101 protein-coding genes, 1 tRNA gene and 1 riboswitch (2 of these 103 only partly in view) are annotated in these 114,391 nt (G+C 65.2%); of the genes, 44 read left to right on the top strand and 58 right to left on the bottom strand.

Annotated features, from left to right (window positions below):
• A protein-coding gene (locus tag C7401_RS19725; RefSeq protein ID WP_112173076.1) for a hypothetical protein crosses the window boundary here: on the bottom strand, positions 1-3 show its 5' end (the start). It extends 411 nt beyond the left edge of the window; the window shows 3 of its 414 coding nt (coding positions 1-3); the start codon lies at positions 1-3; its stop codon lies beyond the left edge, outside the window.
• Between the two features lie 138 nt (positions 4-141).
• Here C7401_RS19725 and C7401_RS44420 point away from each other — a divergent pair, with 138 nt between their 5' ends.
• The 5 genes from C7401_RS44420 (at position 142) to C7401_RS19705 (ending at position 5,263) form a co-directional block, all read left to right on the top strand.
• Positions 142-462: a hypothetical protein gene (locus C7401_RS44420; RefSeq protein WP_146757953.1), complete on the top strand. Its 321-nt coding sequence runs from the start codon at positions 142-144 to the stop codon at positions 460-462.
• A gap of 127 nt (positions 463-589) precedes the next feature.
• On the top strand, positions 590-1,402 hold the full coding sequence (locus C7401_RS19720; protein ID WP_112173075.1) for an AraC family transcriptional regulator: 813 nt from the start codon (positions 590-592) through the stop codon (positions 1,400-1,402).
• Between the two features lie 143 nt (positions 1,403-1,545).
• Positions 1,546-2,472 carry a pyridoxal-phosphate dependent enzyme gene (locus C7401_RS19715; RefSeq protein WP_112173074.1) on the top strand — a complete coding sequence of 309 codons (927 nt, stop codon included), beginning with the start codon at positions 1,546-1,548 and terminating at the stop codon, positions 2,470-2,472.
• Between the two features lie 198 nt (positions 2,473-2,670).
• Positions 2,671-3,423 carry a pentapeptide repeat-containing protein gene (locus C7401_RS19710; protein ID WP_309251999.1) on the top strand — a complete coding sequence of 251 codons (753 nt, stop codon included), beginning with the start codon at positions 2,671-2,673 and terminating at the stop codon, positions 3,421-3,423.
• 199 nt (positions 3,424-3,622) lie between these two features.
• Positions 3,623-5,263, top strand: coding sequence for an ABC transporter substrate-binding protein (locus C7401_RS19705; RefSeq protein ID WP_373864446.1), 1,641 nt, complete (start codon positions 3,623-3,625; stop codon positions 5,261-5,263).
• A gap of 48 nt (positions 5,264-5,311) precedes the next feature.
• Here C7401_RS19705 and C7401_RS19700 read toward each other — a convergent pair whose 3' ends face one another.
• Entirely contained in the window at positions 5,312-6,424 is a 1,113-nt protein-coding gene (locus C7401_RS19700; protein WP_112173071.1) for an alkene reductase, read from the bottom strand.
• A 63-nt stretch (positions 6,425-6,487) separates the two neighbouring features.
• Positions 6,488-6,970, bottom strand: a complete 483-nt coding sequence (locus tag C7401_RS19695; protein WP_112173070.1) for a nuclear transport factor 2 family protein — start codon at positions 6,968-6,970, stop codon at positions 6,488-6,490.
• Between the two features lie 124 nt (positions 6,971-7,094).
• Here C7401_RS19695 and C7401_RS19690 point away from each other — a divergent pair, with 124 nt between their 5' ends.
• The gene (locus C7401_RS19690) at positions 7,095-8,018 is read left to right on the top strand and encodes a LysR family transcriptional regulator (RefSeq protein WP_112173069.1); all 924 of its coding nucleotides are present in this window, start codon (positions 7,095-7,097) and stop codon (positions 8,016-8,018) included.
• 61 nt (positions 8,019-8,079) lie between these two features.
• Positions 8,080-9,834 (top strand): serine hydrolase domain-containing protein, encoded by a 1,755-nt coding sequence (locus C7401_RS19685; protein ID WP_181565622.1) that lies wholly within the window; start codon positions 8,080-8,082, stop codon positions 9,832-9,834.
• 19 nt (positions 9,835-9,853) lie between these two features.
• On the opposite strand, the gene C7401_RS19680 is transcribed toward C7401_RS19685, so the two are convergent.
• The 8 genes from C7401_RS19680 to dapA form a co-directional block, all read right to left on the bottom strand.
• On the bottom strand, positions 9,854-10,684 hold the full coding sequence (locus tag C7401_RS19680) for an IclR family transcriptional regulator (protein ID WP_112173067.1): 831 nt from the start codon (positions 10,682-10,684) through the stop codon (positions 9,854-9,856).
• A gap of 60 nt (positions 10,685-10,744) precedes the next feature.
• Positions 10,745-11,497 (bottom strand): amino acid ABC transporter ATP-binding protein, encoded by a 753-nt coding sequence (locus tag C7401_RS19675; RefSeq protein ID WP_112173066.1) that lies wholly within the window; start codon positions 11,495-11,497, stop codon positions 10,745-10,747.
• Positions 11,494-12,192, bottom strand: a complete 699-nt coding sequence (locus tag C7401_RS19670) for an amino acid ABC transporter permease (protein WP_112173065.1) — start codon at positions 12,190-12,192, stop codon at positions 11,494-11,496. Before C7401_RS19670 ends, C7401_RS19675 begins: the two co-directional genes overlap by 4 nt.
• A 2-nt stretch (positions 12,193-12,194) precedes the next feature.
• On the bottom strand, positions 12,195-12,890 hold the full coding sequence (locus C7401_RS19665) for an amino acid ABC transporter permease (protein WP_112173064.1): 696 nt from the start codon (positions 12,888-12,890) through the stop codon (positions 12,195-12,197).
• A 43-nt stretch (positions 12,891-12,933) separates the two neighbouring features.
• Entirely contained in the window at positions 12,934-13,773 is an 840-nt protein-coding gene (locus C7401_RS19660) for an ABC transporter substrate-binding protein (protein ID WP_112173063.1), read from the bottom strand.
• Positions 13,774-14,306: 533 nt separating this feature from the next.
• Complete coding sequence (locus C7401_RS19655) at positions 14,307-15,125, bottom strand: IclR family transcriptional regulator (protein ID WP_112173062.1); 819 nt, start codon at positions 15,123-15,125, stop codon at positions 14,307-14,309.
• Between the two features lie 255 nt (positions 15,126-15,380).
• Positions 15,381-16,598, bottom strand: a complete 1,218-nt coding sequence (locus tag C7401_RS19650) for a pyridoxal phosphate-dependent aminotransferase (protein WP_112173061.1) — start codon at positions 16,596-16,598, stop codon at positions 15,381-15,383.
• Positions 16,599-16,917: 319 nt separating this feature from the next.
• Entirely contained in the window at positions 16,918-17,922 is a 1,005-nt protein-coding gene (gene dapA / locus C7401_RS19645; protein ID WP_146757952.1) for a 4-hydroxy-tetrahydrodipicolinate synthase, read from the bottom strand.
• 267 nt (positions 17,923-18,189) lie between these two features.
• Between dapA and C7401_RS19640 the strand changes: the two genes are divergently transcribed.
• Both C7401_RS19640 and C7401_RS19635 read left to right on the top strand, forming a co-directional pair.
• The gene (locus C7401_RS19640; RefSeq protein WP_258397160.1) at positions 18,190-19,140 is read left to right on the top strand and encodes a helix-turn-helix domain-containing protein; all 951 of its coding nucleotides are present in this window, start codon (positions 18,190-18,192) and stop codon (positions 19,138-19,140) included.
• A 196-nt stretch (positions 19,141-19,336) separates the two neighbouring features.
• Positions 19,337-21,112, top strand: coding sequence for an amidohydrolase family protein (locus C7401_RS19635; RefSeq protein ID WP_112173059.1), 1,776 nt, complete (start codon positions 19,337-19,339; stop codon positions 21,110-21,112).
• A gap of 2 nt (positions 21,113-21,114) precedes the next feature.
• On the opposite strand, the gene C7401_RS19630 is transcribed toward C7401_RS19635, so the two are convergent.
• Positions 21,115-21,414, bottom strand: coding sequence for an AzlD family protein (locus C7401_RS19630; RefSeq protein ID WP_112173058.1), 300 nt, complete (start codon positions 21,412-21,414; stop codon positions 21,115-21,117).
• Positions 21,407-22,138, bottom strand: a complete 732-nt coding sequence (locus tag C7401_RS19625) for an AzlC family ABC transporter permease (RefSeq protein ID WP_112173057.1) — start codon at positions 22,136-22,138, stop codon at positions 21,407-21,409. The genes C7401_RS19630 and C7401_RS19625 overlap by 8 nt, the downstream gene beginning before the upstream one ends.
• 327 nt (positions 22,139-22,465) lie before the next feature.
• On the opposite strand from C7401_RS19625, the gene C7401_RS19620 reads away from it, so the two are divergent.
• Positions 22,466-22,684, top strand: a complete 219-nt coding sequence (locus tag C7401_RS19620; RefSeq protein WP_112173056.1) for a hypothetical protein — start codon at positions 22,466-22,468, stop codon at positions 22,682-22,684.
• A 108-nt stretch (positions 22,685-22,792) separates the two neighbouring features.
• On the top strand, positions 22,793-23,101 hold the full coding sequence (locus C7401_RS19615) for a hypothetical protein (protein WP_112173055.1): 309 nt from the start codon (positions 22,793-22,795) through the stop codon (positions 23,099-23,101).
• A gap of 105 nt (positions 23,102-23,206) precedes the next feature.
• Here the strand turns inward: C7401_RS19615 and C7401_RS19610 are convergent, their stop codons facing one another.
• From C7401_RS19610 to C7401_RS19580, 7 genes are all read right to left on the bottom strand, one after another.
• Positions 23,207-24,460: a serine hydrolase domain-containing protein gene (locus C7401_RS19610; protein WP_112173054.1), complete on the bottom strand. Its 1,254-nt coding sequence runs from the start codon at positions 24,458-24,460 to the stop codon at positions 23,207-23,209.
• A gap of 221 nt (positions 24,461-24,681) precedes the next feature.
• A complete protein-coding gene (locus C7401_RS19605) occupies positions 24,682-25,911 on the bottom strand; it encodes a porin (RefSeq protein ID WP_112173053.1) in 1,230 nt (409 codons plus the stop codon).
• Between the two features lie 115 nt (positions 25,912-26,026).
• Positions 26,027-27,415 carry an MFS transporter gene (locus C7401_RS19600; RefSeq protein WP_112173052.1) on the bottom strand — a complete coding sequence of 463 codons (1,389 nt, stop codon included), beginning with the start codon at positions 27,413-27,415 and terminating at the stop codon, positions 26,027-26,029.
• Between the two features lie 151 nt (positions 27,416-27,566).
• Positions 27,567-29,312 carry an FAD-dependent oxidoreductase gene (locus C7401_RS19595; protein WP_112173051.1) on the bottom strand — a complete coding sequence of 582 codons (1,746 nt, stop codon included), beginning with the start codon at positions 29,310-29,312 and terminating at the stop codon, positions 27,567-27,569.
• A 25-nt stretch (positions 29,313-29,337) separates the two neighbouring features.
• Positions 29,338-30,492, bottom strand: coding sequence for an acyl-CoA dehydrogenase family protein (locus C7401_RS19590; RefSeq protein WP_112173050.1), 1,155 nt, complete (start codon positions 30,490-30,492; stop codon positions 29,338-29,340).
• Between the two features lie 11 nt (positions 30,493-30,503).
• Positions 30,504-31,001, bottom strand: coding sequence for a MaoC/PaaZ C-terminal domain-containing protein (locus C7401_RS19585; protein ID WP_112173049.1), 498 nt, complete (start codon positions 30,999-31,001; stop codon positions 30,504-30,506).
• 6 nt (positions 31,002-31,007) lie between these two features.
• Positions 31,008-33,176, bottom strand: coding sequence for an acetate--CoA ligase family protein (locus C7401_RS19580; RefSeq protein WP_181565621.1), 2,169 nt, complete (start codon positions 33,174-33,176; stop codon positions 31,008-31,010).
• A 210-nt stretch (positions 33,177-33,386) separates the two neighbouring features.
• Between C7401_RS19580 and C7401_RS19575 the strand changes: the two genes are divergently transcribed.
• Genes C7401_RS19575 through C7401_RS19565 form a run of 3 tightly spaced genes read left to right on the top strand, consistent with a single transcriptional unit; the run spans position 33,387 to position 36,454 of the window.
• A complete protein-coding gene (locus tag C7401_RS19575) occupies positions 33,387-34,580 on the top strand; it encodes a thiolase family protein (RefSeq protein WP_112173047.1) in 1,194 nt (397 codons plus the stop codon).
• Positions 34,580-35,005: a Zn-ribbon domain-containing OB-fold protein gene (locus C7401_RS19570; protein ID WP_258397156.1), complete on the top strand. Its 426-nt coding sequence runs from the start codon at positions 34,580-34,582 to the stop codon at positions 35,003-35,005. The genes C7401_RS19575 and C7401_RS19570 overlap by 1 nt, the downstream gene beginning before the upstream one ends.
• 60 nt (positions 35,006-35,065) lie before the next feature.
• Positions 35,066-36,454 (top strand): MmgE/PrpD family protein, encoded by a 1,389-nt coding sequence (locus C7401_RS19565; RefSeq protein ID WP_112173046.1) that lies wholly within the window; start codon positions 35,066-35,068, stop codon positions 36,452-36,454.
• Between the two features lie 16 nt (positions 36,455-36,470).
• Here C7401_RS19565 and C7401_RS19560 read toward each other — a convergent pair whose 3' ends face one another.
• The 3 genes from C7401_RS19560 to C7401_RS19550 all read right to left on the bottom strand — a co-directional run bounded on the left by C7401_RS19560 (position 36,471) and on the right by C7401_RS19550 (position 38,704).
• Positions 36,471-36,758, bottom strand: a complete 288-nt coding sequence (locus C7401_RS19560) for a DUF1330 domain-containing protein (protein ID WP_112173045.1) — start codon at positions 36,756-36,758, stop codon at positions 36,471-36,473.
• An 82-nt stretch (positions 36,759-36,840) separates the two neighbouring features.
• Entirely contained in the window at positions 36,841-37,941 is a 1,101-nt protein-coding gene (locus C7401_RS19555; RefSeq protein WP_112173044.1) for a CaiB/BaiF CoA transferase family protein, read from the bottom strand.
• 61 nt (positions 37,942-38,002) lie between these two features.
• On the bottom strand, positions 38,003-38,704 hold the full coding sequence (locus C7401_RS19550) for a nitroreductase family protein (RefSeq protein ID WP_112173043.1): 702 nt from the start codon (positions 38,702-38,704) through the stop codon (positions 38,003-38,005).
• Between the two features lie 251 nt (positions 38,705-38,955).
• Here C7401_RS19550 and C7401_RS19545 point away from each other — a divergent pair, with 251 nt between their 5' ends.
• Positions 38,956-39,840: a FadR/GntR family transcriptional regulator gene (locus C7401_RS19545; RefSeq protein ID WP_112173042.1), complete on the top strand. Its 885-nt coding sequence runs from the start codon at positions 38,956-38,958 to the stop codon at positions 39,838-39,840.
• A 53-nt stretch (positions 39,841-39,893) separates the two neighbouring features.
• A complete protein-coding gene (locus tag C7401_RS19540) occupies positions 39,894-41,120 on the top strand; it encodes a LysR family transcriptional regulator (protein WP_112173041.1) in 1,227 nt (408 codons plus the stop codon).
• Between the two features lie 5 nt (positions 41,121-41,125).
• Here C7401_RS19540 and C7401_RS19535 read toward each other — a convergent pair whose 3' ends face one another.
• The 3 genes from C7401_RS19535 to C7401_RS19525 form a co-directional block, all read right to left on the bottom strand.
• Positions 41,126-42,511, bottom strand: a complete 1,386-nt coding sequence (locus tag C7401_RS19535) for an MFS transporter (RefSeq protein WP_112173040.1) — start codon at positions 42,509-42,511, stop codon at positions 41,126-41,128.
• Between the two features lie 49 nt (positions 42,512-42,560).
• The gene (locus C7401_RS19530; protein WP_112173039.1) at positions 42,561-43,331 is read right to left on the bottom strand and encodes an SDR family NAD(P)-dependent oxidoreductase; all 771 of its coding nucleotides are present in this window, start codon (positions 43,329-43,331) and stop codon (positions 42,561-42,563) included.
• A 78-nt stretch (positions 43,332-43,409) separates the two neighbouring features.
• A complete protein-coding gene (locus C7401_RS19525; protein WP_258397154.1) occupies positions 43,410-44,699 on the bottom strand; it encodes a Rieske 2Fe-2S domain-containing protein in 1,290 nt (429 codons plus the stop codon).
• A 383-nt stretch (positions 44,700-45,082) separates the two neighbouring features.
• On the opposite strand from C7401_RS19525, the gene C7401_RS19520 reads away from it, so the two are divergent.
• Complete coding sequence (locus tag C7401_RS19520) at positions 45,083-46,312, top strand: porin (RefSeq protein ID WP_112173037.1); 1,230 nt, start codon at positions 45,083-45,085, stop codon at positions 46,310-46,312.
• A 91-nt stretch (positions 46,313-46,403) separates the two neighbouring features.
• Here the strand turns inward: C7401_RS19520 and C7401_RS19515 are convergent, their stop codons facing one another.
• The 4 genes from C7401_RS19515 to C7401_RS19500 all read right to left on the bottom strand — a co-directional run bounded on the left by C7401_RS19515 (position 46,404) and on the right by C7401_RS19500 (position 50,968).
• Positions 46,404-47,099, bottom strand: a complete 696-nt coding sequence (locus tag C7401_RS19515; protein WP_258397153.1) for a FadR/GntR family transcriptional regulator — start codon at positions 47,097-47,099, stop codon at positions 46,404-46,406.
• 177 nt (positions 47,100-47,276) lie between these two features.
• Positions 47,277-48,581: a CaiB/BaiF CoA transferase family protein gene (locus C7401_RS19510; protein ID WP_112173035.1), complete on the bottom strand. Its 1,305-nt coding sequence runs from the start codon at positions 48,579-48,581 to the stop codon at positions 47,277-47,279.
• A gap of 70 nt (positions 48,582-48,651) precedes the next feature.
• The gene (locus tag C7401_RS19505) at positions 48,652-49,614 is read right to left on the bottom strand and encodes a PDR/VanB family oxidoreductase (protein WP_112173034.1); all 963 of its coding nucleotides are present in this window, start codon (positions 49,612-49,614) and stop codon (positions 48,652-48,654) included.
• A 31-nt stretch (positions 49,615-49,645) separates the two neighbouring features.
• Positions 49,646-50,968, bottom strand: coding sequence for a Rieske 2Fe-2S domain-containing protein (locus C7401_RS19500; RefSeq protein WP_112173033.1), 1,323 nt, complete (start codon positions 50,966-50,968; stop codon positions 49,646-49,648).
• 445 nt (positions 50,969-51,413) lie between these two features.
• Here C7401_RS19500 and C7401_RS19495 point away from each other — a divergent pair, with 445 nt between their 5' ends.
• From C7401_RS19495 to C7401_RS19470, 6 genes are all read left to right on the top strand, one after another.
• Complete coding sequence (locus tag C7401_RS19495) at positions 51,414-52,643, top strand: MFS transporter (protein ID WP_258397151.1); 1,230 nt, start codon at positions 51,414-51,416, stop codon at positions 52,641-52,643.
• A 13-nt stretch (positions 52,644-52,656) separates the two neighbouring features.
• Positions 52,657-53,757 (top strand): CaiB/BaiF CoA transferase family protein, encoded by a 1,101-nt coding sequence (locus C7401_RS19490; RefSeq protein ID WP_112173031.1) that lies wholly within the window; start codon positions 52,657-52,659, stop codon positions 53,755-53,757.
• 129 nt (positions 53,758-53,886) lie between these two features.
• Positions 53,887-55,065: a thiolase C-terminal domain-containing protein gene (locus C7401_RS19485; protein WP_181565620.1), complete on the top strand. Its 1,179-nt coding sequence runs from the start codon at positions 53,887-53,889 to the stop codon at positions 55,063-55,065.
• Complete coding sequence (locus C7401_RS19480) at positions 55,062-55,532, top strand: Zn-ribbon domain-containing OB-fold protein (protein WP_112173030.1); 471 nt, start codon at positions 55,062-55,064, stop codon at positions 55,530-55,532. The genes C7401_RS19485 and C7401_RS19480 overlap by 4 nt, the downstream gene beginning before the upstream one ends.
• Positions 55,529-57,271 carry an FAD-dependent oxidoreductase gene (locus C7401_RS19475; protein WP_112173029.1) on the top strand — a complete coding sequence of 581 codons (1,743 nt, stop codon included), beginning with the start codon at positions 55,529-55,531 and terminating at the stop codon, positions 57,269-57,271. The genes C7401_RS19480 and C7401_RS19475 overlap by 4 nt, the downstream gene beginning before the upstream one ends.
• A gap of 40 nt (positions 57,272-57,311) precedes the next feature.
• Positions 57,312-58,106: an enoyl-CoA hydratase/isomerase family protein gene (locus tag C7401_RS19470; protein WP_112173028.1), complete on the top strand. Its 795-nt coding sequence runs from the start codon at positions 57,312-57,314 to the stop codon at positions 58,104-58,106.
• Positions 58,107-58,119: 13 nt separating this feature from the next.
• Here the strand turns inward: C7401_RS19470 and C7401_RS19465 are convergent, their stop codons facing one another.
• The 4 genes from C7401_RS19465 to C7401_RS19450 form a co-directional block, all read right to left on the bottom strand.
• The gene (locus tag C7401_RS19465) at positions 58,120-59,571 is read right to left on the bottom strand and encodes an aldehyde dehydrogenase family protein (RefSeq protein WP_112173027.1); all 1,452 of its coding nucleotides are present in this window, start codon (positions 59,569-59,571) and stop codon (positions 58,120-58,122) included.
• Positions 59,572-59,619: 48 nt separating this feature from the next.
• On the bottom strand, positions 59,620-60,675 hold the full coding sequence (locus C7401_RS19460; RefSeq protein WP_112173026.1) for an alcohol dehydrogenase catalytic domain-containing protein: 1,056 nt from the start codon (positions 60,673-60,675) through the stop codon (positions 59,620-59,622).
• Positions 60,672-61,736 carry a Rieske 2Fe-2S domain-containing protein gene (locus C7401_RS19455; protein WP_112173025.1) on the bottom strand — a complete coding sequence of 355 codons (1,065 nt, stop codon included), beginning with the start codon at positions 61,734-61,736 and terminating at the stop codon, positions 60,672-60,674. Before C7401_RS19455 ends, C7401_RS19460 begins: the two co-directional genes overlap by 4 nt.
• 186 nt (positions 61,737-61,922) lie before the next feature.
• On the bottom strand, positions 61,923-62,828 hold the full coding sequence (locus C7401_RS19450; protein WP_146757951.1) for a helix-turn-helix transcriptional regulator: 906 nt from the start codon (positions 62,826-62,828) through the stop codon (positions 61,923-61,925).
• Positions 62,829-63,232: 404 nt separating this feature from the next.
• Here C7401_RS19450 and C7401_RS19445 point away from each other — a divergent pair, with 404 nt between their 5' ends.
• Entirely contained in the window at positions 63,233-63,805 is a 573-nt protein-coding gene (locus C7401_RS19445) for a GNAT family N-acetyltransferase (RefSeq protein WP_112173023.1), read from the top strand.
• A gap of 277 nt (positions 63,806-64,082) precedes the next feature.
• On the opposite strand, the gene C7401_RS19440 is transcribed toward C7401_RS19445, so the two are convergent.
• The 8 genes from C7401_RS19440 to fdnG all read right to left on the bottom strand — a co-directional run bounded on the left by C7401_RS19440 (position 64,083) and on the right by fdnG (position 74,838).
• A complete protein-coding gene (locus C7401_RS19440; protein WP_112173022.1) occupies positions 64,083-64,550 on the bottom strand; it encodes a DUF4440 domain-containing protein in 468 nt (155 codons plus the stop codon).
• A 1,077-nt stretch (positions 64,551-65,627) separates the two neighbouring features.
• Positions 65,628-65,723 (bottom strand) — tRNA-Sec (locus tag C7401_RS19435).
• Between the two features lie 36 nt (positions 65,724-65,759).
• Positions 65,760-67,679 carry a selenocysteine-specific translation elongation factor gene (gene selB / locus C7401_RS19430; protein WP_112173021.1) on the bottom strand — a complete coding sequence of 640 codons (1,920 nt, stop codon included), beginning with the start codon at positions 67,677-67,679 and terminating at the stop codon, positions 65,760-65,762.
• Positions 67,676-69,142, bottom strand: coding sequence for an L-seryl-tRNA(Sec) selenium transferase (gene selA / locus C7401_RS19425; RefSeq protein WP_112173020.1), 1,467 nt, complete (start codon positions 69,140-69,142; stop codon positions 67,676-67,678). Before selA ends, selB begins: the two co-directional genes overlap by 4 nt.
• A gap of 15 nt (positions 69,143-69,157) precedes the next feature.
• Positions 69,158-70,090, bottom strand: coding sequence for a formate dehydrogenase accessory protein FdhE (gene fdhE / locus C7401_RS19420; RefSeq protein ID WP_112173019.1), 933 nt, complete (start codon positions 70,088-70,090; stop codon positions 69,158-69,160).
• A gap of 112 nt (positions 70,091-70,202) precedes the next feature.
• Entirely contained in the window at positions 70,203-70,829 is a 627-nt protein-coding gene (locus C7401_RS19415) for a formate dehydrogenase subunit gamma (protein WP_112173018.1), read from the bottom strand.
• Positions 70,816-71,754, bottom strand: coding sequence for a formate dehydrogenase subunit beta (gene fdxH, locus C7401_RS19410; protein ID WP_112173017.1), 939 nt, complete (start codon positions 71,752-71,754; stop codon positions 70,816-70,818). The genes C7401_RS19415 and fdxH overlap by 14 nt, the downstream gene beginning before the upstream one ends.
• Before the next feature lie 12 nt (positions 71,755-71,766).
• On the bottom strand, positions 71,767-74,838 hold the full coding sequence (gene fdnG, locus C7401_RS19405) for a formate dehydrogenase-N subunit alpha (RefSeq protein WP_146757950.1): 3,072 nt from the start codon (positions 74,836-74,838) through the stop codon (positions 71,767-71,769).
• Between the two features lie 183 nt (positions 74,839-75,021).
• On the opposite strand from fdnG, the gene C7401_RS19395 reads away from it, so the two are divergent.
• Together C7401_RS19395 and C7401_RS19390 are read left to right on the top strand one after the other, a co-directional pair.
• A complete protein-coding gene (locus C7401_RS19395; RefSeq protein ID WP_112173014.1) occupies positions 75,022-76,431 on the top strand; it encodes a YihY/virulence factor BrkB family protein in 1,410 nt (469 codons plus the stop codon).
• 219 nt (positions 76,432-76,650) lie between these two features.
• A complete protein-coding gene (locus C7401_RS19390; protein ID WP_112173013.1) occupies positions 76,651-77,841 on the top strand; it encodes a porin in 1,191 nt (396 codons plus the stop codon).
• A 221-nt stretch (positions 77,842-78,062) separates the two neighbouring features.
• On the opposite strand, the gene C7401_RS19385 is transcribed toward C7401_RS19390, so the two are convergent.
• From C7401_RS19385 to pdxR, 3 genes are all read right to left on the bottom strand, one after another.
• Positions 78,063-78,962, bottom strand: a complete 900-nt coding sequence (locus C7401_RS19385) for a LysR substrate-binding domain-containing protein (RefSeq protein WP_112173012.1) — start codon at positions 78,960-78,962, stop codon at positions 78,063-78,065.
• 252 nt (positions 78,963-79,214) lie between these two features.
• Positions 79,215-79,664 carry an HU family DNA-binding protein gene (locus tag C7401_RS19380; RefSeq protein WP_112173011.1) on the bottom strand — a complete coding sequence of 150 codons (450 nt, stop codon included), beginning with the start codon at positions 79,662-79,664 and terminating at the stop codon, positions 79,215-79,217.
• A gap of 301 nt (positions 79,665-79,965) precedes the next feature.
• Positions 79,966-81,486, bottom strand: coding sequence for a MocR-like pyridoxine biosynthesis transcription factor PdxR (gene pdxR / locus C7401_RS19375; protein WP_112173010.1), 1,521 nt, complete (start codon positions 81,484-81,486; stop codon positions 79,966-79,968).
• Positions 81,487-81,690: 204 nt separating this feature from the next.
• On the opposite strand from pdxR, the gene C7401_RS19370 reads away from it, so the two are divergent.
• Positions 81,691-82,128, top strand: a complete 438-nt coding sequence (locus C7401_RS19370) for a carboxymuconolactone decarboxylase family protein (protein ID WP_112173009.1) — start codon at positions 81,691-81,693, stop codon at positions 82,126-82,128.
• Between the two features lie 110 nt (positions 82,129-82,238).
• Here the strand turns inward: C7401_RS19370 and C7401_RS19365 are convergent, their stop codons facing one another.
• Positions 82,239-83,750 (bottom strand): peptide MFS transporter, encoded by a 1,512-nt coding sequence (locus tag C7401_RS19365; RefSeq protein WP_112173008.1) that lies wholly within the window; start codon positions 83,748-83,750, stop codon positions 82,239-82,241.
• Between the two features lie 199 nt (positions 83,751-83,949).
• Here C7401_RS19365 and C7401_RS19360 point away from each other — a divergent pair, with 199 nt between their 5' ends.
• The 4 genes from C7401_RS19360 to C7401_RS19345 all read left to right on the top strand — a co-directional run bounded on the left by C7401_RS19360 (position 83,950) and on the right by C7401_RS19345 (position 88,152).
• On the top strand, positions 83,950-84,627 hold the full coding sequence (locus tag C7401_RS19360) for a DJ-1/PfpI family protein (protein ID WP_112173007.1): 678 nt from the start codon (positions 83,950-83,952) through the stop codon (positions 84,625-84,627).
• A gap of 175 nt (positions 84,628-84,802) precedes the next feature.
• A complete protein-coding gene (locus C7401_RS19355) occupies positions 84,803-85,144 on the top strand; it encodes a DUF4148 domain-containing protein (protein WP_112173006.1) in 342 nt (113 codons plus the stop codon).
• 419 nt (positions 85,145-85,563) lie between these two features.
• Positions 85,564-87,060: a DASS family sodium-coupled anion symporter gene (locus tag C7401_RS19350; protein ID WP_112173005.1), complete on the top strand. Its 1,497-nt coding sequence runs from the start codon at positions 85,564-85,566 to the stop codon at positions 87,058-87,060.
• 39 nt (positions 87,061-87,099) lie between these two features.
• Positions 87,100-88,152, top strand: coding sequence for an Ldh family oxidoreductase (locus C7401_RS19345; RefSeq protein WP_112173004.1), 1,053 nt, complete (start codon positions 87,100-87,102; stop codon positions 88,150-88,152).
• Between the two features lie 76 nt (positions 88,153-88,228).
• On the opposite strand, the gene pobA is transcribed toward C7401_RS19345, so the two are convergent.
• Entirely contained in the window at positions 88,229-89,401 is a 1,173-nt protein-coding gene (gene pobA, locus C7401_RS19340) for a 4-hydroxybenzoate 3-monooxygenase (protein WP_112173003.1), read from the bottom strand.
• A 223-nt stretch (positions 89,402-89,624) separates the two neighbouring features.
• Here pobA and treF point away from each other — a divergent pair, with 223 nt between their 5' ends.
• The 4 genes from treF (at position 89,625) to C7401_RS19320 (ending at position 95,541) form a co-directional block, all read left to right on the top strand.
• A complete protein-coding gene (gene treF, locus C7401_RS19335; protein ID WP_112173184.1) occupies positions 89,625-91,568 on the top strand; it encodes an alpha,alpha-trehalase TreF in 1,944 nt (647 codons plus the stop codon).
• Positions 91,569-91,686: 118 nt separating this feature from the next.
• Positions 91,687-92,361, top strand: a complete 675-nt coding sequence (locus C7401_RS19330) for an HAD family hydrolase (protein ID WP_112173002.1) — start codon at positions 91,687-91,689, stop codon at positions 92,359-92,361.
• A gap of 219 nt (positions 92,362-92,580) precedes the next feature.
• Entirely contained in the window at positions 92,581-93,495 is a 915-nt protein-coding gene (locus tag C7401_RS19325) for a glycosyltransferase family 2 protein (protein ID WP_224038765.1), read from the top strand.
• Positions 93,496-93,555: 60 nt separating this feature from the next.
• Positions 93,556-95,541 carry a PAS domain-containing hybrid sensor histidine kinase/response regulator gene (locus tag C7401_RS19320; protein WP_112173000.1) on the top strand — a complete coding sequence of 662 codons (1,986 nt, stop codon included), beginning with the start codon at positions 93,556-93,558 and terminating at the stop codon, positions 95,539-95,541.
• A gap of 23 nt (positions 95,542-95,564) precedes the next feature.
• Here the strand turns inward: C7401_RS19320 and C7401_RS19315 are convergent, their stop codons facing one another.
• Positions 95,565-96,398: a class II glutamine amidotransferase gene (locus C7401_RS19315; protein ID WP_112172999.1), complete on the bottom strand. Its 834-nt coding sequence runs from the start codon at positions 96,396-96,398 to the stop codon at positions 95,565-95,567.
• A gap of 79 nt (positions 96,399-96,477) precedes the next feature.
• The gene (locus C7401_RS19310) at positions 96,478-97,155 is read right to left on the bottom strand and encodes a MarC family protein (protein WP_112172998.1); all 678 of its coding nucleotides are present in this window, start codon (positions 97,153-97,155) and stop codon (positions 96,478-96,480) included.
• 257 nt (positions 97,156-97,412) lie between these two features.
• On the opposite strand from C7401_RS19310, the gene C7401_RS19305 reads away from it, so the two are divergent.
• Positions 97,413-97,628, top strand: coding sequence for a DUF3311 domain-containing protein (locus C7401_RS19305; protein ID WP_112172997.1), 216 nt, complete (start codon positions 97,413-97,415; stop codon positions 97,626-97,628).
• The gene (locus tag C7401_RS19300; protein ID WP_112172996.1) at positions 97,625-99,100 is read left to right on the top strand and encodes a sodium:solute symporter family protein; all 1,476 of its coding nucleotides are present in this window, start codon (positions 97,625-97,627) and stop codon (positions 99,098-99,100) included. The genes C7401_RS19305 and C7401_RS19300 overlap by 4 nt, the downstream gene beginning before the upstream one ends.
• 57 nt (positions 99,101-99,157) lie before the next feature.
• Here the strand turns inward: C7401_RS19300 and C7401_RS19295 are convergent, their stop codons facing one another.
• Positions 99,158-99,775, bottom strand: coding sequence for a glutathione S-transferase family protein (locus tag C7401_RS19295; RefSeq protein WP_112172995.1), 618 nt, complete (start codon positions 99,773-99,775; stop codon positions 99,158-99,160).
• A gap of 13 nt (positions 99,776-99,788) precedes the next feature.
• Entirely contained in the window at positions 99,789-100,154 is a 366-nt protein-coding gene (locus tag C7401_RS19290; protein WP_112172994.1) for a YciI family protein, read from the bottom strand.
• A gap of 114 nt (positions 100,155-100,268) precedes the next feature.
• Between C7401_RS19290 and C7401_RS19285 the strand changes: the two genes are divergently transcribed.
• Positions 100,269-100,715, top strand: coding sequence for a MarR family winged helix-turn-helix transcriptional regulator (locus C7401_RS19285; protein WP_112172993.1), 447 nt, complete (start codon positions 100,269-100,271; stop codon positions 100,713-100,715).
• 3 nt (positions 100,716-100,718) lie between these two features.
• On the opposite strand, the gene cobM is transcribed toward C7401_RS19285, so the two are convergent.
• From cobM to cbiE, 3 genes are read right to left on the bottom strand one after another with little or no spacing between them, the layout of a single operon-like run.
• Positions 100,719-101,450: a precorrin-4 C(11)-methyltransferase gene (gene cobM, locus C7401_RS19280; RefSeq protein ID WP_112172992.1), complete on the bottom strand. Its 732-nt coding sequence runs from the start codon at positions 101,448-101,450 to the stop codon at positions 100,719-100,721.
• A complete protein-coding gene (locus tag C7401_RS19275; RefSeq protein WP_112172991.1) occupies positions 101,447-102,190 on the bottom strand; it encodes a cobalt-precorrin-6A reductase in 744 nt (247 codons plus the stop codon). The genes cobM and C7401_RS19275 overlap by 4 nt, the downstream gene beginning before the upstream one ends.
• Positions 102,187-103,410, bottom strand: a complete 1,224-nt coding sequence (cbiE, locus tag C7401_RS19270; RefSeq protein WP_258397147.1) for a precorrin-6y C5,15-methyltransferase (decarboxylating) subunit CbiE — start codon at positions 103,408-103,410, stop codon at positions 102,187-102,189. Before cbiE ends, C7401_RS19275 begins: the two co-directional genes overlap by 4 nt.
• Before the next feature lie 110 nt (positions 103,411-103,520).
• A riboswitch (cobalamin riboswitch) is annotated at positions 103,521-103,717 on the top strand.
• Between the two features lie 132 nt (positions 103,718-103,849).
• Between cbiE and cobG the strand changes: the two genes are divergently transcribed.
• Genes cobG through cobJ form a run of 4 tightly spaced genes read left to right on the top strand, consistent with a single transcriptional unit; the run spans position 103,850 to position 108,253 of the window.
• Positions 103,850-105,196 carry a precorrin-3B synthase gene (cobG, locus tag C7401_RS19265; protein ID WP_112172989.1) on the top strand — a complete coding sequence of 449 codons (1,347 nt, stop codon included), beginning with the start codon at positions 103,850-103,852 and terminating at the stop codon, positions 105,194-105,196.
• A complete protein-coding gene (locus C7401_RS19260; RefSeq protein WP_112172988.1) occupies positions 105,189-105,815 on the top strand; it encodes a precorrin-8X methylmutase in 627 nt (208 codons plus the stop codon). Before cobG ends, C7401_RS19260 begins: the two co-directional genes overlap by 8 nt.
• On the top strand, positions 105,816-106,547 hold the full coding sequence (locus C7401_RS19255) for a precorrin-2 C(20)-methyltransferase (RefSeq protein WP_112172987.1): 732 nt from the start codon (positions 105,816-105,818) through the stop codon (positions 106,545-106,547). It begins immediately after the preceding gene.
• A complete protein-coding gene (gene cobJ / locus C7401_RS19250) occupies positions 106,535-108,253 on the top strand; it encodes a precorrin-3B C(17)-methyltransferase (RefSeq protein ID WP_181565619.1) in 1,719 nt (572 codons plus the stop codon). The genes C7401_RS19255 and cobJ overlap by 13 nt, the downstream gene beginning before the upstream one ends.
• Positions 108,254-108,388: 135 nt before the next feature.
• Here the strand turns inward: cobJ and C7401_RS19245 are convergent, their stop codons facing one another.
• A complete protein-coding gene (locus tag C7401_RS19245) occupies positions 108,389-109,192 on the bottom strand; it encodes a DUF4189 domain-containing protein (RefSeq protein ID WP_112172986.1) in 804 nt (267 codons plus the stop codon).
• A 53-nt stretch (positions 109,193-109,245) separates the two neighbouring features.
• On the bottom strand, positions 109,246-109,737 hold the full coding sequence (locus C7401_RS19240; RefSeq protein WP_181565618.1) for a YcfL family putative periplasmic lipoprotein: 492 nt from the start codon (positions 109,735-109,737) through the stop codon (positions 109,246-109,248).
• A 244-nt stretch (positions 109,738-109,981) separates the two neighbouring features.
• Here C7401_RS19240 and C7401_RS19235 point away from each other — a divergent pair, with 244 nt between their 5' ends.
• Positions 109,982-110,764: an alpha/beta fold hydrolase gene (locus tag C7401_RS19235; RefSeq protein WP_112172984.1), complete on the top strand. Its 783-nt coding sequence runs from the start codon at positions 109,982-109,984 to the stop codon at positions 110,762-110,764.
• Here C7401_RS19235 and C7401_RS19230 read toward each other — a convergent pair.
• Together C7401_RS19230 and C7401_RS19225 are read right to left on the bottom strand one after the other, a co-directional pair.
• Positions 110,761-111,732, bottom strand: coding sequence for a helix-turn-helix transcriptional regulator (locus C7401_RS19230; RefSeq protein ID WP_181565617.1), 972 nt, complete (start codon positions 111,730-111,732; stop codon positions 110,761-110,763). The two genes, C7401_RS19235 and C7401_RS19230, sit on opposite strands and share 4 nt — an antisense overlap.
• Before the next feature lie 257 nt (positions 111,733-111,989).
• Positions 111,990-113,573, bottom strand: a complete 1,584-nt coding sequence (locus tag C7401_RS19225) for a sensor domain-containing diguanylate cyclase (protein ID WP_181565616.1) — start codon at positions 113,571-113,573, stop codon at positions 111,990-111,992.
• 170 nt (positions 113,574-113,743) lie between these two features.
• Between C7401_RS19225 and C7401_RS19220 the strand changes: the two genes are divergently transcribed.
• Positions 113,744-114,391, top strand: the 5' portion of a protein-coding gene (locus C7401_RS19220; protein WP_309251998.1) for a flagellar brake protein. 309 nt of this gene lie beyond the right edge of the window; only the first 648 of its 957 coding nucleotides appear in the window; its start codon is at positions 113,744-113,746; its stop codon lies beyond the right edge, outside the window.

Genomic DNA, 114,391 nt, shown 5'->3' with positions numbered 1-114,391 from the left:
CATGTCCCAACGTTCCAGGCGACGCAGTCTTTCACTGTAATATCGGACATTGAGATGGGCCGTGCGAAGCTTGTCGTACACGGCCCACACTGGATGGTTCTCGCGTCCCATATCTCCCCCGTACACGTGCGGAGCAAATCAATGATAGTCAAGAAACACGGCCGGGGCATGCTCGTCTTGTTGCCCGCGCTCTTGTGCTCGTCGACGCTCGCGTGGGCAGTGACGCCCCAAGCGGGTGCACCCGCATCGGGGACATCGGGGAGCGTGACGGCGAAGCCGAAGGCGAAGGCAAGCGCGAAACCGGGCACAAAGCCGTCTGCTGGAGCAAGCAGCGTCGCCGCGAATCCGGAGAAGGAGGACGCACAGCAAAGCACGCGCAGCCTCGTGCCGAATAGTCCTCACCCCAATGTCGATCCCACGCAACCCTGGCCGCGATCGGGGGGCGCCGAAGAATCGAAGTAGGCTTTCGAAGCATCCGGCCATTTCGCGTGCTGACCTATACTCGCGGTGCCCCGCCGGAAAAAGCTTCGATCGTTCGAGTATGGTGCGGCCCCTTATATCTGGCGCAAAAGCGATTGCGTGATTCGAAATGACCGATGGTGTGGAGTACAAACGGCTAGCCGGCCTGCCCGGACTGGTGCTCGGCGTGGGGCGCTTCAAGGAGTTCAGCTTCGAGCGGCATTACCATCTTGACTATCATGTCGGGCTCGTCACCGATGGCGTTCAGCGGCAATGCGTGAACGGCGAGGCCGTATTGCTCGGGCCCGGTCGCGTCTCCTTGATGCCGCCCGGCGAGATCCACGACGGCGCGGGCGAAAGCGGCAACGCCTATACGCTGAAGACCTTCAGGCTCTCCCGCGATCTGCTGCGGGACGTCGCGGCCGAGGTGACGGACTCCGACCACCGTGAGCCCGGATTGAACGGCATGATGCTCGAGGACAGGACGCTGGCCGCGCAACTGTTGCAGCTTCACGATGCGATGCGACTGTCGCCCGACGCGTCCTCGTTATGTGTGCAGTCGGAATGGCTGTCGTTGCTGCATTGCCTGTTCGCCCGGTCCGGCGCCATCAAACCGGTTGCGATTAAAGGCGCGCTCTCCCCGGTGCATTGGCAACGGCTCAAGGATTATTGCCTCTCCCATCTCGCCGAGAAAATCACGCTCGATGAACTGGCCACCTTGTGCGGTCTGGGGCGTTTTCATTTTCTGCGCCGGTTCAAGCAGACCATCGGCATGACGCCTCATGCCTGGCTGCTTCGTCTGCGCCTGGAGCGAGCTTGCAGCTTGCTCGCGCGCGGCAAGCCGACCATCGCCGAAGTCGCCCAGGGCGTGGGGTTTTACGATCAAAGCCATTTCAACCGGGCGTTCCGTCAAGCGTTTGGCGTGGCCCCGTCCGCCTACTGAGCCGATGGGCCTTTGATCGCCCGCCCTGCTCCAACGTCCTTCGGACCGGTCAATTTTTTACAAGCCAGCGCGCCCTTTGCACTTTAGGATCCGCACAAGTCCGGCCTCAGCCGGTCCGACTGCCAATCTGGAAGCTCAACGCCATGAATCTGCACTTCGACAGCCCTTTGATGGAATCGCGCGCCTTGAGCGTCCCTGGTGAACAATCCATCTGGCTCAAGCTCGACGCCTTGCAGCCGTGCGGATCGTTCAAGATCCGGGGTATCGGCCATGCTTGCGCGGTCCACCAGAGCCGTGGCGCACAGCGTTTCGTTTCCTCGTCGGGAGGCAATGCGGGGCTTGCCGTGGCGTACGCGGGGCGGCGCCTCGGCATTCCCGTCGTGGTCGTGGTGCCCGAAACCACGACGGCGCGCGCCAAAGAACTGCTCGGCCTGGAAGGCGCGGAGGTCGTGGTGCACGGCAGTTCCTGGCAAGAGGCCAACCAGTACGCACAAACGCTCCTGGGCGCGACGGACGCCTTCGTGCATCCGTTCGACGATCCGCTGCTGTGGCACGGCCATGCGTCGATGATCGACGAGGTTGCCGAGGCCGGGCTCAAGCCGGACGCCGTCGTGCTTTCCGTCGGCGGGGGCGGCCTGCTTTGCGGCGTGGTGGAAGGCTTGCAGCGCAATCATTGGCGCGATGTGCCGGTGCTGGCCGTCGAAACCGAAGGCGCCGCTTCATTCCACGCCGCTGTCGAGGCCGGCCGTACGGTGGAGTTGCCGCGTATCGCCAGCGTCGCCACGTCGCTTGGCGCGAAGCGGGTGTGCGAACAGGCGTTGCATTGCGCGCATGAGCACCCTGTGCGCAGCCTCGTGGTGTCGGACCGCAGCGCGCTCGCCGCCTGCGAGCGTTTTCTCGCGGATCACCGCATTCTGGTCGAGCCGGCTTGCGGTGCGGCGCTGTCCGTCGCCTACGACCGGCACCCGGCGTTGGCCGAATACAAAAAGGTCCTGGTTATCGTGTGCGGCGGCGCCACGGCGACCATCGATCAGATCCGCGCGTGGGCAGAGCAACCGGATTGCCGGTGAAACCTCGAACATCGGTCCCACGGCGCTGAGACCCATCCGTTGATCTTGTGCCGGTCAGGGTCGCGGCGATAAAATCCTCACCGCCGAAAATAGAGTGGCAGGTTGGTATCTCCTGCGCCCGACTCCTTTGTTGGGTTCTAGATTTGCCGCGGCGTCAACCTTACTTTGACCAAGTTGAGGGGACGCGCTGTGGACCGGATGCTGCGCGCCCCTTTGGATGAGGAGCCTGCACCGATGCGCAGCAACACACAAGAGCCGTCAGCCGAAGAAGGCACGCTGTTCAGCGGATTGACCTTCGAGCGCGAGGCGCTGACCCGCCTGCTTCGAGAATGCGGCGACCAGCCGACATTCGAGCACTGTAGTTTCAACGGCGAAGATCTTTCGAATCTGGATTTCCGCGCCGCGCGCTTCACGCAGTGCGACTTCGAGCACGCCATTCTGGAGCACTCCGAACTCGCCAGGAGCCGCTGGCTGGCGTGCAAGTGCGCGGCGGCGAGATTTCGTTACGCCAATATCAGCGATGCCCGTTTCTACCGCAGCGATCTGAACAACACCGACTGGACCGGCTCGAAACTCGGGTCAGCGGTTTTCACCGAGGTCAAGCTGACCGGAGCCCGCTTTGTCGACGCCCGCACGCTCGGCCTCAGCTTTCACGACTCCCTGCTGGTGGGCGCCGATCTGCGGGGCCTGTCGTTTCGCAAGCAAACGCTCGAAGCCCTGAACTTCTCCGACGCGGATCTCTCCGACTGCGACTTTCGCGACGCGGTATTCGAAGGCGGCAGTCTCAGCAACGCACAACTGCGCAACAGCCGCTTCGACGGCGCGGACCTACGCTCTGTAGACCTAAGTGGCTTGCGTCTGACCGACGTGCTGCAACACCTCAAAGGGACGATCCTTTCCGTCGATCAGGCCGTCACACTGATTGGAGACTGCGGAGTGCGGGTGGTGTAACGCCATGACCGACAGCAATTTGTCTGATCAATAACATTCCCCGGCTCCCGCCCTGACTGCGCTCGCGCGCAATGGGGGCGGACCGGGTTCTGTCCCGGTCATGGGGATGACCCGCGCTGCGCGCCAGCGGATATTGACTAAGCTATTCTTGTTGCACGCAGTGATCGAGCACCGCTTTGAATTAAAAATCTACCGGAGAGTGCCCATGTCATCCTGCCGCAGACTTTGGCTGAATCCCCTCGCGTTGCTTTTGTGTTCCTTCGGGGTCTTTAGTGCCATATCGAGCACGTCGGCGTCCGCCGCGACCTTGCCGGACAAAACGCTCGTGTTCTGCTCGGAGGGCAGCCCGGCGGGCTTCGACTCGGCGCAATACACAACCGGGCTCGAATTTTCGGCCGCGTCGTACACCGCCTACAACCGTCTGGTCGAATTCGAGCATGGCGGCACGAAAGTCGAACCGGGTCTTGCCGAGTCGTGGGAAATTTCACCGGACGGCCTGACCTATACGTTTCACCTGCGCCACGGCGTCAAGTTTCATACCACGTCGTTCTTCAAGCCCACGCGCGAATTCAACGCCGACGACGTCATGCTGACGTTCGAGCGCATGTTCGACCCGAACAACGCGTTTCGCACGGCGTATCCCGTCCAGTTTCCGTATTTCAAGGACATGGGGCTCGACAAGAGCATCGCGAAGATCGAAAAGCTCGATCCCTACACCGTGCGCTTTACCATGAAGACGGTGAACGCGCCGTTCCTCTCGGAACTGGCCATGCCGTTCGCGTCCATCCTCTCGGCCGAATACGTCGATCAGTTGATGAAGGCCGGCAAGGCGTCCGACATCAACCTCTACCCGGTCGGCACGGGCCCGTTCATTTTCGTCAGTTATACGAAGGATGCGACGATCCGCTTCGACGGCAACCCTGACTACTGGAAGCCGGGTGTCGTGCGGCTGGGCAAGCTCATCTTCTCCATCACACCCGACGCCGCCGTGCGCGAGCAGAAGCTCAAGAAGAACGAATGCCAGGTCATGAGTTACCCTCGCCCGCAAGCCATCGCCGGGCTGGAGAGCGATCCGGACATCCAGGTGCTCCACCAGGTCGGTTTCAATCTCGGGTTTCTCGGCTACAACACCACGCACAAGCCGCTCGACAAGGTCGAGGTGCGCCAGGCGCTCGACATGGCGATCAACAAGAAAGCCATTATCGAGTCGGTTTATGAAGGCTCGGGACAACCGGCGACAAACCCGATGCCGCCAACCCAGTGGTCCTATAACAAGACGCTCAAGGATGCGCCTTACGATCCGGCCAAGGCGAAGGACATGCTCGCCAAGGCGGGCTTTCCAGACGGCTTCGAAATCACCCTGTGGGCGATGCCGGTGCAACGCCCTTATAACCCCAATGCGCGCCTGATGGCCGAGATGATTCAGGCCGACTGGGAAAAGATCGGCGTGCACGCGAAGATCGTCACGTATGAGTGGGGCGAATACATCAAGCGCGCGCATGCGGGCGAGCACGACGCGATACTGATCGGCTGGACCGGAGACAACGGCGACCCGGACAACTGGCTCGGCGTGCTGCTGGGTTGCGCGTCGGTGAACGGCAGCAACTTTTCCAAGTGGTGCTATCAGCCGTTCGAGGATTTGATCCAGAAAGGCCGCACCACGACCGACATCGCCGCCCGCACGGACTTCTATATGCAGGCCCAGGTGATCTTCAAGCAGCAAGTGCCCTTCACGCCGATCGCCCATTCGACCGTTTATCAGCCGATGCGCAAGAACGTCACCGGCTTCAAGATCGACCCGTTCGGTCCGACCCAGTTCTGGAACGTCGGCTTCAAATGATGGCGCGCGAGCGCTCCTTCACGCCCCTTCATTCCCCTTCACGCCCTTTCATGCCGCGCCGGGCCGATACGCCGGATAGTCCGTGTAGCCCTTGCTGATCGCTCCATTCACGCCGTAGAGCGTGGAGCGATCGGCATCGGCCTGCGGCCAGTTGTGCCGCATCCTCTCCACCAGATCCGGGTTCGAAATAAACGGGCGGCCGAACGCGATCAGGTCGAGCGCCCCGCTCGCCAGGGCCGCCTCGGCGCTCATGCGCGTGAATCCGCCTGCCGCCATCAAGGTGCCCTGGTACGCCTCGCGGAACCGGGCGGCGAAGCCTTCGGGAATCGACTCGGCGCCTATGGTGAGTTGATCGCTCAAGTGCACATACGCGAGATCCATTTCATTCAACACTGCGGCCACGCGCAGCCACGTTGGCGCTTCATCGCCGTAAGGCTGCATGTCGAACAGGCGGCCGAAGGGCGATAGCCGGACGGCGACGCGCGTATTGCCGATTTCGGCGGCGATCGCATCGAGCGTGTCCCGCATGAATCGCAGGCGGTTATCGATGGAGCCGCCGTAGCGGTCGGTCCGGGTATTCAGCGCGCCGTTGAGAAACTGCTCGAACAGATAGCCATTGGCGCCGTGCAGTTCAACGCCGTCGAAACCGGCTTCCATCGCCCGGCGTGCGGCCCGGACAAAATCGGCGGTAATGCGTTTGATTTCCGCTTCCTCCAGCGCTCTCGGCTGGCTCGCCTGAATGGGCCCTGCCTGACCGGGCGCGATCCATGCATAAGCGTTCGAATTGGCCGCTAATTGCGCAACGGAGGACACCGGTGCGGCGCCATCGGGCTGGAGAGACACGTGCGACATGCGACCAACGTGCCACAACTGGGCGAAAATCTTCCCGCCCCTGGCATGGACGGCGGCCGTGACGCGACGCCAGGCTTGCGTCTGTTCGTCCGTGTAAAGACCCGGATTGAACAGATATCCGCAACCTTCGCGCGATACGGGAACCCCCTCGCTGATAATCAGGCCCGCCGTCGCGCGTTGCGAGTAGTAAAGGACGGTGTGCTCGTCCGGTATGTCGTCGAGCGCTCGTGCGCGGGTCATGGGCGCCATGACGATGCGATTCGACAGCGGTGTGCCGGCCAGGTCATACGGTTCAAATAACAGGCTCATTGCAATCCAGAAGAAGAAAGTGGGTTCAGCATGCGAGCGCGGCAATGCCGCTCGGCGGCTTGCTCAGTTGGGCAAGACCAGACCGTTTCCAGGGTCTCCGCCACCGCCGTTGGGCTGCGGCCACACGACATCGAGGCGGGTTCGGCTGATGAGCCAGTGACCGTCCATGAGCCGATATTCGTCGGCATACAGGCCCAACAGCAAAAACGGACTTTCCGATGGCGGCCGCGTCGTCACCAGATCGATCAGGTAGCAACGTCCCTCGGCGCGATCCTCGTCGACGAGCTCGACCCACTGATTGGCGATCGCGTGCAGAAATGGGTAGCGGCCGCGGTTTTGCGTATCGAAAGCCTTGAAGGCCTCCGATAGCCCTTCGCGGATTGCGTCCCTGCCCCGCCACACGCCGCGATCGACCTCGCAGACCGCGTCAGGCGCGAAGAGTTGGGCGAGCGCGTCCATACGGTTCGCGTCAAGGTAGTGGCAATAGCGTTTGCGAACATTCTTGACGGCTTCGATCGCAAGCAGCTTCGATATTTCTGTGGACACGGCTTCCTCGTTGCTGTGTTAAGTGCCGCCAGCTTAATCTGATCCACAAAACGGATAAATCTACCTCCAGTCCACTCACTTCGTCCTCTCAGGCTAAAATTAGCCGTCTAGTGGGGGAAGGAAAATGGCCTGGCAACGATTCGACGGCATTCCGGAATTCGTTCTGGCGGCGCAGCTTCAAAGCTTTACGGCTGCCGGGTTGCAGCTCGGCGTCACCAGTTCCGCGGTCGGCAAAGGGGTGTCGCGGCTCGAGCGGCGCCTGGGCGTCAAGCTCCTGCATCGAACGACGCGCCGCCTCACGCTGACCAGCGAGGGCGAGACCTATCTGAGCAGTTGCCTGCGCGTGCTCGAAGATCTGGACGACACCGAAGATGGTCTCGCCACGGGACAAGCGGAGCCGAGGGGGCAATTGCGCATCGCGTTGCCCGGCGCGTTCGGACGCAGGCATATCGCACCGGCGCTGATCGCGCTCGCGCGACAGTACGCGCAACTGGACCTGACGATCACCTTCGGCGACCGCACCGTCGACATGATCAGCGAAGGCATTGACCTCGCGGTGCGCATCGGAGACCTGAAGGACGATTCAGAACTCGTCGCGCGCAGCCTCGGCGAACAGCATCTCGTGATTTGCGCATCGCCCGATTATTTGCGCAGGCGTGGACCCGTGACCACCCAGGCGGCGCTGCTCGAACACGACTGCATCGTGGGATGGCGTAGAGGCGCACGCTCGACCTGGTTGCTTCGGGGTCCAAACGGTGTGCTGGAAGAACAGGAAATCCGCGTTCGTCACGAGCTCGGCGATGGCGAGATGATGGTCCAGGGCGTTCTCGACGGGTGTGGTCTGTCGCAGTTGCCCACCTGGCTCGTGCATGAGCATTTGCAGTCCGGCCGTCTCGTCACGGTGCTCGATGAGTTCGAGGGCGGAGGCATGCCGATCCACGTGATCCGGCCTCGCACGCGCTATGTCCAGCCCAAGGTGCGCGTTGTCAGCGACGCTCTGGTGAATCTGGCGAAGGCGCATCCCGACGTTTTTTTGTGCGCCCGGTAGTATTGGAATCCTCGTCAATCGCTTTGCCGTTGCCATGCACTTGCTGCGCAGGAATCTCTCCATGTCCGCTGACCAACCTGTTCCCGATGGCTCATACGAGGGCCGTTTAGGCCCCTTGCCGCTGATCCTGCATGTTGCGCGGCATGGCAGCGACCTGCCGATGTTGACGATCGACAGTCCGGATCAGGGCGCGTTTGGCATCGAATGTATGGAGGTGACCATCGATGGGCGATCGCTGAATTTCGCGGTGCCTTCGGTTAGCGGCGCCTGGTCCGGCGCACTCGAAGCCGACGGCCTGACGCTCTCCGGTACGTGGAAACAGGGTGGCGCGACTGCGCTCAAGTGGGTGCGCGATACATTCGTGCCGACTGCCATGCCCTCATCGATCGACGGCATCTGGCTCGGTCAACTCACGGTCGACAAGCGTTCGCTACGCATACAAGTCACCACCAGGACTGACCGGCACGGACGCTTGTCCGCAACGCTCGATAGCATCGATCAACGCAAGACCGGCCTGGCGTGCGCGAACCTGTCCATCAACGGCAACGCCTTCAGTTTTGATGTGCCTTCGGTCGATGGACGCTGGACCGGCACGCTGTCCGCCGATGCAAACAGACTGACCGGGCAATGGGCTCAGCGCGCGGAGTATCCGCTCGACCTCGAACGGCAGACGCAGCCTGTGCGCGTGCAACCTTTGCCCGCGCCGCGCATGTTGCCAGGCTTGCCACCGGTGCCGGCGGCGGAACTCGGTGCACGCCTTTTGTGCGACTTCGGGGATCTGCTGACAACGGGCTGGCTCTCGCGAGGCAGCGCCGGTGGCGTCGTGATCGGCATTTCGCAGGATGGCGAGCGCTCCATTGTCTCGTTCGGCGCGGCGGGCGACGCTTCGATCTTTGAAATTGGTTCGGTTTCCAAAACGTTTACCGGGTTGCTGCTTGCGCAAATGGTCGCGCAAGGCAAGGCTCAACTGCATGAGCCCGTGAGAGCGTTGCTTCCCAACAGCGCCGTCGCAAAGCCAGGCGGGGAGGAAATCACCCTGCTCGATCTTTCGACGCACCATTCGGGCTTGCCCCGTTTGCCGGCCAACATGCAACCCGCCGATCCGGAAGACCCGTACGCGGATTACGACGCGCAAAAGCTGCATGCGTTTCTTGCGGCGCACGGCACCGGCAAGGCGGGACAACCCGGCTTCAGCTACAGCAACCTCGGTGCGGGCCTGCTTGGCCATGCGCTCGCGAACCGCGCGGGCATGCCGTTCATCGCCTTGCTCGATGAACAGATACTCCGCCCGTTAGGCATGACAGACACCGCCATCACGCTCGCGCCCGCGCAACAAGCGCGCTTCATACCAGGGCATGCGGCGAGCGGACTTCCGGCCAGGCCGTGGAATTTGAACATACTGGCGGGCGCGGGCGGGCTGCGTGCGTCGGCGGCCGACCTGCTGACGTATCTGGAGGCGTTTTGCGATCCGCAAAGCCTGCGGGATGCGCCGGGAACCAGCGGACACACGTTGAGCGCGGCGTTCGAGGACGCGCAAAAGCCGCGCGTGAAAGTGAGCGACATGCTGACGATGTGCCTGGGCTGGCTTTACCAGCCTGAAGACCGGACCCACTGGCATACGGGCGGAACAGGCGGCTATACGAGCTACGCGGCGTTCAGCCGGGAACGCAGGCGAGCGATTGTGGTTCTGGTGAACGCGACAGCCGGCGATCATGGCTCTCCCGCCGAAGCGATCGGCCGCTATGTCGTCGAGCGACTGGAAGGCAGGGACGCGATCTGGCCTGGTACGGCATTGCCAGTCGTGCACCAGCCGTAACGATACGAACGAGCGCCTCTCAGGTTCTGGCCACCGCCAGATTCGATCTGATCTCATTGGCAGTGCTGATGATCATCTGCCGGCAGTCGTCGATCACCCCCTCCGGGCTGACACTCTCGCTCGAATACGATGCGCAGATCGCCGCCACCTCGCCCGTCAGGGGGTCGCGTACTGCGCTCGCGATCGTGATGTCGCTGGCGAAATCTTCTTCGACACCGAGCACGTAACCCTCCTCCCGGCTGCGCTGCACCCGCTCCATGATCTTGTCCGCGTGCCAGACCGTATTTGGCATCATCGGCTTGAGATCCGATCGCGCGAGGATCTGCCGCACGGTCGCGTCCGGCATTGCCGACAGTATCGCGACGCCGGACGCCGAGCAGTAAGCCGGCAGCCGCGTGCCGGTGTCCATGGCATTGGAGAGCATCTCCATGCTCACGTAGCGCAACACCTGCACGGTATTGGTATCGTCCAGCATCGTGAGCGCGATCGTCGCGTTGGTCTTGCGGCGCAGAAACTTCAGATAGGGCCGCGCTTTGGTGACGATGCGATGCGACGCGAGATACGACTGACTCAGATCGAGACAGCGCATCGAGAGCCGGTACTCGCCATCCGGGCCCACCTTGTCGAGATAGCCGAGTTTCCAGAGCGTGTGCGCCGCGCGCTGCGCCGCACTCCTTTCGAGGCCGGTCTCGCGCGCGATCTGCGAAAAGCCCATCAAGGGCCGGGCCTTGCTAAACGCTTCGAGAACGCGAAACGCCTTGATCACGCTCCCGACGATCAAGTGATCGACTTCAGTGTCTTCACCACTGTTCGCGCTGCCGCCGATGCTGCCTGATCTGCCGGACACCATGCTTTCCCCTTCAGAGTTCTTTTATGACAATGCGCTCGCTGCGGCCGCGCCATGCGTGCTTTACGCCGCGCCCGCCGCCGTGACCCACGGCGAGCGGATATCCGAAAGGAAACGCTGCGCACGCGGATGATCGGGTTTCCTGAAGAAATTCTCGGGCCGCGCCCGTTCGAGCACCTGGCCCTGATCCATGAAGATGACACGATCGGCCACTTCGCGCGCGAAGCCCATTTCGTGTGTGACGCAAACCATCGTCATGCCGTCGCACGCGAGGCCTTTCATGACCTGGAGCACTTCGTTGACCATTTCGGGGTCGAGCGCGGACGTGGGCTCGTCGAACAGCATGAGCGGCGGCTTGCCGGCAAGCGCCCGCGCGATTGCCACGCGCTGCTGCTGCCCGCCCGACAGGTTCGCCGGATAGGCATTCGCCTTGGCGGCGAGGCCGACGCGTTCGAGAAAAGCCATCGCGAGGTCGCGCGCCTCGCGCCTGGGCATTTTGCCGAGTCGCACGGGAGCGAGCATGCAGTTCTCCAGCGCGCTCAGATGCGGAAAGAGATTGAACTGCTGGAACACGAAGCCGATTCCGCGGCGAACGTCGTTCACATCCACGCCACGCGCATGGACGTCCTGCCCGTTCACGACGATGCGGCCCTTCTGGATCGGCTCGAGACGATTGACCGTGCGGATCAGCGTGGATTTTCCGGAACCGGACGGCCCACAGACGACGACCACTTCGCCCTTGTTCACCGTCTCGTTGACATCGACGAGCGCGTGATGAGAGCCATACCATTTGTTGACGCCTTCGAAACTAATCATGATTTCAAGCTCAGTGATGAACGCGAACCGAGGTGCCGCTCAAGAAAGTACGCCAGTCGCGAGAGGCCGAAACACAGGACGAAATACGTGAGCACGAGAATGCCGTACACGTCGAACGCGTGGGTCAACTCCTCGGTGCCGATCTGGCCGGAAATGAACGACATTTCCGGCAAGGAAATGATGTAGCCAAACGACGTCTCCTTGATCGTGGAGATGAGCTGGTTCACCATCGACGGAAGCATGTTGCGCATGGCCTGCGGCAGAATGACAAGGCGCATTGCATGCCCATACGGAAACCCGAGCGAGCGCGCCGCTTCCATCTGCCCGCGCGGGAGCGCCTGAATGCCCGCGCGAAAGATCTCGGCGAGAAAGGCGCCGTCGACGATGATGAGCGAGACGAGCATCGTCGTGAACTGGCCCGTGTCGTGCCCCGTCATCGACGGCAACAGGAAGTAGGCCCAGAAAATCACCATCAGCAAGGGCGTGCCGCGCACGATGCTGAGCAGGATGCCCACCGGCCTGCGCAGCAGCGGATAAGGACTGACCACGCACAGGCCAAACAGCATGCCCACCGGCATGGCGAGCACCAGCGCGCTGAACGCCAGCAGCAGCGTGAGGCTCAGGCCGCCCAGCGGTCCGTTCGGATACTGGCCAACCAGAAAGAACGCGGCGTAGGTATGAATCAGATCCCACATTGTCAGGTGCTCCGGACGGGGTAGCGCTGCTGATAAAGATGCGACACCGCCGAGATCAGCGTCGAAATCGTGAGGTAGGCCAGCGTGGTGATGGCGAATACGTCGAAGGTGCGGAAGGTGGCGGAACTCACCTGCTGCGCGCGATACATCATCTCCGCCACGCCCACCGCCATGGCCGTGCTGGAGTTTTGCCAGAGATTGAGGACCTGATTGATGAGCGGCGGCACGGTGTAGCGCAGCGACTGCGGCAGGACGATCAACCACAACGTCTGGAAGAAGCCGAATCCCAGCGCGCGACCGGCTTCGTGCTGCGTGACGTTCACCGCGCGCAATCCGCTGCGGAAGTCCTCGGCCATATACGCGGCCGAATAAAGCACGAGCGCGATGACGGCGCTCAGCAACTCGTAGTTGTGGTCATATAGCCAGGCCGTGACGGGGCGCGGCAACAGTTGCGGCACGCCGAAATACCAGAACAGCAAATGGGCCAGCAGCGGCACGTTGCGCGTGACTTCGATATAGGAGAGGCTCAGCCACTGCACGAACTTGACCGGAACGAGCCGCATCACCGCGAGCGCCAGCCCGAGCGGCAACGCGAACACGAGCCCGAGCACGGACAGCTTGATCGACAGCAGGAACCCGCTGAGCAGCGACCCGAAGTACGGCCCCGCGAGCAGCATGGAGAGATCGAATTTTGGCATCGTTCGAGCTGCCCGGCGGCGCCGGGCAGCACTCCTTGCACGGTTAGATCTGGTCGGAATCGATCTTGAACGAGCGCGGCGGGAAATTCATTCCCGAGTTCGGCCCGAACCACTTATCGTAAATCTTCTGGGCTTCGCCGCTCTTCTCCATTCCGAGGAGAATCTCGTTCACCTTGGCCTTGAACGCCGGCTCGTCCTTGCGCACGCCGAGCGCGTCCTTGTCGCTCGCGAGGCTCTCGGGCAGGATCATGTAATCCTTCGCCTGCGGCCCGAGTTTCACGAGCGCGCCGCCTAGCGTGGTTTCGTCGTCGATATACGCAACGCCCTTGCCTTGCTGAAGCGCGAGAATGCCTTCGGGGTTGGTGTCGAATTCGATCAGCGTGGCGTTGGGCAGCGCCTTCGGAATGTTGATGGCCTCGATCGAGCCCTTGGTGGTCATCACCTTCTTGCCGTCGAGCTGGGCCAGATGCGTGATGCCGCTATCCTTGCGCACCAGCGCCTTTTCGCCGAGCACGAACGTCGAAAGCGTGAAGTCGACCTGCGACTCGCGGTCCTTCGTATGGGTGAGCGATGCGGTCAGGATATCGACGCGCTTTTGTTGCAGTTCCGGAATGCGCGCCGCGGTCGCCAGTTGCTTGAGCACGGGCTTCACACCCAGCGCCTTGGCGATGGCGTTGCAGAAGTCCACGTCGTATCCCACGATCTCGCGATCCGCGGGGTTCTTGATGAAGCTGAACGGGCGGTCGGTGCCGAGCACACCGCAGACGAGTTCGCCCTTCGCCTTGATGTCGGTGAGCTGATCCGCGAGCGCGGAGCCGGCGGCGAGCGCCAGCGTTCCCGTCACGATCGAGCAGGTGATCAGTCGCTTGAGTTTGACCTTCATTTAGGATCTCCAGGTATTGGCTGAATCTGATGCGCATGCATTGCGTGCGGCTGACGAATTGCCGACAGCGAACACGCCTGCCCGAAAACGGTCGTGCCGATTTAATCCGGCGTGACTACATGCGCGACTACATAATTGCATTGTAATCAGTTTGGATTGGAATTCAGTGTAGATGAGTCAAAATACATTTACAAGGATTCGAAGCGGTCTTTACGGGTTGATCCCAACGACGCGCCGCGCGCATACGAAAAACGGCGCGCGACGGGCGAGCGGCGCGCCGGGCGTGGGTGGTTTTTGTCTGTCGAAAACGGATGTTGTGAAGCGCCGGCTTCGATCACGAAGCAAGCTGCTTTTTCAGGTTCGAGCGGTGCAATGCGCGTTGCGGGCGCGTGAGCAATGATGCGCGGCGCGACGGCGTGACATCACGCGTCAAGACGCGCGGCAGCGCCGCTTGCGCGGCTCACGCGCGCCGGCAGAGCAGATCATTCGGAAGGTTGAGCGGACGCGAACGCGGCCGTCGTCGACGCCCTGCTTTACAGCGTCATGAGCTTCGCTTCGATCTCTTGCGCCGTGCTCATCATGAGCTGGCGACAGCCGTTCATCACGGCCTTGACCGAAGTGGTTTCGCTGGAATACGACGCGCCGATCGCGGCGATCTCGCCTGTGAGTCCGTCACGGACCGCGCAAGCAAGCGTGATGTCGCTCGCGAAATCTTCCTCGACGCCGAGAACATAGCCTTCTTCGCGGCTGCGATGAATGCGCTCCATGATCTTGTCGGTTTCCCAGATCGTGCCCGGCATGACCGGCTTGAGATCCGACTGCGAGAGAATCACGCGAATCTGCTCGTCGTCCAGCGCGGACAACATGGCGACGCCGGTGGCCGTGCACCAGGCCGGCATGCGAAGACCGCCGCCCAGGTCGTTCGACAGCATTGCCGAGTTGGTGTAGCGGATGATGAACATCGAATCGGGACCGTCGAGCATGGTCAGATTGATCGACGCATCGGTCTTGCGGCGCAGGAATCGCAGATAAGGCTCCGCGCACTCGACGATACGATTCGACTTGCGAAACGCGTGGCCAAGATCGAGACAACGTTTTGTGAGCCGGTATTCACCGGCCGGTCCGACCTTGTCGAGATACCCAAGCTTCCACAACGTGTGCGCGGCGCGTTGTGCGGCGCTTTTCTCGAGCCCCACTTCGCGCGCGATCTGGGAAAAACCCATCATCGGCTTTCCCTGCCCAAAAGCCTCGAGCACGCGAAACGCCTTCGCCACACTGCCAACAAACAAGTTATCCACGTCCTCCGCGCCAGTTTCGGGAGTCGACGTCTTATCGTTTTTCTTCGAAGCCATGGGTAGATGCTGTTAATGATGTCCGCTCCGCCGCGAACGGGGTACAGAACGCATGAAAGCATCATACCGCATGCCCACCGTAAGCTTGCACGCGCACGGGCCGCACGCACACGACGTGGTATGGCATGGCGTCGCTCCAAAAAAAAGACCGCGCCCCAGAAGCAGGACACGGTCGTGAGGAGAGACGGGTCGCGCGCGTCGCGCGTATCGGGTCCCGGCGCTTCAGCCGCCGGTAGTGGGAGCGTTGCCCACGGGTCAACCGAGCGTTTTCACCGCACGATACAAGGCGTCGAGGCCGCGCTCGATCGTCGCCTCGTCCGTCGCGAACGAAATGCGGACGGTGCCCTTTGCGCCGAAATCGACGCCCGGAACGACTGCCACGCGATGCTCGTCGAGCAGCCAGCTCGCGAATGCGACGTCGTCGCCCGCGAAGCGCGCGGGGTCGGCAATCACCTTGCTCACGTCGATCAGCGCGAAGAACGCGCCGTCCGGCCGGGAGATCTGCAAATCCGCATTGCGCGCGGCAAACGACATGACCAGATCGCGCCGGCGACGATAGACATCCACCATGTGATCGAGCGCTTCGGTCGGGCCGTTGAGCGCCGCAACCGCCGCCGCCTGACTGATCGACGAAGGCGAGAGCGTCGTTTGCGCCTGCAAATCGGCCATGGCCGCGATCAGGTCCGCCGGTCCCGCGGCAGTGCCGATGCGCCACCCCGTCATGGCGTAACCCTTCGACATGCCGTTCGAAATCAGCAGCCGGTTCGCCAGTTGCGGGCAGACCGTTGCGAGCGAAACAGGTTGCTTCGCGAGGTAGTGGAGGCGGTCATACACTTCGTCGCTGAGAATCCATACGTCGGGATAGTCGATCAGCACGTTGCCGAGGTCGCGAAGCTCGTCTTCGCTATACACCGCGCCCGTCGGGTTGGACGGCGTATTGAGGATCACCCAGCGCGTGCGGGGGCCAATCGACTGCCGCAGTTCATCGGCGGTGAGCTTGTAGCCGTTTTCCCTCCTGGCGGTGACGATCTTCGGCACACCGCCGGCCGCATAGATCATGGTGGGATAGGCGGCCCAATAGGGCGCGGGCAGCAGGACTTCGTCGCCCGGCTCCAGCGTGACCGCGAGCGCGTTAAAGACGATCTGCTTGGAGCCCGTCGCCACCATCACCTGTTCGTCGGCGAAATCGAGGCCGCTTTCGCGCGCATACTTCGCGCGAATGGCCTCGCGGACTGCATGCGAGCCGCGCACCGGCGTGTAATGCGTGTCACCGGCCAGCATCGCCCGATGCGCCGCTTCCACGATATGCGGCGGCGTGTCGACATCGGGCTCGCCTGCGGTCAAGGATTGCACATCGACGCCCTGCGCCTTCAGGTCGATGACGCGAGCCATGAGCACGTAGATGCTCGACGTCTTGATGTTGTCCATTCTCGACGCGATACGCCGGCGCGTCGCCGTGTTCAGTGCAGTCATAAGTCCCTCATAGGTGTGTGTCGTGACGAACGATGGGCGGACGGCAGGGCGCGACGCGCGGCAGCCGCTCCAATCCCACTGCACCTCGCACGGCGTGCGGCCTCGTTTGGCATCGAGACCGGGTTGCGCCCGGATGGCAAACGTCGTCGGCTCCGTGCCGGTCGGCGCTGACACGAAACCGGCCCTCACTCACCGCATGAATTGCTATTCAATTCATGTTAGTTGCAGTGCAGTTTCAGTAAGCCGAATATACATGACGTCTGCGCCAAAACAAAATTCTTGTTTGAGGCGGCGAGATGACGGCCGCGCACGCCGCAACTCAAGCGGCCGTCAGGTTCCGCTCGCGCTCTTGCAGACCCGCGATAATCGCCCGGAGCCTGCCCGACAATTCGGCGTCGGGCGCTTTCAAAGGACGCAACGCTTCGCCGACCGGCAGGCCGATCATCGACATCGCCGCCTTGAGCGGCCCCGGATTGCCCTCTGAAAACACGGCCTGCATCATGGGCCGCATCACGTCCAGGTACTTCAGCGCCCGCGCCAGGTCGCCTGCGCGCGCGAGGTCGTAGATCCGCTTCCATTGACGCGGGAACAGGTTCGCCGTGGCGTGGATCGAGCCGAACGCGCCGATCGCGAGTTGAACCGGCAGCAGATGATCCTCGCCGCTGAGCACGGCCATCTTGTCGCCGACGAGCGAAACGACATGCATGAAGTGGCCGATATCGGGGTTGCACGCCTTCATTCCAATAATGCTTCGATCCTCCACCATCCCCGCGACGGTTTCGGGATGCACGGTAATCATCGTCTTATAGGGAATCTCGTAGAGCAGCACCGGCGTTCCCACTTCCTCGTGGTACGCCTTGTAGTAGTCGCGCAGCGACGCCTGTGTAGGAGCCACATAATAAGGAGTCACAACCATCAGCGCGTCAGCGCCCGCCTGCGTCAACGCCTTGCCTGCCTCCACCGCTTCGCGAAAACCTGGCGCGAGCACCCCCGCGATGACGGGCCCGCGACCGCCCGCCGCCGCCACGGTCTGCTCCACCACCTCGACACGTTCGCGCTGCGTCAACGCGAGGTATTCGCCGGTGCCGCCCAGCACGACGACGCCGCTCATGCCGCCGTCGAACAGATGATCGACGACGGGCTTGAGCGCGGGTCTGTCGAATTCTCCCAGCGCGTCCAAGGGCGTGGGAATTGCCGGGAACATGCCGGCGAGGTCCGATCGGGAAAGGGACATAAAGCCTCCTGTTGGGCTGATATCAAGAACGATCTGCGTTCCCGATGGGCTCGCGAGCGCAATCGAAGTGTGAGGTGGGCGCTCCGCCACAAAGAAACCAGGCTAAGACTCCCACGGGGCTAACTAATTGCAATACAATTTGATATAGTTGCAATTCAGTTCATACGGACACTATAGCCGACCTCAAGGGGAAAAGAAAACCGCTTTTCCCGAGCGAGTTGTCCGATTGGTATGGATGCCGCGGACCAAGCGGCCTGCGTTGCGAACCGCCCTAAAGGTGACGATTCGCGGAATGACTCAGACGAAACGGCAGGCAGATCACGTCTTGCCGCCCCATCGCTGCGACTTGCCTGGAACATGGAAAACTCGAAACGCGTCAGGAGCAGGAGCACGTCCGTCCCCATCGGCATGCAGGCCGACAGGGACGATCTGGGTTGCGAGGCCAGCAAGCTCGGCCAGAACCTGCTCATCGAGGGCGGGGACATTCGCGTCTATCAGAAGCAAATGGATCGGACCGAGCCCGTGCGTGTCTCGACTCCGGCGAGCGAGCGCGGCTTTCTCGCGGGCGTCTCGCTAGGCAGCGGTCACCGAAGGCGGATTTTCCGCGGCCTGGATACCGACGACCGTGTGTTCGAGCCGAACTCGATCTATATTCGCGACCTCTCCGAGCAATACACGGCCGACCTCTGCGGGGGTTTCCATTTCGTTCTGTTCGAGTTGTCCGGGCGCTTTCTCAGCCGTCTCGCCGACGAGCATGGCTCACCGGTCATCCACGGCCTCGTGTGCCCTTCTCAGTGCAAGGACGCCGCTCTTGGAAACCTCGCCCGCGCATTGACCGCAAGCGCCGCGCGAGACGGCGCCCTCGACAAGCTGTTCGTCGAACAACTGGCGTTTGCCGCGGGCATACACATCGCGCGGCACTACGGCAATCTGGCGAACCGGGAAACGCGGACGAAAGGCGGCCTCGCCGCCACACAGGAGGCCCGTGCAAAAGAACTCCTGCTCCTTCGCGCGGCGCAGCGAAAATCGCTGGCTGACATTGCGCGCGAATGCGGCCTTTCGCACGCGTATTTCATCCGAGCCTTCGCGAGATCGACGGGATGCACGCCGCATCAATGGTTGCTCGGACAACGCGTCGAGCAGGCGCGACGGCTAATAGAACACTCTGAGCGGTCACTCACCGAAATCGCAACGGACTGCGAATTTTCTGACCAGAGCCATTTGAATCGCGTGTTCGTCAAGGTTTATGGCGTGCCGCCTGGGGCGTGGAGAAAGACTGTGAAACGCGAGGCCTCCGCTTTTCTGTAAGCGAATCCTCCGCCACTTCATTTGCGAAGCCCTGATTGCAAAGGAAGGCGACAGCTGCGCTCAAAACCGGACAACGAACTCGCGTACCGTTCGGTCGGCAACATTCGGCGCAATGTTCCGGCTGCTAGCATGTGACGAATGCCGCACAGAAGTCGATCTTTGGGACGCGCCTATTTACCCGACATGGGTATGTGCCATGAAAAATCTCGACGCAATCAGCCGGCGCAAGGCGCTCCAGATGCTTGCGGGGAGTCTCGCGGCGGGAGCCGCATTTCCCCGTTGCGCGCATCCCTTCGCGTCATCCTCCGGCGAAGAAGCCCTCCAGTCGGCGGCCCGCATCAAGCCGATATTCAAGCCAACCCGAATTGGCAACAGCGGCAAGCCAACCCGCTATTGCATCGATGTTCATGCTCATATCTTCAACTCAAGCGACATCGACGCGATGGGGTTCATGAAGAAGGACGCCGCCCACTCGATCGACAATGTGCTCTTGCGGGAACTGGTTGTGGGACTGGCGGAAGTCGTCGGCGCACTGGCGCTCGTTGCGCCTGCCGCAGAGGCCGAGATTGGAAAATTAAAGGCGTTCCTGGCCAAACTCGTCGGCGTGGAGAAAGACGAAGCGGTTAAAGCGTTCCTTCAATCGGAGGCGAGAGCCCACCGGGATATCGTTTCAAAGAACGTCGCCTACGAGATGAAAAAACGTAAGCTCGATCAAACGTACACGGCGTTGCAACAAGCTCATGCACAAGAGATGCGAAGAACGTTTGGCGACCTCAAGCCTTCCACGGAGGGGCCGACGGCATTTGAAGAGTCGATAGCGATCGCCATCGACCCGGTTCGCAGACTAAAGGACTATCAGGCACGGTATGGCGGGCGGGGAGCGCCCGAGAAGTCCCTGGACCCCGGCGGATACGTCGAGTTCGTGGGCCACATGTTGGCCTATCGATGGATGAATCTGCAAGACTACACGTACGCCTATACCGAAGCGAATGACGCGTTCGGCGTGGATGCGATGTTTGCCTCGTTCGTCAACTTCGACTATTGGCTGGCGCCGGCAAAGCGCTCTCCTCAGGTCGAGCAAATGAAGCTGCATTCGCTGCTGTCCATCATGTCCGGCGGCTATATGCTGCCGATCGTGGCATACAACCCATGGACCGATATCGAGGAACAAGATGCTTCGTTCGAGCTCGTCAAAAAGGCGATCGGACAATATGGCTTCGTAGGCGTCAAGATCTACCCGCCAATGGGCTTCATGCCTTATGGCAACAGCGAGCCCTATCCGGGCAAGCAAGCGCATCCGGACGTCAAGAAGCTCAACGCGGTCATGCTGCGGCTGGCCACCTGGTGCGCGCAAAACAATGTGCCGATCATGGCGCATTCCGGCGAGTCCAATGGCCGTGACCAGGGCGAAGATGAATTCGGCGGCCCAAATGGATGGAAAGCACTACTACAGAAACTGGAGATCACCTCGCCCTCCGTTTCGCTCGTAGGCAATCTTGGCCATTTCGGCGGCGGTTCCGACGAACCCAGACACCCCAAAAACGATTGGCCAAGCGAGTTCGCGAAGCTCATGCGCGATCCCCCGGAAAATCGGCTGTACGGCGACCTTGCGTATTGGGAACAGCTGCGATGGTGCGACGCGAAACATCCGAAATGCAAAGTGGCCAAATCGCGCCTTGACGCCGCCATCCAGGCAAATCCCGCAGTGACCGGGCGGATCATGTTCGGCACCGACTGGGACATGCTGTCCCAGGAGCCCGACTGGGGGAGCTACCCGTCTCAGGTAATCGGCAATCTGGGCGGATTGCTTCCGTCGATGGAAAAGTTCCTGTACCTCAACGCCCTTGCGTGTTTCGGTTTGGCGCCAGGCGGTGCTCAGCGAAACCGCGTCATCGCGCGGTTGAGCGCCGCAGTGGGAGACATCCCGCCCTGGCTGAAGAACGCGCCCGCCGTCATTCAGGGCCAGGACTAGCGTCAGACGATGAGATGCCGCAACACGCCCGTCGCGACGACTCCGACAACGACGGTCGGCAAGAGGGAAAGCCGGGTCGCCGCCAGAAACGTCACGGCGAGCCCAAGCAAGTCCGCCGGATGGCTCGACACGAACGCGGGAGCAATGACCGACACCAGCACGCAGCCCGGCACGCTCTCCATGATTGCCTGCGTTCGCGGACTCAGCGTCCGGTCGCGCAAAACGACAAAGCCCACGATTCGCGTCATGTAAGTCGACGCCGCCATCAGGACGATGGTCACAACCGTCGTCCAGTCAAGCATCGGGGCGCTCCAGAAAGCATGCCGCCACGAGACCGGCACAGGCCCCCGCCGCGACATACCATGCCCCCGGCACGAATTTGTACGTCACGCCTGCCACGATCAGACTGACGAGCCAGGGGCTGCATGCCCTGGCGCCCTTCCACATGCCCTTGAGCAGCACGAGGAAGACCGCGGTGAACGCCATGTCGAAGCCATAGCGCTCGATGTCGCCCAGCACCGGACCGAGCACGGCGCCCAGTGCGGTGAACGCAATCCAGGTCATCCACAGGTTGAGCGCCACGCCGATGTAATAAGCGATGCTGATTTCCCGCTGGCCTCGCGCGTTCGCATCCGCGAGCGCCAGGGCCCAGCTTTCGTCGCACATCAGAAACAGCGCGGCCAGCGCCCGAGGCAACGGCACATGCCGCATGCGAGGCGCGAGCGCCGCACCCATCAGGATATGGCGCATGTTCACGAGGAAGGACATCGCCACGATGAGTGCGATGTGAGGCGGTGACGTCCACAGCCGCACTGCCGTGAACTCCGATCCGCCCGCGAAATTGAGCCCCGTCATCAGGGGCACTTCGACTGCGCTGATGCCTTTTTGGGCGGCCTGCGCACCCAGCACCAGCGCGAACGGCACGAATCCCAACATGACGGGCAACGCGGCCCGCATCCCTCGAACCATCTCGGCGCGGACCAACGTGGCCCTCGACGCAACCGATGGCGAATACACACTGCTCATTCCACTTCCTTCCACTCGAACTTCAACGGCGAATTGCTCACTTCAACGAGGCACGAAGCATACCTTTTCGAAGCGCGTAGCGCTTGTACATTCCTGCTCCCGGGGCGTCGAAGGCGCTTGCCTTTCGGGTACGCACTGCCGGCCGGATGACAACAAGAGCGGACGCGTTCCGCGATATGCTTATGCCATACACCGTGTGCGAAGACGCAACAGGCCATCAGACGGCGTAGTGCCAGAACACCTGGCCGCTATGCACACTGCGGCACGGCACTCAAGTTGCTGCGGCAAAGCGGATAGACGACAAACCCGACTTCGAACAACGCAAAGATGGAACGCGAACCATACAAAGGCTACGTTTTATGGGGCCACGCCATTGCCCATCAGGCGGAACTGCTCACGCAGGAGCGTTATGCGGGAAGCGGCACGATCACCCAGGACAACACGCTTATCTGCACGTCGGGTGTTCTGGACTTGTTCGATTCCGAGGATGACGCGCAAAACGCGGGGTTGGCATGGGCAAAAGCATGGGTCGACACGCATGGCTAGCCCGATGCGCGAGATGGACAGGCGCCGACGAGCGCTAGACGTTAGAAGCGGAACCCGGTAGCCTGAAACAACTTCATGAGCAGTCTGACTACGTCAAGGAGCTGGCACATGGAAGTGAACACCGAAGCGCTTGTTGACATGCTGCGCGAAGTCGAAGCCGAAGATCCAATCGACTACGCCGACCTGCCGTTCGGCGAACAGGAACTACGGCGGCTCGTCATGCAATCGCTCGTGGAACGACACCACGCCGTGGAAGCCGCGATGTCGGGTTCGGATCTCCAGGCCATGTACCTGCTGAGCACCGCGAAGCTGGTGCTCGAAAACACGGTGCTTCACGCCCGGCTGCTCATGCTCCAGGGGCAACAGGTGGACGTGCAGGCACTCCTCGCCCCGTTCACCCTCAAGGGCAAAAAATAGAGGAACGCAAAGCGTGCCGGCGAATTTCACGGCGGCCGGATGCGCATGTCGCATACCGGCCGGTTCGCTCGCCGCTTGCCGGCCATGAACGGATGATTGCGGCCCTCAGGCGCCGCACTCGGTAATCGCGCTATACACGAGCGTGCGCAACTGCCGCCGCACCGGGTACGCACTGGACGGCAATAGCTGGGTGAGAAACAGCACGATCAAGTCTTCGCGAGGATCGACCCAGAAGAACGTGCTGGCCGCCCCGCCCCAGAAAAAATCGCCCGCGCTGCCTGGCGTGAGCGTGGACGCCGGCGCGAGGGTCGTGGCGAAGCCCAGTCCGAAGCCAACGCCTTCGTAATTCGCTTCGCTGAACATCGAGCGCGACAGGCGCGGCAGATCGGCACCGCCCGGCAGGTGGTTGGCGGTCATCAACTCCACAGTCTTCGGTCCCAGCAGCCGCACCCCATCCAGCTCGCCACCCTGGAGCAGCATGCGAGAGAAACGCAGGTAGTCCGCTGCCGTCGAGACGAGGCCGCCGCCGCCCGAGACGAAGCCAGGCGGCTCGCAATACGGACTCGTGCGCGGATCGTCCTGAAGCGTCGGCCCTTGCGCGGAGACGACCTTCGAGCCGAGCGTGCCAACGGCATAGCAAGCGCAGAAGCGCGACAGCTTGTCCTCGGGCACGTAAAAGGCGGTATCGACCATGCCGAGCGGATCGAAAATGCGCGCTTTCAGGAAGTCCTCGAACGCCATGCCGCTGACCTTGCCGACCAGATAGCCGAGCACGTCCGTGGAAACGGAATAATTCCACGCGTCGCCCGGCGAAAATTCGAGCGGCAGCGTGGCCAGCTTCTCGATCATGTCGTCCAGCGTGCCCGCCGTCGCAATATCGCCCAGCTTCAGCTTGCGATAGGCGGCGTCGACATTCGTGTTTTGCTGAAACCCGTAGGTCAATCCGGAGGTATGGCGCAGCAGGTCGACGACACGCATGGGGCGCGCGGGCGCACGCGTCTGGAAGCTCTCCATGAAGCCGCCCGCGTGAACGCCGAGCTTTTCCCATGCGGGAATGTACTTGCTCACGGGATCGTCGAGTGCGATCTTGCACTCCTCGACCAGCATCATGATCGCGACCGACGTGATGGGCTTCGTCATCGAGTAGATGCGGAAGATCGAATCCGCGGCCATCGGCGTGCGCCGCTCGCGATCGGCGAAACCCAGCACCGAGTTCAGTGCGAGCCCGCCACGCCGCCACACCTGGGTCACGGTGCCAGCCAGCTTGCCGGTCGCGACGTAGTTTTCGTCGAGAAAGCGCTCGATCCGCGCGAGACGCTCACACGACATGCCCTGCTTTTCCTGCCCTTCCCGACTCATATCCTCTCCTTCGCTGAGTGCATGCGCAACGTTCGTGGCTCACCGGGTGAGCGGCACAGTATGGCTCATTGCGCGATTGCCGGTAAAAACGCATCTGAGGGAGGATAGTCCAGTTTGGCGCGCGCGGGGGGCGCGGCGGTAACGGCGCAGGGTACGTCGACGACGCGACCTGCGTCGCACGCAAGCAGGACGCCGGTTCGGCGCTCGACGTACCCGGCAGTCTAGAAGCGCTGGACGAGTCCCGCTCTTCCGACGAACTGGTGCGCCGTGCTCGAAGGCGTCATCAACTCGATGTTGGCAACGGCCGGTTGGCCGAGCGAATCCGTTCCGCTCGCCGCCTGATAGACGCCGAACAGATACAGTTCAGTGCGCTTCGACAGAAAATACTGCACGCCGAGGATGCCCTGCTGCCAGGTCGCGCCGCCCCGGCCGCCGGCGCCGCCGCCACGCGTATAGGTATAGGCGCCACCCAGTTGCAGCGCGGGCGTCGCGAAGTACGAGACCGTGAGCGCCGCGTTGTTGAAGATGGCGGTGCCGTGGTATCCGAGCGGATTGGGCCCGGCTTCCGTGTTGCCGAGTCCTTCGAATGCCGAATGGCTCAGCGAAACGGCGAGCGTCGCGTCGTCGATCTTGTAGCTCGCGCCCGCCGAGTAGATTTCGAAAGTCGAAGCCGACGCATAGCCCGCGTAAATCGGATTCGATTGCGGCGAGGTCGCCGTGCCGAACGAACCGAGATTATTTGACGTCGCCGGGCCGGAATTCGGATTATTGCCGAACGACGCGAGATTGGGGTCGCGGCCGTTGTAATAGCCCACGCCAGCCGAAAAGCCATTCAACGCGTAGCTCGCGCCAAGCGCCCAGATCTGGCTGCCCGTGAAGTTGCCCGCGCGGCCGCCAAGCGAGTACATTGCACCGAACATGAAGCCGCGCCAGTTCGGGCTGACGAACTTGAGCGCGTTGTTGGTCCGCCGCGTGTGGCCGAGGCCATCGACGTCGCCCGGCAGCGAACCCGAAATGCCGACGATCAGGCTCGGCGAGTATGGGGCAACGAAATCGGCCTGCGTATCGTATTGACGGCCCGCGGTGAACGTCCCATACGGACTGCTCAATCCAACGTAGACCTGCCGCCCGAATTCCGCACCGCCTTGCGACAGCGTGCCGTTATTGATGTTGAAGCCGTTTTCGAGCGTGAATATGGCCGAGAGGCCGCCGCCGAGATCCTCCGTGCCGCGCAAGCCCCAGCGGCTGCCCGTGATCCCGCGCGCGCCGCCGTCGCTCATGGACACGACCGACTTTCCTGCCAGCGAACCGTCCGGGTTGCGGCCCGTTTGCGCGTTGTTCACGTAGTTGATGCCAACATCGATCAGACCGTAAAGCGTGACACTGCTCTGCGCCTGTGCTGCCGATGCGGCAAAAAGCGATAGCGGAAGTAACCATCTGCACTTCTTCATGACGTCTCCAATCTCCAATTTTTAGTAGTTGTACGAATGAATAAAACCAGATGCCGATCCTTACCTCCTTGCCGGCGAGCTTTCCCGCCGGCAGCCGAATCTATCCATGAGGGTGTTAGTGGCTGGAAGCCGTTGCAGGTGCGGTCGAATCCACGTCGCGCCCGATACCCCGGGCCTGGCGCCCCAGCACCATGAGCGCAAACGCGGCGATCAAGGCGGGGATGGCCAGCAGGCTGAAGATCGACGAGAACGCCCAGCTCAACGCCATGAGAATCGCGCCGCCGAACGCGCCAACCACGGCGCCGATGCGCCCTACCGCCAGCATCCATGCCACGCCGGTGACGCGGCTGGTCGTGGGGTAGTACTGCGCGGCGAGCGGCGCCATCGAAGCCGCCGCGCCCGAGAGCGCCGTGCCGGTAACGACGATGAGCGCGGTGAGCATGGTGTCGTGTGCGACGTTGCATCCAATCAGGAAGACGATCAGCGCGGTCAGGACATAGAAGAAAGCGACCACACGAATCGCGCTGAAGCGATCCATCAGCCACCCGGCCAGCAAAATCCCGGCGCATCCACCGACATGAAAGAGCGACGAGGTCATGGCCGATTCGTGCAAGCTGAAGCCGGAAGCCTTGAAGAGCGTGGGCAGCCAGTTGGTCAGCAGGTAGAACACCGTGAGGCACATGAAATAGCTGAGCCACAACATCGTCGTGCCGAGCAGATAGTCTTTCGACAGCACCTGCGCGACCGGCGACGTGCGCTTTGTCTCAGCCGCGCCGCGTGCTTCGCAGATGAACACGCAGTCGGCCAATTCCACGCGCGGAGCGAGGCGTCGCAGGATTTGCGCAACGAGTTCGCGCGAGCGCCCCGTGGACACCATGAACTTGACCGATTCGGGCAACGCGAACAGCAGCACGCAACCGAGCAACAACGGGGTCACGCCGCCGACCAGGAGCACGCTGCGCCAGCCGAATACCGGGATGATCCACGCGGAAAGCATGCCCCCGGCCGCGATTCCGGCGGCGAAGCCCATGAACATCGCGTTGACCACGAATCCGCGAATGCGCGCGGGCACGTACTCGGACATCAGCGTGACCGTGTTCGGCACCGCCGCGCCAAGCCCTAGGCCCGTCAAGAAGCGCAACGCCGTGAGTGATTCCATCGAGTGCGCCAGCACGCTCGCACAACTCAGTACGCCGAAGAAAAACACCGACGACACGAGCACGGCCTTGCGCCCAACGCGATCGGCGAGCGGACTCACGAGCAGCGCGCCGATACCCACACCGACCAGCGTCGCGCTGAGCACGGGACCGAGCGATTCGCGCGGCACTTTCCAGTCGTCCACGAGGGTGGGCGCGATGAAGCCCATTGCCCCGGTGTCGAAGCCGTCGAGGCCCACGATCAGGAAGCACAGCAGGAACAACACACAGTGAAAGAACGAAAAGCGCTGCTCGTCGATAAACGTCTGCACGTCGATCGTCCGTGCGCCGATGCGGCCGGCGCTCATTTCAAGCCTCCGGCCGTGCGTCTGCTGCCGGACGCGACGTGCTGTTCATCGCGGTGGGGGGTGCCATGGTCGATCGCATTCATTTTCGTCTGTCTCCTTTCGTGTTGTACTGGTGTGCTGTTCCGTGTGCGATTTGCCCGCCGGGACGATGCTACGAGACCTGGCGCAGCGCTTCTCGCGACGCTTGCCGGCTTGCCTGCCGTGCAATGTGCCGCGCCGTGATATAGCCGAACGTCATGATGGGTCCGAGCGTAATGCCCGCACCCGGATAATTCCCGCCCATTACGCTGGCGCGATCGTTGCCCACCGCGTAAAGACCTTCCACGGGCGCGCCATCGGCGAGGACCTGGCCTTCGACGTTGGTGGCGATGCCGTCGAACGTGCCGAGATCCCCCATCTCCAGCTTGAGCGCGTAGTAGGGCCCCTTGCCGACCGGCGCAACGCATGGATTGGGCCGGTGTTCCGCGTCGCCCAGATAGCGGTTGAACGACGTCGTGCCGCGCCCGAACGCAGGGTCTTCGCCACGCGCGGCGTGACGGTCGTATTCCCGCACCGTCTCCTCCAGCGCCCGTGCATCGATGCCGGCCCGCGTGGCCAGTTCAGCGAGCGTGCGCCCCTTGACCAGATAGCCGTTGCGCAGCAGCGGCCCGAGCGGGACCGGCGCCGGTTTCGCGAAGCCCAGTCCGTACTTGCGTAGGGTGCGTTGGCCGCAGATCAGCCACATGGCGGTTTGCGCCTGCCCGCGGCATGCTTCGACCATTGCCACGCCAACGTCGTGATAGGAGTTCGATTCGTTCGTGAAGCGCCGCCCGTTGCGGGTCACGCCGATCACGCCAGGCTTGTAGCGATCGACGAGGTGCGGGAACACGCCGGTGCTGCCGTCGCGCATCGGTACACGCGAAACCGGCATCCACGCGGCCGGTTGCGGATAGCGGATATCCACGCGCCCGCCGGCCTGTTCGGCCATGCGGGCGCCGTCGCCCGTGTTGCCTTCCGGCACAGGGGAAACGTGCTCGCCGCCACGCGCAACGTGAGCGAACGCCTGGCGCACGCGCGCGAGATCGTGAGAGAAGCCCCCGCATGCGAGCACGACCGCCTGGCGCGCCTCGAACTGCACCACGCCCCCGTCGTTCCGCGCCCGCGCACCCGTGACGCGGCCGCCTGCCATCGTCAGCTCCTGCGCCGCCGTGCCCGTGAGAATGGGAATGCCAAGATCGAGCGCCGATTTCGCGAGCCGCGCGGCCAGCGCGTTGCCGCTCGTGATCTGCACGCCGCGCCGGTAAAGCGCGAGATCCTTCAGGTGGCTCGCGAGCCGCTTCGCGACATACCAGGCCGATTTCGGCGAACGCGTTGCGTTGAAGAAGTGCTTCAGGTCCGCGTTCGACGAATTGAACATCATGCCGATGAACGTGATCGTCTTGAGCGGCGGCCGAAGCCGCGCGAGTTCGGCGCCAAGACGCCGCGCATCGTAGGGCGCCGCCACCACGGAGCGGCCGATGTCCACGCCGCCCGCCACGTCCGGGTGATAGTCCGGGTACAGCGTGGGCAGGAATTTCGCCTCCGTTTCATGCTCGAAGAAGTCGAGCATTTCCGGGCCGAAACGCAAAAAAGCGTCCACGGCGGCCTCGTCGAAGCACGCGCCCGCCTCATTGCGCAGATACCGCCGCGCCGCTTCAGTCGAGTCCGCCACGCCATTCGCGGCTGCATGACGGTTGCCGGGAATCCACAGCACGCCTCCCGAATACGCGGTCGTGCCGCCGAACCACGGCGCCTTCTCGATCACGATCACGTCGAGCCCCGCCTTGCGCGCCGTGATGGCGGTCGACAAACCGCCCGCGCCGGCCCCGATAACGAGCACATCGCATGCACGCTGCGATGTACGGAAAGTTTCGCTCATCTTGTCACTCCTCGCGCGCACCGCCTCACAAACCCATGCGCTTCGCGAGCACGTTGCGCTGGATTTCATTGCTGCCGCCGCCGATCGGACCCACGCGCGAATCGCGGAAGAACATCTGCATGTCGTATTCCATCGAGTAGCCCGCGCCGCCCAGAATCTGCAATCCTTCGTCGGCGCAACGGAAGTTGTTTTCCGTGCAGACGATCTTCGCGATCGATGTCTCGTTGATGGCCGGGTCTCCACCGTCCAGCAGTTCGGCGACGCGATACACCGACTGGCGCGCGGTCTCCGCCATGATCTGCATGTTCACGAGCTTGTGCTGGATGACCTGGAAGCTCGAAATCGGCTGCTCGAACTGGATGCGCTGCATGGCGTAATCGCGCGCGTATTCGGTAATGCGAAAGCAATGCCCCGACGAAATCGCGGCAAGCGCCATGCGCTCGAGGCCCAGGCACTTCATGATGTTCTTCCACGCACGCCCCTCTCCGCCGAACAGGTTCGAGACGGGTACGCGCACGTTGTCGAAGAACACCTCGTTGGCGTGCGTCGTGCGCCGCCCGAGCATGTTGAGCGGGCGGATCGTCACGCCTGGCGTTTTCGTGTCGACGAGGATCGTGCTGATGCCTTCGTGGCGCGGCGCGTCGCGATTCGTCTTTGCGATCACGACGATATAGTCCGCCACGTGAGCGCAGGTGATCCACACCTTGCTGCCGTTGAGCACGTAGGAATCGCCGTCGCGCACGGCGGTCGTGCGAATGCCTGCGACGTCCGAGCCCGTGCCCGGCTCCGACATGGCGAGCGCCAGCTTCGCCTTGCCCGCGACAATCTGCGGAATGATCTGCTGCTTCAGTTCGTCGGAGCCGAACTTCGCGATGTGCATGCCGGCATAGACGGCCGTCGTCGTGATGCCCTGCGCAATGCCCGTGTAGTAGTAGCCCAGCGTTTCGAGCAGCACGGCCACGTCCTTGTAGCTGCCGCCGCTGCCGCCAAGCGCTTCCGGATAGAAAAGGCCGAGAAAACCGGCTTCGGCCAGCGCCGCATGCGCTTCGTGCGGATATTCCTTCGTCTCGTCCATCTTGCGCACGCGGTCCCACGGCAGGTGGCGCTCGAGCAGCGTGAGCAGGCTTTCGCGCATCATGTTCTGTTCTTCGGTCAGGCCGAACGTGTTCATCAGGCTCATGTCTACTCCAGTCAGTTTTGTTGGTTCGCTTGTTCTGCTTGCTTCGCGCGCATCGCCTCGCGGCCGGCGCGCGTAAGGACCATCGTCGTCATCACGCCGGTCTGCACGATTTCCCCGCGCTGGTTGATCAGCTCCATGCGGCGCTTGAGCACGCCGCGATCGGGCTTCGACGTCACGCGCGCCGACGCCACCGTCGTGCGCAAATGGACCGTGTCGCCCAGGAAGATCGGTGCGAGGAAGCGCCACTCGTCCACGCCCAGCGCGGCGATGGCAGTGCCGATCAGATGCCCGAGCTGCGCGCTCAACCCCGTGGCCACCGAAAGGCCGAGCGCGCCGTGCGCGATGCGCTGCCCGAGCGCGGATTTCGCGCTGTATTCGGCGTCGGTATGCATGGGGTTCACGTCGCCGGAGACCCACGAAAACGTCACAACGTCCGTTTCGGTGATGGTGCGCGCCGGGCTCAGATCGACCGCGCCTTCCTCGAAGTCCTCAATACACTTGCCAGTCATGCCAGATCACTCCTTTGACGAAAGAACGAACAATGCATCGGCCGCCTCCGCGCCGTCACGCCCCACGATGAGCGGATTCACGTCGGCTTCCGCAAGCAGATCGCCGAGATCGGCGGCAAGCTCGGAAAAGCGGCAAATTGCGTCGATGGCGCTCTCCACGTCGAGCGGCGGCTGTCCCCGGTAGCCCGTGAGCAGGCGATAGCTCTTGAGCGAGGCCAGCATCGCCGCGGCCTTTTGAGGCGTGACGGGTGCGAGCGCCGTAGCGACATCGCCCAGCAGCTCGACGAGCACCCCGCCCAGACCGACGACGATCAGGGGTCCGAATTGTGAATCCTGCTGGATGCCGAGTACGAGTTCGGCGCCGGGCGGCGCCATCTCCTGAACGCTCACGCCTTCGATGCGAGCCTGCGGGCAATGGCGCGCGGCCGAGGCCAGCACGTCTTGCGCAGCATCTCGAACCGCCGCCGCGTCGGCAAGATTGAGACGAATGCCGCCAATCTCGGTCTTGTGCGCGATATCGGGCGAGGCGATCTTCACGGCGAGCGGAAAGCGCATCGTCTGCGCGGCGAGCGCGGCGGCATGCGCGTCGGGTGCGAGCGCTTCGCGCGGCACGCGCATACCGTAGGCGGCGAGCACGCGCTTCGCGTCCCGCTCGCCGCTAACGGCGCCGCCCCGGCCTGCGGCAATGAGAATCTCACGCGCCTCGGCGTGTGCCGCCGCCGGAGCGCGTCGCGCTGCGCCCGCTTTCGCGGCGTCGTCGCGCATCGCGCGGCGCTCATGCCAGTCGCACCAGGCCCGGATTGCACCGAAGCACCGGTCGGCCGAGCGAAACAACGTGACGTTGGGATCGGCGTCGAGCACGCCGCTGCCCGGCCCTTCGAGCCACTCGTTCATCCACACGGCGGCCAGCGCGCTCTGGCGTCGCGCCGCGACCTCGCTGATGACTGGTGCGCGCGCCCCCGTGGCGGCGTCGTGGGCGAACACGAGCGGCACGACCACGGCGCTGAACGCCGGGTCGCTGGCAAACGCGTTCAGGCAGTGAGCGAACGTCGACGACGTCTTGAGCACCTCGGCCGTGAGATCGGCTGGATTGGCGATAGAGCCGAAATCGGGCACGACGTCATCGAGTGCGGCCCGGGTCGGCTCCGAAAGCGGCGGCAATTCGAGACCCTTCTGCTCGGCCTTGTCGGCGTTGATGACGCCGGCGCCGCCCGAGGTCGCCATGATGCCGACGCGGCGGCCGTTGCGCGGCGCGTCGTTGCGCGCGAAGAAGTTCGCATATTCGAGCACGGCTTCGAGGTCGTCGAGCTGGATCGCGCCAGCATCGTCGAGCGCCGCGCGATAGGCGGCGAGCGAACCGACCAGCGTGCCGGTGTGCGAAAGCGCCGCCTTCGCGCTCGCGGCGGTGTTGCCCGCTTTGTACACGATGAGCGCCTTGCCGGCCGCATTCGCAAGACGCGCCGCTTCGAGAAAGCGCGCGCCACTTTTCACGCCTTCGAACAGGCAGACGATTGCGCGTACGTGAGCATCATCGGCCAGCGCGGCGACATAGTCCGCGACATCGACATCGGCGGAATTGCCGGCCGCGAGATAGTGGCTGATGCCCACGCCGCGCGACATCGCTTGCAGCATGGTGTAACCGAGCGCGCCGCTTTGCGAAACGATCGCCACCTTCCCTTCGCGGCCCGCGATCATCTCGCCGCAGCCGTTCATGAAGTTCATCGCCGCGCCCGAGCGCACGTTCGCAATGCCCACGCAGTTCGGTCCCGCGATGCGGATTGCGCCCGCACGCGCGATCTCCACGAGCCGGTCCTGCGCCAGTGCGCGCTCCGGACGGCCCGTTTCCGCGAAACCCGACGCATAGACGATGGCGCCGCCCGCGCCGACGGCAATTGCTTCCTCGAGCGTCGGCTCCACGAGCGAGTGCGCCACGCACATCACGACGCAATCGGGCGCCTGCGGCAGATCGGCGAGCCGCGGAAAACACGCGTGACCCAGCGTCTCGCGATACTTCGGATTCACGCCGAACACGCGGCCGCCGAATCCCGCGAGATTTTCGAGCGTGCGCTGCCCGAACGACCCCGGCGTCTCCGACGCACCGACCACGGCGATCGTGCGCGGATCGATCAGCCGTTGCAGATCGGCGCCCCGATAGACAGCTCTTTCCTTGTACATCGATTTTTTCTCCTCGTTGCATGACGGTGAGCGGCCCGGCACATCGATTTCTATTGGACCGTCCATTGACCGCATTAAATCGCGTGGCCGCTTCCCTGTCCCCAGGAAATAACCCTAATGGACGGTCCATTAGTTCGAAACTACGTTAACCTCTGTTGCGCGACGTTCGTGCCGCGCAATCGCATATCGAGGAACAGGAGACTTCGCCGCATGGGCAAGACAGTGACGATCATCGGAACCGCCGCGTTGCCGGTCGGTAAATGGCAGACGCCGCCCGGTGCAGAGCAACAAACGCTGGAGCACGAAGTGCTCGCGCAACTCGTGCTCGACGCGGTGGCCGACGCGGGTGTCGAGAAAACGGACATCGGCACGCTCGCGCTCGCGCAGTGCCGCCCCTACACGCTCCAGAAGTACTTCGCGACATTCATGGCGCATCATCTGCGCCTGCCCTGCGTGGGAAGCGTGTCGGAAGTGCTCGGCAACGGCATGACGGGCGGGCTCGCGTTCGAGCAGGCGGCCAACGACATCCTGCTCGGCCGCTCGAAAGTGGCGCTTGCGCTCGGCATCAACTTCGAAACGGCCACGGGCGCGGCCGAACACATGATGAGTTCGATGCGCGCGGTCGGCGACGTCGACTTTCAGGGCCCCTTCGGCATCACGCCGATCGCGTGGTATGCGATGGACGCGGCGCGCTACATGCACGATTACGGCGTTTCGCGCGAAACGATCGCGAGCGTCGCCGTGAAGAATCGCGCCCATGCGGCGCTCAATCCGCTTGCGCAGTTTCGCAAGCCCATCACGCTCGACGACGTGCTCGTCCAGCCCATGATCGTCGAGCCGCTCGGCCTTTACGAAGTGCCGCCGCGCAGCGACGGCGCGGTATGCCTCGTGCTCGCCGAAGAGGACGTGGCGCGCGCCAGCGGCAGACCTTACGTGCGCGTGCGCTCACGCGGCTTCTTTCACGAAGGCGCGCATCAGATCAGCGAAGTGCCCAACGACATGACCGGCTTCGCCGCCGCGCAGGCAGCGGGCCGTACCGCGTTCGACGCGGCGGGCGTCGCGCCAGCCGATATCGATTTCGCGGAGGTGTATGCGCCCTGCACCATCGTCGAGGTCCTGGTGAGCGAAGCGCTCGGACTGGCGCCGCGCGGCGGCGGCGCGCGTGCCGCCGCCGAAGGCGAAACGCGTCTGGGCGGCCGGCTGCCGGTCTGCACCTCGGGCGGGCTGCAATCTCGCGGGCATCCCGCCTACGTCACGCCGCTCTACAGCTTCGTCGAAGCCGCCGAGCAGTTGCGTGCGCGAGCCGGCGAGCGCCAGGTCGCCAACGCCCGGCTCGCGCTGACCAGCGCCGAACTGGGCAACTACAACGCCGCACTGGTTCACATTCTCGAGGCCGTCCACTGATGCTCGACACCATCGTCATCGACCAACCCCGCGCCTACGCGCCCCGTGTCACCGCGTTCACGCGCCCCTTCTGGGACGCGTTGCGCGACGGCCAATTGCGCACCACGCGCTGCGAAGCATGCAGCGCGTACACGTTCCCGCCCAAGCCGTTCTGCCCGCATTGCTGGTCGCGCGATGTGCGCTGGACCGAACTGTCCGGTCGCGGCACGCTCTATTCGGCGACCACCGTGCACGCCGCCCCGGCGGCGTTTCGTGAGCTGGCACCGTATCGCGTCGGCATTGTCGACCTGGAGGAAGGGCCGCGCATCGCGGTGGCGCTCTGGGGCGACGGACCGTTCGCGCTGGACAGCCCCGTTGAAATCGTCGTGCTCGATCACGCCGATGGCCCCCTGTTCGCCGCGCGGCACGCTTCGTCCGGCGACTGAAGCGCATGCGTCGCCTCGCTCCCGACCCGCGCACAAACAATTTCATCAGGAATCCATATCATGATGCCTTCCGAGCCTCGCTCGCCTGCCCTGCTCGACGCGCTCGCGCAGTTCACGCATGACTTGACGCTGTCCGCCACACCCCTCGAAGTGCGCCGCCAGGCGGCGCTTTGCCTGCTCGACACGATCGGCTGCATGCTGGCCGGCGCGCACACGGATGAAGGCGCCGCGGTGCTGGCCGCCGAGCGGGACATCGGCGCAGGCGGGCCGCCCGCGCGCCTGCTCGGCTCGCACGAAACACTTCCCGCCGAAGCCGCCGCCCGCGTTCATGGCTACTGGGGCGACATTTTCGAGTTGAACGATCTGATCGGCGGGCATGCGAGCATCGGCAATGTCGCGGCCGCGCTGGCGCTGGCCGGCGCGTGCGGCGCCACGGGCGCTCAATTGCTCGCCGCGACGATTGCGGGCATCGAAGTGACGTCGCGCGTGTACACGGCCGTCTATGGGACGCTCAAGCCTTATACCGAGGTCGCGATGGTCACGCCCGGACTCGTAGGCGCATTCGGCACGGCAGCCGTGGCCGCCTCGTTGCAAGGCATGTCACGGCAGGCGACGCGCGAGGCGCTTGCCATCGCGGGCGCGCTCACGACATGGTGTCCCGCCGAGACCATCTTCGGCAGCGGCGGCAGCGTAAAGCCGATGATGTTCGGGGCGTGGCCCGCCGCGGCCGGATTGCGTGGCGCCGCCTATGCGCGCCACGGCCTGACCGGCCCCGAGCGCCTGCTCGAAAGTCCGCTCGGGCTGATGGCCACACTCGCGCGCGCCCCCGACGCGCGCGCGATCACCGATCCGCAACGCTGGTTTCTCGCCGAGCCGCGTCGCAAGCTGCACGCGTGCTGCGGCTATACGCATGCGGCCGTCGACCTGGCCGCAACGCTGCGCGCACGCCTCGGCGCGCAAGTGCTCACGCACGCGCACATACGCGTTGGCATGCCCGCCTACGTCCTGCCGGCCGTTTCGAAGCGCGAGCCGCCCGTGACGCCGAACGACGCGCGCTTTCACGTAGGCTGGTGCGTTGCGCTGGCGGCGGCGGGCGAGGATGTCATCTTGCCGGAGCATAGCGTCGAGTTCGAAACGCATCTGCGCCGCCCCGACATTCGCGCCCTGCTGCCGAACATCGAGATCGTGGAAGATGTGTCGCTCACGCACTACCACCAGTGCGTGATGACCGTTACACGCGCCGGCGCCCCCGCCGTCGTTGCCCGCCTCGACGCGCCGCGCGGCACGCCGCGCAATCCGCTCTCCGATGCCGAGGTGATCGCAAAATTTCAACGTCTCGCGGCCGGCCATCTCGACGGGCAAGCAAGCGCGGCTTATGCCGCCCGCGTACTGGATCTCGAAGGTCAGACGAGCATCGACTGGATCTTCGATCAGCTCGTGGCCGCCTGACATCCCATGCGCCGCGTCAGGCGCCCTCCACCGCGACGAAGTCCGCCACTGCCGCGCCGCTGCGCGCCTCGCGCGCAGCCGCATATTCCGGCGAGTGGTAATAGCGTTCGGCAAGTTCCCGTGACGCGAACTCGATTACGACGTTGCGCGAACGGCCTTCGCCTTCGAGCACCGTGCAGGCCCCGCCTCGCACCAGCACCCGGCCGCCGTATTGCTCGATCACCGCCGTCGCCATGCGTGCATAGCGCGCGTAAGCGTCCTCATCGGTCACGTCGATACGCGCGACGATATATCCCTTGGTCATCCATTCGCCCCCTTGATTAGGCATCCTTCATAACCGGCGCGAGCCGAACGAACGCGCGCCGCGCTCCCTGCGCTTTCCCGGCTTACTGAGCCGCGCGCTGCGTTACGCCCCACGACGCGAACACGTCCGCCGCCGTGCCGGGGCCGCAAGCCGCCGACCGCGCCTCGCCAGGCGTGCGGCCAAAGCGCGGTGCGGGCGCGGGCTGCAACGTCCCGTTCAGATCGATGAAGGTGCCGCGGCTCGCGATATGCGCGTGGCCCGCCGCTTCGTCGAGACCCAGCACCGGACTCACGCAGGCATCCGTGTCGTCGAACACGGCGGCCCACTCGGCGCGCGTCTTCTGCGCGAAGCGTGCTGCGAGCGCCTCACGGATCACGCCCCACTCATTACGCGCGCTGCGCGGCGGCAAGCTCTGCGGCGCGATGTCGAGCCGTTCGAGCAGCCCATTCCAGAACGGTTCTTCGAGCGCGCCCACCGCAACGTAACGGTTGTCGGCAGTCGCGTAGGTCGTGTACCACGGCGCACCGCCATCGAGCAGATTCGCGCCCCGTTCGGGCACCCAGCGGTGCTGCGCGCTCATCCGGCAAAAGAGCGCCATCAGCATGGCCGACCCGTCGACCATCGCGGCATCGACCACCTGCCCCTTGCCGCTCGTGCGCGACTCCAGATGCGCGCACAGCACACCAAACGCGAGGAACATCGCGCCGCCTCCATAGTCGCCCACGAGGTTCAGCGGCGGAACCGGAGCGCCGCCGGCCTGCCCGATCGCGGCAAGCGCGCCGGTCAACGAAATGTAATTGATGTCGTGCCCGGCGCGCGCGGAAAGCGGACCCGTTTGCCCCCAGCCGGTCATCCGTCCGTACACGAGCCGCGGATTGCGCGCGAGGCACGCGTCGGGGCCGAGGCCGAGTTGCTCCATAACGCCCGGGCGGTTGCCTTCGAGCAGAATGTCGGCGCACGCGACGAGATCGAGCGCGTCGGCGCGCCCTTCGGGCTGCTTCAGGTCGAGCGCGAACGCCCGCCTCCCGCGCATCATCACGTCGCCGGGATCGAGCGGCGCGCCGGGCCGCGCAATCTGCACGACATCGGCGCCCATGTCCGCAAGCATCGTTGCGCAAAACGGCACCGGGCCGATCGCGCCGAATTCCACCACCTTCAGTCCAGCCAACGGACCTGACTTCATCTGTCTCGCTCCTTTCTCTACGTGTTCTCGCAATACGTCCGATACGCCTGCCCGGGTCGAGTCATTCGCGCCAATCGACGGCCTCGACCAGCGTCGCCCGCGCGGTGCGGAACTGGTTGGCCGGATGCGCGGCGTCTGCATAGCCGAACGAGATGCCGCAGATCACGCGGCGCTCGTCGGCAATGCCAAGCCATGCGCGAATGAAGGACGCGTGAGCGGCCAACGCCGCCTGCGCGATGCATGCCACGCCATGCGCCTGCGCGGCGAGCATGAACGTGCTCACGTAGGCGCCGCAATCCACGGCGCCGTACTGGCCGAGCGCGGCGTCCGTCGTCACGATAGCGACGTGCGGCGCGCCGTAGAGCCGGAAGTTTTCGCGCGCCTGGCGGCCCGACGCCTCACGGTCGCCGCGCGCCACCCCAACGGCCTCATACAGTTGCAGGCCGCACGCGCGCCGCCGCTCCTGGTAGACGCCGCGATAGGCTTCGGGAAAGGCAATGTCGGGCGCGGCCTGCGCGCCGGCGACGTGCTCCAGCAAGGCGGCGCGAAATGCGCGCGTGGACGCGCCGCTCAGAACGGCGAGCTGCCACGGCTGCGTGTTGCACCACGAGGGTGTGCGCTGCGCGCTGGCGAGAATGCTTTCGATCACGGGACGCGGCACCGCATCCTCGCTGAACGCGCGGCAACTGTGCCGGCTGCGCAGAAGGTGGTCGAGTACGGCGGCGGGTTGGGCGATGTCCTCGCCGGCTGCGTGATGCTCCATCGGCTGTCTCCTGTTGGCTTCTGCTGATTCCTGTTGTCGCCCGGGCGGCGTGGCGCCCGGGCCTCGTTATCCGGAATGGCGGGTTTCGCCATACAATACGCTAATGGACGGTCCATTACAAGCATTCGCCGGGCGCCAGGTTTCGCCCGGCGGTTCGCTCTGTCGTTCACTCGGTAGAATGGACCGTCCGTTGGGAAACGCGCGCAACGGATGCGCTACTATTTCAGCTTCGATCGAGCCCGACACACCGCATGACGACATTACGAACCACGCGCCGCGCCGCTACCGGCGCGAGCGTCGACCAGCACGACGCGGGCGACGCCGCCCCGCTCGCCAAGCGCACGGCGGCCAAGCGCCCGGCTGCGAAACGCGCCGCGCCCGCCAGCACGGCCGTCGAACAGGCCGCGACGCCGTCCGAAGCATTCAGCCCGATCTCGACGCGCCGCATCTCCGAAGAAATCAACGCGCAGATCCGCCAGCAGATCGCCTCCGGCGCGCTGCGTCCCGGTTCGCGCCTGCCGACCGAGCGCGAGCTTGCCGAACAGTTCGCCGTGAGCCGCATGGCCGTGCGAGAAGGCATGCGCACGCTCGAATCGGCGGGGCTCATCACGATGAAAAAAGGCCGGCATGGCGGCGCGTTCGTCAGCGAGAGCAGCGCCAAGCTCGTCACGCAGCAGATTCGCGACATGCTCGAACTGGGCCGCGCCACGCTTCCCATGCTGATGGAAGCGCGTCTCATGGTGATGGACGTCGTCGTGAGGCTTGCATGCGAGCGCGCCACGGCGGCGGACTTCCGCGCGATGGAAGCGAATCTGGAAAAAACCGTCGCGCTCACCGAGGCGGGCCGCCTCGTCGATCGCACGTTCACGGCAATCGAGTTCAACAAGATCCTCGCCGATTGCACGCGCAACGACATCATCGGCGCGCTAGTCGAAGGTCTCAGCGAAGTGCTCAGGCATTTCATCGTGCTGGCCGGTCCGCAGCCGTTCAGCTCCGTGGTCGATACGCGGCAGAAGCTGATCGAGCAAATGCGCGCGCGCGACGCCGACGGCGCGGCGCTGACCATGCGCCACGCGCTCGAGGACATCAGCACGTATCTGATCAAGCAGTCGCGCTCCGCCATCGTACGCAAGTGAGCGCGCGCCGCGTGGCGCTGCTGCGCCTCGCGGCGCGGCCCCTATAATGGGGCATGCTCCACGACCCCTTTCAACTCAATCTCCGGCATTTGCAGGCAATGCTGGCGATTCGCGAGCATGGCAGCGTGAGTGCGGCGGCCCTGCGTATCGGCTTGTCCCAGCCGGCGCTCACGCAGGCGGTGCTCAAGCTGGAGCAGCAATTCGGCCACGCGCTGTTCGAGCGGCGCGCCGACGGCATGCTCGCCACGCCAGTGGGCGAGCAGGTCGCGCAGCGTGTGGATGCCGCGCTCGGCCATCTCACCCTCGGCGCCAAAGCGCTCCCGCATGGCGCGGCTCGCCCCGAACGGCGCATGACGACGACACAGCTACGCGCGTTTCTTGCGCTCGCCGACGCGGGCAGCTTCGTCGCCGCAGCGGCGGCAACCGGCATGTCGCGCACGGCCGTGCATCGCGCCGTAGGCGATCTCGAAGCGTCGGCGGGCGAGACGCTGGTCGACCGGCGTGGCCGGGGCATCAGCCTGAATGCCGCGGGGCGGCGCCTCGCGCGCGGCACGCGCCTCGCCGTCGCCGAACTCGCCGCGCTGCTGGTCGAATTGGGCTTGCATCCGGAAGGCACGCTGATCGGCCTCGGCGTGACGCCCACGGCCCGCGCGCTCGTCGTACCCGAAGCCATGGCGCGCATGACCGCCGAAACGAACACGGCGGCGTTCCGTGTCTACGAAGGCAGTTGGGCGGAGCTTGTCGAGCCGTTGCGTGACGGCGTGATCGATCTGATCGTCGGCGAAGTGCGCGACTACGAGATCTCCGATCTCGCGCAAAAGCCGCTCTATGAAGATCGCCTGATCATCGTCGGCGGCAGCAGGCATCCGCTGGTCGCGCAGGAACGCGTCACGCTCGATGCGCTCGCCGCGTATCCGTGGATCGTGGGACTGCCGAACTCGCCGCTGCGCGGTGCATGGGAAGAACTGTTCGCGGGACGCGCACTGCCGCGCTCGCCGATCGAGTGCGGCTCGGTCATGATCATCGGGCGTCTGCTCACGAACGGCGATTTCCTCACGCTCCTGAATCCCGACCAGGCCGCGCTCCAGATCCGCAGCGGCCTGCTCGCGCAGATCGGCGTGCCCCTCGCGCACGCGACATCGGCGATCGGCCTCACCGTGCGACGCAGCTGGCGGCCCACGGTCGTGCAGCAACGCTTCGTGGATGTGCTACTGGAGGTTTCGCGCGACGGCGACGACGTCACGTCGCGACGCAAGCGGCGGGTCGCCGACTGGATCTAGCGCGCCTATGGCGTCTGCGCGCGATTCGCCGGATCGGGGAGATCGACGTGAGCAGGTGGCAGTGTGCCGGCGTGCGAGCGCTGCCGGTACCAGACCTGCATGAACGCAATGCCCGCGCCGCCGAGAAGCAATGGCGCCGCCATCAAATAGAAAATATGCGCCGGTGTCCAGCCCGCCTGCATCAGCAAGCCGGGCGCCATCGGCCCGAGTATCGCGCCGCTGCGGCCGACGCCCAGCACCCACCCCAGCCCTGTGGATCGAAGCGCCGGTGGATAGAACGTCACCGCCAGGGCCGACACGCCCTTTTGCAGCCCGCTGACGCAGAAACCCAGGCAAAACGCAGCGGGCGCAATAACGACGACCGCTGGCGAGAGAACCGCTCCGACGAGTAGAACGAATGCGGCGCCCGTCAGGAAGTAGGCCTTGACGATGCGCGCGCCGCCGAACCGGTCCATCAGGAAGCCCGTTGCAATTGCCGCTATGCCACCGAGATTGCCCAGCGTCGAGGCGAGGATCGCGTTTTGCTGAGTCGCGCCGATCTTGACAAGAATGAGCGGCAACCAGCTGAGCGCAAAGAAATAGACGACCGCGTTGAAGCTCAACGCGGCCCAGAGCACGAGCGTGCCGACGAGGCGCTGTTCGACGAAGAGTTGCGCAACGCCGCCCGCCCGAGGCGCGCAAGGTTCGCCCGCGACGAGCATGTCGCTCGAAGGCGCGCGTGGATACAGGCGAGCCAGAATGGCTTTCATGCGTGCGTCGCCTTGCGGGCCGCGGGCAAGCAGCCAGACCGGCGACTCGCACCAGACACGCCAGACAGCGAGCGCCACGATAATCGGCATGACGCCCCCGATCGCCATTGCGCCACGCCAGCCGTAGCGCGACAACGTCGCCCATGCGGCAACGCCGGCAATCATGATGCCGCTGGTCGTGCCGAGGTAGAGCATCGCGACGAGCGCGGAGCGACGGCGCACCGGGAAAAGCTCGGAGACGAGCGCCAGCGTCGGCGGCACCACGCCGCCGAGTGTGAGGCCAACGGCCACGCGGCAAAACACCAGCGACTGCGCACCCGGTGCGAACAATGTCGCGAGATTGAGCGCGCCCATGGCCAGCAGGCAGCAGACCACGAGGCGCTTTGCACCGATCTTCGACGCAAGCGGTGCGAGCACGAGAAAGCCGATCAACATGCCGCTGTAACCCGCCGATAGTATCGCCCCCTGCTTCGCGGGTTCGATCCGCCATGCCTCGACAATGCTTGGCATGACGTAGGAAATGATCTGTAGATCGAAGCCTTCGCAAAACAAGGCCAGCGCGCCGATTGCGGCAATCGCAATCTGGAATCTCCCTATGGGTTGTGTATCGATTACGGAAGCAACGGATTTCGTCCCGGTCATGATGTCTCCTCGCGGTTTGATTGTTTTGCTGCCTGCGCGGCCGGACGATCTAGCGCATATGCAATCCGCCGTTCACGTCGATCGTCGCGCCGACGATGAAACCGCTCCGGTCTGAAGCAAGCAGCGCGACAGCGGCCGCGATTTCTTCGGGTTCCGCGAACCGGCCCACCGGCACCTGCTTGCTGATCTCTTCGCGTAAATGCGCGAGGCGCTCCTTCGCGCTCGACACCGGCCCCGGCGACACGGCATTGACCGTGACGCCCGTGCCCGCCAGTTGCCGCGCGAAGTAGCGCGTCAATGTCGTTGCGCCGCCCTTCGCGGCCGCATAGTGCGCCGACGCGACCGTACCGCCGTTATGCGAAGCGAGCGATGTGACATTCACGATTCGCCCATAGCCCGCGGCTTTCATGACCTTCGAGAAAATCTGGCAACTGAGGAAGACACTCCGCATATTGATGCTCACGATCTCGTCGAATTCTTCGGGCGTGATCTCGTCGAGCGGCGTGCGCCTCGCGTAACCCGCGTTGTTCACGACGATATCCAGCTTGTGCCATCGTTCCAGCACGGCACCGAGCGCCTGCTCGAAATCGCGTTTCTCGCGCACATCCAGCCTGCATGCAAACGCGGCCTCGCCGAGCGGATCGAGCGCATTCGCCAGCGCTTCGGCGTTGGCGGCATCCACGTCCGTCACGACGACCCGCGCTCCGCCCGCGTGTAGCTCTCGCGCAATGGCGGCGCCGATGCCACGGCCCGCGCCCGTCACCAACGCGACCTGCCCTTCGAAGGCCGGCCGGCCCCTGTCCTGTCCCGCTTCAATCATGTTGTCGCTCTCCCAGCGTGGCGTTCGATACGTCGCGCCGCCGGGCGGCGGCGCGGATTCCGCGTCTCGGTTCTCGTCTCAGTTCGTGACCTCGTTTTCGCTTTGAGCGGCGCTGTCGTCGGCGTTCAGCGGCCAGCGTTGTGCCTTGTCGAGTTCCGCCCGGTAAGCGGCCGCGAATTCCACGGCGGGGTCGGCGGAAAACGCGCCGGAGCGCGCGCCGAAATAGGCATCGGGCGACGACGCACAAGGCGCCGGAGCGCGATCGTCGCGGAAGTTGCGCAGCGCTTGCGCGAGGCGTCTGCGAACGAAGGCGATCATCTGATCGGTGGGCGCGAGATGCTCGAAGCTGTGATCCGTAATGGCGCCCATGCTCTCCGTGATCGCCTGGTCCTGCATCGAAGGATTGTCGATGCCTGTGTAATGAATCATGTTGCGCTGCGCCTGCCGATCGATTCCCCAGTCGTTGTGCGGTCCATCGACGGGTAGCCAGCGGTCGTACCATCCCGTGCCATTCGGCTTGCGGCGGATCTTTTCGTACATCGGCTCGCCGCTCTTCAGCTTCGTCGTGAAGAACGGATTGCCCTCGTCGATGCCGCCCGTGATGTCGAAGAGCATGACGTGCGTGTCATCCATCGGCACCCAGGCACGGGCGATCGCACGCGTCGAGAACAGGATGTTGGGCGTCATGGTCCAGAACGGAAACATGAACTGGGCCGCGCGCCACGACATGCGCCCGTCCTCGGCCAGGCGATAGGCGCCATACGTGGCCCCCCACTCCGCGTTCTGCACGCGATACTCGGGTGCACGATTTAGCACGGTGGGGCGCAGCGGCGACGCCTCGGGCAGATCGTCGGCTTCCAGCGCGCCGACATGCAGGAAGCCGACATGGCTCGTGTCGATGTCGCCTTCGAGCGCCTGGAGCCAGTTGCACTGCCTTTGCAGGCACCAGATCTTGCTGCCGGGAATCAGGTTCGCCTCGATGGCGGGAAGCGCGGGCGGATTGGCCTGGTTCTCGCCCATGTACACCCAGATCAGACCGTTGCGCTCCGTGGCCTTGTAAGCACGCGCGTGGACCTTTTCCTTGAAGTCGAGGCGAGCCGGAACACTTGGCATATCTACACAATTTCCGTCGACGTCGAATTTCCAGCCGTGATACACGCAGCGAATGCCGTTTTCTTCATTGCGCCCGACGAACAGCGACGCGCAGCGATGCGGACAACGATGATCGAGCACGCCTACGCGCCCGGCGCTGTCACGAAAGGCGATGAGCTTCTCGCCAAGCATCATCAGCCGGACGGGGTCACCGTCGGCCTTCACCTCGCTGGAAAGCGCCGCGGGAAGCCAGTATTGCCGCATGAATGTCCCCATCGGGGTTTCCGGGCCTACACGCAGGAGATCAGCTATGTCGTTTTTGCTCATGGATCGATGTTCCGTTGCCTGTCGTTATGCGATGAGAACAGCGCGCCGCTCTCGCCGCCCCTTGTGAATGCGGCAATTCTAGGAGCCGGTTTTTCACGACGGATATTGAAAAAGCGGCGTGGGTATTCGCCAGGCGCAACGAAATGCCGCAAGCCCGCGACACAGCACGCGCTCGCGCTCTTTAGGGAGTTCTCCCAGGATTGACACCACGCGTCACCGGTCATTACGATTGGTCCTACCACTTATGGTGGTCCAATTTGATGGTGCCAATCTGGAATACCATCATGCGCCCTGGAGGCGCGGAAGAATCGATCTGGAGACTTGGAGACTCAATGAAGAAACCCATGCTGCTGGCGGTCGCTCTCGCCGGCACGGCCGCTTCGGCCGCACACGCACAGAGTTCGGTGACGCTATACGGGCTGATCGACGAGGGGCTCAACTACGTCAGCAATGTGCAGACCGGGCGCGCGGGCGGCGCGCTGACCGGCAAGCAGCAATTCGCGATGTCCGATGGCGCGACCGGTATTGGCGGGAGCCGGTGGGGTCTGCGCGGCAGCGAAGATCTGGGCGGCGGGCTGCGCGCGATCTTCACGTTGGAGAACGGCTTCAACATCAACACCGGCGGGTTGGCGCAAGGCGGTCTCCTGTTCGGCCGCCAGGCGTTTGTCGGCCTCGCCAACGCGTCCGGACAGGTCACGCTCGGCCGCCAGTACAGCGTGGTCAGCGACATGCTGGCGCCGTTCTCCGAGGCTGGCGAGCTTCCGGGCCACATGGGCTCGAATCCCGACGATTTCGACGATCTCGGCCATTCGGTGCGGCTGAACAACGCCATCAAGTTCAAGAGTGCGTCGTTCGCCGGCGTGACACTGGGCGCCATGTATTCGCTGGGCGGCGTGGCGGGCGCGCCCGGTCGCAATCAGGTGTGGGCGCTCGCCGCGACCTACGCGAATGGTCCGTTTTCCGCCGGTGCGGGCTATCTGAACGCGCGCGATCCGAATCTTTCCTACTTCGGCACGAATGGCAATTCCGGCAACAGCAGCACGAATAATTTCGGCTCGTTCGGTTCCGCCGCCACCGCGCAGTCCAACCCGGTTTATGCGGGCTTCGCATCGGCCGCGACGCTTCAGCTGGTGATCGCAGGCGTGAAATACCATTTCGGCGCGGCGAGCGTGGGCGCTACGTGGTCGCATGCGGGCTACAGCGGACTCGGCGACACCAGCGCGGGTCCGAATCCGCTTCACTATGCGGGCACCGGCATCATCAACAACGGCGAAATCAACGGGAGCTACGCATTCACGCCGGCCTTCAGCGTGAACGCCGCGTATAGCTACACCCACAAGGCGAGCGTTGGCGAGTTCGGCAGCGCGAACTACCACCAGGGGACGCTTTCGGCGGCTTACTTCCTCTCGAAGCGCACCGAGTTGTATGCGATCGCGATCTACCAGAAAGCGAGCGGCACCGATTCGCTCGGCCAGTCCGCCGTCGCGTCGATCACGCAATTGACGCCCTCGGCCACCGACCACCAGGCGCTCGTGCGCCTTGGCATCCTGCACACGTTCTGATACGCGTACGCCACTCCGCAAGCAGGCAAATACAAAGGGCTGGATTCTCCTCGCGGGGAATCCAGCCCTTGTGCACCGATACGTCAGCGTTTTACTTCTTTTTGCGTACCTGTTTGGCTTCCGCCGGCGACTCATCGCCGAGAATCTCGCTCCACGATTCGACGGCGCGAGCAAAGTGCGTCTCCATCAACGTGGTCGCCTTCTTCACGTCGCGCTTCTTGATCGCTTCACAGAGGCTCTCGTGCTGCGCAGCCGAAATCGCACCGCGCTCGGGATCGGCGAACAGCGCGAAACGACGGCTTTCGGAAATACGGTAGAACGAATTGAGCAACCGCACGAGGACTTCGTTATGCGTGCAGCGCGCGAGCGCCATGTGGAACGCGGTGTCCTGAACGGAAATATTGCCCTTGTTCGCGAGCACCGCCCGAGTTGCGTCGATGACCGATGCGAGACTGTCGAGATCCGCCTCCGTGCGGCGCTCGCACGCAAGCTGCACGCCGCGCATTTCGAGCGCCCAACGCACTTCGAGCGTCTCCTTCACTTCCTTCATCGACGGCTCGGAGCCCATTTCGGTCAGCAGCACGATGGTCTCGAAACTGCTGTCCGTGGACATGCGGCGAAGATAGATGCCCGAATTCGGCCGCGACTCGATCACCCGCAGCGCGCTGAGGGTGGAGAGCGCTTCGCGCAGCGCGTTGCGCCCCACGCCGAAACGCTCGGCGAGCGCGCGCTCGGACGGTAGACGCTCGCCGCTCTCGTAGCCGCGCTCCTTGAAAAAAGCCAGCATTTTCCCGACGAGTTCCGAGCGTGAAGTCGATTCGCGGGTAACGGGAGACGTCAGTTCCATATCACTGAAGAAAATCGCAAAACCGGGACTCCCAGATTATACAGACTGTCCCCGTCGCGCCGGCCCCCTGGGCCTTCATTCCGAAAGGCGCCACGGGGCCGGCATGGCGGTGCGCACTTATCCGGCTTGTGCGGCCGAGGCTGAGGCTGAAGCGGACTCGGCGCTGCTGTACACGACGCCGCTGTCCAGCAACGCGCTCGCCGCGTCGTCGGCGTAGCCGAGCACGCCGGTGAGAATGCCGCGGCTATGCTCGCCGACGCGCGGCGCGGGCGACGGATCTTCGATCGGCGTCTCGCTGAAGCGAAACGGCAGATTGATGTTCGGCAGCCAGCCCAGATCCGGATGCTCGAGCCGGCTCACGAGCTTGCGCTCGCGCGCTTCCGCCGAGCGCAGCGCCTCGCCGACCGTGCGCACCTCGCCGCATGGAATCGACGCCGCCCGCATGCGTTGCTGCCAGTAAACCCACGGATGACGAATGAACGCTTCGTCGAGAATGCGAAACAACTCGTCGCGCCGCGCGATCCGGCCGTTGCGATCCGCCAGCACGGGATCGGCCGCCAGCTCGGGCATCTCCAGCACCTGGCTGGCCAGGCGATGGAAGATCTTGTTGTTGCCGCAATTGATGTAGAACGCCCCGTCCGCTGCCTTGAACACGCCGGAGGGGCATGTATCGGGGCTCGTATTGCCGTGGCGTCGCGGCTCGTCGCCCGTGAACAGATGCTGCGCCGTTGCATAGCCCGTCATCAGCACGGCATTGTCGAAGAGCGAGACCTCCACGGCCTGCCCCTTGCCGCTGCGCTCGCGTGAGACGAGCGCGCCGAGTATGGCGTTGGCGGCCATCATCGCGGTGCTGATGTCCATCACGGGTGACAGTGCGCGCACACCCAGGCGGTCCGCGTAGCCGTTCATCGACACAAATCCGCTTTCGGCTTGCGCGATGGGATCGAATCCGAGCCGGTCGGCAAACGCGCCCTCGCGGCCATAGGCGGAAACCGAGCAATAGATCAGTTCCGGGTTCAACGCGCGGCACGCCTCATACCCGAGGCCGAGGCGCTCCATCACGCCCGTCGAAAAATTCTCGGCGACAACGTCCGCCGTCGCGATCAGCTCGCGCGCAATGCGTTGGCCGTCTTCGTGCTTCAGGTCGAGCGCGATGCTGCGCTTGTTGCGGTTCGCCCAGAGGTACGGCGCACCAATGGTCGCGTCCTGCGGATGCGCGGGCGGGTAATAGCGAAACTCGTCGCCGCGGCCGGGCGCTTCGACCTTGATGACCTCGGCCCCCATGTCCGCGAGCATCATCGTTGCAAAAGGCCCGGCGATGAAATGCGTGAAGTCCACCACGCGGATGCCCGCAAGCGCCTTCGGCGCGTTGGCCGGGCGCGGTTCGTGCGGGGGAAATTCGTCAGCCAGTGTCGACAACATCGTGTCTCCTCGTCGAGGCGGCGCCGCGCGCCGCCTGCCAATCAGTATCAGTTCGTGTTCGAATGCGTGCTCAGAGGTCGAGAACCAGCGTCGGCGAGAGCGACCCCGAGCAGCACACCATGACCGCGCAATTGCCGGCCTTTTCTTCGGCGTTCAGAAAATCGTCGCGATGATCGGGCACGCCGTCGATCACGCCGACCCGGCAGGTTCCGCATACGCCGGCCGAGCACGCGTACTGCACATCGACGCCGTGATCGAGCAAGGTGTCCAGAATGGTCTTGCCGGGCGCCACGGCGATACGCCGGCCGTCGCGATGCAACACGACTTCAAAACCGCCCTCGCTCGCCGCCTCGCTCGCCGCCGCAAAGCGCTCGAAGTGCACCTGTTCCTGCGGACGCGCGGCGCACGCGTCGATGAAGTCGTCCACCATGCCGCGCGGCCCGCAGCAGTACAGATGCGCGCCAGCGGGCGCGCGCTCGGCGAGGCCCCGCACGTCGAGCCGCTGATCTTCGTTCTGGAAATACAGGGCGACGCGCGAGTCCGCGCCGGCGATCTGCGCAAGATCGTCCGCGTAGGCGGCACGCGAGCGTTCCCGCACGGCGTAATGCAGCCGCCAGGGCGCGCCCACGCGTTCGAGCCGCCGGATCATCGAAACAACCGGCGTAATGCCGATCCCGCCGCAAATGAAGATCGACTCGGGCGCGCTCTCGCACAGCGGGAAATCGTTCTTCGGCACGCCGATCGTGAAGTGCTCGCCGATTCGCGGCACGGCGTGCATCCATGCGGAGCCGCCACGACCGGCGGCCTCGCGCTGCACGGCGATGACGTAGCGATGCCGTTCATGCGGATCGTTGACGAGCGAGTAACTGCGCACGCGGTTTTCCGGCAAATGCAGGTCGATGTGCGCGCCGGCCTCGAATGCGGGCAGATCCGGCGCACCGACCGGCCGGAACTCGTAGGAAGCGACGTCGTCCGCCTCGAAGCGGATTTGCGTGAGCCGGACGTCGATGCGCTCAGGGGTGGGCTGGGACATGATGACTCGAATATTCGCAGGCGATGAACGGTCAGGGCGCATAGCCGAAGTCCGCACCGAGGCGCGCGCGCATATGCCCGGCGCCGTCGCTCTGCCACGACGCGCCGGCCGGCAGCGTGAGCGACACCGCCCGCACCATCCAGAGATCCGGGTCGCCGACCCGCACCGTCGTGGCACGCTCGGCAGCGAGCTTGCGCACGTTTTCGAGCAGCAGACGGCGCGTCATCGCGACGCCCGTGTCGCTGATGCCGAGGTTTTCCCTGCTGCGGTCGTAGATGGGCGCGACGCCCGACTGACATGCGGCGTCCTGCACCCACAGCCCCGGCAATCCCGAGAACCATGTTTTCGTCTGCGCATCGTAATTGAAGAGGAATGCTGACTGAAGGTTGTATTTTGTCCAGTACTTCGCATACGGCTGCGTCGCCGGTCGCGGCTCGTAGGCGTTCGCACTCGCGTGGCCGGTCTCGCGGCCGTGATGCCCCGCTTCAAAGAGCTGGCGCGTTTTCTCGTACAGCGGGCTGGCGGGCGTATAGGAGAACATCAGGCACAACGTGTTCTCGTCGTCGATCGGCACCCACGCGTGACCGCTCAGTTCCGGATACTTCGATTGCGGCGGCACGAGCGTATAGAACGGGAACAGGAACTGGTTGACGCGCCAGTAGTTGTGCTCCTCGTCCAGCACGCGCCGCGATGCGATGCTGATGCCGAAGTCCTGCCGCTGACATTCGAACACGGGCCGCAAGTCGCGCTTGGCGGTCCAGTCGTTGATGGCGCCCTGCGAATCGATGCGGCCGTGCAGGATCGGCGCGTGCGCCGAATCGATCTCGCCTTCCACGGCCTGGAGCCAGTTGCACTCCTGCACGCGGAAGCTGAAATGCACGTTTTCCGCCGGCACCATGTTCCATTCGAGATTCGGCAGCGCGGGCAACGCATCCGCGGGCGCGTCGCCCATATATGCCCAGACGATCCCGTTGCGCTCGCGGCACGGATAGCTTTTGATGCGCACCTTGTCTTTGAGCCGGCTCTCCGCCGGCTCGGCCGGCGTATCCATCACGCGGCCGTCCACGCCGAACTGCCAGCCGTGATACACGCAGCGCAAGCCGCACTTCTCGTTGCGGCCGAACACGAGCGGCGCGCCGCGATGCGGGCACGCATGGTCGACAAGACCGATGCGGCCTTCCGAGTCGCGAAACGCGATCAAATCTTCACCAAGCAGGCGCACGCGTTGCGGCTGCCCATCGACCGTCAAATCCGACGACGGCAGGAACGGCAGCCAGAAAAGGCGCATGAACTGGCCGGTGGGCGTGCCCGCGCCGACGCGCACAAGGGTCTCGTTGTCTTCATGGGAAAGCATGGCGGTTCCGTCTCTCGAAAAATTGGTGGGCCAATCAAAGTGGTGGGACCAATTATAGAGCGATTGAAGCGATGGTCAACAGGATTCCGACCGCGGAACGCGGGTGTTTCCGGTGGAAGGCGTCGGCTCTTTTTCTGCATATCAATCGAATTAATCTCCTTAAATTCGATATTTTTCAGTATTTTCAGTCAATTTATCTTGATATTGCACGCTTAAATCACACAAGACGATCATTGCCCAGGGATTTCCCGGGCTGTGACATGTTGCCTTGGTCCAATATATTGACCCACCAAATTGGTCCCTCCAGTACGAGCAGACAACAAAGGAGATAAGCATGAGCGTGTCACCCCAATCCCCCGCCGTGGCCCCCGGTTCCGCGCCGGCCATGGCGGGAGCCACTGACGTTGACGGAGCCCGCGTCGTATCGCGGGTCGGGCGCCGGTTAATGTGGTATTTGATTGCGCTCTACGTGGTGTCCGTGCTGGACCGGGGCAATCTGAGCTTCGCGTCGTTCTCGATGAACAAGGAACTGGGGCTCACGCCGCAGATGTACGGCGTCGGCGTGGGCATTCTCTTTCTCGGCTACTCGCTGTTCGAGGTGCCCAGCAATCTCGCGCTGGCCCGCTACGGGGCACGCATTACGCTCACGCGCATCGCCATCCTGTTCGGCATTGTCACGATGTCGATGGCTTTCGTTAGCGGTCCTTATAGCTTCTATACGATGCGCGCGCTGCTCGGCATTGCCGAGGCGGGGTTGACGCCGGGCGTGTTCCTGTTCCTGAGCTACTGGATTCCGCAGCAATACCGGGCGCGCTACAACGCCATGTTTTCCTACTCGATTCCGGCCGCCTACGTGCTGGCGTCGCTCGTGTCCGGCGCCATCATGCAACTGGACGGCATAGCGGGCGTGCCGGGCTGGAAGTGGCTGTTTCTCCTCGAAGGACTGCCTGCCGTCGCGCTCGGCATCTTCGGCGCGTTCTATCTGACCGACCGCCCGCATCAGGCGGGCTGGCTCTCGCAGAGCGAGAAGCTGTGGCTCGAAAGGCAACTCGAACACGACAATGCAGCGCCCGCGCACGGCGTCCCTTCGGGTGCCCTGGCCCTGATGCGCCGCCCCGAAATGTGGGTGCTCACGCTCGGATACGTCGGCATCTTCTCCGGCAATGCGACGGTCGGCGCCTGGTTGCCGCAGATCCTGCATCACGCGGGCGTGCCGCTCGGCATCATCGGTTTCGTCGCCGCGGTGCCGCCGCTTGCGGGCATCGTCGGCATGACGTGGCTGTCACGACGCTCCGATCGTCGCAAGGAGCGCGTTCTCCACACGGTCGCCTGCATGTTGATCGCGGCGGCGGGCTATACGACCGTCGCCCTTTCCACCACGCTGGCCGGCGCGCTGGTTGGCTTCATGCTCGCCAACATCGGGGTCTATGCGTCGCTGGCGATCTTCTGGTCGATTCCGCAAACCTATCTTCCGGCCAAGGCCAAGCCCGCCGTCATCGCGATCATCAGTTCGTTCGGCGCCATTTTCGGCGGCTGGATCGTGCCGATGATGGTCGGCCGCCTACAGCAGCAGACGCACAACCTTGCCGCCGGCATGATCGTGGTCGCCGTGTTCTTCGCCCTGTCGTCGGTATGCGTGCTCTTCGCCGGGCGCCGCATGGCCGCGCGCGGCTGAGCGGGGAGACGACATGCAAAGAGGACCCTTGTCCGGCGTGCGCGTGATCGAATTCGGCGCGCTCGGCCCGGTGCCATTCTGCGCCATGCTGCTCGCCGACATGGGCGCGGACGTGGTGCAGATCGCGCGGCCGCGCGCCACGATCGACACCGCCGACTTCATGCAGCGCGGACGCCGGGTCGTCCCGCTCGACCTGAAGCAGCCACACGATCGCGATACCGCGCTCGACCTGATCGCGCACGCCGACGTTCTGCTCGAAGGCAGCCGCCCCGGTGTCATGGAGCACCTCGGCCTCGGGCCCAAAGCCTGCCACGCGCGCAATGCGCGCCTCGTGTACGGCCGCATGACGGGTTGGGGCCAAACGGGTCCGCTCGCCGCGACCGCGGGCCACGATATCAACTACATCGCGCTGACCGGCGTGCTCGATGCGATCGGCGCCGCGGGCGGCGCGCCGGTGCCGCCACTGAACCTTGTCGGCGACTACGGCGGCGGCGCCATGTTTCTCGTCTTCGGCGTGCTGTGCGCGCTATGGGAGGCGCGCGCCAGCGGCCAGGGGCAGGTCATCGACGCGGCGATGGTGGACGGCAGCGCCATGCTGATGTCGCTGTTCTGCCGGCTGCTCGCGCAGGGCGAATGGAGCGGCCCGCGCGGCACGCACATGCTCGACGGCGGCGCACCGTGGTACGCCACCTATCGCACCGCCGACGACCGTTACGTCGCGGTTGGGGCGCTGGAAGAGCCTTTCTGGCAAGCGCTCCTTGCAGGGCTGGACATCGCGCCCGACAGCCTGCCGCCGCGCCACGACAAGGCGGGCTGGCCCGCGATACGCGCCGCGCTGACCGCCAGCTTCGCCACACGGCCTCGCGACGCGTGGGCCGCGCACTTCCGCGACTCCGACGCCTGCGTGAGCCCCGTGCTCAACTTGCGCGAAGCGGCGCAACACGAGCACGTCGCGGCGCGGCGGACCTATGTCGCCGAGCGCGACGGCGTGCGCCCCGCCGCCGCGCCGCGCCTGAGCCGCACGCCCGCCAGCGAAGCCGCGCAAGCCACGCTCAGCACCGCACTCGCCGTGCTCGACACCTGGCGCGCCACGCAGCCGCAGCCGCAGCGATGAACGCCTCGAAAGCAATCCTTAACACTCACCAGGACCAGTCATCATGTTCGCAGGTTTGAGCCATGAATTCGGGCCCGCCATTTCCCTCGGGGAAACGGGCCGATGCGTTTGCAAGGGAGGTGTCGAAACATGACGCGCTCGCTCAAAGGCCAGGTGGCGATCGTCGGCATCGGCGAAACGCAGTATTACCGGCACGGCAAGTCGCCCGATAGCGAGTTCAAGCTCGCGCTGAAGGCGATTCTCGCGGCGTGTGCCGACGCGGGCATCGACCCGCGCGATATCGACGGCTTCGCATCCTACAGCGACGACCGCAGCGAGGCGTCGCGTCTCGCGGCGGCGCTCGGCACGCGGCGTCTGTGTTCGAGCACGATGCAATGGGGCGGCGGCGGCGGCGGTTGCTGCGCGGCGGTCGCCAACGGCGCGGCGGCGATCGTCGCGGGACTCGCCGACTGCGTGGTCGTGTTCCGCTCGCTCGCGCAAGGCCAGTACGGCCGCTTCGGGCGCACCACCGGCATCGACACCATCTCGGGCGAGAAGGCATGGCTCATGCCGTATGGCGTGCTCGCGCCGCCGCAGCGCTTCGCCATGCGCGTGCAACGTTTCATGCACGAGCACGGTGTTCGCCAGGAGGCTCTGCGCGCCATCGCTTTGGCGTCGTATCACCACGCACAGTCGAATCCGCGCGCGGTGATGCACGGCAAGCCGCTCGACGTCGACAAATACGAATCGTCGCGCTGGATCGCGGAGCCCTTCCATCTGTTCGACTGCTGCATGGAAAACGATGGCGCGGCCGCGCTGATTCTCGTGCCGGCGGAACGCGCGCAGGAATTCGGCGGCAAGGCGGCCTACGTCCTCGGCGCGGCCACGGGCTCGGACCATCGCTACGCGGCGGTCCCGCACAATGGTCCGGCCTACGCGAGCGCCAATTTCGGCACGGTTGCGCCCGACCTCTTCCGCATGGCCGACATCGGCCCGGCCGATGTCGGCGTGGTGCAGAGCTACGAGAATTTCACGGGCGGCGTGGTGATGGCGCTGGCCGAGCACGGTTTCTTCGCGCCCGGCGACGCCAACGACTTCCTCACGCTCGACAATCTCATCGCGCCCGACGGACGTCTGCCGCTCAACACGAGCGGCGGCAATCTGGCCGAGTGCTACATGCATGGCTTCGAGCTGGTGCTGGAAGCCGTGCGGCAAATTCGCGGCACGTCATGCAACCAGGCACGCCGAAACGATGTGGCGCTCGTGATCGGCGGACCGATGGTCTCGCCGGTGAGCAACCTTCTGCTCGGCAAGGAGGCGACACGATGAAAGAAACAGGCACGTCCCCGTATTACCTTCCCGCCGGCCTGCCGATTCCCGTAGCAGAGCCGGACGGACTCTCCGCGCCCTACTGGCAGGCGTTGAGAGAGAACCGCCTGGTCGTGCAGCGATGCGAGCATTGCGGCACATGGCAGTTCGGCCCCGAATGGATCTGTCACGGATGCCACGCGTTCGACCCCGCGTGGACCGAAGTCGCACCGCGTGGCCGCATCTACAGCTGGGAGCGCATCTGGCATCCCTCGCACGATGCGTTGACCGGTCACGGGCCGTACCTCGCCGTGCTCGTCGAACTGCCCGGCGCGGGCCACGTGCGCATGGTCGGCAATCTGCTCGGCGATCCGCAACAGACGGTGACGATCGGCGCCGAAGTCGAAGGCGTGTTCGAGCATCACGCCGACGCCGACCCGCCCTACACGCTGCTGCAATGGCGCCTGTGCAGTTCCGAGGCGGCATGAGCACGCGCGCGGACAACGCCGGCGACAGCGCCGACGCGGTCTTCGATCTGATCGTCGTCGGTGCGGGCGCGGGCGGCATGACGGCCGCCGTCACGGCCGCACATATGGGGCTCAAGGTCGTGCTGTGCGAAGCCACGGCGCAGGTGGGCGGCACGACGGCCACGTCCGCCGGCACCTTGTGGCTGCCGGGCAACCAGCACGGGCAGCGAGCCGGATTCGGCGACACGGCCGAGGACGGCGCGCGCTATCTCGAAGCGATCGGCGGCCCGGACTGCGCATTCGCGAGACGCCGCGCGTTCCTCGAAAGCGGCAACGAGGCGATCGCCTTCCTCGAACGCCACACGGCGCTGGCGTTCGCAAGCTGCGGCGAGCACCCCGATTATGTCGAGGCGCCCGGCGCGGCGATCCACGGTCGCGCGCTCTCGCCGCTGGAGTTCGATGGACGCCTGCTCGGCGACGACTTCGCGCGCGTGCGCGCGCCGCTCGACGATTTCCTCGTGCTCGGCGGCATGATGGCGAACAAGGCGGACGTGCAGGCCCTCGTGCGCCGCTATCGCTCGTGGAAGGCGTTCGCCCGCACGGCGCGGCTCGTCGCCCGCTATGCCCGCGACCGCCTGCGTTACCGGCGCGGCACCCGGCTCGTGCTCGGCAACGCCCTTGTCGGGCGGCTGCTCTACAGTCTGCGCGCGGCCAATGTCGACATGCGCTTCGACACGCGGCTCGTCGAACTGGACAGGGACGAGGCCGGACGCCTTCGTGGCGCGACCTTCGAAGCGCGCGGACAGCGCTACCGCTTGCGCGCGCGGGCGGGCGTCGTGCTCGCCACAGGCGGCATCGGCCATCACGCGGGTCTGCGCGCCTGGCTCGATCCGGCGGCGTTCGAGTCGCTCACGCCGCCGTCCGTGCGGGGTGACGGCATCGCGCTTGCCCGTGAGGCCGGCGCGGAACTGGTGCGCCATCACGGCGATTTCCTTTGGCAGCCCGTCTCGCGCGTGCCCGCGCCGGGTGGCCACCGCCTCTTTCCGCACCTGTATCTGGACCGCGCGAAGCCCGGCCTGATCGCCGTCGATGGGACTGGCCGCCGCTTCGTCAACGAGGGCGCGTCGTATCACCACTTCGTCGCAGCCATGCTCGATCGCGCCGCCGGGCTGCCGGTGTACCTGATCTGCGATGCGGCGTTCATCCGTCAATACGGGCTGGGCGTCATTGCGCCGGGCACGCGCCGCCTGCACCGCTACGAGCGCTCCGGCTATCTCGTCACCGCAGCGACTCCCCAAGCGCTGGCGCAGCGCCTCGGCATCGACGCGCAGGCGCTCGCCAGCACGATTGCGCGCAACAACACCGATGCGCAAAGCGGCCACGACGCCGAATTCGGCAAGGGCGACACGCCGGTCAGCCGCTTCAACGGCGACGCCGCGCAGCGCCCGAATCCCTGTCTCGGCCCGATCGCCACCGCGCCGTTTTGCGCCCTCGCCATCTGGCCCGCCGACGCCGCGAGCAGCAGCGGCCTGCGCACGGACGCCGACGGCCGCGTGCTGGGCGCGGACGGCCACGCAATCGAAGGCCTCTACGCCTGCGGCAACGACATGGCGTCCATCATGCACGGCAGCTATCCCGGCCCCGGTGCGACGCTCGGCCCTGCACTCGTGTTCGGCTGGCGCGTGGCCTCGCATGCGGCTGCCGCTTTGCACGGCCGGGAAGCGCCGGCAAGCCCGCCGAACCTTTCTTCTGCCCGATAACGCAAACGGGCGCATTCATGCGCCCAATGGAGACGAACGTATGCAGCAAGCCATCGGCCAAGTCCTGTACGAACGCGCGGACCACATCGCCATCATCACGCTCAACCGGACCGACTGCCGCAACGCGCTGGGCGGCACACTACGCGAGGACATCGTGAGCGCGATGTCCAGGGCGGATGCCGACCGCGACGTGCGCGCGATCATCATGACCGGCGCGGGCAATGCGTTCTGCTCGGGCGGCGATCTGCGCGAGATTCACGAGCGCGCGGTGCACGGCCAGACGCTCGAAGACAAGATCGAGCCCGCGCGCGACCGCACCTTGCTCGCCGTGTACGAAGCATCAAAGCCGGTGATCGCGGCCGTCAACGGTCCCGCGATGGGAGCGGGCATGAATCTCGCGCTCGCCGCCGACTTCCGCATCGCTTCGCACAGCGCGCGGTTCGCGCAATCGCACGTGCTGCGCGGCATGATGCCCGACTACGGCGGCACCTACCTGTTGCCGCTCGTCGTGGGCCAGTCGAAGGCGCTGGAGCTGATCTACACAGGCGAGGTGCTCGATGCCGCAGAGGCGCTGCGCCTCGGTATCGTGAGCCGCGTTGTCGAGCCGGACGCGTTGATGGAAACGGCACGCCAAATCGCTTGCCGCATCGCCATGAATGCGCCGCTGCCGATCCGCCTTGCGAAGCGCGCCGTGCAACACCATCACCTGGGCGGCATGCGCGACGCGCTGGCCCGCGAAACGGCGGCGCAAAACGTCTGCTATGCGTCTCGTGACGGCGCAGAGGGTCTGCGCGCGTTCCTCGACAAGCGCGAGCCTCGCTTCGTCGGTCAATGATGACGTGAGCGGCTCACGAAGGCACGTAGATCGCCGCGGGCTGCATGAAGTCGCGCAGCCCGCCAAGCCCGAACTGCTGGCCGATTCCCGACGATTTCGCGCCGCCGAACGGCACTAGCGGATCGACACCCACGTGGCGATTGATCCAGACCGTGCCCGCGACGAGCTGGCGCGCCATGGCCTCCGCCGCGCCCAGGTCCTCGCCCCACACCGAAGCGCCCAGGCCGAATTCCCCCGCGTTCGCGCGCTGCACGGCTTCCTCGTCGGTCTGGTAAGACAGTATCGGCAGAACCGGCCCGAAGGTCTCCTGATCGACAAGCCGCGTGCCTTCGGCGAGACCCGCCACGACCGTGGGCTCGATGAAGTAGCCGCACCCTTCGCGAGCGTAACCGCCCGTGAGGACGCGGGCCTTGGGATCGGCGCGCACATCGCGCAGCACCGCCTTCACCGACTCGAACTGCGCGAGGTTCTGGACCGGCCCCATCGCCGTTGCCGGATCGAAGCCGTCGCCGACGACGAGGCTTGCCGCCTGTTCGCACAGCAGCGCAGCCAGCCGGTCATGCAGGCTTTCGTGGACATAGAGCCGCTTGATCGCCATGCACACCTGGCCGCTGTTGACGAAGGCCGCCGCAAACAATTGCGGCGCGATGCGTTCGATATCAGCGTCTTCCCGGACGATCGCGGCATCGTTGCCGCCTAGCTCGAGCGTCAACCGCTTGAGCCGGCCGGCGGCTGACGCCATGACACGCCGCCCCGTGGGCACCGATCCGGTGAACGAGATCTTGGCGATGTCCGGATGGGTGGCGATCGCTTCGCCGATCTCGTTGCCCCCGCCGATAATATTCAGGACTCCGGATGGAAAGAGGTCGCGGGCCAGCTCGCCGAGACGCAACGTCGCCAGCGGCGTATAGGGCGAAGGCTTCAGGACCACCGTATTGCCGGCGTAGAGCGCGTGCGTGATCTTGGGCACCGCGAGGCCCACCGGCACATTCCAGGGCGCGATCGCGCCGACCACGCCCAGTGGATGAAAACGGAAATACACCTTGCCCCGCGCGTCGGCGCGCAACACTTCATCGCCGAGTTCAATGCCGATCACGGCTTCCAGCAGCGACGCCGCGCGCTCGATTTCGCCCCTCGCCAGGGTGAGCGGCCGCCCTTGCTCCAGCGTGACGAGCGCGCCCAGCTCCGCTGCATGGCTTCGCAGCAAGTCGGCGAACGCCTTCAGGCGCGTGCGCCGCTCGTCGAACGAGGTTTGCGCCCACGCCTTCTGCGCGCGCAGTGCGGCCGCGACGGCGTGTTCGAGCTGCGCGCGCGAAGCCTGCGGACTGCTGCCGCAGGCCTCGCCGGTCGCCGGATTGATGACGCCCGCGTGCACCGCCGAATCGACCAGCTCTCCGTCGATCAAATGCCTGACCGGATGCGCGGCAAGATGCGCCATCACGGCCTGAGCCGAATTCCATTGCATGAGTTTTCTCGCATCAAGGGCGGGCCCGATGGCACCGGGCCCGCCGGTTCATTCGCCAGCCATCGCCAGAATGCGGCCGACAACCTTGCCTGCGCCCAGTGCACCGAGCGCGTCGTTGATCCGGGACATCGGATAGGTTCCGATGGGCACCTGAAGCAGCGGTTCGCGTTGCAGCAAGGCAAGCAAGTCGCGCATTTCCTGCAAGGTTCCGACGTAGGAGCCTTTGAGCGCGATGTTGCGCATCGGCAGCAGCGCGGTAGAGAGCGACAACGCCCCGCCGAAGAGACCCACTACGACGACCGTGCCGCCGCGCCCGACGACGCTCACGCCCAGTTCCGTGGTTTGCGGCGAGCCGACAAAGTCGATCACGGCGCGTATGCCGGCCGGCGCCGCAGCACGCAGCGCGGCCATCGCATCGGCTTGCCGCAGATCGAACGTGCCCGCCGCGCCCGCACGCGACGCCTGTGCCAGCTTGTCGTCGTCGATGTCGGCCACGAGAATGCGGGCGGCGGTCATGCCCTTCGCGAGGCCAAGTGCGGCAAGGCCTAATCCGCCCGCGCCGATCAGGAGCAGGCTGTCGTCGGCTTCGAGATCCGGCAGCTTGCGCAGCGCACTGTACGCGGTCAACCCCGAGCACGCGCAGGTGGCGGCGAGCAGCGGATCGAGCGAGCCGTAGTCGAGCACGTAACGGTCATGCGGCACGAGCACGTGGTCGGCATAGCCGCCACGACGGCGGGTGCCCAGCGCCGCGCCGAAATCGCAGTCGAGCTCACGCCCGGCGTGACAGGCGCGGCACTGGCCGCAGCCCTGCCACGGATACACCACGCAGCGCGAACCAACGGCTACGCGAGCGTCCGGACCGGCGGCGGCCACGGTACCCACGATTTCATGGCCCATCGTGAACGGCAGTTCGACGCCCACGCTCTCGAAGCTCACCTTGCGGCCGTTGCCCAGGTCGAGGGCGCCGGTCTGGATGTGAAGGTCGCTATGGCAGACGCCGCACGCCTCGATCTTGACGAGAACCTGCGTTCCGGCTGGAACGGGTGTCTCACGCAGTTGCATTTGCAGCGGCCGTCCCCATTCGACGATGTCGTAGCTCTTCATGCGAGCGCCCCTTCGGCCGCCGGCGGCGCGTGCGACGCTTGCGCCTCGCGGCTCAGCATGGCGTCGAGCATGCGCCGCACGCGCAGCAACGTGCCGTCCGCGGCAATGGCGGCCATCGGCGCGCCCGGGGCCGCCGCAATCGACCGTTGCTGCGCCTCGATGATCTCGCGGTCCTCGTGAAACGCATGGGCGACTTGCGCCGTCAACCTGCGCGTCAGATCGGGCGCCGTGGAGCGAAAATCATTGTGTGCGGTGGACCAGAAATAATGCGTCGACTGCGCATCGCGCGGGGTCAGTGCGATGAATGTATGCAGCTTGATGGTGGAGGGGTCGGCGCTCTCGTATCCCTCGCCGACCGGTGCGATCACCGAATCCTGGACGAAGTAATTGCCGCGCACGTGCCAGACGTAGAAGTTGAAGCGGTCGACGCGCTCAGCGAGCGCACCCAGTTCGCGCGCGAAAGGCGGCGGCGGGCTATCGGGCGTCGTGAAGCGAACCGTGACGGACTCGTCGTCGAACGTCACCTCGGGCCGCACGCTACCTTGCTTGCGCGTGCCGATCGATTTGTTGTGGACGAAGCCGAGATGCGAGAAGTCGAGAAGATTATCGGCAATGAGCTGAACGTTCGAATCGTAGTGGATATAGCCGCCTCGCTCGGCGCTCCAGTTCGCGCAATCGTGCCAGTGCGCGTCGGGGATCGCCGCCGCAGCCGCGTTTTCGGGCAGCCCCATCCACACCCAGATCAGACGGTCCCGTTCGACGACCGGGTAGCTTCGAACGCACAGCCGCTCGGGAACGCGCTCCTGCCCCGGCACCTCGACACACCGCCCGCTCGCGTCGAACACCAGACCGTGATACATGCAACGCACGCGATTGCCCTCGCGCTGCCCCTTTGACAATGGCGCGTGCCGATGGCAGCAGCGGTCTTCCAGCGCGACGATCGCGCCATCGTCGCCGCGGAAAAAAACCAGATCGTCGCCCAGCAAGCGCCTGGGCAGCAGGGTATCCCCAGCCACTTCGGCATCCCATCCGGCGACATACCATGCGTTTCGCAGGAACATTTCATCTCGCAGGAACATTTCGTCTCCCCTTCTCTTCCACAACAGGAATGCGCGCATGCAGCGACGCCACGTAACGTCGGCGACGCCGCCTTGCGCGCTCGTAATGGGAAGACTCTAGGGAAAATGGGGGCGCACGTCTGTCCCCCGCACGGGCTACGGACAATCCCCGACCTTGGGGTGACGCCGTCAGGACAGACGCAGCGCGCCAGAGCCGCTCCATGCGTGCCACAGCCGCATGTACTCGACAACGAGTTCGCGTTGCGAAGCCACGCCGAGCCGTCGATAAGCGCGCTGGCAATAGCTCCGCGCCGTTTCCGTGCTGATGCCGAGCGCTTTCCCGGTCTCCGCGAGCGTGACGCCGAAGGCGAGGCGCGCGCAAACCTGCCTTTCGCGCAACGGCATCGAAAGCGCCTCCGCGAAGCAGCGTTCGGCGCATGCCAGGGACTCGAACGCCTCCACGGGCGAGCGGCGCGCCGACACGCACAGCCAGTGCCGGTCGATCAATGCCATCAACAGCGGCATCGACGACATCAGCCGATCGGCCTCCGCCTCGGCGAATGGTGCGCTCCGTTCCCAGCGAAGCAGGCTCAGCGCGAACGTGCCGTTGCGCTCCTTGCTGCACACGAGGATGCGGTCGACGAGATGAGAGTAGACCGTAGCTTTCAGTTCGCTCTCGGCAAGATCGGAGACCCTCAGGCGCGTCGCCACGCGGCCCTCGTGAAGCAGCCGCACTTTCGCAAGGGTCAACGCGGGATCGCTTTGCCAGAGCTGGCCCTGCGCATAGTGGCCGATGCGCACGAGAGACCCGAACCGGGCCGCGTCGCTAAAGGCGACGACATCGACGCCATCGCGCCGAAGAGAGAAACTCGAGCAGTAATCGACCGGACAAATCCGCTGAACATACGCATAAAGTTGCGAGCCGAATTCCGGGGTGCCCAAACGGCTGACGACCTCCACGAGGTCGTTGCCATCTTCAGTCGCTGCATTCATCGCGTCTCCCGCACCGAGTGATGTTCGGCGTTGCGTCTGGTGTCTGCCGGTATTATGCGGTCTTTGCTCTTCGGCTCCACGTCCCGCCTCTCCCTCGTGCACTGCACTCTATTGGATCCACCCGCGCATGAGGCATCAACTGCGATTCGGCGACAAACGTTGCATTAGCCGCGGTTTCCAAATCGGCGCGGCCAATCTCCCGCCTGATACGAGGCGCCTGCGCGCCTGGGGGAGAAGCGCCACACTCGAAAGACAGACTCCAATTGCTTCGCGCCTCCGCTTTGGGCCGATTTCCACCGGTCGCCATGCACTATGGAGATCGGTGTTCCGTGCAAATCGGATGTTTCTGTGGCCGGCCAATATCGGCCGCTGCTCATCACCGCAGCATGGTCATTCGAGCGGCCGTTCCGCACCGAAAGGAGTCTTCGACGGCCGTCGGACTTTACACCCTCCACAGCGAATACTGCGGTTGTACAATCCGCGAGTCGCGAACAAACTCCGCTGCCATGCTGAAAATCAGTCCTCCGACGTTGAGCGATGCCGATGCGCTACTGGCATTCGAGGTCGAAAACCGTGCCTACTTCGAGCAATGGATTAACGCTCGCGCCAACGACTACTACAGCGCTTCCGCCGTTCGCAAAGCGATAGGAGCAGCAACGAGCGATAGGGACGGCGATCGAGCCTATCAGTACCTCGTTTGGCTCGACGATACGATCGTCGGCAGAATCAATCTTGTCAGCATTACTCGCCCATATTTCAACAAGGCGACGCTTGGATATCGCATAGGAGAGCACTTTGCCGGACGTGGCTATGCATCTCAAGCCGTTAAGCTTGCGATGGATATTGCCGCAAGGGAGCTGAATTTGTCGCGAGTCGAGGCAATTGTGCGGCCTCAAAACATCGGGTCGATGCGTGTCCTGGAACGAAACGGGTTCGTGGCGTTTGGACGAGCCAGCAGGGCCATGCATCTTCATGGCGAATGGCATGACCTCGTCTATTTCGAATGCCATTTCGACGAGCCGGGAGCGGCGCCTGCGACAGGTCCAGGGAAGGCTGCGGGGACGCCCAAGTCGATCTAGTCGTTTTGCGACAGATGATAAGCAAAGCGCCAATTTTTACGCAGCCGAATCACCGTCATCGCCCAAAGACGCGACAATCCACGCGACTCTGTAGTGGGGCCGCTTCGGATCGATTTCGGGCGACCGCATCGGGCAGCAGGCGGTCAGTTCCTGACGCTCGCTTTCGCGACTCCATGTCATCCAAGGTCCGGCCCCAGACATCACAAGCGTGCTACACGTATGCGCCCCCAACGTATCGCTCGCGCCCTGTCGAACGCGCCCACCCCGCGAATCGCGTTCAATCGCCTTCAGGCATCTTCGACGAGTGATGGCTGGTGATCAGCCAACTGTGTCCATTCCACCCGTAGGTAAACGTGTAGCGCGCCTTGACCACGGTACCGTCCGCGTACTTGAACGTGTACAGCCCCGCGTCGATGGCGCTATTGCATTCAACCATGACAAAGCGGAAATCGATGGTACCGACTGGTTTGTGCTCAAGGAAATGTCTGAAGTAGTCCTCCTTTTCTTCGACGGTCAAACGCGGTTTGTTCGATACGGTCGGCAGCAGGATCGAACGCGGTGCATAGTTCGCCGCGACCTTCGCCGGGTCGCCGGTCTTCAGCGAATCGTTCCAGCGGTCGAAGAGTGAAGCGATCTGCTTCTCCGATGCGGGGTGGCAGGCTTCGGTTTTCGCGAGCGCGTTCCCATGGACGGCAACACCGAGCACGACAGCAACCGCGCACGACCTCGACAGGCATGTTTGCATGATTCACCTCGTCTGGATAATGAAAGGCCCTCAACACCGTGCGTTCGCTGCGATCGCTATGGGCTGGCTTGTTCCAGTCCGAGCCCGGATCGAACGAGCTCTACGCTTGGCGCTCTCGCCACGCGCTCTGCTCCGAAGGTGGGCAACCCGCGTTGTATCTCGCGCTACCCGGCGTCAAGCGGTTTCGCCATCCGGGACGCTGTGAGTTCGCTGTCGTCGCCTGGCAGGGTGGCGATAGCCGCCGCAAGTCGCTCTCTGCCGAAGGGGGCCGCGAGCTTTTCCGGTTGTCATCATCGGCGGGAGTTGCGCTACCAGACGACCCGCTTGTACAACCTGCTTGTACGCGCTGTCCGGCAACGGTGCACGGATCAGGTTAGGCGTGTGAAGCCGGGGGGGATATCGGACGAAAGTCCGATAGGTCGCTGTTACCGCCTTACAGCCGCGAAAGCACCTGCGGAAATGGGCGGTTAGCTTTCGTCAGCACCGGACTTTGGTCCGATTGTGCAAACACTTACAACCGGCCAGCCAGGAAAAGGCGCCGTCGAAGCAAGCGCGATGGATCTGGAACGGCCACTGGTGAGGTCGTTATGAAACGTCATATGCCCTTCACTGCAAAGGGCGCTCCTCTGTCGCATCAATGCCCGGCCGCAGCGCATCCAGACGAAGTCGTGCAGCGAGTGCCACCCAAGCGACCTGCTCCGATTGTCGTAATCTCAGCGATACTGCCTGGCGCCTGCGGGGGCGACAAGTGAGCGCACCAGTCAGGAAGTCCGAAAAGAAAACCTGTGTCGAATACAAGGGAAACGCCAGGTTCGAGTCGGGCGAAGAACAGGAACACAACGACGAGCGCAACAATGACAATTTCAACGAAAGCGGCCAATAACGTCATTGGCCTCAACGCTGATGCCGCCTAAATCACGCACAAAGCTAGTGGAGAGAAATAGTGAGGCGTGGCATCTGAGACGACACCGTGTCCGGGTGTTCACCGTGACGAGAAGTGATCGCGTCGCACATGACATTCATTGATCAAATCCACAGGGGGCGGCGGCGGATTCAAAGCGCAACTGCATCAATGATTGGCGGAAGGCAGCCAGAGTCGAACTGACCCGGGAGCGGCTGACGCCCCCAACCGGGTTTGAAGCCCGGCCGTACCACCCGATACGAATGCCTTCCTTCGAGCAACTCAACCGTGATCGTAAGCCGATGCGCCTACAACCACTCGCGCATACGGCTATCGAGCCGCAACACATGCAGATCGCGCTGAAAGCGAGTATATCCAACGCGATCGAAGAACTCCAGAATCTGGATCGCGCGCTTGCGGCCCAGCGCAGTGGCATCGCGAAACGCGGCGGCGCTCACCGCGCCGCCCTGCTCTGTGGTGATTCGCGCCACGATGCGCGCCAGCGTTTGCACGGTGTCGCGATCGTAAAAGAGATCGCGCACGACCTGATACACCATGCCGAGCCGCGCGAGCTTGCGCAGTAACGCACGCACCTTTTCTTCAGGTTGCCGCGCTTCACGCGCAAGATCGCGCACCCACGGCGCGTCGAAACGGCCCTGCGCGATCAACGGCAAAAGCCGCGCCGCAAGCGCCTCGTCTTCGGCATCGAGCGTCACCGCGTGCGAAGGTAAATGCAACCACGGCCCGCTTCTCGCCACGCGCCCTTCGGCCACGAGCGCCTCGATCGCGGCTCGCCACACGGCATCGCTCACGAGCGGCGCCGCCATGCGGCGCAGGCGCGCCGCGTCCGGGCCTTGCTCATCGGGCGAGCGCGCGTGAAAGTCGGCAAGCACTTCGACAATGCGCCCCGTGAGCGTCGTCCAGTGCGCACGCGCGATCACCGCGCCTTCGTCGTCGCGTCCTTGCGGGGCGATCGCAACGGCGTCGGCGGGCAGGTCGAGCGCGGCGTCGGCGTAGCCCGTCAACTGCATCAACGTCGCACGCGCGATGCCGCGCGGCGCCTGTGCGATGAGCGGCGCAAGGCGTCCTTCGTCGAGCCACACTCGCAACGCATCGAGCCACGCGCGACGCTCCGGCGTGCGACGCCGCCTCGAAGGGCCGAACGGATCGAGCACGCGCCCGCCGCCCACCGTCCGGCTCGCCTGCGCATTGCGCACGATGAAGCGGTCGCCGGGCAACGCATGCAATGGCGCGTCGAATACGAGTTGCGCGCGTGCGCGGCCGCCCGGCGCGAGCGTTTCCCCTTCGAGCAGCGCCACATTCGCCACGCGGTGCGTCGTGCCGAGATGCACGTGAAGCGGCGACCAGTGCTGCAACGTAAGGCCCGAATCGTCGAGCAGCTGCAATTCGACGTCCAGGCGCACGGCAGCCTGGGCGAGCCGCGCATCGACAATCCAGTCGCCGCGCGCAATCTGCTCCTTGTCGATGCCCGCAAGATTGAGCGCGCAACGCTCACCCGCATGGCCCGCCTGCACCGCGCGATTCTGGGCATGCAGGCCGCGCACGCGCACGGGCGCGCCGGCGGGCGCGAGCACGAGCGCGTCTCCCGCTTGCACGCGTCCCGCGAATACGGTGCCCGTCACCACGGTGCCCTGTCCCGTCAACGTGAACACGCGATCCACCGCGAGGCGAAAGAGGCCGTCGTCGCGCCGCGCCCGCCAGGTGCTCGCCCGCTCGCGCAACCAGGCGTCGAGGCGCGCCACGCCTTCGTCTTGCGGCTGCGTCGCCTGGGTTTCAAAAACCGGTGCGTCCGCAAGCATCGTATCGGCGAGCCATGTGGCGATCTCGGCGCGCACGGCGTCGAGACGCGCCGCATCCACGCGGTCGGTCTTGGTCAACGCGATGGCGCCCTGCTGCACGCCGAGCAACTGGAGGATGGCGAAATGCTCGCGCGTTTGCGGCATCACGCCGTCGTCGGCCGCGATCACGAGCAAGGCGAAGTCGATGCCGCACGCGCCCGCCGCCATCGTGTGCACGAGTTTTTCGTGGCCGGGCACGTCGATGAAACCCAGCACGTCGCCGTTGGCGAGCGGCAGGTACGCGTAGCCGAGTTCGATCGAAATGCCCCGCGCCTTCTCTTCTTTCAGACGGTCGGTGTCCACGCCGGTGAGCGCGCGAACCAGCGTCGTCTTGCCATGATCGATATGCCCCGCCGTGCCGACGATCACAGGCGCAGCTCCGCCAGTTGCGCGACGAACGCCGCTTCGTCAGCGGGTTCGAGACAGCGCAGGTCCAGCCGCAAGGCGTCGTCGGCAATGCGGCCGATCACGGGCCGCGTCAGCCCGCGCAACGCGCGTTCGAGCTTGAGCAGCGCGCGGCCGCTGCCGCCCTTGCCCGCGTGGCGCACCACGAGTCCGCTGCTTGGCAGCACGTCCACAGGCAGTGCGCCGCTGCCGATCTGGCTGAACATCGGCTCGACGCTCGCGGCATACGCTTCGCCCAATGCGCGCTGCAACGCGGGCAGCGCGCGCTGCGCGGCTTCGTGCATGTGCGCGGCGGGACGCGTGAGCAGGCGCAGCGTCGTGAGCCGTTCCTGCAAGAATTCGGGCGCCTGATAGAGCCGCAGCACCGGTTCGAGCGCCGCGAGCGTGAGCTTGCCCACGCGCAGTGCGCGCTTGAGCGGATGCTTTTTGATCCTGGCGATCAGCTCCTTGCGCCCGACAATCAGCCCGGCCTGCGGTCCGCCCAGCAGCTTGTCGCCGCTGAAGGTCACGAGGTCCGCACCCGCTTCAACGGTCGCGCGCACCGTGGGCTCCGCAGGCAGCCCCCATTGCGCAAGATCGACGAGCGTCCCGCTGCCCAGATCGACGGCCACCGGCAGGCCATGCTGCCGCGCAAGCGGCGCGAGTGCGTCCAGCTCGACGCTTTTCGTGAAGCCACTGATCGCATAGTTGCTGCAATGGACTTTCATCAGCAGCGCCGTGCGCGCATTGATAGCCGCTTCGTAGTCCTTCAGATGCGTGCGGTTGGTCGTGCCGATTTCACGCAGGCGCGCGCCCGCACGGCTCATGATGTCGGGAATACGAAACGCCCCGCCGATCTCGACCAGCTCGCCGCGCGAAACAACGACCTCCTTGCGCGAGGCGAGTGCGCTGAGCAGCAACAACACCGCTGCCGCGTTGTTGTTGACGACAGTAGCGGCCTCGGCCCCGGTCAGTTCGCAGATGAGCGAATCGATCAGGTCGTCGCGGTCGCCGCGTTTGCCGCTTGCGAGATCGAATTCGAGGTTCGCGGGTTGCGTGAGCGCCTGCACCACGGCCTGAACGGCTTCGTCAGGCAACAGCGCGCGGCCGAGATTCGTGTGCAGCACCGTGCCCGTGAGATTGAACACCGGACGAAGCCGGCTTTGTGCGCGCTCCGCAAGGCGTAGCGTGACGGCAGCCAGCACGCGCTCCAAAGAAAATGGTTCGCTATCCTGATCGACAGGCTTCAGCACGCCTGCCTGCGCGTCGCGCCGCCAGGCGTCCTGCGTCGCGCGTATCGCGGCCAGCACCTGCGTGCGGCCATACTGTGCGATCAGCGCTTGCGCGTCCGGCGAGGCGATCACGCGCTCCACCGCCGGCATCTTCGCGAGCAGCGCATTGAGCGCGCGCGCATCGTGTTCCGTTGCCTGGCCCACGGTTTCACTCATATCGCGCGGGTCTCCTCACTGGTCGCCGGGCACTTCGGGCCAGAGCAAGGGGTTCGGGCTCGCGCGGCGGTAGCCCGCGTCGCTCATCAGCAAGTCGAGCGTGAGGCTCGCGAGGTCGTCGGCGAGCGGCTCGAAGTCCATGTCCTTCTCCAGATAGCCGATCTTGCGATACGTATGGCACTCGTCGCACGATTCGGCCTTGAGCGCGGGATTGCCGCCGTCGATGCCCTGATAGGCGATGCCCTTGGTCGAATCGCAGTTCGTGCACTTCACGCGCACCACGTGCGCCTCGGTGCCGCACAGGCCGCATTGCGTATAACGATAGCCCTGGTACGCGCCGCCAATGCGCACGATGCTCGCAACGGGCGGCGAGCCGCATACGGGGCACACGCCCGGCGCATCGACATAGGGCACGTCGCGTATGTCGATGCGGCTCGCGAGATCGGTCCACACCACCTGTAGCGCGGCCATGATGAACGGCGCGGTGGCCGGCGCGATTTCCGTGTAGCGCTGCGCGAGGATCGCGTCGGCCTGGGCTTCGAGTTGCGCTTCGTCCATCGCGCGCAGCGTGTCCAGCACGTTCGCGAGCGCGGGCGTCACCGCACCCGCGGCTTCCACGCGATCGGCAAGCCGATAAAGCACGCTGCGCCATTGCGGATCGCGCTCACCGGAAAGCGCGGGCAGGATCGGCATGGAATGGCGTTGCGCGTTGGCGATGTCCTCGCGCGAAGGCATGGGCGCGCTGTAGTGTTCGAGCGCGTGCTGCTGCGCGTCCACCAGCGCCGCCATCAGGCGTACGTAGCCGCCAATCGGGTTGTGGTCGGCGAGGCGCCGCAAGCGCGCGGCGCGCGTGCTGAAATGCGCGGCGCGCTCGGGCAGGCGGATGCGGGGTATCGCCGAGGGGTCGAGCGCCTGAATCTGCTCGGGGTCGAGAGTGCGTTGCGTCACGACGGGGGTGCTCCAGTACGCTCCACCAAAGAAAAAACCGCCGCGCCCTGCCGGGCCGGCGGTTTGCCGCAAGCGCCGGCGCCTGCATGGCGCGCGGCGCGCTGCCTGTGTGCTATTTGATGCTCTCGCGGAACCAGCGCGGATGATGCTTTCTCGCCCAGCCCCAGGTGACGTAGCCGCGCGTCATCGCACCGATCGAGCCCTTCACCCACAGGGCCGCGTAGATATGGACGATGATGCCGCATATCAGCACGAAAGCCGCCACCGCGTGCACCAACGAAGAGAGCCGGATCATCTCGATCGGGAAATACAGCGAGAAATATCGCCGCCAGATCACGATGCCGCTCACGAGCAACAGCACGAGGCAAACCACCATCACGAAGAATAACAGCTTCTGTCCCGCATTGTAGCGGCCGATCTCGGGCAGTTTGTCCTCGCGATTGTTCAGCACATCGCCCATCTGCTTCATCCACTGGATGTCGTCCTTGTCCAGATAGTTGTGATGCCAGAAGCGCAGCGCAAGGATCAGGAACGAAACGAACATCACGATGCCGATGAACGGATGCAGAATGCGCGTCCACTGCCCGCCGCCCAGCACCGCATAGAGAAACGACATCGACGGATGAAACATCGCGAGACCCGAGAGCGCGAGCAGAATGAAGCTGATCGCGGTAATCCAGTGATTGCTGCGCTCGTTGGGCGTATAGCGCTGGATCAGTTGCGGTTCATCGTCTTTCATCGTTGCGCTCCTCGGGCGGTTCGCCACGCATGCGCCGCGCCTCGTCGCGCGCGGCAACTTCATCTTCTTCCGTCACTTCGTTCGGGCCGATCCGCGTGTAGTGGAAGAAACCGGCCAGCGCCGTGAGCGCCATGATGCCTAGCGCAATCGGTTTGGCCGCGCCCTTCCAGAGCCGCACCATCGGGCTGATGCGCGGGCGATCAGGCAGCCCGTGATAGAGCGAGGGCTGATCGGCGTGATGCAGCACGTACATCACGTGCGTACCGCTCACGCCTGGCGGATCGTAAAGCCCGGCGTTTTCGAAACCACGCTCCTTGAGGTCCACGATGCGCTCGGCCGCGTGCTGCTTCATGTCTTCCTTGGTGCCGAACACGATCGCGCCCGTCGGGCAGGTCTTCACGCACGCGGGTTCCTGCCCCACAGCCACGCGGTCGGAGCAGAGCGTGCACTTGTAGACGCGCCGGTCCTTCTGCGAAAGGCGTGGAATATTGAACGGGCAACCCGTGATGCAAAAGCCGCAGCCAATGCACTTTTCCTCGTGGAAATCCACGATGCCGTTCGTGTACTGCACGATCGCGCCCGGCGAAGGACACGCCTTCAAACAGCCCGGGTCCTCGCAGTGCATGCAGCCGTCCTTGCGGATCAGCCATTCGAGGTTGCCGTCCGGATTCTCGTATTCGGAGAATCGCATCACGGTCCACGAGTGCTCGGTGAGATCGTGCGGGTTGTCGTAGACGCCCGTATTGACGCCGATTTCGTCGCGCAGATCGTTCCACTCCATGCACGCGGTCTGGCAGGCCTTGCAGCCAATGCACTTGGTCACGTCGATGAGCTTCGCGACCTCGCCCGTGACCGGTTCGCGCACGCCGGGTGGCGGCGTGGTGGTGGCCGAAAGGCGCTTGATGTCGAGTGATTGAAATGCCATGGTTCGCGCCCCCTATGCCTTTTCGACTTTCACGAGGAACGACTTGAACTCGGGTGTCTGCGAATTGCCGTCGCCCACGGGTGGCGTGAGCGTATTCGTCAGATAACCCGGTTTCGTGAGCCCCTTGAAGCCCCAGTGCAGCGGCACGCCAACGGTATGCACGGTCTTGCCTTCGATGGTGAGCGGCTTGATGCGCTTGGTGACCACGGCCACAGCAATCAGATAGCCCCGATTGCTCGACACCTTCACGCGCTCGCCCGCCACCACGCCCACTTCCTTCGCAAGCGCCTCGCCGATCTCCACGAACTGCTGCGGCTGGATGATCGCGTTCAGCCGCGCGTGCTTCGTCCAGAAGTGGAAATGCTCGGTGAGCCGGTAGGTGGTCGCCACATGCGGAAACTGCTGCGCGGTCCCGAAGGTCTTGCGGTCGTCGGGGAACACGCGCGCCGCCGGATTGCTCGTGGCAAGCGGATTGTTCGGATGGAACGGGTTGTAGCCGAGCGGGTTCTCAAACGGTTCGTAGTGCTCAGGGAACGGACCTTCGTTCATGCCGTCGCGGGCGAAGAAGCGCGCCACACCCTCGGGGTTCATGATGAACGGCCCCATGCCCAGATCAGGCGCTTCGTCGGCCTTGTAGTCGGGAATGTCCGCGCCGGTCCACGCGCTGCCGTTCCAGGCAATCAGCTTGCGGGTGGGATCGAAAGGCTTGCCCGCCAGGTCGCACGAGGCGCGGTTGTAGAGCACGCGCCGGTTCGCGGGCCACGCCCAGGCCCAGTTGAGCGTCTGGCCGATGCCCGTGGGGTCGTCGTTGTCGCGCCGGCCCATCTGGTTGCCCGCCTGGGTCCAAGCGCCGCAGAAGATCCAGCAGCCGCTCGCGGTCGTGCCGTCGTCCTTCAGTTGCGCGAAGGCCGAAAGCTGCTCGCCCTTCTTCACGAGCACCTTGGTGGGATCTTTCGCATCTGTCTGGTCGGCGAGCGCACGGCCGTTGTACTCCTTCGCCAGTTCTTCCGGCGTCGGGCTCGCGGGATCCGAATACGGCCAGTCGAGCTTGACGATCGGATCGGGCAGCTTGCCGCCGTCCTTCTGGTACGCCGCGCGCATGCGCAGGAAAAGGCCCGACATGATTTCGAGGTCGCTCTTCGCTTCGCCCGGCGGCTCCGCGCCCTTCCAGTGCCATTGCAGCACGCGGCTCGAACTCACGAGCGAGCCGTTTTCCTCCGCGAAACACGTGGTGGGCAGACGGAACACCTCGGTCTGGATCGCAGTCGGGTCGACGTCGTTATAGTCGCCGTACTTCTTCCAGAACTCGGACGTTTCGATGGCGAGCGGGTCCATGATCACGAGCCACTTGAGCTTGCTGAGCGCGGAGACCGTCTTGGCCTTGTCCGGCGCGGACGCAAGCACGTTGAAGCCCTGGCAGATATAGCCGTTGACCTTGCCCTGATTCATCAGCTCGATGGTCTGCAACAGGTCGTACGGCTTGTCGAGCTTGGGCAGCCAGTCGTAGCCCCAGTTGTTGTCCTTCGTGGCCGCATCGCCCCACCACGACTTCATGAAGCTCACGAAGAAGGCGCCGTAGTTCTTCCAGTAGCTCAGTTGATTCGGCCGCATGGGCTGCGCGGCGCGCTTCTTGATGTACTCGCCGTAGTCCTGCTCCGCTTCGAACGGCAGCGTCATGTAGCCCGTGAGCAGGTTCGACATGAGCCCGAGGTCGGTCAGCCCCTGGATGTTCGAGTGGCCGCGCAGCGCGTTCATGCCGCCGCCCGCGATGCCGATATTGCCGAGCAGCAGCTGCACCATCGCGCCGGTGCGGATATTCTGCGAGCCGATCGAGTGATGGGTCCAGCCGAGCGCGTACATGATCGTGCCCGCGCGGCCGGGCTCGGCCGTGGTCGCGAGCATTTCGCACACCTTGAGGAATTTGTCCTTCGGCGTGCCGCAGACCTTCTCCACCATTTCCGGTGTATAGCGCGAGTAATGCTGCTTGAGCAGTTGATACACGCAGCGCGGGTTCTGCAACGTGTCGTCGGTCTTCACGAAACCGTCGTCGCCGAGCTCGTAATTCCACGACGACTTGTCCGGATACGCATGCTTCTGCGGATCGTAGCCCGAGAAGATGCCGTCGTTGAACGCGTAGTCCTCGCGCACGATGAACGAGAAGTCCGTGTAGTTCTTCACGTACTCGTGCTGGATCTTGTCGTTGGTGAGCAAATAGTTGATCACCGCGCCAAGGAAGGCGACGTCCGTGCCGGTGCGGATCGGCGCGTAGTAGTCCGCGACCGATGCCGTGCGCGTGAAGCGCGGGTCCACCACGATGAGCCGCGCCTTGCGGTGCGCCTTCGCCTCCGTGACCCACTTGAAGCCGCACGGATGCGCCTCGGCCGCATTGCCGCCCATCACCAGAATCACGTCCGCATTGCGAATGTCGACCCAATGGTTCGTCATCGCACCACGGCCAAACGTCGGGGCAAGACCTGCCACCGTCGGGCCGTGTCAGACACGCGCCTGGTTGTCGAATGCGAGCAGGCCCATGCTGCGGGCCACTTTGTGCGTGAGATAGCCGACTTCGTTGCTGCCCGCCGAAGCGGCCAGCATGCCCGTGGTCAACCAGCGGTTCACGGTCTTGCCGTCGTCGGTCTTCTCGACGAAATTCGCGTCGCGATCTTCCTTCATCAGCTTCGCGATGCGATCGAGCGCCTCATCCCACGACATGCGCTTCCATTCGTTCGTGCCGGCCGCCCGGTACTCGGGATACTTGAGGCGGCTCTCGCTATGAATGAAATCGATCAGGCTCGCGCCCTTCGGGCACAGCGTGCCGCGATTGACGGGGTGATCGGGATCGCCCTCGATATGGATGATGCTCGTCGTCGCGTTTTTCGCGCCATCGCCGAGACCGTACATGAGGATTCCGCAACCGACCGAGCAATACGGGCAGGTGTTGCGGGTTTCAGTGGTGCGCGCCAGTTTGTATTGTCGGACCTCGGCAAGCGCGTTGTCGGGTGCGAAACCCATCAACGCGAGGCTGGAACCCGCCAGCGACGTTGCCGTGACCTTGAGGAACTGGCGCCGGGACATCTGAAGCATGATTCGTCCTCGGCTCTGATTGTGGGTTTTTTCAGTATAAGACGTTTTGGGCGACGGATCGCGCTGGATGTTCGCGAGCGTCGCGCGCGCAGCGCGGGCTCGTCCGGGAACCACGCTTGCTAATATTGACTGGCGAATCAGCCATCTTTGTGACGAAAACGAACCACCGCGGGGCGCGCCACCATGTCAACGCTTTCCACCGAACGACTCCAGTCCGCCGCCCGCAAGGAAGCGTCGTGGGTGGTGGGCGCGCTGCGCCAGTTCATCGCCAACCGCTGTCCGTCGCTCGCGGCCAGCATCGCGTTCTATTCGGCGTTCTCGCTCGCGCCCACGCTCGTGATGGTGATCGCGGTGGCGGGCTGGTTCTTCGGCGACGACGCCGCGCGCGGCGAGCTGTTCCGCCAGGTCCACAACGTGCTTGGCGACGACGCCGCCGCAGGGATCACCACCATCGTGCAGAACGCGCACCGGGCGGGCGGCAAGGGCGGCGTCGCGGCGATCATCTCGCTCGCCCTGCTCGTGATCGGCGCTTCCGCAACCTTCTCGTCGCTCAATACCGCGCTGAACATCGTCTGGCCGCCGGACGGGCAGCGGCCCTCCAGCGTGTTCGCGCTCGTGCGCGTGCGGCTCATTTCGTTCAGCCTCGTACTGGGAGTCGCCTTCCTGCTGATCGTCTCGCTCGTGCTCGACACGGCGATCACGTTCGTCGGCCAGTGGATCTGGGGCAATTCTCCCTATGTGATCATCGGCAACCTGCTACAGCTCGTGGTGGGCCTGATCGTGCTCGCCGTCGCGTTCGGCGCGCTGCTGCGCTTTCTGCCCGACGCCGACGTGCGCTGGCGCGACGCGATGGTGGGCGGCATTGTCGCGGCGGTGCTGTTCTCGGCGGGCAAGAAGCTGTTCGCGCTCTATCTGGCGCACGCGGGCATGGCGACGGCCTTCGGCGCGGCCGGCTCGCTCGCGGTGCTGCTCATGTGGCTGTATTTCTCGGCGGCGGTGCTGTTGCTCGGCGCGGAATTCTCGGCCGCGCGCGGGCGCATGCACGACCCGCGCGGCGCGTGGGGTTTCCTTGAGGAAACACCGCCCGGCAGCCGCGCGAAGCTGGCCTCGGTGCTGGCTGCCTCCACCATTGCGCCGGTGCTGGAAGCGCGCCAGGCGGCCGCACGGCCGGCTGCCGCGCCACCTGCTGCCGTGCCGATCGGAAACACCGCGAGCGCCAGTGTGGCTGCGCCTGCGCCGTATGCGGCCGCTGTTTTGGCAGACAAATCGACACTATCGGAAACTCCGCTCAGCGCAATCGGGCGCGCGAGCGCCCACGGCGGCGAGTTCGGCCGGTTGAAAACGGGTCTTCAGATCCGCCGCTCGGTCGTGCGCATGGAGGACAGCGCCACCTATGCGGCCGCGCTGACGCTGGTCCAGGCGGGCCGCACGGTCGCCGCCGCCGACCGCTATGTGAAGCGCCATCCGTGGGGTTCGGTGCTGATCGTGGCGAGCGCGGCGCTCGCCATGACGGCCGCCGCGGGACGTCGCCAGGTGGCGGAATCCGGGGCTCTCGGGCAAGCCGCCAAAGGCCGCGGCAAGGCCAAAAAATAACGCGCGTTTACGGAACTTTTATCAAAAATAACAATAATGTTCGATCAACAATCCAATATTTCTAAAAGCGACATAATCGACGGAGGCCCCGCCTGACAAGGCATTGTGGCCGGTGTCAGCTTTTCGCGACAAACTTTTTTTTTCAGTTCTAGTCGATTGGCCGCCTGCGTTATTCTCCATCGCGCAACAACTAAACAATCTCTGCGTGGAGAAAACAGAATGAAACGAGTCGCTCTCTCGACCCTCTCGGTGGCCCTGTTGGCCGCAGCCGGTGCCGCGCACGCTCAAAGCAGCGTGACCCTCTATGGTGTGATCGACGAATCGATCCAGTTCGCGCACAACACCGGCCCGGTCGGTGGCGCAGCCGGCAGTGACAACTTCTGGGGCCTCGCTGGCGGCAACCTGTCGGGCAACCGCTGGGGCCTGAAGGGCACGGAAGATCTCGGCGCAGGCCTGAAGGCGATTTTCCAATTGGAAAACGGCTTTGACATCAACAACGGCACGCTCGGCCAGGGCGGCAAGATGTTCGGCCGTCAGGCATTCGTCGGCCTGTCGCACGACCAGTACGGCACGATCACCCTCGGCCGCCAGTACGACCCGCTGGTCGACATGGTTCAGCCGCTGACCGCCGACAACTACTTCGGCAGCACGTTCGCAACGCCGGGCGACATCGACAACAACGACAACAGCTCGCGTACGAACAACGCAATCAAGTACGTTTCGCCGAGCCTGCAAGGCTTCCAGTTCGAAGGCATGTACGCGCTGGGCGGCGTGGCTGGTGCAACCGGTTCGGGTCAGAGCTGGGGCGCGGCTGCTACGTACGGCATCGGTTCGTTCAACGTCGCCGGCGGTTACTTCCGCATGGACAACGCCTCGTCGCTGGCATCGCGTACGTCGGACGGCGTGGTTGGCTGGTCGTCGGCTGCAACGTCGGGCGCCGTGTTCGACAACCAGATCACCGCCGGCTACGCTTCGGCCAAGTCGATCGGTACGGCTTCGATTGCTGCTCAATACGTCGCAGGTCCGTTCACGTTCGGCGCACGTTACAGCAACGTTCAGTTCAAGTCGGACGGCTACTCGACGTTCGGTTCGACGGAGCGCTACAACATCGCTGCCGGCTTCCTCGGCTATCAGCTGAACCCGGCCCTGCTGCTCGGCCTCGGCTACACGTACACGCACGGCGCTGGCGACACGTCGGCTACGTACAACCAGGTTTCGATCGGCGCGGACTACAACCTGTCGAAGCGCACCGACCTGTACGCTGTTGCCGCATACCAGCACGCCAACGGCACGCAGCGCAACGCGGACGGCACGACGTCGGTCGCCGGCGCGGCAATCGGCTCGTACAGCTACAACTCGTCGACGAGCTCGCAAGAACTGGTCAGCCTGGGCATCCGCCACAAGTTCTAAGCAACGCATTGCACCGGGCTTCGGCCCGGCGCCGCAACCGGCTGACGAGCCATTGCGGCGATGCGAGCGAGACCACGCAGCTAAAAACCACACGCTGCACAAACCAGCCTCGGGCGCAAGCCCCGGCTGGTTTTTTTATGCCCGCCGCATTTTAGAATCCGCCCTCCAACCTTCCTTCCCGCACCGCCACCCGCCGCCCGCCGCATGCGCGAGCGGACGTTTCAGCGCAATCGCACCAGTGCTTCGGCCGCGTGCTGCACGAATGCAGCGCCCAACGTCGTAGCCGTACGCTGCGCGCCGCGCACGACATGGAGTGCGAACGGTAACGCCGGCGCAAAACGCTTCACGCCGACGCGTGCGCTCGCATGCTGGGCCGTGAGCGCGTCGACGAGCGCGATGCCCATGCCCGCCTCCACCATCGCCACCACGGACTGCGCCAGCGTCACCTCGACGCCAAGCTCGCGCGCCACCCCGCACCCGGCGAACATCCCGTCGATACGCATGCGCGCTTCGCTCCCCGCGGCCCAGGAAATGAAACGCTCGCCTGCGCAGTCTTGCGCCTGCACCACGCGCTTGCGTGCGAGGCGGTGTCCGCGCGGCACGATGCAGCGCAGCGGCCATTCGCCGAGCGTCTCGAGCCGCGCGCCAGGATGCGCGACGGCCTGCGTGACGAAGCCGACGTCGCAGCGTTGCCCGGCGACCCGTTCGGCGATTTCCGCCGCTTCGCCGGTCAGCAGTTCGAGATCAACGCCCTCGTGCTCGCCCGCGAAAGCGGCGGCCACGCGCGGCATGAAGTCCGCACAAAGATCGGGCGACGCCGCGACGCGCACCACGCCGCGCCGTTGTGCGCGAATCAGCGCGGCGGCCTGAGTCACTCGCTCGAAGCCAGTGAACGCGCGTTCGACTTCGTCGTGCAGCGCGTGCGCTTCGACGGTCGGCAGGAGACGTCCCTGGCGTCGCTCGAAAAGCGCGAGCTCCATCTTCGTTTCGAAGTCGGCGAGCAAGCGGCTCACCGCCGGCTGGGAAATACCGAGCGCCGCCGCCGCGCGCGTCACGGTGCGCCACTGCATCAGCGCACGAAAGGCTTCAACCTGGCGCAAACTGAGGTCGGCGGTAGGCATAAGATAATGTTATGGAAATTTCAAAATTACGAACGGTGTCGGTGTTCTCAATCTGTTTCATCAACGAACGACCCGCTGCTGACGAACATAATACCGAATAGCCATCCATAACATCAGCACATACTTTCGGCAGCCCATGTTGCGTGGCGTGCACCAATGAAAAATCCCCGCGGGCTCGTCGCCGACGGGGATTTCTGGGTACTGACACGTAGCCGCCGCCCGAAGGGCGCGGCTGCGGCGCATTCAGCGCGATCAGGCTGCTGCTGCGTCCTTCAGCTTCTTCAGGGCGCGCGCCTTGATGCGAACCGATGCGGGCTTGGCCGGGAACCAGCGCTCTTCGCCCGTGAACGGATCCTTGCCGAAGCGCTTCTTCTTCGCCGGCACTGCCTGCACGACGATCTTCAGAAGACCCGACAGCGTGAATTCGCCGGCGCCCTTCTTGTGGACCGAACCGAGGATCGTGTCTTCCAGCGCGGCGAGCACGGCCTTGGCAGCCTTCGGCTCGACGCCTGCACGCTCAGCGACGTGGGTAGCCAGCGAGGCCTTCGTGAAGGTGTCCTTGATCGGCGACGGTGCGCCGGACGCCTTCACGGCGACCTTCTTAGCTGCGGCCGTCTTGGTGGCGGGCGCTTTCTTTGCAACAACCTTCTTGGCCGGGGCAGCTGCCTTTTTTGCGGCCACTTTCTTTGCGGAAGTCGGCATGTTTCTCCTACCAGTGTTGGTCAGTGAATCGAAGAAGCACAGCGGAATGCACATGCTTCAACGGCGGATTCTACATATGCGCAAGCGTTTTGCGTGAAGCTTTTGCATTGTCGTTACGATTTTGTTGCGCAACGCAGACTCTCGCGCGCATTTCGACGCCTGTTTACAGGGGTAAACGTGCACCGGCGACGCTTGCACGGCTGCCCGCGCGCGGCGCCTGGACCTGCTCGACGCGCATGCCTGTCGTCAGGAATACGCCATACGTATGGCGTTTTTGCGTGTTTTTGCTCGCGGCGATCCGTCAAAGCGTGTGCAGCAGCGTGGCGAGCGACGTCAACGCGGCGTCGATTTGCCCGGCGTCGACTGCACCGTAACCGAACAGAAAACCGCTTTGCACAGGCGCTTCGAGGTGAAACGGCGCGAGCGGATGCAGGCCGATCGACGCACCGCGCGCGGCCGCGGCGACCTTCGCCGCGTCGAGTGGCGCCACGAGCCGCGCCGCCAGGTGCAGCCCCGCCGTGTTCGGCGTGACCGCTTCGAGCCAGGGCGAAAGCGGCCCGCGCAGATGCGCGAGCAGCACGTCGCGGCGCTCCGAATAGCTTTGATGCATGCGCCGCAAGTGGCGCGCGAAGTGCCCGTTGAGCATGAAATTGGCGAGCGCCGTCTGCGTGAGCACACAGCCGTGGCCGTCGCCGATCTGCCGCGCGCGGGCGAGCGGCGCCGCGAGCGCGGCGGGCGGCACCATGTAGCCCACGCGCAGCTCCGGGAAAATCGTCTTCGAAAACGTGCCGACGTAGGCCACGAGACCGGCATTGTCGAGACTCTTGAGCGGCTCCATCGAGCGCCCCTCGAAGCGGTATTCGCAGTCGTAGTCGTCTTCGATCACGAGCGCGCCGTGCGTCTGCGCCCATTCGAGCAGCGCCACGCGCCGCCCGAGACTCATCGGCATGCCGAGCGGAAACTGGTGCGAAGGCGTGACGTAGACGACCCGCGCCGCCTTGGGCAAACGCTCGATCACGAGGCCCTCGCCGTCCACGGGCACCGGCACGACCTTCGCGCCGAGCGCGGCGAAAATGTCGCGCGCGGGCGGATAGCCGGGGTCCTCCACCGCCACCACGTCGCCGCGTTCGAGCGTCACCCGCGCGAGCAGATCGAGCGCCTGCTGCGCGCCTTGCGTGACGATCACGTCTTCCCAGTTGGCCTGCACCGCGCGGTTGAAGGCGAGATAGCGCGAGACCGCGAGCCGCAGCTTCTCCTCGCCGGCCGGCTCGCGATACATGCCGTAGCCGCGCGCCTGCACGCGCAGCGCATCGTTGATGCAGCGCCGCCAGATGTCGAACGGAAAGCGCGCTTTGTCCGTCACGCCGCCCGCGAAGTCGCACGCGAGCCGCGCGTCGAGGCGCGGCAGCGTGTCGCCCGCCGCGTGCGCTTGCGCCCGAGCCTGCCACCACGGCGTGGCCCGCGCGCCGTGCGCCGCGCCGCTGGAAGCGCCGCCAACAGCGTCCGTGGTTTCGGCGGCGGCAGCGGTGGCCGCGCGAATCTGCGGATTCTCATGACCGCGTTCGCGCGCAGGCAGCCGTTCGAGCGTGTCGGCGACGAAGGTGCCCGAGCCGCGCCGCGAAATCAGATAGCCCTCCGCCAGCAGCCGCTCGAAAACGTCGAGCGTGGTCTTGCGCGACACGCCGAGCTGTCGCGCAAGATCGCGCGTGGAAGGCAGGCGCGTGCCGCCCGCGAGCCTGCCGTCGACGATGCTGTCGCGCAGTTGCCGGTAGATCTGGCCCGCGAGATCGCGACGGCCCGACACGGTGACGTGAAGTTCCATGGTGGCGCTGCCGGTATCGTTCGAGGGCGATCGGTTGGGGTTGAGGAGGCTCTCGCGGGCGCGAAAGTGGTCACCCGAGATATTGCCAGAATGGCTATATAAAGGCGCCAGCGCGACGCATAAAGTGGCTTCCGTGGTCTACGCAGTCGAGCCCATTTCAGCCCATCCGCAGTGGACGCAATTCAACTTGAGAGGTGAACGGTCATGCAAGCACGTCTGGATTTCTACAAGGCCAGCCCGGAAGGCACGAAGGCCATGGTTGCGCTCGAAGAGCGCGTGAGCAAGAGCTCGATCGAAAAGCCGCTCGCGGAACTGGTGCGCCTGCGCGCCTCGCAGATCAACGGCTGTGCGTACTGCGTGGACATGCACACCACGGACGCGCGCAAGGGCGGCGAAACCGACCGCAGGCTCGCCACGGTCTCGGTATGGCGGGAAACGCCGTTCTTCACGGAGCGCGAGCGCGCCGCGCTCGAATGGACCGAATCGGTCACGCTGCTCGCGCAAACCCATGTGCCCGACGAGGTTTGGGAACGCGTGAAGCCGCATTTCACCGAGCAGGAGATCGCCGACCTGACCTTGCTGATCATTGCGATCAACGGCTGGAACCGCATTGCGGTGACGTTCCGCAAGATGCCGGCCTGAGCATGAAGCGCGCCGCGTTCAGTCGCCGCTTAATACAAGGCGGCTGAACGCGGCGCGTGCGTGTTACGGCGGTAATCGAAACAAGAGACGCGACCGAGGCAACCCTGCGCCTACGATTGCGCCTCGCGCGCCGCGGCTTGCGCGAGGCTCTTTTCGTGGTGTTCGCGCGAGAGGCGGTTCATGAGCGGCAGCAGCAGCACGGCCACCACCACGCCGATCGACGCGAGCCAGCCAAGACCCGTGAAGAGCCGCGTATAGAGCGGCAGCGAGGCGAGCGGATCGAGCTCGCCCGAGGGCATCTGCGCGAAATTGGCCACCACACTGCCCAGATACTGCGAGACGCCGGTTGCGACGAAGTACGCGCCCATCATGAAGCCGCTCATGCGCGCGGGCACGTAACGCGCGATCATCGCGAGGCCCAGGCCGCTCACGAGCAGTTCTCCGAGCGAATAGAGCCCGTAGCCGCCCACCATGAACCACGACGACACGCGCCCTTCCACCGCGTAGCGCCCGCTCATCGCGAACACGAAAAAGCCCGCCGCGACCACGGCGAAGCCGAGCGCATATTTCCCGGCCACAGGCACGTCGCGCCCGCGCCGGGCAAGCACGGTATACAGCGCGGCGAGCACCGGCGAAAGCACCATGATCCACAGCGGGTTGAGCGCCTGGAACTGCGCGGGGCTCCAGCGGAACAGGTCGATGCCGAACAGCGTGAACTGCGGATCGACGTTGCGCAGCGCGAAGAGCGTGAGCGACGTCGACATCTGCTGATAGAACACGAAGAACAGGATCACCTGGAGCGTGAGGATCAGCGCGGCGATCAGACCGGCCCGCTCGGCGTGCTGGCAGCGCACGAGCATCCAGCCGAAGATCGCCAGAATCGCGATGGCCGCGACATACACGCAGCCGCGCGCGATCGCCTCGTGCTGGAGCACGAACAGCGTGCCCGCGCCGAGCGCCACGGCGCCCACCGCCACGAGCGCGACCCGGCCCAGGTTCAGCGGTTGTTCGTCGGGGGCCGAGCCGATATGCGCGAGCGAGCGGCGCATCAGGAAGAAGTTGACGAGGCCGAGCACCATGCCCGCGCAGCACACGCCGAACGCGGCGTGCCAGCCCCAATGCTCCTTGATCCACGGCGTGGCGAGCATCGAGATGGTCGAGCCGATATTCACCGCCATGTAATAGATGGTGAACGCGCTGTCGAGCTGGGCGTCGTCGCCCTCGTAGATACGGCGCACGAGGTTTGCGGCGTTGGACTTGAAGAGACCGTTGCCGACCACGATCACCCCCAGCGACGCATACATGTGCTGAAGGCTGTCGTTGGGCAGGGCGAGCATCAGATACCCCGCCGCGAGAATCGCCGCGCCCGCCAGCATCGAGCGCCGCGCGCCGAGCACCTGGTCGCCGATCCACCCGCCGATGGCGGGCGCCGCGAAAACGAGCGCCACGAAGGCGCCCCAGGTGAGGTTGGCGTGGCGGTCGGTGAAGCCGACCTTTTCGACCATGAACAGCACCAGCAGCGCCGCCATGCCGTAGTAGCCGAAGCGCTCCCACATCTCGATCAAGAACACCGTCGTAAACGAGCGGGTGCGGCTGGGCGGAGTCGTGGCTGGCGTGTTCATGGCGCTTGTTTCCTGTCGCGGTCCTGCATTGCGCGCGATTGTACGCACGCGCACCGGGCGTTGCGCGCAGCGTGCGCCGCTGGCAGTTTTTGCAGCGTTTTTGGCACGGTAGCGCGCCCGCGCAAGGCTACAGTGATTCCCGTCCGCCCGGCACGCCGCCGGCTTTTTACGATACCCAAACCTTGATCGGGGACACTCCATGGCGCTGCAAATCGGCTTTCTCGTCTTTCCCAACGTCCAGCAACTCGACCTCACCGGCCCCTATGACGTGCTCGCCTCGATGCCCGACACGCAGGCGCGGCTCATCTGGAAAACGCTCGAACCCGTACGCTCCAGCACCGGCCTCACGCTCACGCCGGACACGACCTTCGACGACTGCCCGCCCCTCGACGTGATCTGCGTGCCGGGCGGCAGCGGCGTCGGGCAACTGATTCCCGATGACGAGACGCTCGCCTTCCTGCGCCGCCAGGCGAGCGAGGCGCGCTATGTCACCTCGGTTTGCACGGGCGCGCTCGTGCTCGGCGCAGCCGGGCTGCTGCGCGGGCGGCGCGCGACCACGCACTGGGCCTTTCACGAACTGCTGGAGCCGCTGGGCGCGCTGCCCGTGAAGGCGCGCGTGGTGCGCGACGGCAACGTGCTGACCGGCGGCGGCATCACCGCGGGCATCGATTTCGCATTGACGCTGGCCGCGGAGCTGATCGGCGTAGAGGCCGCCCAGGCGCTCCAGCTGGAACTCGAATATGCGCCGGCGCCGCCCTTCGACGCGGGCGACCCCGCCACCGCCCCGCGCGCGATCGTGGAAAGGTTGCGCGCGCAATCAGCTGCCTCGCTCGCCGAGCGCGCGCGCATCGTCGCGGCCGCCGCCGCGAAGCTCTAGACTCCGGGCTCCAGGCGCCGGGCCGCCCTCGCCGCGTGCCAGGGTCTGCGCTTGCTACCGTCTTTAACGTGGATCGTATACATTGTTTGCCGGGCGAGCCGGGTATGCAGCACATACGGCCCGCCCGGCCGCCCAGCCCTGGGCAAGCCGTACAAACCAATCATTAGGGGATTTGATGCGCTCCACCACCAGCAAGCTCGCTCTCGCCGCGGCGACCGCCGCATTCCTGATCGGCGCCGCCGCGCCGGCATTCGCACAAACCGAAGCCAGCGCACCGGCAGCCGCCGAGGCCGCCGCCTCGCAACCGCTCACCGCCAAGGAGCAGAAGAAGCAGGCCAAGGCGCAAGCCAAAGCGCAGCACAAGGCCGAACGCAAGGCCGCCCGCGCGAAGAACACCGCCGAGCTGAAGAAGCTGGAAGACGCGGGCTACAAGCCGGCTCTGAACGACCCGAACTATCCGCAGAACCTCCAGGACGCACAGAAGAAAGCCAACGCAGCCGCCGGCGCGAGCCAGTAAGGCGCATCGCCGCCGCGCGCGATCATCGCGCGCAGCACCTGGTCGTTCACGCGCTCTTTCTCGCGTAGTCAAAGCATTCTGCATGCGTTCGAAGCGGCCCTCGCGCCGCCTCGAACGCCTCTGGCTCCAGCCACCCCTCTGCGCCACGACACGTAAATCGCGCTGATTGCGCCATTCGTGCGCCATTCTTGCGCCACTCTTGCGCTGTTCGCATGCCTCTCCCGCCGGCTCCCGCACGCCCGCGCCGGACACCCCAAACGCTTCATCAGTCGAATGGCAGTACCATCCGCGAAGCGATCGCGCCGCTTCATCCGGCAACCGCACGTCAAACAGCATCGCAACCAGCAAGACCGCCCCATCGACGCTGCACGCGCTTCACATCGGCGCGCCACATGCATGCCCAACATGGAGTCATCGTCATGAACGCACCCCAGCCGGCCGCCAACGCAAGCGCCGGGCCGCAGAAAAAAGGCATACCTGTGGGCCTGATCGCGGGCGTGATCGCCCTCGTCGTCGTACTTGTGCTGCCCCTGCCCGCGAGCCTGCCACCCGCCGGACAGCGCATGCTCGCCATCCTCGCCTTCGCCGTGGTCGTGTGGCTCACCGAGGCCGTGTCGTACGAGGCGAGCGCCATCATCATCACCTCGCTCATGGCGTTTCTCGTGGGCACCGCGCCCACCATCGAGAACCCAGCCGTCATGTATGGCACCAACAAGGCCATCACCATGGCGCTCGCGGGCTTCTCCAACTCCGCGCTCGCGCTCGTGGCGGGCGCCCTGTTCATCTCGGCGGCGATGACCGTCACGGGCCTCGACCGGCGCATCGCGCTCGTCACGCTCTCGCTCATCGGCACCACCACGCGGCGCATCCTGATCGGCGCCATCGCCGTGACCATCGTGCTCTCGCTCGTCGTGCCGAGCGCCACCGCGCGCAGCGCCTGCGTCGTGCCGATCATGGTGGGCGTGATTTCCGCGTTCGGCGTGGACAAGCGCTCGAATATCGCGGCGGGCATCATGATCGTGGTGGCCGAGGCCACCAGCATCTGGAACGTCGGCATCCAGACCGCCGCCGCGCAGAACCTGCTCACCGTGGGCTTCATGGACAAGATGCTCGGCGCGCGCGTCACCTGGCTCGACTGGCTCATCGCGGGTGCGCCGTGGGCGATCGTGATGTCGGTGGCGCTGCTTGTCATCGTGCTCAAGATGATGCCGCCGGAAGCCGACGCGATCGCGGGCGGCAAGGAAGCCGTCGAAGCGTCGCTGCGCGAACTCGGCCCCATGACGGGCCCGCAAAAGCGCCTGCTGGGCGTCGCCATCGGCTTGCTGTGTTTCTGGGCGACCGAAGGCAAGCTGCACCCCTTCGACACCACTTCCGTCACTTACGTGGGCCTCGTGCTGCTGCTGTTGCCGCGCTTTGGCGTGATGGACTGGAAGACCGTGCAGAACCGCATTCCCTGGGGCACGGTGATCGTGTTCGGCGTGGGCATCAGCCTCGGCACGGCGCTGCTCACGACGAAGGCGGGCCAGTGGCTCGGCGACCTCGTCGCGCACCACACGGGGCTCGACACCGCCAGCCCGTTCATGGCCTTCGCGATTCTCTCGGCCTTCCTCATCCTCATTCACCTCGGTTTTGCGAGCGCCACGGCGCTCACCTCCGCCATGTTGCCGATTCTGGTGTCGGTGCTCCAGTCCATGCAGGGCGACTTCAACCGGCTCGGGCTCACGATGCTGCTCGGCTTCGTCGTGAGCTTCGGCTTCATCCTGCCGATCAACGCGCCGCAAAACATGGTGTGCCTCGCCACGGAAACCTTCACGGCGAAGCAGTTCGCGCGCGTAGGCATCGTGCTCACGATAGTCGGCTACCTGCTCCTGCTGCTGTTCGCCGCGACGTGGTGGCGCTGGCTGGGCTGGATCTGAACGCCGCACTCCAACCTGTTACCGCCAGGGAGGCCGCTCATGGAAGTCAATATCGATGACGCACGCCGCTACGCCACGGCCGTGCTCACGCAAGTCTCGGTGCCCGCGGACATCGCCGCCGACGTCGCCGATCACCTGATCGAATCCGACCGCGTGGGCTACGCGAGCCACGGTCTCTCGATCCTGCCGAACTACCGGCGCGTGCTGGCCGCGGGCTTCGTCACGCCCGACGGCCGCGCCGAACGCGTGGTGGACCGCGGCAGCCTGATCGCCTACGACGGCCACAGCGGCTTCGGCCAGCACGTGGGCAAGGTCGTGATCGACGACGCCATCGCGCGCGTGCGCGAGCACGGCCAGTGCATCGTGACGCTGCGCCACAGCCACCATCTCGGGCGCATGGGCCACTACGGCGAAATGGTCGCGGCGCAAGGTTATGTGCTGCTGGCCTTCACCAACGTGGTCAACCGGCCGCCGATCGTCGCGCCGTTCGGCGGACGCGAGGCGCGCCTCACGACCAATCCGCTGTGCTTCGCGGGGCCGCTGCCGGGCGGGCGGCCGCCTTTCGTGGTGGATATCGCCACCAGCGCGATCGCCGTCAACAAGGCGCGCGTGCTCGCCGAAAACGGCCTCGAAGCGCCGGAAAACTCACTGATCGACGCCAACGGCCAGCCGACCACCGACCCGAACGTGGTGTTCGCCAACCCGCCCGGCGCGCTGCTGCCGTTCGGTCTGCACAAGGGCTACGCGCTCGGGCTCGTGGCGGAGCTGCTCGCGGGCGTGCTCTCGGGCGGCGGCACGATCCACCCCGACAATCCGCGCAATGGCGTCGCTACCAACAATATGTTCGCGCTGGTGCTCGACCCGCAGGTGGACTTCAACACGACCTGGCGCTCGCAGCAGGTCGAAGCGTTCCTCGACTATCTGCTCAGTTGCCCGCCCCAGGACCCCGCACAACCGGTGCAGTATCCGGGGCAGTACGAAGCGGAAAATCGCGCGCGGCACATGCAGACCATCGTGCTGCCCGATTCCGTGCGCAAGCCCTTCGCCGATCTGGCGAGCGAACTGGGCGTCGCGCCGCTCGCGCCGCTTTGAGCGGACCTGCGTTGCCCAAAACAAAAGGCCGTGCGGGTCGCAAACCCGCACGGCCTTTTCATTCGCAGCGCTTACCTTACACCGCGACCGCGCCCACATAGTTCTCGGCCATCGCCGTGGCGGCGGCGCGCGACGTGGTGACATGCTCCAGTTCCGCGACCTGCAAGCGCTGCTCGAACGGCGAGGCGTCGTCGAGGCGGTGCATCATGCGCGTCATCCAGTACGAGAAATGCTCCGCGCGCCAGATGCGGCGCAGCGCCGTTTCGCTATAGGCGTCGAGCAGATCGGTGCGGCTCTCCTTGTAGAAGGCCACGAGCGCGGCGGTCAGCACGCGCACGTCCGACACCGCGAGATTCAGGCCCTTCGCGCCCGTGGGCGGCACGATATGCGCCGCGTCGCCCGCGAGAAAGAGGCGGCCGTGCTGCATCGTCGTGGAAACGAAGCTGCGCATGCCCACGATGTTCTTCTGGAAGATCTTGCCCTCCACGACCCGATGGCCTTCGAGCGAATCGACGCGCGCGTGCAGCTCGGCCCAGATGCGGTCGTCGGACCAGTTGTCGACGTTGTCCTTCGGATCGCACTGGAAATACATGCGCTGCACGTTCGGCGAGCGCGTGCTGATGAGCGCGAAGCCGCGCTCGTGGCGCGCGTAGATCAGCTCGTCGGAGGTGGGCGGCGCCTCGGCGAGAATGCCGAACCAGCCGAACGGGAACACGCGCTCGTAATCCTGGCGCAGCGACGCCGGAATCGCGGCGCGCGACACGCCGTGAAAACCGTCGCAACCGATCACGTAGTCGCAGTGCAGTTGGTGTGCTTCGCCTTCGTGCGTGAAGCGGATCGACGGCGAATTGCTTTCGATGTCGTGAATCGACGTGTTCGACACGTTGAAGAACAGCTTGCCGTCCGCGGCCACGCGCGCGGCCACGAGGTCCTTGAGCACTTCGTGCTGCGCATAGACGGTGATGGCCTTGCCGGTGAGGCCGGTGAGATCGATGCGGCGGCGCTTGCCTTCGAACGCCAGCTCGAAGCCGTGATGCACCGCGCCTTCGGCCTGCATGCGCGCGCCGACGCCGGCTTCGGTGAGCACGTCCATCGTGCCTTGCTCAAGCACGCCGGCACGAATGGTCGATTCGATCTGCTCGCGGCCGCGCAGCTCCAGCACGACCGAGTCGATGCCGCGAAGGTGCAGAAGATGGGAAAGAAGCAGGCCCGCGGGCCCTGCGCCGATGATGCCAACCTGGGTGCGCATGGATGTCTCCTGAATGCGGCGTTGCTTGAATTGATTTTTGGCAAGTTTCGCCGCAGGGTCCGTTATCGCGCAACGCGATATGGCGAATATGGACTATCCCGATTTCGAATAACGTGACAAAGCTGTGGCGCTCGCGCGGAACGGAAATTGCTCATCGGCACGCTTCGCCTGCGCCCGCCACCTGGGCGTTCGCGCGCTCCCCGTCACCAAGAACACCGCGCCCATGCCTTTTCCGCTCCGCTCCCAGTCCGCCAATCCCAGAACGAAACACCGTTTCGCACCGCTTACAGCTTCGCTTGCCGCTTCATTCGCAGCCTCATTCGCAGCCGCGCTGAGTCTCACGCTTGCGCTCGCCAACGACGCCGGCGCGGCCGAAGTCCAGGCCGCAGCCGCCTCCACCGTCGCTTCCGCGCCCGTGCAAGCCAGTGGGCAGGAATTACAACCGTCCGCGCAATCGGCAAAATCGGCAAAATCCGCAGAATCGGCAAAGCCGGTTCACACGCCCGAGCAGCACGCCGCCGCCAAGGAAAACCAGCCCGCCACGCCCGCGGACCTGTACGGCCGCCTCTACCACGACGTCCAGCTCGCGCAAATCTTCCCCGACAGCAAAACGTTCGCCGACATGCTGCCGAACGAGCGTCCCGGCCAGATCACGGCGGCCTACGAACGCTGGCGCGCACAGCACGCCGCCGACCGCGACGCCGCCGCGCACAAGGCCGCGCTCACGCAGTTCGTGAACCAGAACTTCACCGCCCCGGCGCAAACCGGGGACCACTATGTTTCCGATCCGAACCAGGACGTGGTCGGCCATATCGACACGCTCTGGAACGTGCTGAGCCGCCGCCCCGACGCGAAGCCGAACCCGTATTCGTCGCTGCTGCCGCTGCCCTATGCGTATGTCGTGCCGGGCGGGCGCTTCAACGAGATCTACTACTGGGACTCGTACTTCATCATGCTCGGGCTGGAGGCGAGCGGCCGCCACGAACTCGCGCTCGACGAGCTGAACAACTTCGCCGCGCTGATCGACCGCTACGGGCACATCGCGAACGGCAATCGCACGTATTACCTGAGCCGCTCGCAGCCGCCGTTTTTCGCGCAGATGGTGAGCCTCGTCGCGGAAAAGGACGGCGACGCCGTCTACCTGCGCTACCTGCCGCAATTGCGCAAGGAATACGACTACTGGATGGCGGGCGCGCAAACGCTCAAGCCCGGCCATGCCGCGCGCCATGTGGTGCGCCTGCCCGACGGCACGCTGCTCAACCGCTACTGGGACGCGCGCAACCGCCCGCGCGACGAGTCGTATCGCGAGGACATCCTCACGGCGCGCGCGACGCCGCAGCGCGACGCCTCGGACCTCTGGCGCAACCTGCGCGCGGGCGCGGAAACGGGTTGGGATTACAGCTCGCGCTGGCTCGCCGACGGCCGCACGCTCGCGACCATCGACGTGACCTCGCTCGCGCCCGTGGACCTCAATTCGCTGATGGTGATCCTCGAGCGTACGCTCGCGAAAGCCTACGGCCTCAAGGGCGACGCGCGCGAAGCCCAATTGATGACGAAGCGCGCCCAGCAACGCGCCGACGCCATCGACCGCGTGCTCTGGGATCCGCAACTGCACGCGTTCAGCGACTACGACTTCGCGCACCGCACGCTCACGCACCGGCTCACGGCGGCAACGCTGTACCCGCTTTATGCGGGCGTCGCGACCCGATCCCAGGCGCAGGACGTGGCCGCCGCCGTGCGCGCCGGCCTGCTGCGCCCGGGCGGCCTCGCCACCACCCAGGTCGCCACGGGCCAGCAGTGGGACGAGCCCAACGGCTGGGCGCCGCTGCAATATCTCGCGGTGATGGGGCTGCGCCGCTACGGCGAGCAGGCCCTCGCGCAGGAAATCGCCACCCGCTGGATCGCGACGAATCTCGCCTACTACGAGCGCACGCACAAACTGGTCGAGAAATACGACGTGAGTGCTTCGGCCACGAAGGCGTCCTCGGCGGGCGGCGGCGAATATCCGTTGCAGGACGGCTTCGGCTGGACCAATGGCGTGCTGCGCGTGCTGCTTCAGATGTATCCGCCCGCCGCTGCCGCTTCTGCCCAAGGTCCTGCTTCCGCGCAGGGTGCGCGGGGCGGCTCCCCTGCGGCGAACGCGGCTGCGCCAGCCAGCGCTCCGTAAGCGAGCGCTGCGCGCGCCTTCACAGGGCGCGCGCAGCGTGTCGGGCGTACACTTTTTGCCGTACCGCAGCGTATTGCCCGCATTTGCACTCCCCGCCGCCAACCGTCCGGAGTTCCCCATGCGCACCGAAACGGCATTCTTGTTCGACCTCGACGGCACGCTCGTCGACAGCGTCTACCAGCACGTGCTCGCGTGGAAGGAAGCCCTCGACGCGGACGGCATCGAGCTTTCGGTGTGGCGCATCCATCGCCGCATCGGCATGAGCGGCGGCCTGTTCATGAACCAGTTGCTGCGCGAGACGCACGAGGCCATCTCGCCGGAGCGCATCGCCCGGCTCCAGCAACTGCACGCCGACGCCTATCGCCGCCACTCCGACCAGGTGCGCCCGCTGCCCGGCGCACGCGCGCTGCTCGACGCGCTCACCGCCGCGCAGGTGCCGTGGGCCATCGCCACGAGCGGGCGGCTCGCCACGGCTTCCGTGAACCTCCAGGCGCTCGGCGTGGACCCGGCCGTCACCACCGTCGTCACGCGCGACGAAGTGCGCCACGCCAAGCCCGACCCCGATCTTTTCGTGGGCGCGGCCCTGCGCCTGAACGTGCCGATCGAGCGTTGCATCGTGGTAGGCGACAGCGTCTGGGACATGCTCGCCGCGCAGCGCTGCCGCGCGCTCGGCGTGGGCTTGCAGTCTGGCGGCTACGGCACCGAGGAACTGGAGCGCGCGGGCGCGCTGCGCGTGTACGAAGATCCCGCCGATCTGCTCGCCCATCTCGACGAAATCTGTGCGCGCGACTGAGCGCCCTGAGTGCGCCCTGAGTGCACCCTGAGCCGCGCGCACGAAACTTGCGCACCTCGAAATCGTGCAGTGCAACGCCGCTGCCGCGCCATGTGCTGCATGTCGCGCGCCAACGGCGTATGCTGACAAGGGTCAACTCGACAACTCTCCGACCGGCTCGCGCCCCCCGCTGCGATGAATGCCTCCGCCCATGCCTCCGGTTCCCCAAGCGCGCCGCGCGTGACAGTGGTCGTGCTCACGCGCAACCACGTGCGTCAGGTCGTCGATACCGTTGCGCGCCTCACCGCGCTTCCCGAGCAGCCCGACGTCATCGTGGCCGACAACGGCTCCACCGACTCCACCGTGAGCCTGCTGGCCTCGTTGTTCCCGCAGGTGCGCATCGTGCAGTCGCTGGGTGACCGCGGCATGGCCGGCTTCAATCGCGCCGTGCTGCTTGCCCGCACCGAGTATGTCGCGTGCTGCGATGACGGCACCTGGTTCGCGCCGGGCGCGCTTGCCCGCGCGGCGAAGCTGCTCGACGCCCACGCGCAGGTGGCCGTGCTCAACGCGCGCGTGGTCGGCGGCGACGAGCGCGAGATCCACCCGGCCTGCCTGATGCTCGCCGCCACCTCGCCCGGCGCCGACAACCCCGCCGGCCCGGTGCTCGCAAATTTCATGGCGGGCGCGTGCATTTTCCGCGCGAGCGTGTTCCGCGCGCTCGGCGGCTACGAAGCACGGCTCTCGCACGGCGGCGCGGAGGAACTCGCCGCGCTCGACCTGCTTGCGGCCGGCCATCAGATCGCCTACTGCGAGCAGGCGCTCGCACATCGCGAGCCGCTGTATCACTGGTTCACGCGCGCGCAGCATTGTGCGCGCGCGCGCAACGCGGCCTGGGTTGCCTGGATGCGCCTGCCCATGCGCGACGCGCTCGCGGCCACCGGGCGCGCGCTCGCCGTGTTCGCGCGCCAGCGCTCGCTCGGGCCCGCCGGCGTGGCGCTGCTGCGCGGCGCGTTCTGGACCTGGCGCCGGCGCCGCGTGGTGCCGCCGCACGTCGTGCTGCTCACGCGCCAGGTGCGCCGCGCGGAACGCCACGTGCGCGCAGGTATTCCGGCCATGGCCGAAAAGTACGACCGCTCGGGCCAGCGAGCGTGGTAAGCTGCGGCGCCCGCCGCGCGCGGGCGTCCATTCAAGAGGCTCATTCCAGACCCGAGGACCATGACGACGCCCGACTCCGGCATCGCCCCGCACGGCAGCCCAGCGCAACCTCCCGAAAAGCCCCCGACCGAAGGCCATAGCGAACGGCGCTTCGAGGCGCTCGTGCAGCCCATCGAGGACTACGCAATCTTCCTGCTCGACACGCACGGCCACATCGTGAGCTGGAATCGCGGCGCGGCCCGCATCAAGGGCTACGAGGCGCACGAGATCATCGGGCAGCATTTCTCGCGTTTTTACACCGAAGAAGCCAAGGCGCGCCGCTGGCCCGATCACGAGCTGGAACAGGCCGCGCTGCACGGGCGCTTCAACGACGAAGGCTGGCGCGTGCGCAAGGACGGCACGATGTTCTGGGCCAACGTCGTCATCACCGCCCTGCGCGAGCGCGACGGCTCGCTCTCGGGCTTCGCCAAGATCACGCGCGACCTCACCGCCGAGCGGCGCCAGGTCGAGGCGCTGCGCCTGTCCGAAGAACGCTTTCGCCTGCTCGTGGAGAGCGTGACCGACTACGCGATCTTCATGCTCGATCCGCAGGGCTACGTGGTGAGCTGGAACACCGGCGCGACCAACCTGAAGGGCTACCGCCCGGCCGAGATCGTCGGCCAGCATTTTTCCGTGTTCTACCCGCCCGAGGACGTGAGCGCCGGCCTGCCCGAGTGTGAACTGCGGCGCGCGGCCGACGAGGGCCGCATGGCGACCGAAGGCTGGCGCGTGCGCAAGGACGGCTCGATGTTCTGGGCCAACGTCACGCTCACCGCGGTGCACGACAGCCACGGCCGCCTCACCGGTTTCGCCAAGGTCACGCGCGACATGACCGAAAGCCGCCGCACCGACGAGCTGGAGCATTCGAGCGAGCAGATGAAGCAGTTCCTCGCCATGCTCGCGCACGAATTGCGCAACCCGCTCGCGCCCGTGCGCAACGCCGTGGCCACCATGCGCCTCATGGACGCGCCGAGCCCCGAGATCGAGCGCGCGCGCGAAATGATCGACCGGCAGATCGTGCACCTCACGCGGCTCGTGGACGACCTGCTCGACGTCGGCCGCATCACCTCGGGCAAGATCGAACTGCGCGAGGCGCCGCTCGATTTGTGCGAAGTGGTCACGCACGCCATCGACGCCGCGCAGCCTTTCACCTCGGCGCGCAGCCAGCACGTGGAGGTGCGCATGCCCGCCGCGCCGCTCACCATGACGGGCGATCACACGCGTCTCGTTCAGGTGCTGCAAAACCTGCTGCACAACGCCTCGAAGTTCTCGCCCGACGGCAGCCGCATCGTCGTGGACGTGCGGCCCGCCGCGCGCGCCGTGCAAATCCAGGTGAGCGACGAGGGCCGCGGCCTGCGTCCCGGCACCTTCGAGTCGATCTTCGGCCTCTTCAGCCAGGACCGCTCGATGCCGGGTCCGGTCGAAAACGGGCTCGGCATCGGCCTCATGCTGTGCCGCTCGCTCATCGAGTTGCACGGCGGCACGATTTCCGCCACGAGCGAAGGCCACGCAAAGGGCAGCACCTTCACGATCCGCCTGCCGTTCGCGCGCGAAGCGACGCATCCCGCGCACGCCGCGCCGCTCACGGCGAATGCGGCGGAACTCGCGGCGCTCGCCGAAGCCGGCGTGCCGCCCATGCGCGTGCTCGTGGTGGACGACAACCGCGACTCGGCCGACAGCCTCGCGATGCTGCTCGAACTCAAGGGGCACGACGTGCGCGTGGCCTATAGCGCGGCGCACGCGCGCGAGGAAGTGGACGGCTTCACGCCGAACGTCGCGTTCATCGACATCGCCATGCCCGAAATCGACGGCTATGCCGCCTTACGCGAACTGCGCGCGCTGCCCCCGCTCGCGCACACGATGTTCGCGGCGATGACGGGCTTTGGCCAGGCCGCCGACGTCGAACTCACGCGCGAGGCGGGCTTCGAGATGCATCTCGTGAAGCCGGTGGACGCCGCGCTGTTCGACGAAGCGATCGCCCTCGCGGCGGCGCGGCGCAAGCGCTAAGCCGCTGGCGCGCTCAACCCGCCTTAAGGCGCGACGGGCACGAACGGTCGGTATTCCACCTCGGCCCCGCGCACGACAATCGCTGTCGACTCCGGCACCTCGGCCCAGACCTCGGGCCGGTCGCCCAGCGGCTCGGAGACGAGCAGATACGCGTCGTCGCCCGCCGCCGTGATGCGCGGATCGTCGGGATACAGCTCGCGCAAATGCCGGAACGACGTGGTGTGAAAAAGCGAGCGCGAATTACGCTCGCTCGAATAGCGCGCGGCGACGATCTGCTCGCCGTCGCACGCGCATACCGTCATGTTCAGCGCCGGCTCGATGCCGTGCTTTTTCGCGGTGGCCTCGACGAAACCGGCCATGCGTTCGAGCGCGGTGACGGGCTCGATTTCGAGTCCGAATGTCATCGCCAGATAGAACATGGTTTCCGAATCGGTCGAACCTTCGAGCGCATTGAAACGATCCGGATCGATCGCCACGAGCAGGTCGCGCCGGATGAGCGGGTAGCTGCGAATCAGCCCGTTGTGCGCGAAGATCCAGCGCCGGTGGCGAAACGGATGGCAGTTGGTCTCCTGCACCGGCGTATCGGTCGCCGCACGGATATGCGCAATGAACATGGGCGCGTGCACGGCGCGCGCAAGCTCGCGCAGGTTGCGGTCGTTCCAGGCCGGATGCACGCTGCGGTAGCGATACGGAATGTCGTGCGGGTCCTGGAACCAGCCCATGCCGAAGCCGTCGCCATTGGTGGTGGTGGCACCCTTGGTGGAGTGCAGGCTTTGGTCGATCAGCGAATGGCGTGCGTGAAACAGCACGGTTTCGAGCTGCACGGGGTTGCCGGAATAGGCTAGCCAGCGGCACATGATGGTCTCCTTCGAAAGGTTGCTTTCGTATGCCGCCCGCTTGCGTGTTCAGCTTGCGTGCTTCGCCTGTTTAGACCGCTTACTTCACGGCGCGCAGGTCGGCGATTGGCGTGAGAAAGCCGGTCAATCCTGTGAGTATGATCTGCACCCCGATGCACAGGAGCAAGAACGACGATACGCGCATGGCCACGCGCGTGCCCTCCACACCGAGGTATTGCGAAAGCCGCGCGGCGCGGCTGTATACGTAATAGATCACCAGCATGACAAGCGTGGAAATCACGATCGATGCGAAGCTCGAAAGCAGCCACGCCGACAGCTTGTGCGTGCGGTTGGCGTTCAGCGCGATGGCCGTAGCGATGGAGCCGGGGCCGGTGGTGAGCGGAATCGTCAGCGGGAAAAAGGCCTTGCCGGAAGCCGAACTCGCGCTCATGGGCTTGATCGGGTGATCGACCGAGGCCGGTTCGGGCTCGGGCGCATTGAGCATTTGCCAGCCGCTCACGGCCACCGCGAGGCCGCCGCCGATACGCAGCGCTTCCATCGAAATGCCGAAGAAATGCAGGATGGGCGTGCCGACGAAAAACGCCGCGACCAGCACGAAGAACGCGTTGATCGCCACGCGCTTGGCGAGCAGGCGACGTTCTTCGTCGGTGAGGTTCGCGGTACGGTCGAGAAAGACAAAGGCGACGCCAATGGGGTTGATGATGCTGATCAGTCCGGTGAAACCGAACAGGATGTCTGAAATCAGGCTTTCGATCATGAAGTCGATCCGTTAAAGGCAAGCGGCGTACGGCGCGCCGGGCTGCGAGAAGTGTAGCCGGATCGGCGTTTCGCGTGCCTGATCGATGTCGCCCCGATCCCCGAAAAATGGCGCGTTGCACCAATATTTACCGTCCCTTCCCGGCAAACCCTTCAGTAATTTTGGCAGCTTTACGGGGCGCGTTCACAAGCATAGAGTGGATTGCCTCGCACCCCGGCGCGACGTTTCTTTTCTTCTCATATGAAAGAGGAGTTGCCATGTCACTGAGGTTGCTCGCTGCCTTGCCCTTTATCGGCATCCTTCTGGGGGTGCCGTTCGTCAATCGCACCGAGCCGCTCGTGCTCGGCATGCCGCTCGTGCTCGCGTGGATCGTCATGTGGGTCGTGCTGACCGCGGCGATCATGGGGATCATCTACCGGCTCGATCCCGTCAACCGGACCGCGGCCGACATGGATGCGGAGGTGCGGCCATGAGCGCCCTCCTCATCATCGCGGCGATCACCGTCGTCGCGCTCTACCTCGGCGTGCGAGCCCGTCGCGGGCACGACATGAGTCTCGAGCAGTGGTCGGTGGGCGGGCGCAGCTTCGGTACCGCGTTCGTGTTCCTGCTGATGGCGGGCGAGATCTACACGACCTTCACGTTTCTGGGCGGCAGCGGCTTCGCGTACGGCAAGGGCGCGCCCGTCTATTACATTCTGGCTTACGGCACGCTTGCGTACATCCTCTCGTACTGGATGCTGCCGCCCGTATGGCGCTTCGCGAAGCAGCACCGGCTCGTTTCGCAGCCGCACTTTTTCGCGCGCAAATACCAGAGCCCCGCACTCGGCGTGCTCGTGGCGTGCGTGGGCGTGCTCGCGCTGGTGCCCTATCTCGTGCTGCAACTCAAGGGCCTCGGCATCATCGTGACGACGGCCTCGTATGGCGCGGTTTCGTCGACGGCGGCCATCTGGATCGGTGCGATCGTGGTCACGGCCTATGTGATCGCTTCAGGCGTGCGCGGCTGCGCATGGAACTCGGTCGTGAAGGACACGATGATTCTCGCCATCGCCGTGTTCCTCGGCATCTACCTGCCGATTCACCACTACGGCAGCATGAGCGAGATGTTCCGCGCCATCGACGCCGCCAAGCCCGGCTTCCTCACCTTCGCGCCGCGCGGCCAGAGCGTGACGTGGTTCCAGTCCACCGTGCTGCTCACGGCGCTCGGTTTCTTCATGTGGCCGCACACGTTCATGTCGGTCTATACCGCAAAGAACGAACGCATTTTCCGCCGCAACGCGATGATCCTGCCGCTTTACCAGCTCATCCTGCTGTTCGTGTTTTTCTGCGGTTTCGCGGCGGTGCTCAAGGTGCCGGGCCTCAAGGGCGCCGACATCGATCTCTCGCTCTTCCGTCTCGCGCTGCAAACGTTCGATCCGTGGTTCGTGGGCGTGATCGGCGCGGCCGGCGTGCTCACCGCACTCGTGCCGGGCTCGATGATCCTCACCACGGCTTCCACGCTGCTCGCCAACGACGTGTATCGCGGCGGCCTCGTGAAGAACGCCGACGACGCGCGCGTGGCGAAGCTCGCGCGCCTCTTCGTGCCGGTGATCGCACTCGTGGCGGTGGGCTTCACGCTGCGCGGCGGCGAAACGATCGTCGCGCTGCTGCTGATGGGCTACAACTTCGTCACGCAGTTGTTCCCGGCGTTGGTGTGCAGCCTCTCGCCGCGCAATCGCGTGACGAAGCAAGGCGCGTTCTGCGGCATCCTGGCGGGCGTGCTCGTGGTCATCATCACGACGCTCACGCACCTGAGCGTGGCGCAACTGATTCCGTTCGCACCGGATGCGATCAAGGACGTCAACATCGGCTTCCTCGCGCTGTTCGTGAACGTGATCGTGCTCGCCGTGGTGAGCATGGTGACGCAACCGCGCACGCATGTGGATCACGAGCATGCGCGGGCGCATTGATTGACATGACGTTTCAGGGAAACAGCCCGATCAGTCGGTACTGATCGGGCTGTTTTTTTATGCGGCCTTGCGCGCATCGGCAATACGCTGCGGCGCCTCGGGCCGCGCATACAGATGCTCCAGATACGCCTGCAAGCGCGGAAAGCCTTCGAGCAACTGCACTTCGTTGGCCCAGTCCATCAGGTACACCGTCACGCAGTCCGCAACCGAGAGCCGGTTGCCGACGATGAACTCGCGCCCTTCGAGATGCTTGTCGAGCACCGCCGCCATGGTCTTGAAGTCCTCGCGCGCCAGCTCGATATCGGCCGGAAGTCGCTTGTCCGGCGGATAAAGAAACGAGTGCCGCGTGATTCTCCAGAGCGGCTGCTCAAGCTCGGTGACGGCGAACAGCGTCCAGCGATAGGCCTGCGCCCGTTCGTCGAGATTCGTGGGCAAGAGTCCCTTCTCCGGATACTTGTCCGCGAGATACAGCACGATCGCCGCCGACTCGGGAATCACACGGTCGCCGTCGATCAGCACGGGCACCTTGCCGGCCGGATTGACGCGCAGGTATTCGGGCCGCCGGTGCTCGCCTTCGAGCAGATTGACCGAGACGAATTCGAAGTCGGCGTCGACTTCCTTCAGGCCCCACAGCGCGCGCTGCGAGCGCGTGCCGGCAAATCCGTAAAGTCTCATGGCAAGCCTCCGTTCAGGCGCCGGGAATCGGTAGAACCGGCATCACTTCGACGGAATCGCCGGGGAAAATCGAGAAATGCGGGTGACCTTCGAACAGCTTCGCGGCCTCTTCATGCGACGCCGCACGCACGACCGTGAAGCCCGATAGCGCGTTGGACGTATCCACGACGCCCTTTTCGCCGATGGATTTCGTCTTGCCGACCGGCCCGCCAAAATCGGCGATCGACGCCTTGTGCTTTTCGACCCACGCATGCCATGCCGCAATGCCCTCCTTTTCCCGCGCGTGCCGCTCTGCATCGGAAAGCGCCGACCACGCCTTCATGCGCGGGTTGTCCTTAGTGCCGAGAAATACCGCGAGAAACAGCTTCTGATCGCTCATGTGTCCTCCGTCTGCTGATCTGGGTGCCGGCGCGATGGCGGGTGTGAAACCAGGGCAACGTCGGGTCGCCCCTCCGGCCTTGACAGAATAGGTTGATATCAACACAATTGCAACATGGCCAGCGCAAAGAAACTCCCCTTCGAAACCACGCTATTGGTGCGCGATTGCTGCCTGTGCTTGCATATGCAGCGGGCGGCGCGCAACCTTGCGCGCATTTTCGACGAGGTTTTGCGCCCGCTCGACCTCACGAACGGGCAGTTCTCGCTGCTGATGTCGCTGAACCGGCCGCATCCACCGGCCATGAAAGACGTGGCGTCGCTGCTGGCCATGGACCGCACCACGCTCACCGCCGCGCTCAAGCCGCTGGAGCGGCGCGGCCTGGTGGTGATCGAGCAGGACCCGGAGGACAAGCGCAGCCGCCTCCTGAGCCTCACGCCCGAGGGGCATCAACTGCTCAACGAGGCGTTTCCTTTGTGGCAGCAAACGCACGAGGCAATCGAACAACCGTTTGCCGAAGGCGAGGTCGACAAGCTGCGCGCGCACTTGCGCGCGCTTTCCTGAAACCTAGCGCTTCGACGCCCCATACAGCGTCGAATCGGCGAACCCTTCGGCCGCAAGCACACGCCCGACGAGAATGAGCGCCGTGCGTTCGATATCGGTGGCCTGCACTTTTTGCGCGATGTCCGCGAGCGTGCCGGTCACGCGTTCCTCGTCGGGCCAGCTCGCGCGATAGATCACCGCAACCGGGCAATCTTCGCCATAGTGCGGCAGCAATTCCTCGACAATGCGCGCGATGTGGCGCACGCCAAGGTGAATGGCGAGCGTCGCCTTGTGGCGCGCGAGATCGCCAAGCTGCTCGCCTTCGGGCATCGACGTTTTCGTGGCGTAGCGCGTGAGAATCAGCGTCTGCGAAATGCCGGGCAGCGTGAGTTCGCTGCCGAGCGCGGCGGCGCACGCGGCGGTCGCGGTCACGCCGGGCACGACTTCATAAGGAATGCCGAGCATGCGCAAGCGCCGGATCTGCTCGCCGATCGCGCCATAGAGCGAAGGGTCGCCCGAATGCACGCGTGCGACGTCCAGCCCCTGTGCATGCGCGTCTTCGAGCAAGGCGACGATCTCGTCGAGCGTGAGCGGCGCGGTGTCCACCACCTTGTGCGCGCGGTGGCCTTCGAGCACGGCGGGCGGCACGAGCGACCCCGCATAGAGGATGACCGGGCAACTGCGCACGAGGCGCTGGCCCTTCACGGTGATCAGCTCGGGGTCGCCCGGACCCGCGCCGATGAAGAAAACTGTCATGCGTTGAAACTCCGCTGAGTGTAGTGCGCGAGCGCCTCGATCGCGGCTTGCGCCGAGGCGAATTCGCGTTGCGCGTCCGGCAATGTCGGCCGCCGCATCATCACCACGGGCAGACCCATTTCGCGCGCGACCGCGAGCTTCGCTTCCGTGGCCGCCCCGCCGCTGTTCTTGCTGACCACGACGTCGATGCGCGCCCCGGTGAAAAGCGTGCGCTCGCCTTCGGGCGTAAACGGCCCGCGTGCATCGATCACGCGTGCGCGGGCGTGGCCGGGGTGGGCGTCGAGGCAACGGATCGTCCAGTGCTGCAACTCGGGCACTTCGTCCAGGTGCGCGAGCGGCTCGCGACCGAGCGTGAAAAGCGGCCGCGCGAACGGCGCGAGCGCTTCGGTCACGCCCGCCCAGCCGCTCACCATGCGCCAGTCGTCGCCGGGCTGCGGTTGCCAGGGCGCGCGGCGCAACGCCCAGTACGGCACGTTTGCCGCTTCGCAGGCGCGCGACGCGTTGGCGCTGATTTGCGCGGCATACGGATGCGTCGCGTCGAAAACGAGCGCGATGTGCTCGTCCGCGAGAAAGCGCGTGAGCCCTTGCGCGCCGCCGAAACCGCCCACGCGCACCGCGCAGGCGAGATCGGCGGGCACGCGGCCGAGGCCCGCGAGCGAGTAGACATGCGCAGGGCCGAGCGTGCGCGCGATCGTCAGCGCGTCGCCAGTGCCGCCCAGCAGCAGGATGCGCGCCGTCATGGCTTGACGGCCTCGTAGAGCGTGACGGGCAGCGCCTGGCGCCACGTGTCGAAGCCCCCCAGCGGCTGCGCTTCGCCGATGCCGATGCGCGTGAGCGTGCCGCCATGCTGCGCACGCCACGCCACGAGCGCCGCTTCGCTTTGCAGCGTCACCGCGTTCGCGACGAGCCGGCCGCCCGGCGCGAGCGCCGCCCAGCACGCGTCGAGCACGCCCGGCGCGGTCACGCCGCCGCCGATGAACACGGCGTCGGGCGTGGCGAGGCCCGCGAGCGCATCGGGCGCGCGGCCCGCCACGAGTTGCAGGCCCGGCACGCCGAGCGCCGCGCGATTGTGCTCGATGAAGCGCTGGCGCTGCGCATGCGCCTCGATCGCGATCGCGCGGCAGGCCGCATGCGAACGCATCCACTCGATGCCGATCGAGCCGCTGCCCGCGCCCACGTCCCACAGCAGCGCGCCGGGCGCAGGCGCGAGGCGCGCGAGCGTGAGCGCGCGCACGTCGCGCTTCGTGAGCTGGCCGTCGTGGCGGTAGGCGTCGTCGGGCAGACCTGGCGTGAGCGTCCAGCCGTGCGTGTGCGCCGGGGCTTCGCCCGTACATTCGAACGCGACCAGATTGAGCGCGGCGGCTTCTTCGACTTGCCACGCGTCGGCGCGGCCGTCGATGCGGCGCTCGCACGCGCCGCCCAGATGCTCGAACACGGCGAGGCGCGTCGCGCCAAAGCCCGCCTCGCTCAGCAACGCGGCGAGCGCCGCAGGCGTGCGCCCGTCCGAGCTCAAGGCGAGCACGCGCGAGCGGGTGTACAGATGGCGGCGCAGCGCGTCGAGCGGACGGCCGACGAGCGAGACCGTCGCCGTGTCCTGCAACGCCCAGCCAAGGCGCGCCGCCGCAAGCGAAAGCGACGAAGGCGCGGGCAGCACGCGCATTTCACCGGGCGTCACGTGGCGCGCGAGCGTCGCGCCCACGCCGAACAGCATGGGGTCGCCGCTCGCGAGCACGCACACGGGCAGATTCGATTCGCGATGCGCGAGCAGCGCCTCGACGCTGAACGGCTGCGGCCACGGTTCGCGCCGCGCGCGCACGCGCGACGGCAGCATCGCGAGATGACGCGCGCCGCCCGTCACCACGGCCGCGTCGAACAGTGCGCGCCGGGCGTCGCGCACGAGCCCCGCGTAACCCTCGTCGCCGATTCCCACCACCGTCAGCCATGCCTGCCTGCCCTGCATTCGTTCTCCGTCGTTGCTCATCGCTCTGCGACATCTCGCGCGCAAGCCCCTTTGCCGGGCGGAGCGCGCCTGAAAACGGGCATAATACCGTGTCCGCCGGCGCCGTTAAGGCAACTTTGCGTGAGACCGGAGCCAAGCGCCGAAGCGCTGACTCCGGGCCGCAAAAAAAGGGAACACAGCACGCTGTGGCCGCCCCCGCGACTGTAAGCAGCGAGACCGCATCCACCCGCGCCACTGGTTTTACCGGGAAGGCCGATGCGGCCCACGACCTGCGAGCCAGGAGACCTGCCGGCCGAACTGTTCGCACGAACCCATATCGGGCGGGGTGTACCGATATAGCGGCCGTTTTCCCGCCTGCCACGCGGGTTGCGCGCCGCACGTGCCATGCTTACCCGATATTCCCTTGACACACGAATCAACGCCCGACTCGCCCCTTGCCATGCTGGCCGCGCTCCGCCCATCGGCGTGCCCGGGGCTCGTTCGCGTGGTCGCGGCGCGTGACGGCGGTCTGTGCCGCATCCGCCTCGCCGGAGGCGTGCTGCACGCTGCCCAGGCGCGCGCGCTGGCCGACGCCGCGCTGGCGCACGCGAGCGGCGTGCTCGAACTGACGAATCGCGCCAACATGCAGATTCGCGGCGTGCGCGCGGGCGAAGAAGCGGCCTTGAGCGCCGCGCTGATCGGCGCGGGTCTGGGCCCGGCCGGCGTGGACGCGACGAGCGCGATCGAGCGCGCGTGCGCCGCCGACGAATTGCGCAACGTGATGCTGAGCCCGTTGGCGGGCCTCGACCCCGCCGCCTGCGACACGACAACGCTCGCCGCCGCGCTCATCGACATGATGCAGCGCGAGGCGCGTTTTGCTGCGCTTTCGCCGAAGTTCGCGCTGCTGATCGACGGCGGCGAGCGCATGGCGATGCGGGAGCATCCGCATGACATCTGGCTCGCCGCGCAACGGCATGGCGCGACGCTGCGATTCGCGGCGGGCCTGGCCGGCTGCCCCACCGAAGCGCCGATTGGCCTGCTCGCCGCCGACGATGTGTGCGGCTCGATACGCGCGTTGCTGCATGCGTTCCTCGATCTCGCCGGCGCGGACATCACGCGCATGCGCGGCGTGCTGGTCGCGCACGGACTCGAAGCGCTGCTGCACCGCGCACAGCAGCACGGCAAATTCTCGCTGATGCGCGACGACGCCGCGCTGCGAACCTGGCGGCGCGACGCGAGCGACGCCGACCTGCGCCTCGGCGCGCACGCGCTGCACGCCGACGGCAGCGGCTACGTGGGCGCGCAGCCCGCGCTCGGCCGCCTCGACGCCGCGACCTTGCACGCGCTCGCCGCCCTCGCTGAAGAAGCGGGCGACGCGACGCTGCGCATCACGCCGTGGCAAAGCCTGCTGCTGCCCAACGTGGCGGCGCAGGCGATGCCCGCCATGCTCGACCGCCTGCGCGCGCTCGGCCTCATTGGCACGCGCGCCGCGCCGCTGGCGCGCCTCATCGCGTGCACGGGCTCGACGGGCTGCGCGAAAAGCCGCGCGGACACGAAGGCCGACGCGCAGCGTCTCGCGGCCCTCCTGCCCGCCGACGCCGAAGCTCACCTGAGCGGTTGCGAGCGCTCCTGCGCGGCCGCGCATCGCGCGCCGTTCACGCTGCTCGCGCAGGCGCCCGAGCACTACGACCTCTACCGGCGCGACGACGCTGCACCCGGCTTCGGCCAACTCGTCGCGCCCAACCTGACCATCGAAGCCGCCGCGCAGGCCATTGCGCGGCGGCCCCGGAGCACCCCCGATGTCTGATTACATCCGCGACGGCCAGGCGATCTATCGCGAGTCGTTCGCGACGATACGCGCCGAAGCCGACCTCTCGCACATTCCCGCCGACCTCGAAAAACTCGCCGTGCGCGTGATCCACGCGTGCGGCATGGTGGACGTCGCCGCCGATCTCGCGTTTTCCGCCGGAGCGGGCGCGGCGGGCCGCCAAGCCCTCGCGCAAGGCGCGCCGATTCTCTGCGACGCGAAAATGGTCGCCTTCGGCGTCACGCGCGCGCGTTTGCCCGCGAACAACGCGGTGATCTGCACGCTCGACGACCCTGCCGTGCCCGAACTCGCGCGCGAGATCGGCAACACGCGCTCGGCCGCCGCGCTCGAACTATGGCGGCCGCATCTCGCGGGCAGCGTGGTTGCGATCGGCAACGCGCCCACCGCGCTCTTTTATCTGCTCGACATGATCGCGGCCGGCGCGCCGCGCCCCGCGCTCATTCTCGGCTTTCCCGTGGGCTTCGTGGGCGCGGCCGAGTCCAAGGCACAGCTTGCGGCCGAGCACCACGACGTGCCGTTCGTGGTCGTGCACGGCCGCCGCGGCGGCAGCGCGATGGCCGCCGCCGCCGTCAACGCACTCGCTTCGGAGACCGAATAAATGACCCGTAAAGGACGTCTGCATGGCATCGGCGTCGGCCCCGGCGACCCCGAGCTGCTCACGCTCAAGGCGCTGCGCCTGCTCAAGGCCGCGCCCGTGGTCGCTTATTTCGTGGCCAAAGGCAAGAAGGGCAACGCGTTCGGCATTGTCGAAGATCATCTCGACGTGGAGCAGGAACGCCTGCCGCTCGTCTACCCGGTGACGACCGAAGCACTCGAACCGCCGCTTTCCTATGAAGCGATCATCGCCGAGTTCTACGACGGCGCGGCCGAAGTCCTCGCGCGCCATCTCGACGCGGGCCGCGACGTCGCCGTGATCTGCGAAGGCGATCCGTTCTTCTACGGCTCGTACATGTACCTGCACGACCGGCTCGCCGCGCGCTACGAGGCCGAAGTCGTGCCTGGCGTGTGCTCGATGCTGGGCGGCGCGGCGGTGCTGGGCGTGCCGCTCGTGTACCGCAACCAGAGCCTTTCGGTGCTCTCGGGCGTGCTGCCCGAAGACGAACTGCGCCGCCGCCTCGTTGAAGCGGACGCCGCCGTCATCATGAAGCTGGGACGCAACTTCGACAAGGTGCGCCGGGTGCTGGGCGAACTCGGTCTCGCGCATCGCGCGCTTTATGTTGAGCGCGCAACGATGGCGAACCAGCGCATCGTGCCGCTCGACGAAGTCGATCCCATGGCGTCGCCCTACTTCTCGCTGCTCGTCGTGCCGGGGGCGAAATGGCAGTCGTGATGCCGCCCGCCATCGTGATTCTCGGGCCCGGCGCGCTCGCCACGGCGCGGCGCGTGCAAACGCTTTACGCGGACTCGCAGGTGCACGCGCTGCAAGGCCGCGTGGATGGCGACGTTGCATTCGGCGAACTCGGCGCGCATCTGCGTGAATGCTACATGCGCGGCATGCCCATCGTCGCGCTGTGCGCGGCGGGCATCGTGATCCGCTGCCTCGCGCCGCTGCTCGCGAACAAGGGCGCCGAGCCGCCCGTGCTCGCGCTCGCCGAGGACGGCAGCGCCGTCGTGCCGCTGCTCGGCGGCCTCACGGGCGTCAATGTCATGGCGCGCGAGATCGGCGCGGCGCTCGCGGTCGCACCGGCCATCACGACGAGCGGCGAGTTGCGCTTCGGCGCCTGCCTGCTCAATCCGCCCGAAGGCTACGCGCTCGCGAGCCTCGCACAGGGCAAGCGCTTCGTCTCCGACCTGCTTGCGGGCGCGACGACGCGCATCGACGGCGACGCACTGTGGCTCGAAACCGTCGACCTGCCGCGCGACGCGGCCGCGCGCCATGCGATCCGTGTGAGCGCGCAGACCTGGAGCGGCAACCCCGACGACCTCGTGATTCACCCGCGCAGCATCGTGGCCGCCGTGAGCGAGCCTCGCGAAGCGCTTGCCGAACGCGTGCGGCGTGCGCTCGATGCGCAGGGGCTCGCGCCGCTCGCGCTCGCGGCGCTCGTCGCACCGGCGGCGCTCACGGGCGATTCATCGCTCGCGCAGGCGGCAAACGAGCTGGGTGTGCCACTGCGCTTTGCCGATACCGCAGGGCATACCGCGCTGGATGCGCTCGACGCGCTCGATTCAGGAGCGCAGGTCGAGCGCTACGCGCCAACCGAAGACGGCATCGCGCTTGCCCGCGCGGCCGCGCCGCTCGACCCGCTGACGCTTGGCCGCGCGCGCGGCAAGCTCACGGTGCTGGGGCTCGGCCCCGGCCGCGCCGACCTGCTCGCGCCCGCCGCGCGCGCAGCGCTCGACGACGCCACCGATATCGTTGGCTACGCCACCTATGTGGAGATGGCCGGCCCGTTTCGCGCGGACCAGCAGCGCCACGCCACCGACAACCGCGAAGAATTGCAACGCGCGCGCCACGCCTTCGAGATGGCGAGCGAGGGGCGGCGCGTGGCGGTCGTCTCCTCAGGGGACCCCGGCGTGTTCGCCATGGCCGCCGCTGTTCTGGAAGCGCTGGAAGGATCGGACGACGCGCGCTGGCATGCCGTGGAACTCGCGATCGTGCCCGGCGTTTCCGCGGCGCTCGCCACGGCGGCCCGGGCGGGCGCGCCGCTCGGCCACGACTTCTGCATGCTGTCGCTTTCCGACAATCTGAAGCCGTGGTCGGTGATCGAAAAGCGCCTGCTGCACGCTGCGCAGGCCGATCTCGTGATGGCGTTCTACAACCCGATATCGCGCGCGCGGCCCTGGCAACTGGACCGCGCGCTGGAAATCGTGCGCGGCGTGCGCGCGCCGCAAACGCGCGTCGTGCTGGGCCGCGACGTGGGCCGCCCCGGCGAAACGCTGCGCGCCACGACGCTCGGCGCGCTGCGTCCGGAGGACGTGGACATGCGCACAATGGTGATCGTCGGATCGTCGGCCACGCGCGGGTTTGCTCGCGGTGACGGGGGCGAGTGGATTTATACGCCGCGGTGGTATCGGGAGGATGAAGCTTCAGGCTGAGCGCCGCGAGCACGTCAGCCGATCATCGCGAACAGCACGTGGTGCGGGCGCTCGCCTGTACAAGCGCCCGCACCACCATCGCCTTATCGACGGCCTCCCGTTGATTGCCTGGCACAACTGTTCAACCGGGGCCCATCAGTTGCAGGCAGACAACTGAATGCTGCACCCCTGTCCGCCTGCGCTGGTGCATTCATTGATCGCTGTGGATTCCGCGTTGGTCATGGAGTTTCCACTTGCCGCGCCCCAGGCGAGGTTACTACCGACCGCCAGCGCGCCGCATTGGCCCGTGCCGAAGACCACAACGGTCCCGCATCCGGCAACGCCGTTCGATGCGCAAGCGGAAACAGCGGCGCTGTCCGCAGCCGACTGCGAGGGGTAATCGTGCGCAATCCCTTCACTCAGCAGGCGGGTCTGGTTGCCGGATGCGGCGACGGCGCCATAAAGATTGCTCGTTCCGGTCGCTCCACCGTTCGAGCCAGAACTGCCAGTGCCGGTGGTACTGGTCGTGCCGCTGCCGGTAGTCGAGGCGCCGCTGCAATCGATCGCGATCGTAGTGCCGGTCGGGACGATTTGAGCCAATGTGGTCGTGCCGAGGCAATACAGCACCGCGATTGTCGAGCCATTCGAGCCCGCCGCGTTTGTGACGGTGGCAAACGGCGTCCCGTTCAGGTCGACCGTCGCACTGCTCGTCGAAGCAAGCTTTACGTTCGAATATTCCGTGTTGTTGTAGTAGAGGTCGCCATCGGTCAGAAACTGAACCTGGACGTTATTGGCCGCAAGCACGACAGAGCCATTGCTGCTGCCTGACCAGTTAATGAAGCTCGGGCCGGTGGGCCCGGTGGAAGCGGCATCTCCACCGCCTCCGCTTCCACAGGCCGACACCAGAACGGCAGAAAGAATCAACAAAAAAGCACGCTTGAGAAACCGGCAGGATTCCATTTCGCTCACCTTGTTCGTTTTGTCACCAGGGCCTGCTCGTTGAGCACGCCGCGTCAGAAGTTCTTGCCGAGACTAAGCTGAAGTCGATAGCTCGACGCAGCAGGATCGGCGGTCGTCAGCGAAACCGATTGAGCCGAATTGCCGTTGATGGCAATGCCGCTCCATGGAACACGCCCGGAGATCGCGTTTCCCGTCTGATCGAGCCAAACGACGCGGTAATAGACACCCTGGCTGCGGCTCGATGAGTTGGTGAAGACAACGGATACGGCCAATCCTTTTCCACTGGCCGCGCTCGATAGCGATGTCACGGCGACATTCGCCATGGGCTCGTAATATTCGATTTTTGCATCGTCCACAGCGGGCCCCGCCGCGCTTGCCGGAATCGGAACAACGAGCGCAAGGAGCAAGGCCATGCAGGCAGTAGACTGCACGCAGTGCAGGCTCGCGCGCCGGGCAAATGTGTGCTGCGCCAAATGTTGAGAAGGCGTTTCAGCAGCAATCAAACTAGTGTTCTTCATGTCGATCTCGCTATCGGGTTGATCCACGAACCAAGGCCTGATGCCATCGCCTGAGTCACCGTTCGATACAGCGTGTGAACCCGGCGCACCCGCAGAGAAAACGCCCGGCGCACGCGCGCGTACCACACGTGGATGCAAACTAGCAGGACGCGCGCGCCCGTCGCAATAATGCAAATGCATCATTGGCGTGACGCAACGGTTGAAGTGAAATGACCGGCGACACTTCCGCGCGCTGTCTGCAAACCGCATCGCGTCGGAAACAGGAGTTAGCATGGCGCCCACGTTATTTCTGCATGGCGGCCCTGGTCTTTCTTCATTCGCCGAGCGCGAGCTATATGGGCGCACGCTTGCGATCCACTGGTGGGACCAGCCGCGCTCCGTCGTGATGTTCACGCATCCTTTTGGCGCGCTGGTGGAAGCCGCGGAGGACGAAGTCAAGACGTTGGTACGCGCAACCGGGGCGCCTGTCGACCTGGTGGCGCATTCGTTCGGAGCACATATCGTGCTGCGCCTCATCAGCCGCATGCCGGACGAGATCGGCAATGTGTGGCTGATTGCCCCGATTCACGACATCGGCGCGGCGTTCGTGCGACTCGCAACGAGGCTGCTCCAGCACTCACCGTCGTTGGAGCAGCTTCTCGCCGCGCTTCTGGACTTCAAGGCACAACGCGACCACGCGCGCTTCGCGCGGCTGTCCGCTCAGGTCATGAGCTTTGCGAACTTCTTCGATCTCTACTGGAGCGCCCGCGCCGATGCGCGCCGCGTGTGGTACCTCGACCTGATCGCACGACATAGCGTTGTCGATGCGAATGCCTTCGAGGTCATATTGCGAGACTTCTGGGCCGAAGCCCCGGTAAGCCTCCCACTGCCGGCCACGAGCGCGGGGCCGAAGGCTGTTCAAGTCGTGTTTGGGCGAGACGACCCATCGATCGAACTGGAAGCCGAGCGCGCCGCGTGGCTAAGACTGTTCCCGCTCGCAACCTGTACGGAGATCAGCGCAGGCCATTTCGTCCATCTGGAAACGCCAGCGTCGCTCTGGTGGAGGACCGCCTAGCAATCGACACGCTTTAGCTGCTGCACGAGTTCGGCATTCGTATGCACACCGGCACACTCGTGGATGGCCTGGAGATGGTTGCGTACCGTCGCGGGCGCAATGCCAAGCAACTTTGCGATCTCCTTGTGCGTGCGACCGGCGGCGACCAGTCGCGCAACGCCGAGCTCGCGCGGCGAGAGGTCGTCCACGGGCAGCCGTGACCGGGCGCGAACGAATACGGCGTTGCATACGTGCTCGACGTAGAACAGCACCATGCGGCCTCGCCAACGCGGCTCGCCCTGCGCCCTGATCAGATAGACCAGGTCGCGAGGCAAGGTGCGATGCAACAGATTGGGCCACTCGTGCCTGAGCATGTCGAGGAATAGGGGCTCCACGTAGCGGAAATACCCCGCCGCATCGCAAATCGCGAGCGACCACTTCACATCACCGTTGCGAGGCCTCATACGTTCCATCTGGAACGCGTGGCTCGTCTTCAGCGCTTCGCGCAAATGGGGAAACGCAACTTCGAGCGTGCGGCGCTGGTCTTCGTTGAACGGCTTGTGCTCGTAGGCCCCATACAGCGAAATGGCTTGGTGCAGGCCCGTGTCGTCGTCGCGATGCCCAACGATCAAACCTTGCACGTGCCGGTAACGCTCCACGTATTGAAGCAGCGCGGGATTGGTCGAGGGACTATAGAGCGCCCGGAGGTTGCTGTTCAGGACGACGTCCAGATTATCGAGACACCAGCGAGCGGCGCGGTCGAGCTCCCTGCAAGCCGCGTAGTCTTCCAACGTTTCAAGGGTGTCGTTGTACAGATAGGGGGCGTGAAAGTCGACGCCGCGTTCATCACGGCAGGCCGTACCCCAGCGCGCAATATCGAATGGCACGAGACGCTTGAGCAGTGACAGCGCATGTTCCTGAAAGCGTTCGAACGGGACTTCCCTGGCGGCGGCATGCAAGGAAAGGAAAAATGCGTCGAGGTCCTGCATGGGAGCCTCCATCCGGAAAGTCCGAAATGCATGCCCCGGCAAGATCAGCCATACCTCCATCAAATCATCATCGTCGTTTGGATATTTAATAGAAAATTTTCAATCCGTACGCAAGTGAGACTATGTGGGCGACCGCACAGATATCGCTTCCCTCACATAGGCTCCGTTGATTTTCAAAATCAATACACGCGATTTAAATTCGCAATGCTTTTAAATACCGATGAGTCGCGCATCCATTTCATTGGACAACAAATCGCTTACGCCTTCGGCAACGTGGGCAGCGAATCCCGCGGGTCGGGCGGCGCGCCTTCGAACTCACGCGCCTTCACCTTGTTGCGCCCGCCCTCCTTCGCCGCGTAAAGCTCGGCGTCGGCGGCGCGCAGCAGCGCCTGCGCGCCCTCGCTCTCGCGCGGCACGCAGGTCGCGCTGCCGATGCTCACGGTGACCGCGCCATATTCGCTGTGCTCGTGCACGATCCCGAGCGACGCCACCTCGCGCCGCACCGCTTCCGCAATGATCACGGCGCCGTCGAAATTCGTCGCCGGCAGGACGACCGCGAACTCTTCGCCGCCGTAGCGCGCCACCATGTCGGTTGCGCGGCGGCTCGCCGCCCGAATCGCACTGGCCACGGCGGCGAGCACCTTGTCGCCCTCCGAATGGCCGTAAAAGTCGTTGAACAGCTTGAAGCGGTCGATGTCGACGAACAGCACGGAAAGCGGCTCGCCCTGGCGTCGCGCGCGCTGCCACTCGGACTCCATCCGCTGATCGAGCGCCCGCCGGTTGAAGAGTCCCGTGAGCCCGTCAGTCACGGAAAGGCGCTCGAATTCCTTCTGCGTTTCGAGACGCCCGCGCATCGAGAGCGCGAGCATCCATGAAGACGCGGCGATGAGCAGGCCGAAAACCACCGCCATCGGCGCGTAGATCCACAGGCGGTGGCGCCACGCGGCCAGTGCGCCGTCGAGCGATGGCGCGACGACCGCGATGAGCGACGTGTGCGGCACGCGCTTGAACGTATGGATGCGCACAATGCCGTCTTCGGGGTCCACGCCGATGAACGAGCCCGAGCCCGTCTTCAGCATCGGCTGGATGTCGCGCCGCGCGCCGACCTGCGCGCCGACCTCGTATTCGGAGTACGGGCGGCGCGCAAGCATCGTCCCATCGCTCAGCATGATGAACATCGTGCCTTGCGGGTCGACTTCGACGCGATCGAACAACTGCTGGAAATAGGCGAGCCGCAGCGTGAGCAGCACGACGCCGTCGAACGAGCCGTCGTAGTTGCTCACGCGCCGCGACAAGGCAATCGAATAATGGCCGTCGCGCGCGCGCGAGCGGATCGGGTCGGAGACGTACATGCCGACCGAGCGGTCGCGTTGCGCCATGAAGTAATCGCGATCCGCGACGTTGAGGCCGGGGTAGGTTTCACCGTCGCGCGATTCGACGATATGGCCGGTTGCGTCCGCGTAGAACGCGTCGTCGAGGTAGGCGCCCGTCGCCACGCGGCTGAACAGCAGCTTGCGGCGGATGTCGGGCGGCAGGTCCACGGTGCGCGGGTCGCGAATGCTCTCGACGGCGTCCACCAGCAGGAGGTCGTAGATGCCGAAATTGGCCTCCAGGTCGTTCGACATCAGCGCGACGAGCGCGGCCGATTGCTGTTGCGTGCTCTCGATCGCCTGCCGGCGTTGCTGCATGAGCCCAAGCAGCACAATGGCGACGATGGCCGCGCCCACGAGCGTGCCCATCGTGCCGACGATGAACGGATGGATGCCCACCCACTGCATCAGAGCCTCGTATCCTCGGCGCACCACGCCTGCGAATCGCAAACATCGTCTCCAGAGCGTCATGCGGCGTTTCCTTTTGCCGGTCGGTGCGAAGCGGGTAAATGGGCGAGTTCGGGGAGGCTTTCGAGCAATCATACTGCGCCTCGCGCGCACGGCGCTTCAAACTGGAGCGTCCGCGGAAAAGACGTGATCGACCCACCCTAAACTTCCCTTTCACCGCGCCGTAAAACGGAGTGAACCCGTCAACCGTCCATCACGCGCCGATGACCATCCAGACCACCGAAACCGACGCACCCGCAGCCGATATCGCCCCGCTCACGCCCGACGCCATCCCGATTGGCGAACCTCTTGCCTGGCCCGTCGTCGATCGCGACGGCACCCTGCTGCTCGATGCGGGCGCGGTGCTCGTGGGCGAGGCCGAGCGCGCCTTTCTGTTCCAGCACTTCGCCCCGCATCGCGGCGACGTGGAGCGCGGCGAGTCCGCGCCCGAAGCCACGGACCCGGCCGGCGCGGCGGCCAGCGTGCGCGACATGCACCTGACCATCGGCGCGCTGATGGGCCTGCGCCCGCAAATGGGCGCAAGCGGCGCCCCCATGCAGCCGTGCCGCCTGATCGGCTTCGCGCCGAACGATGCCTTCTTCATTACGGCGCCCCATGCGGACGGCCGCTCAGGCAACATCGCGCCGGGCGAAAACGTCGAGATCGTCGCCATCGCGAGCCAGGCCGTCTATCGCTTCGTCTGCACCGTGGACGCCGTCTGCCAGGCGCCGCTCGATTACCTCGTGCTTTCGAAGCCCGCCAATATCCGCCGTCTGCGCGAGCGCCGCTCGATCCGCGTGCGCGCGCAGTTTCCCGTGCGCTACGGCATTGGCGAACAAGGC

This window comes from Paraburkholderia unamae (assembly GCF_003268775.1).
GTDB classification, from domain to species: domain Bacteria; phylum Pseudomonadota; class Gammaproteobacteria; order Burkholderiales; family Burkholderiaceae; genus Paraburkholderia; species Paraburkholderia unamae.
Note: the sequence above shows the minus strand (reverse complement) of the source record. Positions and strands in the feature narration are given on the sequence as shown.

What these genes read in the sequence shown, in the direction of transcription:
- C7401_RS44420 (WP_146757953.1), top strand. Translation starts at nt 142, where the DNA reads ATGATAGTCAAGAAACACGGCCGGGGCATGCTCGTCTTGTTGCCCGCG.
- C7401_RS19720 (WP_112173075.1), top strand. Translation starts at nt 590, where the DNA reads ATGACCGATGGTGTGGAGTACAAACGGCTAGCCGGCCTGCCCGGACTG.
- C7401_RS19715 (WP_112173074.1), top strand. Translation starts at nt 1,546, where the DNA reads ATGAATCTGCACTTCGACAGCCCTTTGATGGAATCGCGCGCCTTGAGC.
- C7401_RS19710 (WP_309251999.1), top strand. Translation starts at nt 2,671, where the DNA reads ATGCTGCGCGCCCCTTTGGATGAGGAGCCTGCACCGATGCGCAGCAAC.
- C7401_RS19700 (WP_112173071.1), bottom strand. Translation starts at nt 6,424, where the DNA reads ATGAGCCTGTTATTTGAACCGTATGACCTGGCCGGCACACCGCTGTCG.
- C7401_RS19690 (WP_112173069.1), top strand. Translation starts at nt 7,095, where the DNA reads ATGGCCTGGCAACGATTCGACGGCATTCCGGAATTCGTTCTGGCGGCG.
- C7401_RS19685 (WP_181565622.1), top strand. Translation starts at nt 8,080, where the DNA reads ATGTCCGCTGACCAACCTGTTCCCGATGGCTCATACGAGGGCCGTTTA.
- C7401_RS19680 (WP_112173067.1), bottom strand. Translation starts at nt 10,684, where the DNA reads ATGGTGTCCGGCAGATCAGGCAGCATCGGCGGCAGCGCGAACAGTGGT.
- C7401_RS19675 (WP_112173066.1), bottom strand. Translation starts at nt 11,497, where the DNA reads ATGATTAGTTTCGAAGGCGTCAACAAATGGTATGGCTCTCATCACGCG.
- C7401_RS19670 (WP_112173065.1), bottom strand. Translation starts at nt 12,192, where the DNA reads ATGTGGGATCTGATTCATACCTACGCCGCGTTCTTTCTGGTTGGCCAG.
- C7401_RS19665 (WP_112173064.1), bottom strand. Translation starts at nt 12,890, where the DNA reads ATGCCAAAATTCGATCTCTCCATGCTGCTCGCGGGGCCGTACTTCGGG.
- C7401_RS19660 (WP_112173063.1), bottom strand. Translation starts at nt 13,773, where the DNA reads ATGAAGGTCAAACTCAAGCGACTGATCACCTGCTCGATCGTGACGGGA.
- C7401_RS19655 (WP_112173062.1), bottom strand. Translation starts at nt 15,125, where the DNA reads ATGGCTTCGAAGAAAAACGATAAGACGTCGACTCCCGAAACTGGCGCG.
- C7401_RS19650 (WP_112173061.1), bottom strand. Translation starts at nt 16,598, where the DNA reads ATGACTGCACTGAACACGGCGACGCGCCGGCGTATCGCGTCGAGAATG.
- C7401_RS19640 (WP_258397160.1), top strand. Translation starts at nt 18,190, where the DNA reads ATGGAAAACTCGAAACGCGTCAGGAGCAGGAGCACGTCCGTCCCCATC.
- C7401_RS19635 (WP_112173059.1), top strand. Translation starts at nt 19,337, where the DNA reads ATGAAAAATCTCGACGCAATCAGCCGGCGCAAGGCGCTCCAGATGCTT.
- C7401_RS19630 (WP_112173058.1), bottom strand. Translation starts at nt 21,414, where the DNA reads ATGCTTGACTGGACGACGGTTGTGACCATCGTCCTGATGGCGGCGTCG.
- C7401_RS19625 (WP_112173057.1), bottom strand. Translation starts at nt 22,138, where the DNA reads ATGAGCAGTGTGTATTCGCCATCGGTTGCGTCGAGGGCCACGTTGGTC.
- C7401_RS19620 (WP_112173056.1), top strand. Translation starts at nt 22,466, where the DNA reads ATGGAACGCGAACCATACAAAGGCTACGTTTTATGGGGCCACGCCATT.
- C7401_RS19615 (WP_112173055.1), top strand. Translation starts at nt 22,793, where the DNA reads ATGGAAGTGAACACCGAAGCGCTTGTTGACATGCTGCGCGAAGTCGAA.
- C7401_RS19610 (WP_112173054.1), bottom strand. Translation starts at nt 24,460, where the DNA reads ATGAGTCGGGAAGGGCAGGAAAAGCAGGGCATGTCGTGTGAGCGTCTC.
- C7401_RS19605 (WP_112173053.1), bottom strand. Translation starts at nt 25,911, where the DNA reads ATGAAGAAGTGCAGATGGTTACTTCCGCTATCGCTTTTTGCCGCATCG.
- C7401_RS19600 (WP_112173052.1), bottom strand. Translation starts at nt 27,415, where the DNA reads ATGAGCGCCGGCCGCATCGGCGCACGGACGATCGACGTGCAGACGTTT.
- C7401_RS19595 (WP_112173051.1), bottom strand. Translation starts at nt 29,312, where the DNA reads ATGAGCGAAACTTTCCGTACATCGCAGCGTGCATGCGATGTGCTCGTT.
- C7401_RS19590 (WP_112173050.1), bottom strand. Translation starts at nt 30,492, where the DNA reads ATGAGCCTGATGAACACGTTCGGCCTGACCGAAGAACAGAACATGATG.
- C7401_RS19585 (WP_112173049.1), bottom strand. Translation starts at nt 31,001, where the DNA reads ATGACTGGCAAGTGTATTGAGGACTTCGAGGAAGGCGCGGTCGATCTG.
- C7401_RS19580 (WP_181565621.1), bottom strand. Translation starts at nt 33,176, where the DNA reads ATGTACAAGGAAAGAGCTGTCTATCGGGGCGCCGATCTGCAACGGCTG.
- C7401_RS19575 (WP_112173047.1), top strand. Translation starts at nt 33,387, where the DNA reads ATGGGCAAGACAGTGACGATCATCGGAACCGCCGCGTTGCCGGTCGGT.
- C7401_RS19570 (WP_258397156.1), top strand. Translation starts at nt 34,580, where the DNA reads ATGCTCGACACCATCGTCATCGACCAACCCCGCGCCTACGCGCCCCGT.
- C7401_RS19565 (WP_112173046.1), top strand. Translation starts at nt 35,066, where the DNA reads ATGATGCCTTCCGAGCCTCGCTCGCCTGCCCTGCTCGACGCGCTCGCG.
- C7401_RS19560 (WP_112173045.1), bottom strand. Translation starts at nt 36,758, where the DNA reads ATGACCAAGGGATATATCGTCGCGCGTATCGACGTGACCGATGAGGAC.
- C7401_RS19555 (WP_112173044.1), bottom strand. Translation starts at nt 37,941, where the DNA reads ATGAAGTCAGGTCCGTTGGCTGGACTGAAGGTGGTGGAATTCGGCGCG.
- C7401_RS19550 (WP_112173043.1), bottom strand. Translation starts at nt 38,704, where the DNA reads ATGGAGCATCACGCAGCCGGCGAGGACATCGCCCAACCCGCCGCCGTA.
- C7401_RS19545 (WP_112173042.1), top strand. Translation starts at nt 38,956, where the DNA reads ATGACGACATTACGAACCACGCGCCGCGCCGCTACCGGCGCGAGCGTC.
- C7401_RS19540 (WP_112173041.1), top strand. Translation starts at nt 39,894, where the DNA reads ATGCTCCACGACCCCTTTCAACTCAATCTCCGGCATTTGCAGGCAATG.
- C7401_RS19535 (WP_112173040.1), bottom strand. Translation starts at nt 42,511, where the DNA reads ATGACCGGGACGAAATCCGTTGCTTCCGTAATCGATACACAACCCATA.
- C7401_RS19530 (WP_112173039.1), bottom strand. Translation starts at nt 43,331, where the DNA reads ATGATTGAAGCGGGACAGGACAGGGGCCGGCCGGCCTTCGAAGGGCAG.
- C7401_RS19525 (WP_258397154.1), bottom strand. Translation starts at nt 44,699, where the DNA reads ATGGGGACATTCATGCGGCAATACTGGCTTCCCGCGGCGCTTTCCAGC.
- C7401_RS19520 (WP_112173037.1), top strand. Translation starts at nt 45,083, where the DNA reads ATGAAGAAACCCATGCTGCTGGCGGTCGCTCTCGCCGGCACGGCCGCT.
- C7401_RS19515 (WP_258397153.1), bottom strand. Translation starts at nt 47,099, where the DNA reads ATGCTGGCTTTTTTCAAGGAGCGCGGCTACGAGAGCGGCGAGCGTCTA.
- C7401_RS19510 (WP_112173035.1), bottom strand. Translation starts at nt 48,581, where the DNA reads ATGTTGTCGACACTGGCTGACGAATTTCCCCCGCACGAACCGCGCCCG.
- C7401_RS19505 (WP_112173034.1), bottom strand. Translation starts at nt 49,614, where the DNA reads ATGTCCCAGCCCACCCCTGAGCGCATCGACGTCCGGCTCACGCAAATC.
- C7401_RS19500 (WP_112173033.1), bottom strand. Translation starts at nt 50,968, where the DNA reads ATGCTTTCCCATGAAGACAACGAGACCCTTGTGCGCGTCGGCGCGGGC.
- C7401_RS19495 (WP_258397151.1), top strand. Translation starts at nt 51,414, where the DNA reads ATGTGGTATTTGATTGCGCTCTACGTGGTGTCCGTGCTGGACCGGGGC.
- C7401_RS19490 (WP_112173031.1), top strand. Translation starts at nt 52,657, where the DNA reads ATGCAAAGAGGACCCTTGTCCGGCGTGCGCGTGATCGAATTCGGCGCG.
- C7401_RS19485 (WP_181565620.1), top strand. Translation starts at nt 53,887, where the DNA reads ATGACGCGCTCGCTCAAAGGCCAGGTGGCGATCGTCGGCATCGGCGAA.
- C7401_RS19480 (WP_112173030.1), top strand. Translation starts at nt 55,062, where the DNA reads ATGAAAGAAACAGGCACGTCCCCGTATTACCTTCCCGCCGGCCTGCCG.
- C7401_RS19475 (WP_112173029.1), top strand. Translation starts at nt 55,529, where the DNA reads ATGAGCACGCGCGCGGACAACGCCGGCGACAGCGCCGACGCGGTCTTC.
- C7401_RS19470 (WP_112173028.1), top strand. Translation starts at nt 57,312, where the DNA reads ATGCAGCAAGCCATCGGCCAAGTCCTGTACGAACGCGCGGACCACATC.
- C7401_RS19465 (WP_112173027.1), bottom strand. Translation starts at nt 59,571, where the DNA reads ATGCAATGGAATTCGGCTCAGGCCGTGATGGCGCATCTTGCCGCGCAT.
- C7401_RS19460 (WP_112173026.1), bottom strand. Translation starts at nt 60,675, where the DNA reads ATGAAGAGCTACGACATCGTCGAATGGGGACGGCCGCTGCAAATGCAA.
- C7401_RS19455 (WP_112173025.1), bottom strand. Translation starts at nt 61,736, where the DNA reads ATGTTCCTGCGAAACGCATGGTATGTCGCCGGATGGGATGCCGAAGTG.
- C7401_RS19445 (WP_112173023.1), top strand. Translation starts at nt 63,233, where the DNA reads ATGCTGAAAATCAGTCCTCCGACGTTGAGCGATGCCGATGCGCTACTG.
- C7401_RS19440 (WP_112173022.1), bottom strand. Translation starts at nt 64,550, where the DNA reads ATGCAAACATGCCTGTCGAGGTCGTGCGCGGTTGCTGTCGTGCTCGGT.
- selA (WP_112173020.1), bottom strand. Translation starts at nt 69,142, where the DNA reads ATGAGTGAAACCGTGGGCCAGGCAACGGAACACGATGCGCGCGCGCTC.
- C7401_RS19415 (WP_112173018.1), bottom strand. Translation starts at nt 70,829, where the DNA reads ATGAAAGACGATGAACCGCAACTGATCCAGCGCTATACGCCCAACGAG.
- fdxH (WP_112173017.1), bottom strand. Translation starts at nt 71,754, where the DNA reads ATGGCATTTCAATCACTCGACATCAAGCGCCTTTCGGCCACCACCACG.
- C7401_RS19395 (WP_112173014.1), top strand. Translation starts at nt 75,022, where the DNA reads ATGTCAACGCTTTCCACCGAACGACTCCAGTCCGCCGCCCGCAAGGAA.
- C7401_RS19390 (WP_112173013.1), top strand. Translation starts at nt 76,651, where the DNA reads ATGAAACGAGTCGCTCTCTCGACCCTCTCGGTGGCCCTGTTGGCCGCA.
- C7401_RS19385 (WP_112173012.1), bottom strand. Translation starts at nt 78,962, where the DNA reads ATGCCTACCGCCGACCTCAGTTTGCGCCAGGTTGAAGCCTTTCGTGCG.
- C7401_RS19380 (WP_112173011.1), bottom strand. Translation starts at nt 79,664, where the DNA reads ATGCCGACTTCCGCAAAGAAAGTGGCCGCAAAAAAGGCAGCTGCCCCG.
- pdxR (WP_112173010.1), bottom strand. Translation starts at nt 81,486, where the DNA reads ATGGAACTTCACGTCACCGTGTCGGGCCGTCGCGATCTCGCGGGCCAG.
- C7401_RS19370 (WP_112173009.1), top strand. Translation starts at nt 81,691, where the DNA reads ATGCAAGCACGTCTGGATTTCTACAAGGCCAGCCCGGAAGGCACGAAG.
- C7401_RS19365 (WP_112173008.1), bottom strand. Translation starts at nt 83,750, where the DNA reads ATGAACACGCCAGCCACGACTCCGCCCAGCCGCACCCGCTCGTTTACG.
- C7401_RS19360 (WP_112173007.1), top strand. Translation starts at nt 83,950, where the DNA reads ATGGCGCTGCAAATCGGCTTTCTCGTCTTTCCCAACGTCCAGCAACTC.
- C7401_RS19355 (WP_112173006.1), top strand. Translation starts at nt 84,803, where the DNA reads ATGCGCTCCACCACCAGCAAGCTCGCTCTCGCCGCGGCGACCGCCGCA.
- C7401_RS19350 (WP_112173005.1), top strand. Translation starts at nt 85,564, where the DNA reads ATGAACGCACCCCAGCCGGCCGCCAACGCAAGCGCCGGGCCGCAGAAA.
- C7401_RS19345 (WP_112173004.1), top strand. Translation starts at nt 87,100, where the DNA reads ATGGAAGTCAATATCGATGACGCACGCCGCTACGCCACGGCCGTGCTC.
- pobA (WP_112173003.1), bottom strand. Translation starts at nt 89,401, where the DNA reads ATGCGCACCCAGGTTGGCATCATCGGCGCAGGGCCCGCGGGCCTGCTT.
- treF (WP_112173184.1), top strand. Translation starts at nt 89,625, where the DNA reads ATGCCTTTTCCGCTCCGCTCCCAGTCCGCCAATCCCAGAACGAAACAC.
- C7401_RS19330 (WP_112173002.1), top strand. Translation starts at nt 91,687, where the DNA reads ATGCGCACCGAAACGGCATTCTTGTTCGACCTCGACGGCACGCTCGTC.
- C7401_RS19320 (WP_112173000.1), top strand. Translation starts at nt 93,556, where the DNA reads ATGACGACGCCCGACTCCGGCATCGCCCCGCACGGCAGCCCAGCGCAA.
- C7401_RS19315 (WP_112172999.1), bottom strand. Translation starts at nt 96,398, where the DNA reads ATGTGCCGCTGGCTAGCCTATTCCGGCAACCCCGTGCAGCTCGAAACC.
- C7401_RS19310 (WP_112172998.1), bottom strand. Translation starts at nt 97,155, where the DNA reads ATGATCGAAAGCCTGATTTCAGACATCCTGTTCGGTTTCACCGGACTG.
- C7401_RS19305 (WP_112172997.1), top strand. Translation starts at nt 97,413, where the DNA reads ATGTCACTGAGGTTGCTCGCTGCCTTGCCCTTTATCGGCATCCTTCTG.
- C7401_RS19300 (WP_112172996.1), top strand. Translation starts at nt 97,625, where the DNA reads ATGAGCGCCCTCCTCATCATCGCGGCGATCACCGTCGTCGCGCTCTAC.
- C7401_RS19295 (WP_112172995.1), bottom strand. Translation starts at nt 99,775, where the DNA reads ATGAGACTTTACGGATTTGCCGGCACGCGCTCGCAGCGCGCGCTGTGG.
- C7401_RS19290 (WP_112172994.1), bottom strand. Translation starts at nt 100,154, where the DNA reads ATGAGCGATCAGAAGCTGTTTCTCGCGGTATTTCTCGGCACTAAGGAC.
- C7401_RS19285 (WP_112172993.1), top strand. Translation starts at nt 100,269, where the DNA reads ATGGCCAGCGCAAAGAAACTCCCCTTCGAAACCACGCTATTGGTGCGC.
- cobM (WP_112172992.1), bottom strand. Translation starts at nt 101,450, where the DNA reads ATGACAGTTTTCTTCATCGGCGCGGGTCCGGGCGACCCCGAGCTGATC.
- C7401_RS19275 (WP_112172991.1), bottom strand. Translation starts at nt 102,190, where the DNA reads ATGACGGCGCGCATCCTGCTGCTGGGCGGCACTGGCGACGCGCTGACG.
- cbiE (WP_258397147.1), bottom strand. Translation starts at nt 103,410, where the DNA reads ATGCAGGGCAGGCAGGCATGGCTGACGGTGGTGGGAATCGGCGACGAG.
- cobG (WP_112172989.1), top strand. Translation starts at nt 103,850, where the DNA reads ATGCTGGCCGCGCTCCGCCCATCGGCGTGCCCGGGGCTCGTTCGCGTG.
- C7401_RS19260 (WP_112172988.1), top strand. Translation starts at nt 105,189, where the DNA reads ATGTCTGATTACATCCGCGACGGCCAGGCGATCTATCGCGAGTCGTTC.
- C7401_RS19255 (WP_112172987.1), top strand. Translation starts at nt 105,816, where the DNA reads ATGACCCGTAAAGGACGTCTGCATGGCATCGGCGTCGGCCCCGGCGAC.
- cobJ (WP_181565619.1), top strand. Translation starts at nt 106,535, where the DNA reads ATGGCAGTCGTGATGCCGCCCGCCATCGTGATTCTCGGGCCCGGCGCG.
- C7401_RS19245 (WP_112172986.1), bottom strand. Translation starts at nt 109,192, where the DNA reads ATGGAATCCTGCCGGTTTCTCAAGCGTGCTTTTTTGTTGATTCTTTCT.
- C7401_RS19235 (WP_112172984.1), top strand. Translation starts at nt 109,982, where the DNA reads ATGGCGCCCACGTTATTTCTGCATGGCGGCCCTGGTCTTTCTTCATTC.
- C7401_RS19230 (WP_181565617.1), bottom strand. Translation starts at nt 111,732, where the DNA reads ATGCAGGACCTCGACGCATTTTTCCTTTCCTTGCATGCCGCCGCCAGG.
- C7401_RS19225 (WP_181565616.1), bottom strand. Translation starts at nt 113,573, where the DNA reads ATGACGCTCTGGAGACGATGTTTGCGATTCGCAGGCGTGGTGCGCCGA.